The organism is Nocardioides pocheonensis, from assembly GCF_003725535.1.
Classification (GTDB): domain Bacteria; phylum Actinomycetota; class Actinomycetes; order Propionibacteriales; family Nocardioidaceae; genus Marmoricola; species Marmoricola pocheonensis.
In genome coordinates this window covers 427,407-540,639 of sequence record NZ_RJSF01000040.1, presented here as the reverse complement: position 1 = coordinate 540,639, position 113,233 = coordinate 427,407, and the positions used below count along the sequence as shown (strand labels likewise).

Sequence of the window (113,233 nt, the reverse complement as noted above, 5' to 3'; positions counted from 1 at the left end):
GGACCGTCGCCGTCAGCGTGACTCTGCGTTCCTCAGCACCGACTGGAACTGTCGCCCGAGGACGCGCGCTCCGACGATCGGGATCAACGCTCCGACGAGCTTGCCGCGCCACGACTTGGGTGTGCGGGTCAGCGTCACGTGCACGTCGGTCCCTCCGTCGGTCGGCGTGAGCTGATAACGCCAGCCGCTGCCCGGCCCCCACAGGTTCGAGTCGACGGTGTCGATCGAGACGGTGGCCGCGACGGAGTCCCAGGTGTATCGCTCTCGCTCCCAGCCCATCGCGGTGCCTTCGGTGACGTCGGCCCAGTCGGTGCCCAGCTCGTGCACCGTGAAGTGCGCCTCGTCGACGTTCGGCCAGTGCTTGGCTCGGTCGGGCCCGAAGTCGGTCAGCAGACCCAACACGTCGGCCTGGGACATGCTCGTGTGGACCGTGAACCTTGTTGTCGGCATCGTGCGTCCTTCGTGTCGGTGGGCTGAGTCTCCACCTTCTCGAGGTGATGATCCACCTGCGCTGGTAGGGCGGGTGGTGCTCGAGCCCCCGACCCAAGGATCATGAGGCCGATCCGAGCGGACGGAGACGACCCCCACCAGACGGAATCCGCCTAGAAACAAGGGCATTCCGTCTGGTGGGGGTCGTCGTTTTCGAGTGGTTCTCAGTCCGCGTGCGGACTGATTGCGGACTCCTCCCACCTCTCCCCCGTCCCCGACAGCCAGCTCGACCAGGGCGCCGGTCGACGGGTCAAGGCTCGAGCTTGCTCGATCGCGTAGCGACGCGAATGCGGCCTTGACGCGTCGGTCGGCGGCCGGACAATCGGGTCGTCGGGGACGGGCTCGCTCATGCCCACGTCTCCTTCCGATGCGGCGAGGACGGCGCGCCAGCGCCGCCCGCAGCCGCTCCGCCGGCGGAGCCGGCGGAGCTGGCGGAGCTGGCGGCTTGACGAAGTGGAGGAACTCGTCACGAGCCAGGATCCGGTCTGGGAAAGCGCGCCTCGGCGGCACGACGGCACACCATCGAGATGGCTTGGGAGATCGCGTCCTTCGGACGGCGAATACCTGTGTGTCCCGTGCTCGAGGCGAGTCGCCCACGGGCGGGAGTCGATCCGCGACCGGAGACCTTGTGGCGCGCGCCCGTAAATGGCTGAGGCGTCGCCCTCGCGACGACAGCTCGCTCCGACCTACGCGCCGGCTGCGTTCGCCTCAGAGCAGGAGGCCCACCTACCGTTTCGGCCTCCCGGTGCTGCGCCGAGGCCGGCCACCGTCGCGTCGACCGGCCTCGGCTGGAACCTGTGCTGTTGAAGCGCGTCAGGGAGTGGGGCCTTCGGCCCGCCCGCGCCGACCCATGCCACGAGCTCGGCGATCGTTTGGCGCGTCACGACTCGCCCGAACCAGTACGGCCCTGGTGAGACCACGACGACGTTGGAGCGGTCGCAGGCAAGCAGGCAGCTGGTCACGCTCACCTCGGCCAGACCGCGGGTTCCTTCGACGAGGTCGTTCAGCAGAGCATCGTGGTCGACATCGGGATGCTTCTCGGGTGTGCCACAACAGCAGTCGTGACACACCCGGATCCGCACCGTCACGCGGTCAGCTGCGGAACTCGCTGAGGCCGCAGGGTGCGGGCGTCCACGAGGAGTCCGAAGACCACGCCGACGACGAGCCACATCATCGAGAGCTGGGCGAGCGAGGCCAGCCGGAAGTCCCAGAGCAGCCCGGCCGGTACGTCGGCGGGCACAGCGTCGGGTGAGTCTGGGAGCAGCAACAGGGCGCCACCAGCCCAGATGACTCCGACGACGATGTCGAGCGCCTGGCGCACCGGGTCGGTGGCCCGTCGGCGCAGACGACGGTCGACCGCACTCACTGCCCCGACGCCGAGCAGGCCGACCAGCAGCGTCAGCACGTAGATCAGCGTGCGCTCGTTGACGGTCTCGTGGTCCCCTACGCCCGGCGGGTTGGCCGGGATGTGCAGGGCGGGCAGGAGCGTGAGCACGGCGAAGCCGGTGACCGCGAGGACCAGCGCACGGCCGAGGTCCGTCGTACCGGGGATGCGATCGCGCAACCGGACGAAGACCACGGTGAACACGACGCCGAAGATCACGCCGACGACGATCGCGGTGACGCCGCCGGCCCCGAACTGGGCAGTGCGCGTCACCAACGGCACCTCATGCTCGTGGTGGCGGGCGGCGCGGGCGTCCTCGACGAGCAGGGCGCGGCGGATGACAGGTTCGACGACGAGCCACTCCACCAGGGCAGCGGAGAATCCCCCGGCAGCCCCGGCAGCGGCCCCTCGCCTCAAGAAGGCGGGGAAGGTCATCGGCTCAGTGGCAGGGCACGCCGAGCGCGTGACGGGCGTCGTGGGTGAGCTCGTGCAGGTACATCGCCTTGTCGGCGCTGAGCAGTGCGCCGTTCTCCTGGGTGAGCAGGTACAGCACGAACACCGCGACGGCGGCGAGTGCCCAGGCCCAGGCGGGCACGTGCGTGACGGGGGTGGTGGCGGATGCCGGGGAGATGTCGGCCATGAGATGACCCTTCCTTCCATGCCTCGTGGACAGATCGCGTCATAGCCGGTCTCCTGGCTTCCGGATCGACACCCGTCTCCCGTCTTCCCGGCACCTTGCGGTGCCAGTGACATGGGTGGGAGGGGGCTCCCCGGTCACAGTGGCGAGGACCACGCCGGAATTTCACCGGCTTCCCGTGCACTACGACGTGGGCACACCCTTGCACATTCCGGCACCAGGGTGGCGGCAGGGGCCGGAGTGTCCCAGGGTGCGAGAGACAGGCGATGGACCGAGGCGTTCGACGGAACCTCGGTGCCGAGCAGGCTCGCGATCACGTCGCCGTGCGTGACGAGTACGACGACCCCGATCTGATCGCCGAGCTGCCGCGGCAGGCCTTCCACCCGCTCGCGCACGTCGCAGACCGACTCACCGCCGGCGAGGCGTTCGTGGGGCGCGAGGGTGTGCGCCTGTGCTTCGGCGGCACATCGGGAGCGGCCCTGCCACGCGTCCCAGTGGCGCTCGCGGAGCAGCGGCGTCGGCTCCGGGGTGATCCCCACGGTGATGCCGAGGACGGCCGCCGTCTGGGTCGCGCGCCGCAGTCCGAGGTCAGGATCCGGGTCACCTCGAGCGGCCCGAGGGTGGCGGCCAGCGCCCGGGCCTGGGCACGGCCGCGCCGGGTCAGGCGCGGGTGGGCGGTCTGGCCCTGGACCCGGCGGGAGCGGTTCCAGGTGGACTCGCCGTGCCGGACGAGCAGCAGCCCGCCCTCGGTACCGTCACGGAGACGTGCGACCGATGGTGCGGCGTACCTGCAGGGCGCTGAGCAACAAGCCCGAGGCCAAGGCTGCGCCGACGCCTTCCCCAGCGCGCAGTCGCACGTCGAGCAGCGGCTCGAGGCCGAGGTGCTCGAGCACGCGTTCGTGCGCGCGCTCCCGGCTGCGCTGGCCACCGACGAGGTAGGCCGCCGCACCTGGCTCCAGCCGGACCGCGACGAGGCCGGCGACGGAGGTGGCCAGGCCGTCGAGGACGGTGACCGCTCGCGCCTCCGCAGCGCCCAGCACGGCTCCCGCCAGCACGCAGAACTCCGGACCGCCCAGGGCCGCGAGCGCCTGCTCGGGGGTGAGTGGTCCCGAGCCGACACGGGCGAGCGCCTGCGCGACCACCGCGGTCTTGCGTTGCACCATGGCCGTGTCGGCGCCGGCGCCGAGGCCGACCGCTTCGTCGGGCGACAGCCCGAGAAGCCCCGCTGCAAGGGCCGCAGCGACCGTGGTGTTGCCGATGCCGACCTCGCCGAGTGCCAGCAGTACGTGCTCGGCCGCTGCCTCGGCACCGAGTGCGCGGCCCCACGCCAGCAGCCTGGCGACCTCCTCGGCAGGGAGGGGGTCGGTGTGCGCCAGGTCACCGGTGGCGGAGCCCGCGTCGACAGCCGCGAACGTCAGGCCGGCCGCACGCGCGGCAGCGGCGCCCGCGGACTGGCCGACGTCGGAGGCGGCGAGCACGTCGTCGGTGACGCTGGGTCCGTAGGCGGAGACGCCGTGAGCCACGACCGGATGCCGCCCGGCGACGAGCAGCAGTGTCCCGGCGAGAGCGCGGTCCGAACGAGCCGCCGCCGCGGCCTCGACCCGGTCGACGTACCGGTCGAGGATGCCGAGCGACCCCGGTGTGGTGAGCAGCGCATCGGCCCGGTCGCGGGCGCCGACGACCTCCCGGCTGTCGGGCGCGCGCAGGTGCGAGACCGGGGCCGCGGTGTCCTCGCTCCACCGCTCTCGGAGCACGACCTCGCCCACCGGCTGGCGACGGGACCAGCCGGCCCGTTCCAGGCCAGGCTCGGGCGGCCGCTCGTCGGGCCAGCCGAGGCAGAGCCAGCCGAGCGTGACCACGCCGTCGGGGACACCGACGAGCGCCTCGAGCTCGAGCGGGTCGAACAAGGTCACCCAGCCGACGCCGAGTCCCTCGGCGCGGGCGGCCAGCCAGAGGTTCTCGATCGCGCAGGCACACGACCACAGGTCCGCGTCGGGGAACGTCGCCCGCCCGAGCACTCCCTCCGCGGAGGTACGTCGGTCGCAGGTCACGACGATCCCCAGCGGTGCCTCCCGGATGCCCTCCAGCTGGAGGTCGAGCAGCCGCCGGGCCGCGTCCGGCTCGAGCTGGGCCGCCTGGCGGAGGCGCTGCTCGTCGGCCATCCGGGCGGCGCGCTCGCGGGTGCCGGGATCGGCGACGACGATGAATCGCCACGGCTGGCTGTGGCCCACCGACGGAGCGACGTGGGCCGCGGTGAGCACCCGGTCGAGGACGTCGTCCGGCACCGCGTCCGGCCGGTAGCGGCGGATGTCGCGCCGCTCCCGGAGCACGTCGTAGAACGCCTGCCGCTCGGCCTCGGGGAACGCCCACGCCCGGACCTCGGCAGCGCGCTCGGCCGCCGACGTCCGATCGCCGATCAGCGGGACAGGCCGGTTCCAGGTCATGAGCCCGGAGTGTAGGAGTCCTCGACGTTCGTCGTCCGCGCCGGCTTGGTAGCCTGCGCACGCCAGCAGTGGGAACCCGGTGAGAGTCCGGGACTGACGCGCAGCGGTATGGGACCTGTCCCGAGTCCGAAGACCTGCTGGCCCTTGCGGCAACCGCCGTCGGGTCACCCGCGGGCTTCGCGCACGAGCCCCAGACCTCGAAGGAACCTCGCGTGGCTCCTCTCCGCACCCGCCCGACGCGGACCCGACGCGACCGCTGCCCCGGCGTCCTCCGCCCGTGGCCGGCCGCGGACGGCGGCCTGGTCCGGGTGCGTCTCGTCGGTGGACGGATCTCGTCGACCTCGCTCGTCGCACTGAGCGGGGTGGCTGAGGAGTACGGCGACGGGGACCTGCACCTGACCGCGCGGGCCAACCTGCAGCTGCGCGCCCTTCCGCTCGACAGCGGCTCCCTGTCGACGACGGTCGTGGCTGCGATCGAGAACACCGGGCTGCTGCCCTCGCGTCCTCACGACCTCGCGCGCAACGTGCTGGTGTCGCCGCTGACCGGGATCGCGGGCGGGCGTGCCGACCTGCGGCTGGTGGCCGCGTCCCTGGACGCCGCACTCCTGGCCGACCCCGGTCTCGGGGACCTGCCCGGCCGGTTCCTGTTCGCTCTCGACGACGGCCGCGGCGACCTCCTGACCCGTGAGCAGGATCTCGGCCTGGTCGCGCTCGACGGACGGTCTGCGCAGCTCAGAATCGGTGCGGCCTTCGGACCGGTGGTCTCGCTGGACGATTCGTCCCAGGCGCTCGCGTCCCTCGCCCGTGAGTTCCTCGCCGCGCGGGGAACCGGCGCGGGAGCACCGTGGCACGTGGCCGAGCTGGCCACTCCCCTGGGTCGGCAGGTCGCACCCGACCCGCGCCTGCCTGAGCCGGGGCCGCCGCTGGGCTTCGGATCCCATCCTGGCGCCGAGCACGTCGCCGTACCCGAGGGAGTGCTCACACCAGCCCTCGTCACCGAGCTCGCCGGTAGCGAGACCGAGCTCGTGATCACGCCCTGGCGCGGAGTCGTGGTGCCGACATGAACGCGCCCCCGACCCGGCGCTATCCCTACGAGGCCGACGGTCCGGCGATCTACCGCGACTCGTTCGCGACCATCCGCCGCGAGACCGACCTCACCTCTTTGCCCGCCGACGCCGAACGGGTCGTGGTCCGCATGGTGCACGGCACCGGGCAGATCGACCTGGCCCGCGACCTCGTCGTTCATCCCGGGCTCGTCAAGGCTGCCCGCACCGCCCTCCAGAGCGGAGCCCCTGTCCTCGTCGACGCACACATGGTCGCCTCGGGCGTCACACGAGCCCGGCTGCCCCGGGACAACGACGTGGTCTGCACCCTCCGCGACCCGCGTGCCGTCGTGCTCGCCCGCGACTGGGCCACCACCCGCTCCGCGGCCGCGGTGTCCCTGTGGGAGCCGATGCTCGAAGGGGCCGTGGTCGCCATCGGCAACGCACCGACCGCGTTGTTCCACCTCCTCGAGATGCTCCTCGACGGTGCCCCGCGGCCGGCGGCGATCATCGGCTGTCCAGTCGGTTTCATCGGGGCCGCTGAGTCCAAGGAGGCACTCGCGGCGCTGGCCGACGACCACGGTCTGGACATCCCGTTCCTGACCGTCCGTGGACGGCGCGGCGGCTCAGCGATGACCGCCTCGGCCCTCAACGCCCTCGCCCAGGAGGAAGAGTGACCGGACACCTCTACGGGGTCGGACTCGGCCCCGGCGACCCGGAGCTGATCACGCGCAAGGCGGCCCGGCTGATCGAGTCGGCCGACGTGATCGCCTTCCACGCCGGCGTGGGCAAGGAGTCCAACGCCCGCCGGATCGCCGCCTCCCTGATCCCGGACAGCGCGGTCGAGGAGGAGTTGCGCTACCCGATCACCACGGGCAGCACCGACCACCCGGGCGGGTACGCCGGTCTGATCACCGAGTTCTACGAAGAGTGCGCGTCGCGTCTGGCAACGCACCTGGAGGCGGGCCGCGACGTCGTGGTTCTCGCCGAGGGCGACCCGCTGTTCTACGGATCGTTCATGTACCTGCACGACCGACTCTCCGACCGGTTCCCCACCGAGGTGGTGCCCGGCGTACCGGCGTTCGCTGCGGCGACGGCCGTCCTTGCCGCGCCCCTGGTGCGGCAGACCGACGTCCTCACCGTGCTTCCCGGCACCCTGACCGTGCCCGAACTGACCCGGCGCCTGGCCGACACCGACGGGGCGATCATCATGAAGCTCGGCCGCCGCTTCCCCGGGGTCGTCGAGGCGCTCCGCCAGGCGGGTCGGCTGGAGCACGCGATGTACGTCGAGCGCGCCTCGATGCCTGCCGAGCGGTGGCTGCCCGTGGCTGACGTGGACCCGACCTCGGTGCCCTACTTCTCGCTGGTCGTCGTGCCCGGGGACTCGGTCCAGGACGAGCCCACCGGCCGCCGGGCACCGGTGCCGACGCCGCGCCCGACCGGCCGGCCCGGCGAGCTGCTCGTCGTCGGGCTCGGGCCCGGCCCGGACCGTTGGCTCACCCCCGAGGTCGCGGCCGCACTGGCAGAGGTCGACCACGTCGTCGGATATGCGCCGTACGTCGACCGGGTGCCCCAGCGCGCCGGCCTCACCCGCCACGCCTCGGGCAACACCGTCGAGGTCGACCGAGCACGGCACGCCCTCGAGCTGGCCCGTGCCGGCGAGCGTGTCGCCGTCGTGTCGGGTGGTGACGCCGGGGTGTTCGGCATGGCGGCCGCCGTCTTCGAGGCAGCCGCCGAGTACGCCGATGTGCCGGTCCGGGTGCTGCCCGGGGTCAGTGCCGTCCAGGCCGTCGCTGCGCGGGCGGGAGCGCCGATCGGCGGTGACTTCGCGGTGGTCAGCCTGTCCGACCGGCTCAAGCCGTGGCCGGTGGTGGAGCAGCGCCTGCGCGCGATCGCCGAGGCCGACCTGGTGCTGGCGATCTACAACCCGGCGTCGCGCACCCGGACCGAACAGGTCGTGCGGGCGCAGAAGCTGCTCCTCGAGATCCTGCCGGCCGACCGCGTGGTGGTTGTCGGCAGGGACGTCGGCCGGGCCGAGGAGTCGCTGGTCGCGACCACGCTCGCCGATCTCGACGCGGGCTCGATCGACATGAAGTGCCTGCTGATCGTCGGCTCGTCCCACACCCGGGTGACCGAAGCGGGCCGGGTGTGGACCGCGCGATTCGTCAGCCCTTGAGGGTGCGGTTGCGGGTCGGGTCGTAGAGGTAGGACTCGCCTCCGGCGCCGGGGTCCAGTGCGCGCCCGACGAGGATGATCGCGGCCTGGCGCAGCTCGGCCGCCTCGACCTGGTCGGCGATCTCGGCAACAGTGCCCCGAAGCACGAGCTGCTCTGGCTGGGAGGCCCGGTGGACGACGACGACCGGGCAGTCCGCGCCGTACTCGGTTTCCAGCTCAGCCATCACCTCACGGGTGCGAGTGATGGCGAGATGCAGCGCCAGGGTGGCGTGGGTTGCCGCGAAGCCGGCCAGTGCCTCGGTCGCCGGCATCGCCGTGGAGCGGGCCCGGACGCGGGTCAGGACGACGGACTGGGACACCAGGGGGACGGTGAGCTCGCGCCCGACGATCGCCGCCGCAGCCGCGTACGCCGGCACGCCGGGCGTGACGTCCCAGTCGATCCCGAGCTCGTCGAGGCGCCGGGTCTGCTCGGCCACGGCGGAGTACAGCGAGGGGTCTCCCGAGGTCAGTCGCACCACGTCGTGCCCGGCGCCGTGCGCGGTCGCGAGCTCGTCGACGATCTGGTCGAGGTCGAGGTGCTGGGTGTCGACGATCCGGGCGCTCTGATGGCAGTGGCCGAGCACCTCGGTGTCGAGGTAGGTGCCCGGGTAGAGCACCACGTCCGCGGCGGAGAGCATCGCCGCGGCGCGCAGGGTGATCAGGTCGGCCGCGCCCGGTCCGGCGCCGACGAAGTGGACGGTCATGGCTGTTCCTTCGTCATGGCCCACTGGATCACGGCACGGGCCGGGGTCCAGCCGGTGAAGGAGCCGAGAGGGGCGGCTGACTCGACCGCGATCCTGGTCAGCTCGCCGCCGTGGTCGGCGTACGCCCTTGCCAGGAGCGACTCGGTCTCGAGCGTCACGCCGTGCACGACGAGCCGTCCGCCCGACCGCAGCGCGGCGAGGCAGAGCCCGAGAAGGCCCGGCGTCGTGGCCCCGCCGCCGACGAAGACCGCGTCCGGGGCGGGCAGGTCGGTGAGCGCCTCTGGGGCGCGTCCCTCGACCACGTCGAGCCCCGGCACACCGAGCGTCACCGCGTTGCGGGTGATCCGGGCTGCGCGGGTCGCGTCGGCTTCGATCGCCACGGCACGGCAGGTCGGGTGGGCACGCATCCACTCGATGCCGACCGAGCCGGCTCCGGCGCCGATGTCCCAGAGCAGCTGCCCCGGCTGCGGGGCGAGCCGGGCGAGGGCCGAGGCGCGCAGGTCGCGCCTGGTCAGCTGGCCGTCGTGCTCGTACGCCGAGTCCGGCAGCCCCGCGGTCCACGAGCCGACCACGGGACCCGACAGGTCGAGGGCGAGCACGTGCAGCCGCGACACGGTGGCGCTCCAGGTGCCGGCCGTCCCCTCGACCCGGGTCTCCTCGGGGGAGCCGAGGTCGCCCAGCACCGTCATCCGGCTCTCGGAGTATCCGCGAGCCGTCAGGAGCCGGGCGACCCGCGCCGGCGTCGACTCGTCCGAGGAGAGCACCAGCAGCCGTCGCTCGGGGGCGAGCTCGCGGACGAGCAGCTCCGCGTCGCGGCCGACCAGCGTGAGCACGTCACTGGACTCGGCCGCCCACCCCATCCGGGCACGCGCGAGAGCGACCGAGGAGATCGCCGGGACCACGTCGACCGCGTCGGCGCCGAGCAACTCGACGAGCGTCGTACCGACTCCCGAGAGCAGCGGGTCGCCGGAGGCCAGCGCCACCACCGGGACATCGCCATGCCGGTCGAGGAGGTCCGCCACGCCGGCGCGCAGCGGCGACGGCCAACGCTCACGACGCTGGCCCGCGACCGGCGGCACCATGCCGAGGTGCCGGCGGCCGCCGAGGAGCACGGGCGCACCCTCGACGATCGTGCGGACCGCCTCGGGCAGGCCGTTCCAGCCGTCGGCGCCGATGCCGACGACCGTGATCCTCGGACGGCCGCTGCTGGTCATGGGCGCAGACGCTATCGTGACCCGCGACAGGCACGAGGTGCCCCGAGGTCCGGCTCGCACAGCGGACCGACGGGAGAATCTGGGAAGCCGGTGAAAGTCCGGCACAGGCCCGCTGCGGTAACCAGGACGCATGATCCTGGAAGTCCGAAGACCGGCCTCGCGCCAACGTATTCGCTGGCTGACGAGCGGGAGCCTCACATGCCGAAGCACTTCCCCTTCAGTGCCGTCGTCGGGTCCGACGCGGGGTTGGACTCGAACCCCATGGCGCTGGCCCTGATCCTCACGACGATCTCCCCCGAGGTCGGCGGCGTGCTGGTGCGGGGCGAGAAGGGCACCGCGAAGTCCACCATCGTCCGCGCGCTGGCGGCCGTGCTGCCGCCGATCGAGGTGATCGCCGGCGACCGGTTCTCCAGCGATCCCCGCGACCCCGCCCCGCTGTCACCCGACGGTCCCTTCGCCGCCGACGCGGCGAGCGAGACACGACCTGTGCGGCTGGTCGAGCTGCCGGTCGGCGCCACCGAGGACCGGGTGCTGGGGTCGCTGCACCTGGAGCGCGCGCTGTCCGAAGGTCGCACCGAGTACGAGCCCGGCCTGCTGGCCCGCGCCCACCGCGGCATCCTGTACGTCGACGAGGTGAACCTGCTGCACGACCACCTGGTCGACGTACTCCTCGACGCGGCCGCGATGGGCCGATCGACCGTCGAGCGCGACGGCGTCTCCGTCGAGCACGCCGCCCGCTTCGTCATGGTCGGCACGATGAACCCCGAGGAGGGCGAGCTGCGCCCGCAGCTGCTCGACCGGTTCGGCCTGACCGTCGAGGTGGCCGCGCCGCGGGACCCGGCCCTGCGGGTCGAGGTGGTCCGGCGTCGGATGGCCTTCGACGCGGATCCGGACGCCTTCGTGGCGTCGTACGCCGAGGACGAGCGCGCACTGACCGACCGGATCCTGGCGGCACAGAAGCTCGTCGACCAGGTCGAGCTCTCCGACGTCGCGCTGCTCCGGATCGCCGAGATCTGTGCCGCGCTCGAGGTCGACGGGATGCGCGCCGACATCGTCATGGCCCGGACCGCCGTCGCCCATGCCGCCTGGCACGAGCGGTCCGAGGTGACCACCGACGACATCCGCGCAGCGGCCAGGCTGGCGCTGCCCCACCGGCGCCGCCGCAACCCGTTCGACGCGCCGGGCCTCGACGACGACCTGCTCGCCGAGATCCTCGGCGACGACGAGCCGGACCCCGATCCCGATCCGGGCCCGGGCGGGGGATCGGACAGCCCCGGCGAGTCCGCCCACGGCGATCGTTCCGAGGCCGACGCGACCGAGGTCGATCCGGCCGCGGGCCAGTCCGCGCAGTCTGCGGGGCGATCGGCCCCGGGCACTCCGGCGACCCCGGGAGCGACGTACCGGACCCGACTGCTCGCGGTGTCGGGCGTCGGTGCCGGAGAGGCCGGCCGGCGCAGCCGTGCGCTCACCGCGAGCGGTCGCCGCGTCGGCGCCGCGCGCCCGGTCGACCGGTTCGGCGCGCCGCACCTCACCGAGACGCTACGTGCCGCGGCGCCGCACCAGCGCGGTCGCGGTCGCGAATCCGGGCCGATCCGCTTCCGGGGTGAGGACCTCCGGGTCGCCGTCCGCGAGGGTCGGGAGTCCAACCTCGTCCTCTTCTGCGTCGACGCGTCCGGCTCGATGGCGGCGCGCACGCGGATGGAGCAGGTGAAGACCGCCGTGCTGTCGCTGCTGCTCGACGCCTACCAGCGCCGCGACAAGGTCGGCCTGGTGACGTTCCGCGGCACCGGTGCCGAGCTCGCGCTGCCTCCGACCGGCTCGGTCGACGTCGCCGCGAGACGCTTGCGAGACCTGCCTGCGGGCGGCCGCACGCCGCTCGCGGAAGGACTCCTCGAAGTCACCCGCGTGCTCGACCTCGAGCGCATCCGCGACCCGCGCCGACGCCCGCTGCTGGTGCTGGTCACCGACGGGCGCGCCACCGCGGGACCGGACGCCGTTGCGCGGTCGCGCCGGGCAGCGGCTCTGCTCGCCGCGCGCGGCGTCACCACGGTGCTCGTCGACTGCGAGACCGGTGCCCTGCGTCTCGGCTTGGCCCGCCACCTGGCCGACGACCTCGCCGCGGAGTACCTCCCGCTCGCCGAGGTCAGCGCCGACGCGCTGACCGGGACCGTCCAGCGATCGATCCGACAAGGAGCAGCCTGATGCCCCAGGGCCAGCCACTCACCGTTCCCGACGACGGCCTGACCACGCGGGAGCGTCGCAACCGGCCACTGCTGATGGTGCACACCGGCGACGGGAAGGGAAAGTCCACCGCCGCCTTCGGACTCGCGATCCGGGCGTGGAACCAGGGCTGGAACATCGGTGTCTTCCAGTTCGTGAAGTCCGCCAAGTGGCGGATCGGCGAGCAGACCGTGCTCGAGCGCCTCGGCCGCCTGCACGACGAGACCGGCGAGGGCGGTCCCGTCGAGTGGCACAAGATGGGCGCCGGCTGGTCGTGGTCGCGCAAGGCGGGCGGCGAGGAGGACCACGCCGCCGAGGCTGCGGAGGGCTGGGCCGAGGTGAAGCGCCGGCTGGCCGACGAGACCCATGACCTCCTGGTGCTCGACGAGTTCACCTACCCGATGCAGTGGGGCTGGGTCGACGTCGACGACGTCGTGGAGACCCTGGCGAACCGGCCCGGCCGTCAGTACGTCGTGGTCACCGGCCGCCGTGCCGACCCTCGCCTGGTCGAGGTGTCCGACCTGGTCACCGAGATGACCAAGCTCAAGCATCCGATGGACGCCGGGCAGAAGGGCCAGCGGGGCATTGAGTGGTGAGACCGGTCCGTCCGTGACCGCACTCCCCCGCCTCGTGATCGCCGCGCCCTCGTCGGGACAGGGCAAGACCACGATCGCGACCGGCCTGATGGCCGCGTTGCGCCGTACCGGCCTCGAGGTCAGCGGGCACAAGGTCGGCCCGGACTACATAGACCCGGGCTACCACGCGCTCGCCACCGGGCGACCGGGGCGCAACCTCGACCCGCACCTCGTCGGCGAGGAGCGCGTCGCTCCGCTGCTGCTGCACGGAGCCCGCGGCGCCGACGTTGCCGTCATCGAGGGCGTGATGGGCCTCTTCGACGGGCGCATCGGCGGCAACGGCTTTGCGTCCACCGCGCACGTGGCGACGCTCACGTCGAGTCCCGTGGTCCTCGTGGTCGACATCGCGATGGCCTCGCGGTCCGTCGGCGCCGTGGTCCACGGCATGACCACCTTCGACCCGTCGGTCGAGATCGCCGGCGTCATCCTGAACAAGGCCGGCTCCGCCCGTCACGCCGCCGAGGCGGCCGGCGCGATCGACCTGCCGGTGCTCGGCGTGATCGACCGGGACACCTCGTTCGCGACGCCGTCGCGGCACCTCGGGCTGGTCCCCGCGGCCGAGCGCGACCGCGCCGGTGCCGACCTGGACCGACTGGCCGACCGGATCGCCGAGCTGGTCGACCTCGAGCAGCTGCTCCGGATCGCGACGTCCGCGCCGGCGATCGACGTCGAGCCATGGGACCCGGCGCACCAGGTCAGCGCGCCCAGCGAACGGCGACCGGTCGTCGCCATGGCCGGCGGCCGCGCCTTCACCTTCCGGTACGCCGAGACCGAGGAGCTGCTCCGCGCCGCCGGGTGCGACGTGGTCACCTTCGACCCGCTGACCGACACGCGGCTGCCCGAGGACACCGCCGGGATCTACCTCGGGGGCGGCTTCCCGGAGGTGCACGCCCACGAGCTCACTGCCAACACGTCGCTTCGCGCGGACCTCGCCGCGGCGCTGTCCGCGGGCACACCGACGGTGGCCGAGTGCGCCGGACTGCTCTACCTCGCCGAGCAGGTCGACGGCCACCCAATGGTCGGCGCGCTGCCGGCCACCGCGGCCATGACCGAGCGGCTCACACTGCGCTACCCCGTCGCCATCGCCGCGTCCGACTCGCTGCTGACCCGGAAGGACGAAGAGGTCACCGGCCACGAGTTCCACCGGACCGCGACGGCGCCCGAGGCCGGACCCACACCGGCCTGGTTGATCGACGGCGTCCCCTCCGGGTTCGCCTCGGCGACGCTGCACGCGTCGTACCTGCACACGCACTGGGTCGGCCACCCCTGGCTGGCGCAGCGCTTCGCCGACGCCGTGCACGCCACCGCGTCCAGAGCCGAGACCCTGCGACACCACGGCGACACGGAGGCGACCGCGGGCCTGCTCGACTTCGCCGTGAACGTGTACGCCGGCCCGCCGCCGGCCTGGCTCGACGAGGCCCTCCGTGGAAGCCTCGAGGACGTCGGCCGCTACCCGGACGCACGACCCGCAGCCGAGGCGATCGGGCGCCGGCACGGGCGATCCGCCGCCGAGGTGCTCCCCACCGCCGGTGCGGCGGAAGCGTTCTCTCTGGTCGCCCGCCTGCGTGACTGGCAGTGCCCCGTCGTGGTGCACCCGCAGTTCACCGAGCCGCACACCGCGCTGCTCCAGGCCGGTCGTCGCGTGCTCGAGGTGCGCTGCCCTGCGGACACCGGCTTCGCGCTCGACCCCGATGCGGTCCCCGAGCAGGCCGACCTGGTCGTGGTCGGCAACCCCACGAACCCGACCGGCGTCCTGCACCCGGCCGCCGCCCTCAAGGAGCTGCTCCGCCCGGGCCGCCTGGTGGTCGTCGACGAGGCATTCATGGACGCCGTCGCCGGGGAGTCCGAGTCGCTGGTCGAGCACGCCGAGCCCGGGCTCGTCGTGGTGCGCAGCCTCACCAAGCACTGGGGGATCCCCGGCGTCCGCGCCGGCTACCTGCTGGCCGACGCCGACGTCGTCGCGGGCCTGCGCGCGCTGCAGCCTCCCTGGTCGGTGAGCACGGCGGCGGTCGCCGCGATGGTCGCCTGTGCGGATCCGTCGGCAGCGACCGAGGCCCAGCGCCGCACCAGCGAGATCGGCGACCGGCGCCGCATCCTCGAGGCCGGTTTGCGAAAGCTCGCCATCACGCACATTCCGTCCTCGACGGCGTTCGTGCTGGCCCGGGTGGGCGCGGGAGTGCACGCCCGGTTGCGCGACCACGGCATCGCCGTACGCCGTGCCGACACGTTCCCCGGTCTCGACGAATCCTGGGTGCGGATCGCCGTCCGCGACGAGACCACGACGACCCGGCTCCTCGAGGCCCTGACCGCCGATGCGTGACCTCCGGCGGCCGGCGTGCTGAGCCGCGCGCTGGGCCTGGGCCTCGGCTGCGCGGCCGACCGACTGCTCGCCGACCCCGCCCGCTTCCACCCGGTTGCGGGGTTCGGCCGGCTGGCCGGGACCCTCGAGCACCGAACGTACGCCGACGATCGCAGCGCCGGCGCCCTTCACGTCACTGTGCTCGTCGGTACAACCGCGTTGGCCGGAGCGGCGATCGAGCGCGCCACCCGCAAGCGGCCGGTGCCGCACGCCCTGGCGACGGCGATCGCGACCTGGGCCGTGCTCGGCGGCACCTCCCTGGACCGCGAAGCGGCCGCTGTCGACCGGCTGCTGGCCGACGACCGGCTTCCGGACGCACGGGTGCGGCTGACCCATCTCGTCGGTCGCGACACCCGCCGCCTCGACGAGGGCGAGGTCGCCCGCGCGGTGATCGAGTCGGTCGCCGAGAACACCTCGGACGCGGTGGTCGCGCCACTGGTACTCGGGGCGGTGGGCGGCATCCCGGCGCTGCTGGGGTACCGCGCGGTCAACACGCTCGACGCGATGGTCGGCCACCGCGACGAGCGCTACGAGCGGTTCGGCTGGGCGGCGGCTCGTCTCGACGACCTGGTCAACCTGCCGGGCTCGCGCGTCGCGGCGCTGCTGGCGGCCGCCCTTGCGCCCGTGGTCGGCGGAGATCCGCACGAGGCGTTGCTCGCGTGGCGTCGGGACGCCGCCGGGCATCCGAGCCCGAACGCCGGGCCCGTCGAGGCAGCGTTCGCCGGTGCCCTGGCGGTTCGGCTCGGCGGCGAGAACACCTACTCAGGCCGCGTCGAGGACCGGCACGTGCTCGGATGCGGGCGGCCTGCGGCGCGTCACGACATCTCGCGAGCTCGCACCCTGGCACGCGCCGTCGAGGCCGGAGCCACGGCGATCGCAGTCCTCATCGCTCTGCGCCCCCGGCGCCGAGGAGCGCCCGGACCCAGTCCAGGGCGGCCGTGACGTCGGGCACTGTCGGGATGCCGCCGTCGGGCTGGTCACGACGCACCACGACCACCGGAATGTCGAGAGCCGCGGCTGCCGCCATCTTGGGCCACGTGTAGTCACCGCCTGAGTCCTTCGTGACGAGCACGTCGACCTCGTGCGCGCGCAGCAGTGACAGCTCGTCCTCCAGCCGGTAGGGGCCTCTCGATCGCAGCACGGTCCACGTCGCCGGCAGCTCGACGCCCGGGGCGTCGACGACCCTGACGAGCGTGTGTCGGTGGGCCAGGGGACCCACGAAGGAGCTGAGCGCCTGCCGCCCGACGGTGAGGAATGGTCGCCTCCCGAGCACAGCCGACGCGGTGGCTGCCTCGTCGTGCCCGGGGACCCAGTGCCACAGCTCCGCACCCGGTGCCGCGGACCAGCCAGGCCGCTCCAGCCGCAGCAGCGGCACGCCGGCCGCCGCGCACGCTGCGACGGCGTTGGCACTCATGCCGGTCGCGAACGGATGGGTCGCGTCGACGACTGCGACATGCCCTTCGGTGGCCAGGTGTGCGACGAGACCGGCGACTCCGCCGAACCCACCGATGCGCACGTCCCCGACCGGCAACCGGGGGCCAGCCACCCGGCCGGCAAGCGAAGAGAGCACCGGGACCCCGGTCTCCACGAGTACGGCGGCCAGCGCCCGAGCCTCCGACGTGCCGCCGAGCAGCAGGACGCTCATCGCGGGGTCCGCCGCAGCAGGAAGAGGTCCATCATCCAGCCGTCGGCGGAGCGGGCCCGCTCCCGTGCGGTGCCGATCTCGTCGGCCACGTCGCCGACCCGACCGCTGACGAGCTGTTCGCCGGGGGCTCCCAGGTTCGCGCCCCACCAGATCTGCCACTCCTCGAGTCCGGTCAGATCGACGTCGCGGTTGAGCATCGCGAGCACATTGTCGTGTCCGGCGGCGATCGCCTCGCCGAGCCGTCTCCCGGTCGTCAGGTGCACGGGCTCGCCGATCCCGTGCAGCACGACCCGGTGGCGGGCGGCGAGCAGCTGGGGCGCGGAGATGCCCGGCACCACGTCGTAGGCGACGTCGTCGAGCGCGTCGAGCAGCCGCAGCGTCGAGTCGTAGAGCGACGGGTCGCCCCAGACCAGCATCCCGACCACTCCGGGTCGCTCGTCGATTGCCGACCGGAGAGCGGCGACCCGAGCCGCGTGCCAGGTGCGCACGGCGGCCGGGTAGTCCTCCGGATCGACCCGGTCGCGCGGCGGGTCGGGGACGTGGACGAGCGGCGGATCGCCGTACTGGCGGCACACCTCGGCCCGGATCGCCAGCAGCGGGTCGTCCTCGCCCTTCCCGAACGCCAGCACCCGGTCGAGCGAGCGCAGGGCCTCAGCTGCCTCGGCGGTGACGTGCTGCGGGCCCATCCCGATGCCGACGACGCGGACCCGCCTCACCGGTCCTCCAGGTCGCCCTCGAGCTCCAGGTAGACCTGCTGCATCGCCGCCACCACCTCGGGGTCGGGCTCGGCCCAGAGACCCCGGTCGGCCGCCTCGTGCAGCCGCTCGACGATGCCCCGCAGGGCCCACGGGTTCGACCGGCGCATGAAGGCCTGGTTGGTCTCGTCGAGGACGTACTCGCGAGCGAGGGTCTCGTACATCCAGTCGTGCACCACGCCGGTGGTGGCGTCGAAGCCGAAGAGGTAGTCGACGGTCGCCGCAAGCTCGAAGGCGCCCTTGTAGCCGTGCCGCTGCATCGCACCGATCCAGCGCGGATTGGCCACCCGGGCACGGAAGACGCGGTTGGTCTCCTCCTGCAGGGTCCGCGTGCGTACGGCGTCGGGCGACGTGGAGTCACCGACGTACGCGCGGGGGTCCGTCCCGGTCAGGGCACGCACGGTCGCGACCATGCCGCCGTGGTACTGGAAGTAGTCGTCGGAGTCCGCGATGTCGTGTTCGCGGGTGTCGACGTTCTTCGCGGCCACCTTGATGCGCCGGTAGCTGGCGCGCATGTCGTCAGCCGCCGGGGCGCCGTCGAGACCACGGCCGTAGGCGAAGCCACCCCATGCGGTGTAGACCTCGGCGAGGTCGTTGTCGTCACGCCAGCTGCCGGACTCGACCAGCTGGAGGATGCCCGCGCCGTACGACCCCGGCTTCGAGCCGAAGATCCGCGTGGTGGCCCGGCGCTCGTCGCCGTGCTCGGCCAGGTCGGCACGTGCGTGCGCGCGCACGAAGTTCTGGTCGTCCGGCTCATCGAGGCCGGCCACCAGCCGCACCGCGTCGTCGAGCATGGCGACCACGTGGGGGAAGGCGTCGCGGAAGAAGCCCGAGATCCGCACGGTGACGTCGATCCGTGGCCGGCCGAGCTCGTCGAGCGGGATCACGGTCAGCTCCCTGACCCGCCGGGAAGCCTCGTCCCACTCCGGGCGCACGCCGAGCAGCGCGAGCACCTCCGCCACGTCGTCGCCCGAGGTGCGCATCGCCGAGGTGCCCCACACCGACAGACCTACCGAGGACGGGTAGTCGCCGGTGTCGTCGAGGTAGCGCCGGATCAGCGACTCGGCCATCGCCTGGCCGGTCTGCCAGGCCAGTCGCGACGGCACCGCGCGCGGATCGACGGTGTAGAAGTTCCGGCCGGTCGGGAGCACGTTGACCAGGCCCCGCAGGGGCGAGCCCGAGGGTCCCGCGGGGACGAAGCCGCCGCCCAGGGCGTGCAGCAACGCGTCCAGCTCGTCGGTGGTTCGGCCAAGCCGCGGCACCACCTGGGTCGCCGCGAACGCCAGCACCCGGCATACCTCCGGGTCGTCGTGCAGGTCTCCGGCCGCGGCGGGGTCCCAGTCGAGCGCCTCCATCCGCTCGACGAGCTCGCGGGCCTGGCGCTCGATCTCGTCCACGGCGGTGGTCGGCTCAGCTCCTTCCTTGAGACCGAGGGCCGCGCGCAGACCGGGAACCGACGCGGACTCACCGCCCCACACCTGGGCCGCGCGGAGGATGGCGAGCACCAGGTTGACCCGGGCCTCGCCGGCCGGCGGCTGGCCCAGCACGTGCAGGCCGTCGCGGATCTGGGCGTCCTTGATCTCGCACAGCCAGCCGTCGACGTGCAGCAGGAAGTCGTCGAACTCCTCGTCGCCGGGACGCTCATCGAGCCCGAGGTCGCGATGCATCTCCGCGGCGTGCATGAGCGTCCAGATCTCGCCACGGACGGCCGGCAGCTTGGCAGGGTCCATCGAGGCGATCTGGGCGTGCTCGTCCAGGAGCTGCTCGAGCCGGGCGATGTCGCCGTACGTCTCGGCCCGGGCCATCGGCGGGACCAGGTGGTCGACGATGGTCGCGTGCGCGCGGCGCTTGGCCTGCGCGCCTTCCCCCGGATCGTTGACGAGGAAGGGGTAGATCAGCGGCAGGCTGCCGATCGCGGCGTCGGTGGCACAGCCTGCGGACAGCGCTGCGTTCTTGCCGGGCAGCCACTCCAGGGAGCCGTGCTTGCCGAGGTGGACGACCGCGTGCGCACCGAAGCCCCCACCCTCGACGGGGCTCTCCAGCCACCGGTACGCCGCCAGGTAGTGGTGCGACGGCGCGAGATCGGGGTCGTGGTAGATCGCGACCGGGTTCTCCCCGAAGCCGCGCGGCGGCTGGATGAGCAAGACGATGTTGCCGGCCCGAAGGGTGGCGAGCACGATCTCACGCCGGCCGTTGACGAAGAGGGACCCCGGCGCCGGACCCCACGCCGCGACGACCTGGTCCATCAGCCTGGCCGGCAGCTCAGCCGTCCAGCGCCGGTAGTCCTCGGCGGCGATCCGGACGTGGCTGCCGTCGAGCTGAGCCGAGGTGAGCCACTCCTCGTCCTGTCCGCCAGCAGCGATCAGTGCATGGATCAAGGTGTCGCCGGCGATCGTGTCATCGGGCTCGTCCAGACCCGGGATGTCCCCCGGGGCGCCGAGGTCGTAGCCCTCGGCGCGCATCCGCCGCAGCAGCCTGATCGCCGAGACCGGAGTGTCCAGCCCGACCGCGTTGCCGACCCGCGCGTGCTTGGTCGGGTAGGCGCTCAGCACCAGGGCGACCTTGCGCTGCGCAGGCGGCAGCGCCCTCAGCCGGGCGTGGTTGACGGCGATCGCGGCAACCCGGGCACAGCGCTCGGGGTCGGCGACGTAGCGCGGCAGCCCGTCTTCGTCGATCTCCTTGAAGGAGAACGGCACCGTGATGATGCGCCCGTCGAACTCGGGGATCGCGATCTGGCTGGCGGAGTCCAGCGGAGTCACACCGTCGTCCGACGCGGCCCACTCGTCGCGGCTGCTGGTCAGGCACAGCCCCTGGAGGATCGGGATGTCCAGGGCCGCCATCCGGGCGATGTCCCAGGACTCGTCGTCCCCGCCGGCCGAGGCAGAGGCGGGCACGCTCCCCCCGGCTGCGAGGACGGTCACGACCAGTGCGTCAAGGGTGCCGAGCTCGGCATACAGGTCGTCGGGCGCGGCTCGCAGTGACGAGCTGAAGATCGGTACGCCGACAGCCAGACCGGTGGCGTCGACGGCATCGGCGAGTGCGTGCGCGAACGCGTTGTTCCCGCTCGCCTGGTGGGCCCGGTAGAACAGCACCCCGACCCGAAGCTTGTCCGGGTCGGCGTCCGGCCGACCGAGGACACCCCAGGCCGGGATCTCGGCCGGCGGCTCAAATCCTTCGCCGGTGAGCAGCACGGTGTCGGACAGAAAAGCGTGCAGCTGAGCGAGGTTCGCAGGCCCGCCCTCGGCGAGGTAGCGATGGGCCTCGGCGGCCACGCCCATCGGCACGGTGGACAGCTCCATCAGCTCGGCGCTGGGCTGTTGTTCACCGCCGAGCATCACGACCGGCATCCGCGACCCGCGGATCCGCGCGAACCCCTCGCAGAGGTCGTAGGGCGACCCGAGGATGCGGCCGATCACGAGGTCTGCACCGTCGATGGTCTCGGCCATCGACTGGTGCCCTGGTCGCGACGGGTTCGCCCAGACGTAGTCGGCGCCGGAGGCCCGGGCGGAGAGCAGATCGGTATCGGATGTCGACAGGAGCGCGATGCGCACGGGTCCTCCTCGGGGTTCTCGCCCCTCGTGGTCGGGATTCCCGTGCCCAGTGTCTGGCTGCGCCGACTCTCGTGGACGTCGGCGTCACAGTGGCGGAACCGCCCCGGACTCGCACCGGGTTCCTGGTCACACGGGAACTGTGCGCCCAGCCTAGGCGACCCAGGCGCGCCGACCCGGACGACCCCCGCACCGCTGGCGGGTCATGCCGACCTGAAAGACGCGGGCGCTCGTCGGTGTCGTGTCCAGGCCTTGATGGTGTGTGAGAGTTGTGATTGACCCGATTCGGATGGGCCTTTGCCGAGCTGGGAGAGAAGGTTTGCGCATGTGTGAGGGAGCCAGCGGGACAGGGTTGGATGTGGCACTCGTTGCGCCTCGACCGGCTCTGGGTGATGCGATCGACCCGATCGGGTTGGAACCCGTCGACGAGGTGATCGTGACCACCCTGGTCGACAACGTGTACGACGCGCTGTTGCAGGGCGATGAGCGGACCACCCGCGTGTCCTTCGGCGCAGGTCACGCCGAGGCACCTCAGTTTGAGGGCGGTGAGACGGTGGTTGGTCTTCGGGCCGAGCACGGTTTCTCGGCGCTGGTGACCGTGCGACGTGACGCGTCCACGACGTCGCTGCTGTTCGACGCCGGCCTGTCGCCCGACGCGATGATGGTCAATGCCGACCGTCTGGGGATCGACCTGCGCGGGGTTCAAGGTGTGGTCCTCAGTCACGGTCACTTCGATCACGTCGGTGGGCTCGCGGGGCTGGCGACGAGGTGCGCTGGTCGGTCGATGCCCATGGTGGTGCACCCGATGGCGTGGACCCGTCGCCGATTGGCCGTTCCTGGTGCGGACCCCCTGGAGATGCCGACGCTCAGCCGGCGAGCGTTGGAGGCCGAAGGCTTTGCGCTCGTGGAGAGGCGCCAACCGTCGCTGTTGGTTGACGACTGTGTCTTGATCACTGGTGAGGTCGACCGGACCACGGAGTTCGAGCGAGGCATGCCGGCAGCGCACGAGGCATGGACCGGGACCGCGTGGCGCCATGATCCCGACGTGGTGGACGACCAGGCACTGGTGGTCCACGTGCGTGGTCGCGGGCTGGTGGTCCTTACCGGCTGCGGTCATGCCGGAGCCGTCAACATCGTGCGACATGCCCAGCGGCTTACCGGAGTCTCTGATGTGGCGGCGCTGGTCGGAGGCCTGCATCTGAGCGGCCTCGCCTTTGAGCCCGTGATCGCACCAACGATCGAAGCGCTGACCGCGATGGCACCCAGCCTGGTCGTACCCGGACACTGCACCGGCTGGCGCGCGCAGCACGCGCTCGCTGCCGCCCTCCCGAACGCCTGGACCGCCGGCAGTTCCGGATCGTCCCACCGGGTCGACGCGGCCTGACCGAAGCGTGCCCGGTCAGCACCGAAGTCGCCGTACCCTCGCGGACGTCCCTGTCAGTAGCCGCCCGTAGCCGTCCAACCGTTCTTACTGATGTACCAGCCTGCCGAGGTCAGCATGACGGCGATCAGCAATGCGAACAGCAGGTCACCGGCCACCGGCCGGAACCAGCCCGGGCCCGCGTCAGAACGTGACGCTGCCTGCGAATGCACACATTGCCTGAGTGTGTTGCCGGGCGCTCGTCGCGTTCGCGCTCGTGACCCAGACAGGCGCGTTCTAGCCCTCGAGCAGGCGCTTCGCCTCGTCGAGCGCTGCGGCTTCCTGGGCCATGTTCTTCTCAACCATTGTGCCCATGAACGCTTTCTTGATCCCGGTCAGGGGCGCAGTGATCGAGAAGTCGACCGTGGTGCCGGTGTCGGCCCGCGTGAAGGTGAAGTCAACGCGGGGACGCAAGGGGCCGGTGGTCACCTGGAACCCGAGGGCTCTGTCCAGCTGGTAGGCGACGACGTCCATGTCGGCCTTCACAGCAGCACCGAAAGGCCCGGCTGCGATCTTCTGGTGGACGTGCGCACCCTGGCGCATCTCGCCCTCGAGCGAGATCTCCTTCACGCCGTGACCGCGCCACTTCGGGTCGTTGCTCACGTCGGCGAAGAACGCAAAGACCTCTGCGATTGGCCGATCGATCGTGATGCTGCGCTGCACAGTGGGCATGGGTGCAACGTATCGCGTCGACCAGACACATCGTTCGACGCCAGCCTGGGAGACTGCGCGCTCACAACTCAGCTGTCGAAGTGGGTGACGCGAGACACCAGGCGGTCTTGGCGCACGTCCGCCATGGCCCGCGCGGACAAGCGGCCGTATGACGCTCATCGGAGCCGACGGGGTCGCGGCGGAGCCGGCCGCTTCGGTCGCACCCGCTGGTGGCACGCTGGCCGGTGCTGCCTTACCCGATTTGAAGCAGCCGTGTCAGCCATGAGGCCAAGACCTGGGCGGCACTGGACCTGAGGCCTTTGGACTCTGGCTGCCCGACCACGTCACGGCGAGATTAGGAATATGACGACGCCGTCAGGCACCCGTCTCGGAGTGTGGGGGTGGCCTGGCACTCGCCTCGGCCGACGGGCGGTCACGCTTGCAGGTCTGAGCCTCACGGGCATTGTTCTGCTCGTGCTCGGTTTTGCGCTCGACATCGTCGAGCCAGCGGACAGTTACTCCGACAGCTGGGCACAAACGGTGTGGGGCGTGGGCATCTGGGCGTGCGCGGTCGGGGCCTTCGTCACGGGACTCATTGCGATCGTTCGGCACCGGGAGCGTGCCCGTTTGGTGGCAGTGTCCACGGCTGTCGGCGTCCTTCCCCTGGTCCTCTTGCTCTCGGAGATCGCGCTGGGCAAGTTCTGACCCAACTTCACTCTGTCTTGAGAGGAGTCTGCAATGACCACGACGAACACGAGCGCCGGGACGGGCTCCGAGCGGTCTCCAGTCGGGCTTGCCGGCACGGCACGCACCACCGGACTTCTGTACCTGGGACTGGCGGTCACCGGAGCCCTCGGGTACCAGCTCGTTCGCGGTCAGCTCTACGTCGCCGACGACCCGGAGAGCACACTGTCGAACCGGGTCGACCACACGTCGATGACGCGTCTGGGCATCGTGCTCGAGCTGGGCATCGTGCTGACGCAGGCGCTGGCGGCCGTGTGGTTCTACCGCTTGTTCCGCGGCATCGACATGTTCGCCGCGGGTCTCATCGCCGTCTTCGGGATGGTCAACGCGGTGGCAATCCTGGGGAGCGCCGCGCTACTCGCCACAGCTCTCGACGTGTCGGGTGACAAGTCGTTGGCCGTCTCAGGCGGCACCGCAGCGACCGTGCAACTTCTGTACGTCATCAGCGGCCACCTCTGGGGAGTCGGGGGCCTGTTCTTCGGCCTCTGGCTGATCCCGATGGGCTGGCTCGCGCTCCAGTCACGATGGCTGCCGCGGACGCTGGGCCAGCTGCTCATGCTCGGCGGAGCCGGCTACGTCCTGAGCACGTTCGTCAGCTACATATTCGCGAACGCAGATCTCGTTGCCGGATTGCTGATCGTCCCCGCGACCGTCGGCGAGCTCTGGATCGTCGGATACCTGATCCTCTTCGGGCTCCGCGACGGCGCCCGTTCGGATGCGGGCAGCACGCGGATCGCCGCTGGCTAGTGACACCGACTGCCTGCTCCCGACGTCCCCTCGCCGGGCTTCTAGATGAACAACTCAGATTGAGAGGAGGCGTGTGGGCCATGTCGTCCACGACGTTGCATTCACCACACATCCAGATCGACTCTCGGACCGGCACGCGTTTGCGTGAGCACAGGGCAGTGGCCACGACAGCGGGGATCCTGTACATCATCGGGACGGCGTCCGGGGTCCTCAGCAAGGCCATCACCTACTTCCCGGTGCACAACGCGGACGACCCGCTCGCGTATGCCGCGAAGCACCCTGACGCCGTCGCGACAGGGGCGCTCCTGGTGCTTGTCATGGGCCTCTCGCTCGCATTGGTGCCCGCGGTGCTCTTCCCCATGTTGCGCCGCCTGGACGGAGTGCTGGCTACGGGCTACCTGATCATCCGGGGTGCGGTCGAGGCGACCACCTACGTCATCGTCGCCACCGCATGGCTGCTGCTCGTGCCCCTGGCCGAAACCATGTCGGCCGGACCGGGCACGGCCTCGCCAGCAGGAGTGCGCCTGGGCACCCTGGTGATCGATTCGGATGGCGCCAGCGCCATCATGTCGCTGGTGTTCTGCTTTGGCGGCGCCCTGTTCTACGTCCTGCTGTACCGGTCGCGGATCGTCCCTCGCTGGATCGCGTCATGGGGTCTCATCGGGGTCCCGCTCTACGCGGCCGCCTACCTGCTCGCGATGTACGGAGTGGTCGGGATCAACTCCGCCGAGGTGAACCTGCTCAGCCTGCCGCTGGCCGTTCAGGAGATGGTGCTGGCGGTCTGGATGATCGCGCGCGGCTTCCGTCCGGCGGCCGTCTCGAATCCCTCCGAGATCTAGATAGGCCGAGCAGTCAACGCATGGGGACCTGCGCCTCTACCGACCCACAGAACCACCGTGGAGGCTTGAGCTGGAGGCGGAATCCTCCGTGTCCCGGCGTCGGGTCCCGCAGAGCCGAACAGCCTTTGGGAGGCGCGAATGTCCGCGACTACCGACTATCAGGACTCCTGGGTCAGCCCGCGGATCAAGATCGCCGCACTGTGGGCATCCATGCTGTTCATCTTCGTGTACGTGGACTTGTTCAGCTTGTACCGATCCGACATTCGTGCCGACATCGAGGCCGGCAAGATGTTCGCTTTCACCATCGGACAAGGGTTCTTGCTGGGCGTGACCATCTACATCATGGTTCCCAGTCTGATGGTGTTCCTCAGCCTTGTCCTGCCAGCGAGGGTCGCCCGGATGGCGAACGTTGTCCTGGCCGCCCTCTACGCAGTCACGATCGCGGGGGGCGCCATCGGTGAGTCGAACTACTACTACATTCTCGGCAGCCTCGTTGAGGCCGCTCTGCTGGCAGGAGTCGTCTACTACGCGTGGACCTGGCCGAAGGCCACCGACACTGCTTCCGCCGCATCGGACCGCTACCGCCCCGGCACACCAGTGCACCCTGCTCCGGTTCTACGCCGGTAGCCGGACCACGTCGAACCTGGCGTGGCGGCCCACGACCGGTCGCCTACGTTGCGCGACTCGTGGAGTGGGTCGGGCCCAGGGTCTGCGCATCTAGGCGTGACCCGACCTGTCCACCTTCTCTGCGACCTTGGGCTGCGCCTGGGACTCGGCGGCCGCCAGCAGGCTGCGCAGGCGTCGCAGGCCGCGGTGGCGAGCGACGCGTACCGCAGGCGCACTGATGCCCAGCGCCCGCGCGGTGGTCGCGATGTCGAGCCCGACGACGTCCACGCACGCGATCGTCTCGGCCTCCCGCTGAGGCAGCGTCGCCAGCAGGCGCACGGCGAGGTCACGCCCATCGACTTCGCCGAAGCGGTCCTCGGCGACCCCCCACAACGCGATGGTGTCATCCTCCAACGGGTACGGCGAGGTTCCGCGGCGGCTCTCTCGGCGGCCGCTGTTGCGCGAGAGGTTGCGGGCGATCCCGAAGAGCCAGCCGGTGAACTCGTGACGCCCACCAGTGAACGAGGAAACCTTCCGGGCGGCGACCAGCCAGGCCTCGGCGGCGATGTCGTCGGCGTCCGCTGAGCCCGGGGTGGTTCTCAACCAGAGAAGCAGGCGACCGGCGTTCGCCTCGTACAGCTCTCGCCAGGCGGACGGGTCACCGGCGCCGGCTCGCGCGACGATGTCGTCCGCCTCCGAGCCGGTCATCTGAACCTCCTGCGGTTCTGCTGCTGCCCTCTCGACGGACTCCGCGCCACCGTCCTCCCGTTCTACGGATCCGACCACATGGTGGTTCAGACGACGACGGCGACCTGCGTGGATGCAGGTCGCCGTCGTCTTGGGCGTCTCAGCCGTCGCCACCGTCGGACCCGGAGGAACCGCCGTCGCCCGAGTCGCCGGAGTCGCCGGAGCTGTCGTGCGAGCTGTCGCCGGAGTGATCACTGGTGCCTGTGTCTCCGGAGCCAGTGCTCTGGTCCTCGGACTGGTCTCCGCTCTGGTCGCCGCTCTGGTCCTCACCCTGGTCGTCGGCGTTCTCGCCCTGGTCGTCGCCGCTCTGGTCGTCCGCCGACTCACTCACGTCGTCGCCGGGTTCCTGGGACTTGGTGTCCTCCGGAGTCGGCGCGATGGTCGGTGTCGGCTCGTCGGTCTCGGGTGTCTCCGAGGGTTCGTCCTGGGGAGTCACGACGTTTGCTGGGGTCGGCGGCTTCGGGTCCTCACTGGTGATCTTGCCGGCGGCGTACGCTCCGCCGACGCCGAGCAGGACCACCGCTGCGGCGCCTGCGGCTACTCGTACGCCAATCCTGGTCGTGCGCACTGCTGTACCTCCTCGCGTCGGGGGACCGGATGCGGCCGCCAGATCGGCGAGCACACCGAAGAATGCGTCCTCGACGGGTGCCGCCGGTGGTTCGCTGCGCAGCAGCGCCGCGAGCTCATGGCGTGATCGACGACGTCCCATACCCAGTACATGTCACGGAACCGCCGCCGCGTTACGCCGCCGACGCAGAATGTTCGGCCGCGCGCGTGACTGACTCCACGGCAACCGGTGACCAGCCGTCTGCGCATGCTTGGTCGCTGACCCGCAGATCCAACGTGCGTCCGAGTCGCGCCGGTCTGACGCGGGTCGCGCAGTCGACCCACGACCACGCCCGCGCCGTGCGGTATCGAGATCCCGCGCTTCGGCGCGGGTGAGTGTGGCCGGGTCGACGCGAGCGCGGACCCGGCTCAGTGACTCATCCGACCGGCGTACCGCGCCAGTAGGTGGTCGCAGGAACGACCGAGCAGTTGAATGCGAACCCGAGGTTGATCTTGATGGCATAACCGGCATCGACCGCGTCCTGGATCTGCTGGTCGGTGGTGAGGTGGGTGATCGCATCGGCTTCCACCGCTGCGGGTGTCCACAGCACCTCGACGACGTACCAGGCGATGTTGAAGTCCGGCGCTCCGGGCGGGTCGGCGATGTGGTCGTGGCCCGGCACGGCGCTCGGGTCAGTGCCGTAGACCGAAGGCATCGCGCCGGTGGCAACACCCGCGACAATTCCGTCGTGGTCCGGGCAGTTGCCGGGCACGCCCATGCAGTTCAGGGTCCCGGAGTATCCCGGCGGGTACTCCACCAGGTACAGCGGCGACTGTGCATGGCTGTTGGAAACCGACGGGAACGGCGCACCCGTCGGTGTGAGCAGATACATCAACCCGCCAGTGTCGGCGTTGTACGCCGGCTCGACCGCGGCGTGACCGTGACCCAGCATCCGCTCGCCGCTCGGCAGGCTTCCCGACGTCGCCGGGGCAGCGACACCCACCCCGACCACCAGAACGTACGCCGCGGTTGTGCCAAGCAGCTTCATGACTCGTCTCATGTGAGCCCCCTTCGTCAGGGCGGCCCCAGCTCTCGGGCCCGAGGCACCATGCGAGTGAGCAGGTGTGGTCGCCGATCAATGAGTGATACCAAGCAACGTATGGCCCTCGCGGCATGCCGCCTATCACCCGTAGGTGCTACCAGCGATGGGCAGCATGGGCCACCCGGACGAAACCTCGACGAAGAAGAGGGGCCGCTACCCCCGCGATGCCGGAACGCGCGCGGCAGCCTCTGGAGCCCCTTGATGCGCGCCTTCCCCACGGGTCACAAATGGAGCATGATGGTTGTTCCTCCCAATCCGCCTGCGTGAGCGAATCAAGCTCTGGCCGGCGGAACACAACTCGGGTCACGGGGGTGACGCGATGCATAGACAGACCGATGACGATCCGCAGTGGGACCTGGTCCTCGAGATCGCCTCGAAGCTCTGGTACTACGGCGAGCACCTGTTCGTCGTCAACCCGAGCCCGCACCAACAGCTCGTCGACGTCCACTGGGCCGCGCTCCAGGCCGGGCGGTTGCTGGGTGTGCGAGCCAAGGTCACGGTCAGCGAGCCGTTCAGCAAGACCGATCCCCGGGTCACGGTGACCATCACCTTTGAGGATCCGACCGGGCGCGTCAGGTCGCGAGCCAAGGAAGGGTTCGAACGACTGCTCCACGAGGTTCGCCAGCAGTCCAAGCCGTGACCAGCACAACCGATCACGCTGGGCTGGGTTAGTGCGCTGACCGCGCCGGCCGGTGACGTCGCGTGTCGCGGCGGTCGAGGGTTGCTTCGTTGCAGTGCGCGTCCGGGCCGACCGCACCGGATCAGGATCACGCTCGATTCCGAGGACCGGCGACACACCTGGGTCACGGTCCACCACGAGCTGTCGTACGCCGGCGACGCCGTCAGACTCGGCCCTGTCGCGCCGGTCTCGGGCGACGGGCGCGGCGTGCACCTGACGGTGACCGATTGAGGTGTCAGTTCGTGGCGGTGTCGGCGCTGGTGAGCAGTTGCCCGATCCATGCGTCGATGTCGTGGTGCTCGGTGCCTTCGGGCACGGTGGCCAGTGAGGCCGAGACGAAGTTGTGGACAGCGCGTGAGGGGAACTGGAGCATCGTGCAGCCGTCGGGTGAGTCGAGCTCGACGATGACCACCGCGGTACCGGCGGTGTCGAGGCAGGGCCAGACGTGGACGTCGCCGTCACCGGTCGGCTCGAACTGCCCGTGCAGGATCAGGTCGCGCGCGAAGGTCCACCGCACTGGACCGGAGATCGACTCGATCACCATGCTCACCGCCAACGGGTCGGCCGGGTCGTAGTGGAACTCGGCACTGAACGCGAGGTCGACTTCGGTCTCGGCCCCGGTGATCTGGACCGCGGTCATGGTGGTGGTGTGCTCGCCGTTCATGTGTTGCCCCCGGATGTCCGGGCCCGTGGTGGGCCGTTCGGGAAGGAAACGGCGGTCGGCAGCCGTCCTGACACGGAACGAGCAACTGGTCTAGTAACAATGCCAACTGGTCTAGTTCACCCCTCGCGGTTCGTCGCCGCACCAGGTGCAGGCGAAAGGTCGAGGTCCGGCAGGAAGGAGTCCTGCGCCTTGTCTCATCTGGTGCAGGCCCAGCCCCTCCATCTCCGCGAGGGACCGTCGGGGCGCAGGCGGGGTGCTTCGGCTGCATCGTCCCCCCGGAGCCATGAAGGCAGAACGGCCCCGCGTCGGCACATCCCCCATCTCCGCATGAGCGGACGTGCGCTTGGAAGGTGGCAAGGCGCATCCCTGTCGCGGCGCGGGTATCGGCATGAAGCACTCACGCGATGCTGCCCGACTTCAGATACGCGTTCGATACGACCCGAGACCGCCGCGGCAGCATTGTGCGACCAGCGGCGGCGGTGTAGACCGAGCAGCGGGGACCGACCTAGAGATTCGGCAGGACCGCCATGGACATCGAGTCAGTCATCGAGCAGTACCACTCGTCGATGGACGCTTTCGCCGGGGGCGATCCGGCGCCTGTCAAAGCACTGTACGCACGGAGCGACGACGTGCTGCTCGCGAATCCGTTTGGCGGCTCCTCGCGCGGCTGGGATGCAGTGTCGAAGGCGCTGGACTTCGCGTCATCGAACTTCCGCGATGGCACACCCGTCGAGACCGAGGAGGTCACGCGCTACACCGGTGCGGATCTCGTCACCCTTTTCGAACTCGAGCACTGGCAGGTCAAGGTGGCCGGCCGTACCGAGGTGTTGCCATTTCACCTGCGCGTGACGACCACGTTTCGTCGCGAGAGCGATGGGTGGAGAGTAGTCAGTCGGCATGCCGACCCCCTGACGACACCGCATCCCGACGGTCCTCTTCGTCCCACGAACTGAGCCACGGATCTTGGCCGCGTTCTCGACGCGCAGTTACGAATAGAACCGTCCGCTCACGGTCGAGACCATGCGCCGGCAAGCGAAGGAAAGACGCATCTCTGCGCCTGCGCCACATTCTGCGTCGAAGATCGACGCGGATGTGTGCGCGCCATGGCCACGAGCTGGGACACCTTCGACCCCGAGCGACGACACCGCGAGCCGTCGCGGGCCGGTACTGGACAGAAAGACTCCGGTCTTCTGCAGACCCTGGTCATGCGTAGCCAGAAGGATCCGACGGAGGTGTTCGTCGTTGTCGTGTTCGAGAGCGAGGAGAAGGCTCGCGCCCGCGAGCAGGATCCCAGGCGCCAGGAACCGCTTCAGCGCATCCGCGCAGCGATGGGGGATGTGTTGAGCGGGCCGCCTGAGTTCTTCGACTGCAACGTTCTCCTCGACGCGTAGCCGAACAGAGGCGCGAGCTGGTCCGGTCGCCTCGCCACGAGTGCGTCCGGCCCGCGGTGGAAGACGCACATCAACGGCGGCACGGAGGCAGACCATCCGCCAACGTCATGAACGCTCGCCGGGACGACGTGCTGACTGCTCACCGCTCGCCGCTCGCCGCTCGCCGGGCCAGGTGGACACCTGCGTGCCAGGTCCCACGGCCGACGCGAGACCCGTCAGCACCGTGTGCCTCAGGTGTGCCGCGGCGCAAACCCCGCTGACGGTCGCTCGGCCGGCGCGGTATCTGACGCACTCCCGCGCCCTCCTCGTAGAGATATCCACCCATCGCGCGCCACGTCACGCACTGCTCGGAGGAGGCTCGCATGAACGAGCTGTTTCGCTTCCTGATGCTTCGCCCGGCCGACCTGCCCTCTCCCGATGCGGTGCAGGTCCTGGCGCCGCGGAAGATCGACACCGGCTCCACCAAGGCCGTCGCCCGGCGTCAGGCGGTCGAGCTGCTCCGCGCCGGTCCCGACGTGGTCCGCGTCGAGGATCTCGCGCACGCCGAGGTAGCCCTCGCCGTACGCGCCGCCCTCACCGAGGCGCCGCAGCCGCTCGCTGATGTGCGCACGCTCGTCGGGACCTTCGAGAACGGCTCGCTCGACGACCTGGTCGGCAAGGCCGACTTCAAGGCCGACGAGCAGCACCTCGCCGACACTCTGGTCGCGACGAAGCTGGTTTCCGACTCCGCTGACACCGATGCCCGCGGCCTGGCTGCCGCCGCCCAGGGGTACGACGCGATCCGACGTGCCGCCGAAGGCGCCGACCCGGTGGCGCTGCGGCCCCTGCAGATGCCGGACTTCGGCACGGACGCCAGGGACCCTGACAAAGGCACCGACTTCCCCAGCCGCCGCCTCGTCGAGGGGGCCGACCAGCCGTCGGCTCCGGCACCGCAGCCGCCCGAGGACGACCCGCGCCGGCAGCTGGTCACCCGCATCGACGCGGCGATCGAGGCGCTCGGGGCCGTCCGTGCCGAGGACTTCCACACGGCGCCCACCGGTGACCGGACGGACAGCCAGTCCGTGGCCCGGCTGGCCGGACGGGTGGCCGACCTGGAGCACCAGCTCGGCGAGCAACCGAGGACGCAGACGCCCAGCGGTGCGAGCCAGGTCGGTACGCCGTGGCGGCTGGCCTCCGAGCGGGTCGGCCAGCTGCCCGGCGCCGTACGGCAGACCCTCGAACACCTGAACATCGACGTCGGCACCACGGCGCTGCCCGAGGTGATGCTGTCCCTGCACACCGCCCGCACCGAGGCGATGATGTCGGTCGACAAGGCCGCCGTCTTCAAGGACGACCTCGTCGTCAAGCTCGGCGGCGTGTTCGCCCCGAGCGGTCCGGCCGGCGACTATGTCGGCAGTCCCGCCAGCGGCATGCCCACCGGGCACGGCAGCATCCACCCCGTCGGCGTCGGCGACCTGCTGATGGTCAAGGAGCACGTGCTCCGCTACGAGGGTGGCGAGCTCGCGCACGTCGAGAACGTGCTCAAGTCCGAGCACCTGGAGCGTCGCACCCGTCACCTCGAGCGCACCGAGACCACCGTGCTCACCGAGTCCGAGACGACGAAGGAGGAGGAGCGAGACACCCAGTCGACCGACCGCTTCTCGCTGCGGCGCGAGACCAGCAACACCGTCAAGCAGGACACCCAGTTCAAGGCCGGCGTGTCCGTGGATGCGAAGTACGGCCCGTTCGTGGAGGTGAAGGCCAATGCCGACTTCGCCACCAACAGCTCGAGCGAGTCGTCCACCAAGCAGGCTGCCGAGTTCAGCAAGGATGTCGTCGCCCGCTCGGTGAGCAAGGTGGTCGAGCGCGTCCTCGAGCGGCGTACGACGACCACGCTGAGCGAGTTCGAGGAGAAGTACAGCCATGGCTTCGACAACACCAAGGGCGCGGTCAACATCAGCGGCGTCTACCAGTGGGTCGACAAGGTCGTGCAGGCGCAGGTGTACAACTACGGCAAGCGGATGCTCTTCGACGTCACCCTGCCCGAGCCGGCGACCGCGTTCATCGTCGCCCAGGGGACGAGCAAGCAGGAGGGCCAGCAACTGGTCAAGCCGGCGCCGTTCACCCTGACCGCCGACCAGATCACCGAGTCCAACTACACGTTCTGGGCCGCCAAGTACGACGTGACCGGCGTCGAGGCGCCGCCCCCTCCCTACAAGACGGTCACCAAGTCCTTCGACGGCGTACAGCCGGAGGACCCGCACGAGTCGTCGAAGTCGGAGGAGCTGGCGATCGACGAGGGGTTCCAGGCGAAGTACGCGTTGATCCAGTGCGGCTACTGGTACTACGACGGCGCCTACTGGCCGATGATGATCGGGTCGAACTTCGTGGACATGATGGGCCCGCAGGGCTACGCGGACATGAGCGGCGAGGTCGGGTCGGTGGCGTTCTCCTACATGACCCACGGAATCCGCGACTTCGCGGCGACGGTCGAGGTGTTCTGCGAGCGCACCGCGCGGGCGGTCAAGGCCTGGCAGCTCAAGGCGCACGACGCGATCACCCAGGGCTACCAGGCGAAGCTGCAGGACTACGAGAACAAGCTCGCCGAGGCGGCGGCCGCCACCGGGGTCACGATCAGCGGGCGCAACCCGATGTGGAACCAGCGGATCACCACCACCGAGCTGCGCAAGCAGTGCCTGACGATGCTCACCGCCCAGCAGTTCGAGGCGTTCGGTGCGCTCGAGGTCTCAGCGCAGGGCTACCCGCAACCGAACCTCGCCCGTGCCGACGCGCAGATGCCCTACGTCAGGTTCTTCGAGCAGGCCTTCGAGTGGGAGCACCTCGTCTACTTCTTCTACCCGTACTTCTGGGGCTGGAAGCCGGCGTGGCAGCACCGGATGCTGCTCGACGACGTCGACCCCGGCTTCGCGGACTTTCTGCGGGCGGGTGCCGGGCGGGTGGTCTTCCCCGTCCGACCGGGCTTCGAGGCGGCGGTGGTGCACTACCTCGAGACAGGGGAGATCTGGAACGGGGGACCGCCGCCGGACATCAGCCAGTCGACGTACGTGCCGATCGTCAAGGAGATCCAGGAGGCGCAGGGTGCACCCGGCGACGAGGTCGCCCAGGGCGAACCCTGGCTGGTCCGGCTGCCGACCACGCTGGTCAAGCTGCGTGCCGACGACGCCCTCCCCGAGTGGCACAAGGTCGGGGAGGACTGGCAGCCGGCGAACTGACGCCGGCTGCCGAGGGAAGGGGCATCCCATGAAGCAGATCCTGCTGGTGGCCGGCGTCGACTTCGAGTTCCACGGGGTCGACTTCCGGTCACTGGCCGACAATCGACGCGCGCTCCTGGAGCGGAAGAACACCAAGCACGACGACCTGCGGTTCATCACCATGGACGTGCGCTCGGGCCAGGTCGAGGTCCGCGACATCACCTTCCCCAGTGGCAAGCGCACCGAGACCGTCGCGTCCACGACACCGTTCACGCCGGTCACCCAGGCGAGCTACGGCACCAACGCGGCAGGACAGGTGCGCTTGAAGCCAGCGCTGTACACGGTCATGTCGATCACCGACGTCTACGCTCGCGTGCGCGACATCGGCAGCAAGGACCCGGGGACGCTGGTCGAGCTCAGCTTCTTCAGTCATGGCTGGATGGGCGGGCCGATCCTGGCGAACAGCAACGACGACCGGCTCATGACGCTCATGATCCCGAACCCATTCGGACCCGCGACGCCGATGACTGTGGCGGTGACCGGCAACGCACGCGACCCGGACGACAAGGACGCGCGTGGCCACCTCGACTTCGTCGCCCCCACCATGGACCCGCCGGCGCTCAAGCTGTTCAAGGACGCGTTCGCCTCTGACGGCTACGCCTGGCTCTGGGGATGCGCCTTCCCGAAGGTCATCCATCACGCCCTCTGGGCCATGGAGCAGTCGAAGGACTACAAGAGCTCCGGGCTCGGACAGGACGTCGTCGTGCACATGCCGGCCGTGACCGCCGACGACGTCGCGTACCTCGAGCAGATACTGGCGCCGAAGCTCGGCACCTTTCCGTCCCGCAGCTCGTTGGCGGTGCAGTTCAAGTACCTTCGTTGGGCCTTCTTCGTCGCGAACCAGATGTCCTACGCCTACGTGTTCACCGTGATGACCGGCATCGAGGTGCGCGCCGCCGCCCTCGGCACGTACGCCGAGTACGACACCGCCGGGGACAAGCTCATGAACGTGTACTCGGGCTTCACCGCCCACTTCAACTTCTACAAGAACTACCTCGGCATGAAGTTCGACCCCGAGGGCAGGCGGTACGCCGTCTACACTTCCGCCCTCACCTGCCCTGTCCCGTGAGGCTTCCGATGTCCGAGTGGACGCGCATCGCTGGGGCGTCGGTCATGTTCGCGGCGAAATGAAGCAGGTCGTTGACGCGCAACGCGTCAGCTCTGCACCTTGGCCCGATAACGGAGCGGCGCCGCCTCGAGCTGGACGGTTCCCTTGACATGGTTCTGACCGAGATCGAGCCAGCCGCTGTGGCGTTGGCGGCCGATACCGTGCGGTCATGGAGGACTTGGTGAAACCTGTTTGGGCGCTGACTGGTACCGCCCTCATGTTCGGTGCCATCGTCGTCATCGCCGCCAACCCGGATTGGGAGCGCATCAACTGGGGAGACGCGCCCACCTGGTTCGCTGGTGTAGTCGCGGTCGTGGCGCTCTACTACGCCAGCAAAGCCGCTAGCCACGCTATCGGCATCCTGAGGCTTGAGCAGGCCCGCGAGAACCGGGCGCTCCAGGCTCAGGATGAGCGGCAAGCCGCGGCGGAACGTGCTGAGCAGGCCGACAGAGTCGCGGCCTGGAACAATGGCGACTTCACGGTCATAAACGGCAGCAACCTCCCGATCTGGGACGTCGAACTGACTGCCCACGACCCAGAGGTCCCGAATGCAAACTGTGCGGGAGAACGTTCGGCTGATTCCTCCGGGGCATCACCAGTACGCATTCCCGAACTACGAGCCGGGTGTCGTTGGCATGGACGAACGTGGCCTGCCCGTCCACGACGATTCATGGACGCAATTGCAGGTCGACATCCGATTCCGAGACGCTGCCGGCAGGATTTGGATGCGCGACCGCTATGGGAGCTTGCATCTCGTAGGCCGAGCAGCGTTCGTCACGCCTGGCGGAATCACGGGGACGGCGTCCCTGAACCTGAACGCCAGAATGGCGGGTGCCGACGATCCTCCGCGCCTCTGACCTCGAGACTCAATGCCGGGTTACCTCTACCCCGGGCACGCCTCGTAGCCGGACGCAAGCCGGGCGAAGTGACGCTTCCTCGAACAGCTATCGCGAGAAGATTGGCCCTGTTGGCAGATCCGCAGCAGATCGCGCTTTCGCGGCAGCAGTCCACGCCGGGACACGTCGCAGACCTCGCCGTTCTTGGTAGGGCGGGTGGGGCTCGAACCCACGACCCAAGGATCATGAGGCCGATCCGAGCGGACGGAGACGAACGTCGACGGACGGAATCCGCCTAGAAACAAGGGCATTCCGTCTGGTGGGCGTCGTCGTTTTCGAGTGGTTCTCAGTCCGCGTGCGGACTGATTGCGGACTCCTCCCACCTCTCCCCCGTCCCCGACAGCCAGCCCGACCAGGGCGTCGGTCGGCGGCCGGACAATCGGGTCGTCGGGGACGGGCTCGCTCATGCCCACGTCTCCTTCCGATGCGGCGAGGACGGCGCGCCAGCGCCGCCCGCAGCCGCTCCGCCGGCGGAGCCGGAGGATTGACGCAGTACAGACATTCATCGCCGCACCGAGACCTGGGCGGGCGTCGGAAGGCTGCCGGGGCGTCGCCTGCCGCCTCGGACGGCCTACCTGAGGCAAGCGTCAGCACGTATCCTCGGTGCACGTCTCGGGCCGCTGACGGAGGGCTGATGGACATTCGCGCGCTGCGCTACGTGGTGACTCTCGCCGAGGAGCTGCACTTCGGCAGGGCGGCCGGCCGGCATTTCATCTCCGCCCAGCCTTTTGGTCAGCAGGTGCAGCGCCTCGAGCGCGAGCTGGGAGTGCGGCTGTTCGAGCGGACCAGCCGCCGGGTGAGCCTGACCCCGGCCGGTGCGCGTTTCGTCGACCGGGCGCGGATGATCCTGGCCGAGCTCGACCAGTTGCGCCAGATCGCCGTCGAGGAGGATCGACGAGCGGTCGGCTCCCTGCGCGTCGGCGTCCTGGGGTTCGGCATCGGCGACCGCTGGGAGGCACTGCGCTGTGCGGTGGACGTGCAGCAACAGGACCTCCCGCTGGAGTACCGCGACCTGGACCTGGTCGACCAGTACGACGCCTTGCGGCGAGGTGACGTCGACGTGGCCATCGTGCAGTTCGTCGGCGACCTCGACGGGCTCGACCTTCAACCTGTCCTGGCGTCGCCGCGGGTTGCGGTCCTGCCGGCGTCGAGCGCGCTCAGCGAGGCGTCGTACCTCACCGTGGGCGACCTGGACGGTGTGCCGTGGCTCGACGTCGCCACGCGCGAGCCGATGCTGCGCTCGTGGATGGGCCCCGCGGCGGATGCGGACGCGCTGAGCGTGCGCCACCCCGCCGGCATTCCGACCGCGGTGGCGACAACCGGTCGGGTGTCGTTGCACGCTGCGGCTGCCGCCCAGTACTACCCGCGTCCTGATGTGCGGTTCGTGCCGGTAGAAGGGCCTCCGGTCCGGGTGGCACTCGCGACGCGCACGGGGGACGATCGCCCGACCGTGGCCGCGTTCCGGCGTGCGGCGGCGGTCGTCCGGGCTGCCGACGCGGTCTGGCCGCTCGCGGACACAGCCTGACCGTCGCTGGTCATCATTCCCGGTGCGCAGACCCGGGATCGCAACATTCTTGGCTGATGATCTCTCCGCGTGACCCTGTTGGACTGCGGGTGACGGTCCTCACATGGGGGCCGTGCACAGGCATCGATTCGGAGCAGGTGGTCGGTCATGGCGACTCAGCGAACTCTCGTCCGCGGCGGACACGTTGTCTCGATGGACCCGGACATCGGAGAGCTGCCGCACGGCGACGTGCTCATCGAGGACGGCGTGATCGTGGCGGTGGCGCCGTCGCTCGGTGAGGTCGACGCGGAAGTGATCGACGCGAGCGGGCACATCGTGGCGCCCGGGTTGATCGACACCCACCGGCACACCTGGCAAACCCAGATGCGAGCGCTGTGCGCCGACTGGACGTTGACTGATTACCTGTTCGGCGTGCGGTTCTCGGTTTCGCCGGCGTACGCGCCGGAGGACGTGCACCTGGGCAACCTGCTGGGGGCAGTGGACGCGCTGGAGTCCGGGGTCACGACGATCCTGGACTTCTCTCACTGCAACAACACCCCGGAGCACGCCGACGCTGCCGTGACCGGACTCCTGGACGCCGGGATCCGGGCGGTGTTCGGCTACGGATTCTTCGAGTCCAGCCCGATGGCACCGCCGCACTTCGCCGAGCACAGCGCGCGTCTGAAGGACTTTGAGCGCGTCGCCGACGAGTACTTCTCCTCGCCATCCGGGCTCGTGACACTCGGCGTTGCCCTGACCGAAGTCGGCGTCATCCCCTTGTCGGCCACCGCCGCCGAGGTCGCGGTGGCGCGGGAGCGCTCGGCAATCCAGGTCACCCACACCGGCTGCGTGTGGGGACTCCCGAACGGCATCCACGAGCTGGACGCCGCAGGCTTGATCGGCCCGGACCAGGTGCACGTGCACTGCAACACCCTCACCGAGGACGAGTGGCAGATCCTGGCTCGTCGCGGCGCGAAGGTGTCGATCTCGGTGGAGACCGAGCTCAATATGGGCATGGGCCGGCCGGCGTTCGCCGCCTGCGAGCGGCACGGCATCGCCCCGACCCTGTCGTGCGACATCATCTCGCTCAACACAGGTGATCTCTTTGCCCAGCTGCGCCAGGGCCTCGGCTTCAAGCGCTGGGCCGACGCGGAGGCGATCAACCTCTCCGGTGGCGACCCCGAGCGGGTCTCCACCACTGCGCTCGAGGCACTGCGCTGGTCGACGGTCAACGCCGCCGACGCGATCGGTCTGGGTGACCGGATCGGAAGTCTCACCCCGGGCAAGCAGGCCGACCTGATCGTCGTGGGTGGACCGGGTACGTCGCAGCACCCGGTGGTCGACGCCGCCGGCACCTTGATCTTCCAGACCACGACCTCCGACGTGCGGACCGTGCTGGTGGCGGGGCGCATGGTCAAGCGCGACGGCGCGATGGCCGGCGTTGATCTGCCCGCCTTGCTCGGCAGGGCGGACGCCTCGGCAGCCGACGTCCTCGCCCGGGTTCGGGCAGCGGTGCCGGTGCTCCCGCCCGTGCCGCCCGGCGGGTTCCGGGTGATCCGTGACATGGCGTCGGCCAACCTGACCGCATGATCCTCGGTCCGCAGGCCACTCCCACTCCCCCCGGGCCCGGGTCCGGGACGCTGGACGAGGTGTGCCCGGGAGTGCACGCCTGGGTCCAGCCCGACGGCTCGTGGTGGGTGAACAACGCCGGTGCGGTCGCAGGCGGCGACAGCGTGCTCGTCGTGGACACCTGTGCCACCGAAGCGCGCACCCGCAGGTTCCTCGATGCCGTCCACACCTCCACGGGAGGGCTGCCCGTGCGGTTCGCGGTCAACACCCACCAGCACGGCGACCACGCGTACGGCAACAGTCTGCTGCCGGCCTCGACGGTGCTCTTCGGTCATCCGAACATGCGCGAGGGACTTCGGATGGACCCCGTGATCGAAGGGTGTCCGCCACTGTGGGATCCCGTTCCCGACTGGGGCGGGGTGACCAGGCGGTTGCCGCACGTCACCGTCGAGTCAGCCCTGACCCTCCACCTCGGTGACCGACGCATCGACCTGCTGCACCCGGGCACCCCCGCGCACACAACCGGCGACCTGGTCGCCTGGCTCCCTGAGGAACGGGTCCTGTTCTCCGGCGACCTCGTGTTCGCCGGGCTCACGCCCCTGGTGTTCATGGGGTCGGTGACCGGAGCGCTCTCTGCCTTCGACTGGTTGGCGTCGTTCGCGGCCGAAGCGCTCGTCCCCGGCCACGGACCGGTCCTCAGGGGGCCGGCGATCGACGAGGTTCTCGAGCAGCACCGGCGGTACTACCGGTTCCTGATCCACACCGCGGAGGACGGGCGGTCCCGCGGATGGTCGGCGTTGGAGGCGGCCCGCCAAGCGGACCTGGGCGAGTTCGCCGGCTGGGCGGACGCGGAGCGCATCGTGCTGAATCTGCACCGCCTGTACGCCGACCACGAGGGCCGCGAGCTGGACATCCCGGCCGCGTTCGGCGACGCCATCGCCTGGCTCGGCCGACCGATGCACACGTGGGTGTGAGGGAGAGCAGATGAGGTTCGTGACGTACGCCGACGTGGACGGGGACCGGGTCGGGGTCCTCGCTGACTCCCTGGTGCACGCGCTGCCAGTCGGCTGCACGCTGCGCGGCCTCCTCGAGACGGACTCACTCCGTGAAGCCGGGGAGCACGCGCTCGCACAGCCCGAGTCGGTGCAGCCGCTTGCCGACGTACGGTTGCGCGCGCCGATCCCCGACCCGCCCACGGTGCGGGACTTCATGACCTTCGAGCAGCACGTGCAGGGGGTCGCTCTCCTCGCCGGGGACGGCGCCACCGTGCCGTCCCGTTGGTACGAGGCGCCGGCGTTCTACTTCACCAACCCCTACGCGATCATCGGACCGCACGAAGACGTACCCGTCCCGCCGGGCAGTCGGCTGTTCGACCTCGAGCTCGAGGTGGCGGCGGTGATCGGTCGCGCCGGGCGCGACATCGACCCGGCCGACGCCGACAACCACATCGCGGGCTACACAATCCTCGTGGACTGGTCGGCCCGGGACCTCCAGTTCGCCGAGATGGAGGTCCGGCTCGGCCCCACGAAGGGTAAGGACTCGGCCACCACGCTGGGACCCGTGTTCGTCACGCCCGACGAGCTGGAACCGTGGCGCAGAGACGCGGCCTATGACCTCGCGATGACCGTCGACATCAACGGCCGCCGCCTCGGTGAGGACCGGTGGTCCTCGATGGCGTTCTCGTACGCCGACATGGTCGCGTACGCCTCCCGGGGGACCGAGGTCCGCCCCGGCGACATCCTCGGTTCCGGCACCTGTGGCGGCGGATGCCTTGCCGAGCTCTGGGGCCGCCACGGGTTCGAGGCCCACCCCCCGTTGGCGCCGGGCGACCTCGTCACCGTGACCGTCGAGCAACTCGGGACCTTGACGGCGCGCATCGTCGAGGGCGTCGAGGCGCGCCCCATCCCGCCGGCACGGCGCCGGCTGTGACCCGTGTGATCGTCGCTGGGGTCTGCGGCAGCGCGTGCGGACTGTGTGCGGACTCGGGCCGGAGAATCGGACATCCTTCCGATCGACTTCGGGGACGCACGTGGCCTCTGACCTGCGATATTGCCTTGGTAGGGCGGGTGGGGCTCGAACCCACGACCCAAGGATTATGAGTCCTCTGCTCTGACCGACTGAGCTACCGCCCTGCAACGGCGAGGGTAGCCGTTGCAGGGCGGTCGCGGGTCAGCGGTTGGCGTTGATGAAGGCGGCGGCCGCCCCGTAGATCTTGTAGAGCGCGAGGGTGCCGGCGTAGCTGGTGCTGCAGCGGTCGTCGAACAGCCGGGTGGCCTGGTCACGCGTCAGCACCGAGCCGTAGCCGACCCGGGTGTTGCCGTCGACCGACCCGCCGACCCAGTGCTGGATCCGGTCGGCGAGGCCGGCCCGGGCGGTGGCGTCGGCCTGCCGCCACCAGCTGCAGGTGTAGGTGCTCAGCGGCAGGTTGCCGGTGGGCGCGGCCACGGCCGGGTCGGGCATCAGCGTCTGGAGCGCCGAGGCCACCCAGCTGGTGATGCCGAGGTCGCCCAGGAACGGCGTGCACGTGCGCGAGCCGGTCGCCGTCGTGCAGAGGTCGGCGAAGGACTGCTCCTGGGCTGTCAGGCCGGTGAGGGTCGCGATCGTCCCGAGCAGTCCTCCCCCGGTGCCCGGCTGGGGCGGCGTGGTGGTCCAGCTGCAGAGCGTCGAGTTCCCGTTCGGGTAGCCGGAGATGTCGAAGCCGGCCAGGCACGCGGCCAGCTCCGCCTCGTTGGGCAGGTCACCCGTCCCGATGCTGGTCGACGGGTCGGCGCCGTTGTTGCACGAGGGCAGCAGGAGCGGCGAGGACGTGACCGTCTTCCCGGGCGCGGCGGTGTTGCGGTACCAGCAGTTGCCGGTGTTGCCGGGGAACGAGTCCCACCAGAAGTCCGTGCCGTTCGGCTTCACGGCACCGGTCGGCGAGACGCCCATGACGTTGTCGTGCATCTGGTTGCGGTACGACGTCGAGATCTTGGTCGGGTCGCAGCCGGTCATCGGGACCCCGATGAGGGGTCCGCACACGGTCGCGTCCGGTACGGCGAACAGCATCATGCCGCGACGCCAGTTGTCGTAGAAGTGGTTGCCCTGGACGACGTTGTCGTTGCCGCCCGCGAACCAGAGCCCGGTGCCGACCGGAGCGCCGATGAACGGCTCGACGTCGGATCCCGCCTGGAACGGGTTGAAGTTGTTCGAGTAGAAGTTGTTGTCCGCGATCACGTTGCCGCCCTGCGGGAAGCCAGGGTGTCCGGCCGCCGTGAACACGTCGGTCGTGAACCCGAGGGCGTTGCCGTAGAAGTTGTTGTGGTCGATCAGCGTGCCGTGGCTGTCCGTGCCGGAGAACCCACCGGTGTTGTGGTGGATGTCGCAGTTGCGGATCTCCTGGCTGTACCGCGGCGCGTCCGGGTAGTACGCCTTGTCCGCCGCGAGGCTGGTGGGCGCCCCGGAGCCGGGGTAGATGCCGGAGTCGCCGTTGCCCGCCGCCTCGCAGTTCTGCATGAGGCCGTGGTCCTCGACGAACGTGAGCACGCCGTACCCGCCGGCGTAGAACGTCTTGAAGCGGTCCAGGAGGTAGCCGTCGGTCTCGAGCATGTAGATGTCGTGCTCGCGGGCGTGCCGCACGGTGAGGTTGCGCAGCACGAACCCGTCCGCGCGGTCGACGAAGATGCCGACGTCCTTGGCGTTGCCGACCGCCGAGGGACCGCCGTTCCCGGCCGCCGCCGAGCCGGCCTCGACCACGACGTCGTCGGCGCTGACGCCGGAGCCCTCGAGCTGGAGGTTGCAGCGGATGCAGGCGCCGGCGTTCGGGATCCCGTGCCGGTCCGGGAGCGGCGGGACGGGGTCGGTGCCCGGACCGACGCCCCGGCCGATCACGGCGACGAGGTTGGCGTCGTTGGGGCAGTGCACCTGGTACGCGTGCGTCAGTGCGCCGGGGTCACCCGAGTCCGAGGTCGTCGTGTACTGCGCACAGGCCGGGTCGTGGGTCGGCTGCGACCGCGCGGTCGGCTCCGTGTAGACCCCCGGCATGACCACGACGCGGTCGTCGTTCCCCGACGCCGTCACCGCGGGCTGGATCTCGTGGTAGGCACACCGGCCGAAGAGCCGCTGGTTCAGCTTGAGCAGGGCGTCGCCGTCGGCGCTGGTGAACGTGCGGTGGTCGGTCGGCCGGACGTCGTACCCGTTGAGGACGGCCGCGCTGATCGCCTTCTTCACGCGGTCCAGCGAATCGGCCTGGCACACCACGCGCGTGGTGCCCGGCTGCGTCGGGTCGAGCGCCGAGGCGAGGGACCGTGCCGTGGGCAACGCTCCCCCGGCGCACGGCGAGACCGAGCAGTCCGCGCTCGGGTCGGGCCAGTACGACGGGCGCTCGACGTGCGCCTGGGCGACCTGCGGGGCCACCAGGACGCCCGCAACCGCAAGGAGAAGGACCAGGATGGCTCGCCGCATGTGGAGTCCTGTCGGGTCGGCGCCCCGCCGGCAGCGGAGCAGTCTCATCGTGAGGTCAACGACTCTTGGCGACGGGCGTTACGACGGCAGAGGGATCTTGCCAGCACGTGACACCGGGTCTAGAAAGAATGAGTGCCCGGACTCGGGCGCACGAGTGCGACGGCGCGCCACAAGTGCTCCGTCACGATCCAGCATGGAGACACCATGAAGCGTTCTCTGGCACTACTTGCTGCGGTCGCCCTCTCCGTCCCGGCCGCGATCGCGGCCGCTCCCAGCCAGGCGGCGAGTGCGAAGACCTACGACATCACGACGCTGGCCGGCAAGGTCGCGTCCCTGCGTGGCACCGCCGGGCTGCAGGTCCGGTTCTCCTCGTTCCTCGAGGAGGAGGCCCAGGACACCAGCGCCGCGCCCGCCGCTCCGATCACGCCGACGTTCGTGCCCGGCAGCCCGCTGGACGGCAACACCGTCCTCGCGCCCGACGTGACCGTCAACCAGGACACCGCGGCCGCCCCGCAGAACGAGACCGCGATCGCGGTCGATCCGGGCAACCCGCAGCGGATCGTGGCCGGCGCCAACGACTACGTGACCCGCACCTGGCCCTGCACCGTCTCCGGTACGCCGTGCAGCGCCCTGGGCGACGCCTACTCGGGGACCTACTTCTCCAACGACGGCGGTCAGACCTGGTGCTGCACGGCGACCGACCCGTCGCACCTCGGCACGCTGATCCCCGGCGTCGAGCACCTCACCGGCGGACCGTACGACGCGGGCGGCGACCCGGCCGTCGCCTGGGACACCCAGGGACACGTCTTCTACGCCGGCCTCGGGTTCAACCGGACCTCCGCGCCCAACGCCGTGACCGTCAGCCGCGGCACGTTCACCGGTGGCCAGCTGAGCTGGTCGGCGCCGACGTTCATCAACGCGACCAACTCGCCCTCGACGATCAACGACAAGGAGTGGATCGCGGTCGACCGGACCAGCGGTCCCTACCGTGACCGGATCTACGTGAGCTGGACGCGGTTCCTGTTCAATGCCCACAACGGCGCCTACACCCAGTCGCCGATCTTCTTCGCGTCCTCGAGCGACGGCGGCGCCACGTTCACCGCTCCGAAGGCGATCTCCGGCAACGTGCTCTACGGCCAGGGCTCTCGCCCCGTGGTGGGACCGGACGGCTCGCTCTACGTGTTCTGGGAGGGGTCGACCCGGCTGGCGTCGCTGAACTCGACCTACGTGGTGAAGTCCACCGACGGCGGTGCCACGTGGGGCAAGCCGGTCGCCATCGCCGCGGTGCACGACAGCGAGGAGCTGACCGACGCGGCCTTCCGCGACAACAGCTACCCGGCTGCCGCAGCCGCGCCCAACGGCGACCTCTACGCCACGTGGACCTCCGACATCGAGCCGAACGGCTCCACGGCGGTCTACAGCACGTCGACCGACGGTGGAACGCACTGGACCGACCCGGCCCCGGTGTTCGCCGCCGCCACCCGGACCCCGATCGGCTACCCGGTGGCCCAGCCCTCGGGCGGCACCCTGAACGCCCCCGACCCGGCAGGACCGGTCGAGGACATCTTCCCGGCGGTGGCCGTGGGCCCGACCGGGCACGTGTACCTCTCGGCGTACCGGGGCGACGTGGTGTCGCCGTGGCAGACGTGCGCGTCCGGGCCACCGCCGCCGGTCGGCCGGATCACGTGCGACACGCTCGGTGACTACATCCACAACACCCGGCTCGACTACGTGGTCACCGACCTGACCACGACCCAGACGGTGAGCACGCACCCGATCAACACCCGCAACGGGTTCGGCGGCGCGTTCTTCGGCGACTACACCGACCTCTCCGTCGGGACCGACGGCCGCTTCCACGCGTTCTGGACCGACAGCAACAACAAGCAGACCGTGGTGTGGTTCTACGGCGCGGAGTTCACCCCGACGCCGATCAACCAGGAGGACGTGGTCACCGTCGCCGGCGCCTTCTGAGCCTGCGTCGGACCCGTCCTGAGCCAGGGCCGGGCCCCGGTCAACCGACCGGGGCCCGGCTCGGGGTCGGAGCCCGTCGCGTCAGAGCCCGCCGACGAACGGCAGCACCGGCACGCACCGCAGCGCACGCGGGTGGGCCGGGTCGAGCGCGTTGAGCACCAGCACGCTGGCGTTCGGGTCGGCCGCGATCTCGAAGTGGTCGGTGAGGTCCAGCGGGCACCGGTCCTGCAGGACGATGTTGGTCATGCCGGGCTCGATGCCGCTGGTGTACGGGACCACGAGCTCGTCGTGGGTGGTCACGATGTTGACGTAGTGGATGCCCGGCACGGCCACTCCCCCGGCGCGCATCTTCGCGATGAACGGCGAGCTGGTCGACATCTCGCCGCACGCCTCGCACCCGGGCACCGGCGCGTCCATGACGGCGTCGCCGAAGGCCAGGGCCAGGAGCGGCTTGATGTCACCGAGACCGGTGCCGTGCCAGAGCGGGGCCAGGGAGATGTAGCTGCCGATCTTGTCGGCTCCGCCGAGGAACTTCGCGTAGTAGTCGGGCATCAGCGTGCCCTGGGAGTGGCCGACCAGGTCGACCTTGTCGGCACCGGTCGCGGCCAGCACCCGGTCGATGAACGAGCCCAGCTCGGCAGCACTGCCCGGGATGCTGGTGAGGCCCCCGAGGGCATTGAACGGGTACGCCGTACGGGGCAGGACTCCGTAGGTGAGCGCGAAGACGCAGTAGCCGTTGTTCTTCAGCAGCGGGCCGTAGGTCTGCCAGTTGGTGCTGCGGTTGCCGCCGGTGCCGTGCACGAGGACCACCGGACGGGGGTGCGCCGCGGTCGGCCGGCAGCTCCAGTCGTTGGTCCCCGGGGCGTCCGCGTCGGGCGCGCCGCCCAGCAGTGCCGACGGGATGAACTGGTACGGGACCGGCAGCGGGTCGGCCGCGCGGGCCGGTGACCCGGCGAGGACGGCGGCAAGGCAGGCGACGAGAACGGCGAAACGGCGCACGGGATCCTCCTGGGTGGGCGTCGCCTGCTCAACGAGCCCGCCGCGGAAAGATCACGCGGCTACGGGGCGCGGTGCTTGTGCCGCGGCTTCTTGCCGCCCGCGGCCGGGCCGGCACCGCGGTCGCCGCGCGAGTACGACGACGGCCGCTCCGCCCAGCGGCCACGCGAGAACCGGTCGGGCTTGAGGGCGATCAGCACCCCGGAGATCCGGGTGTCCTCGAGCTTGCGGAGCGTGTCGGCGGACAGGTCGGCCGGGAGCTCGACGATCGAGAACGCCGGCTTGATGTCGATCTTCCCGAAGTCCTCGCGCGACAGGCCGCCCTCGTTGGCGAGCGCACCGACGATCTGCCGCGGCTCGACGCGGTGGCGCTTGCCCACCTCGATCCGGTACGACGCCATCGGCTTGCCGCTGCCGCGACGCTCCTTCGTGCGCTCCTGGTGGGGCGAGCGGGCCGGCTCCGGCACGTCCTCGAGGAACAGCGGCTCGCCGTCCTGGGCGAGCACCGCGACCGCCGCGGCGATGTCGAGCGCCGGCACGTCGTGCTCGGCCTCGTAGGCGGCCACCAGGTCGCGGAACACGCTCAGCTGCGGGTCGCCGAGCGCCTGCCCGATCGCCTCGGTGAACTTCGAGACCCGGAAGGCGTTGACGTCCTCGACGGTCGGCAGCCGCATCTCCTGCAGCGTGGTCCGGTTGGTCTTCTCGATCGCCCGGAGCAGGTGGTTCTCGCGCGGGGTGACGAACGAGATCGCCACACCCGGTCGGCCGGCGCGCCCGGTGCGGCCGATCCGGTGCACGTAGGACTCGGTGTCGGTGGGGATGTCGTGGTTGACCACGTGGCTGATCCGCGGGACGTCGAGGCCGCGCGCAGCGACGTCGGTGGCGACGAGGATGTCGAGCTTGCCCTTGCGCAGCTGCTCGATCGTGCGCTCGCGCTGCACCTGGGCGACGTCTCCGTTGATCGCCGCGGCGGAGAAGCCGCGTGCGCGGAGCCGCTCGGCGAGCTCCTCCGTGGCGTTCTTCGTGCGGACGAACACGATCATCCCGTCGAAGTTCTCGACCTCCAGGATGCGGGTGAGGGCGTCGAGCTTCTGCGGGTGCGCGACCTTGAGGTAGCGCTGCTCGACGTTCGCGGCGGTCGTCGAGGTCGAGCGCACCTTGATCTCGGTCGCGTTCGGTGCGTGCTGCTTGACGATCCGGCGGATCTGCGGCGGCATCGTCGCCGAGAACAGCGCGACCTGCTTGGACTCCGGAGTGCCCGACAGGATCTGCTCGACATCCTCGGCGAAGCCCATGTTGAGCATCTCGTCGGCCTCGTCGAGCACGACGAAGCGCAGCTCGCTGAGGTCCAGGGTGCCCTTCTCGAGGTGGTCCATCACCCGCCCGGGCGTGCCGACGACGACGTGGACCCCGCGGCGGAGGGCGGAGAGCTGGACGCCGTACCCCTGACCGCCGTACACGGGCAGGACGTGCAGGCCCTTGACGTGCGCGGCGTACCGCTCGAAGGCCTCGGCGACCTGGAGCGCCAGCTCACGGGTCGGGGCGAGCACGAGCGCCTGCGGGGTCTTCTGGCTGAGGTCGATCCGCGAGAGGATCGGCGCCGCGAACGCCAGCGTCTTCCCGGTGCCGGTCTGGGCCAGTCCGACCACGTGCTGCCCGGTGAGGAGCGGCGGGATCGCCTCCGCCTGGATCGGCGAGGGGGTTTCGTAGCCCACGTCCTTGAGTGCCTTGAGCACCTTGGGATCCAGACCGAGGTCGTCGAAGGAGGCGGCGTCGGGTGTCTCGGTCACCGGCCAAGGGTAGTCGCGACCCTTGCTCGCGGCCTATTCGACGAGCGCGGATCAGAGTCGTGCGAGCACCTCCGGCGGCGGCTCCGCGACCCGCGCCAGCCAGTACGGCGCCGCCATCCCCCACTCGGCGAGCTCGTCGGACGTCATCGATGTCATCACCCGCCACCAGGCCTCGTGCCGCGCCAGGGCCGCGAGCCGGAGCGCGTGCGGGAGCGCCCGCCAGAGCCGGCTCTCGTCGGCGACCTCGCGCCACGCCTCCACCCAGGCGCGCACCACCGCGCCACGCGTCCTGGGCTGGTCGGCGAGCTGGCCGAGCGGCACGAGCAGCACACCCATCGGCTCTGCGAGCACGGCGTCGGCGAGGTCGAAGAACCGCAACGGCGCGCCCGCTGCGACGAACGAGTTGCCGTCGTGCAGGTCGTTGTGGTTCAGCGTCATTGGGAGGCCGAGGTCGACGACGGCGGCCGCGGCTTCCGCGAGCACGGGCTCCGCGCTCCGGAGCGAGGTCCACCGAGGAGTGTCGAGGTGGCGCGGGTCGGACGGGTGGAGCGCGTGCAGCTCGTCGGCGCGGGCGAGGGTGTCGGCCACGAACCGCTCCGGCGGCACCCTCGTCACGCCGACGGCGGCGAGCTCGTCGGCGCGCGGCGCCAGGTCCCGCTGCAGCCCGGCCCACTCCCCGACGACCTGTTGCCAGGCCTCGCGGTCGCCCGGCCCGCGGTCGAGGTCGCGGAGCACCGGTCCGCCGTCGGGGAGGAGGAACGTGCCGTCCTCCCGCACCGCGAGCGGCTCGAGCACGCGGTCCGGCACGAGCTCGTGGAGGAGGCGGGTCAGCGCACCTTCGAATGCCTGCGTCGGACAGTTCTGCTTGGCCCAGTAGACCCGGTCGCCCGCCTCGGCCCGCCACACCGTCGACCAGGGCCGCAGCTTCACCCGCGTCATCCGGGCCGGGCCGACCTGGTCCTCGACCCATGCGTGCAGCTCCGCGGCGTACTCGTCGGTGCCCCAGTACGGCGTGGTCGGCGCGACTTCCATGGAGCGCACTCTGCTGCGTCGGCAATGTCGTCGCCAGTGGATATCGCGCGCGCCTACGCTGTCGCCCATGGACGCACCTGAGCTTTTCGAGCCGCTCGACGAGACCTGGGAGCGGGCGCTCTGCATCGTCGCCCACCCCGACGACATGGAGTTCGGCGCCGCCGCGGCGGTGGCCCGCTGGACCGGTCAGGGCAAGTGGGTCGGCTACACGATGGTCACCAGCGGCGAGGCCGGCATCGACGGCATGGCACCCGACGAGTGCCGCGTCGTCCGCGAGAAGGAGCAGGTCGAGTCGGCCCGCATCGTCGGCGTCGACGCCGTCGACTTCCTCGGCCAGCCCGACGGGATCCTCGAGTACGGCGTCCCGATGCGCCGCCTGCTCGCCGCGGAGGTGCGCCGGCACCGCCCGGACGTGGTGATCACCGGCAACCACCGCGACACGTGGGGCGGGTCGAACCTCAACCAGGCCGACCACATCGCCGTCGGCAAGGCCGTGCTCGACGCGGTGCGCGACGCGGGCAACCGGTGGATCTTCCCCGAGCAGATCACCGACGACGGCCTCGAGCCGTGGGGCGGCGTCAAGCAGGTCTGGGTGTTCGGCTCGCCGATGGCCACGCACGCCGTGGACACCACCGACACGTTCGACCAGGGCGTGGAGTCACTGAAGGCGCACGCGGCGTACATCGACGGCCTGGGCTGGGAGAACTGGGACCCCCGGGAGTTCCTCGAGGGGATGGCGCGTGCCACGGGTCAGCGCCTCGGCGTCGCGTTCGCCGCGCCGTTCGAGGTGGTCCCGATGGGCTGGGGCGACTAGCGGCTCGTCAGTCCTCGGCCAGGAGGTCGGCGACGTCGGTGGCCATCGTCGGCGCCGGGTCCAGGAGGGCCCGCGACAGCGGCTTGACCTCCTCGTCCGGCTCGTCACCGTCGCCGTACACGGTCCGTGCGAGGCCCAGGGCGAGCCCGGCGATCTCGTGGTCGGCCAGCCCGAGGCGGACCGCGACTGCGCGCGCGTTGGGGGGCCGGTCCGCGGGGTTCTTGGCCAGCAGGTCGGTGACCACCATCGCCAGCGGCTCGGGGACGAAGTCGGGCAGCGGCGGCGGCGCCTCGTGCACGTGCATCAGGGCGGTCGCGATCGGCGTACCGCCGTCGAACGGACGCTTGCCGGTGATCAGCTCGTGCGCGACCACGCCGAGGGCGTAGAGGTCACTGGCGCCCGACGCGGACTCCCCCAGCGCCTGCTCGGGGCTCAGGTAGTGCGGCGTGCCGAGCAGCTCGCCGATCCGGGTGTGCCCCGCGGCGCCGATCGCGCGCGCGATCCCGAAGTCGGTCAGCTTCACCAGCCCGTCGCTGCGGAGCAGGATGTTGCCGGGCTTGACGTCGCGGTGCACGACCCGCTGGTCGTGGGCGACGCCGAGCGCGAGCGCCGCCTGCCCGATGATCGAGCCGACCCGGTCGGGTTCGACGGGTCCGTCCTCGCGGACGACCTCGCTCAGCGTCCGGCCCTCGACCCGCTCCATCACGAGGTAGGCCAGACCGTCGTGCTCGCCGTAGTCGAAGACCGTCGCGATGTTCGTGTGCAGCAAGGCCGCCGCGTGCAGCGCCTCGTCACGGAAGCGGAGCCGGAAGATCTCCTCGTGCTCGGTGTCGGGGCGCATCACCTTGACCGCCACCTGGCGCTGCAGGGTCTCGTCGAGCGCTTCCCAGACGTCGGCCATGCCCCCCGACGCGATCCGGCCCTCGAGGACGTACCGCTCGCCGAGGACGAAACCGGTCTTCAAGCGCCTCATCGATCCCTCACCGCACCACGACCTGTCCTCGACGGGCGCCGGACGACACCCGTGACCTGGAGTGTGTGGCTCGCCCCCAGCGCGAAACCTGACCCCGCCTGCGCTGGTACGCGTACCCGCAGTCCGACGAGCACATGCGCGAGGGCGCACGACCCTGGTGCGCGATATACCCCATGGGGGTACACTCGTGCGGGTGCTGACGTCCACGGTTCGGAGGGCATGGCGATGACGGACATTCTCGGGTCGGTCGGAGACGCGCTCCGGATGGCGGGCGCGATGGGGTGGGAGATCCTCTGGCCGCTGGTGCTCGGGTTCTTCCTGTCGGGCGTCGTGCAGGCCGTCGTACGTCGCGAGCAGGTGACCCGCTTCCTCGCAGGCGACTCGCCGCGGTCCCTCGCCTGGGCCACCGGCCTCGGCGCCGCCTCGTCGTCGTGCTCCTACGCGGCCGTCGCGCTCGCACGGTCGCTGTTCCGCAAGGGAGCGTCGTTCAGCGCGGCCATGGCCTTCGAGATCGCCTCCACGAACCTCGTGGTCGAGCTGGGCATCATCCTGGCCCTGCTGATGGGGTGGCAGTTCACGCTGGCCGAATTCCTCGGCGGCCCGATCATGATCGTGGTCGTCGCGCTGCTGTTCCGGCTGTGGATGCGCGGACGCATCCTCGAAGCGGCGCGAGAGCAGGCCGACCGTGGCCTGGCCGGCTCGATGGAGGGTCACGCCGCGATGGACATGTCGGTCAGCGGCGGCGGCACGCTGTGGCAGCGGCTGTGGTCGCGCGACGGGTTCACCTCGATCTCGCACTACTACGTGATGGACTGGGCATCGGTGCTGCGCGACATCGTGCTCGGCCTGCTCATCGCGGGCGCGTTCGCGGCGTGGGTCCCGACCAGCTGGCTGCAGACGTTCTTCCTGCAGAGCGACCCCACTGCCGCCAAGCTGTGGGGACCGCTGATCGGCCCGCTCGTGGCCGCCGTGAGCTTCGTGTGCTCGATCGGCAACGTGCCGCTGGCGGCGGTGCTGTGGAACGGCGGGATCAGCTTCGGCGGAGTGATCAGCTTCATCTTCGCGGACCTGATCATCGTGCCGATCATCCTGATCTACCGGAAGTACTACGGGACGAAGGCTGCGCTGCGGATCACCGGCATCTTCTACCTCGCCATGGTCGTCGCCGGCTACGTGATCGAGATCCTGTTCGGCGCGCTCGGCCTGATGCCCGACGAGCGCAGCGCGACCGTGGTCGAGGCGTCGTTCTCGTGGAACTACACCACCTGGCTGAACCTCGGCTTCCTCGTCCTCACCGCCGTGCTCGTGGTGCGGTTCGTGCGCACCGGTGGACTCCCGATGCTGCGCATGATGGGCGGCCCTGCCGAGTCCGCGGGCTCCTCCACCCACCACCACGAGGGTCACGATCACTGATCGGCGCGAGGCCGGTCGACCAACGAGAGGACAGATCCGTGCCGATCATGTCGACAGCCGAGCAGGTGTTCTGCCGCAGCGCACCGTGGCGAGCCTTCGCCTCTGGCGTGGTGCTGCCCTGGGCGCTGGACGGCACGCCGCTGAGGGGTGACGTACTGGAGCTGGGTTCCGGGAGCGGCGCCATGGCGGAGGGCATGATGCGCACGCATCCGGGGATCCGGCTGACGGCCACCGACCTCGACGCTGCCATGGTCCGCGCGGCCGGCGCCCGGCTGTCCGGACTGCCCGACGTCACAGTCGAGCAGGCCGACGTCACGGCTCTCCCCTTCGGCGACAGCGCCTTCGACGTCGTCACCAGCCATCTGATGCTCCACCACGTGATCGCGTGGCCCGCTGCGCTCGCCGAGGCCGCCCGGGTGCTGCGTCCGGGCGGTGTCCTCGTCGGGTACGACTTCACCGACACCCGGTTCGCGCGGCTGATCCACTGGGCGGACCGGTCGCCGCACCGGATCCTCGCCGTCGACGAGCTGTGGCACGGGCTCGAGGCGGTCGGTTTCGAGGACGTGTCCGTGCGCACGTCGTACCGGGACCACGTGATGCGCTTCCATGCCCGCCGGCCCTGACACGGCCGACGTGGTCGGCGCTGCAGGTTGTTGACAACCACATACCCTACCGGGGTACTGTTGGGATCCCCATTCATGCCAGACGAGGAGACCGATCCATGAGCAACACCGCCACCTACACCGTCGCCGGGATGACCTGCAACGGGTGCGTCAACAAGGTCACCAACGCCGTGACGGATGTCGCCGGCGTCGAGGACGTGGACGTCGACGTGTCCACGGGAACCCTCGAAGTCGTCGGGAGCGCCGACGACGCCGCGATCCGTGCCGCTGTCGCCCAGGTCGGCTACTCGATCGTCGACGAGGCATGAGCGACGCTCCACCACCGCCCCCGTCGCGCCCGGTCACCGTCAAGGCCGTCCGCAACGGACCTCTCCAGGTCAAGGGGACCTTCAGGCTGCTCGACCCCGACGGTCAGGAGTACGACCTGGAGGGACAGCGCATCCTGCTGCTGTGCCGGTGCGGACGGTCGGCGAACCAGCCCTTCTGCGACTCCAGCCACACGCGGAACGGATTCGCGACCGCCGACCAGCCTGCCTGCGCCGACGAGGAGCTCCTCGACGGCGATGCGGACGAGGGCGCTGCATGACTCTGCGAGCGCTGGCGAGGCAGGCGACCAGCCTCCTCGCCGGCGCTTGCGCCTGCGCCGGCAGGCGGTGGAGCGTGAGCGTCACCCGCGACCTCGGCACGGCATCCTTCCGCGCAGAGCTGAGGTCCTAGGAGGGTGCCGAAGGATCCGGCCGTCGCGAGCGCTGTCCCGTGCGTGCGATGGCAAGGCCGAGGCGGGAAGGCGCGGCAGCGCCGCGTTGACCGACGAGAACGCAGCCAGCGTGCGTGCGGGGCTGCGCGCAGCAGGCAGGATTCTTCAGCAGTCTCCTAGGACCGCACCAGCCGGGCGATGGCGTCCGAGGCCTCCTTGAGCTTGATCTCGGCCTCGCGCCCTCCGGTCGCGGCCGCGTCCACCACGCAGTGGCCCAGGTGCTCGTCGAGCAGGCCGAGGCCGACCGATTGCAGCGCCTTGGTGATCGCCGAGATCTGCGTGAGGATGTCGATGCAGTACTTCTCCTCCTCGACCATCCGCTGCAGCCCTCGCGCCTGCCCCTCGATGCGCTTGAGGCGCCGGAGGTAGTCGTCCTTGCGGTGGATGTAGCCGTGCTGGTGGTGAACGGTCTCGGACATGTCGTGTCTCCCGGGCGTCGAGCCTGCTGATCTGCGGTCAGTGTACCCCATACGGGTATTCATTGTTGTTCTTCGACAGGTTGATCAAAGTACCCTCCCGGGGTATATTCATGGAAAGCGATCCGTGAAAGGAAGGCCTACCGATGAGCGTTGAGCAGACCTACACCGTGACGGGGATGACGTGCGGCCACTGCGTCGCGTCGGTGACCGAGGAGGTCCAGGAGGTGCCGGGCGTTGAGGGCGTCGACGTCGTCCTCGAGACCGGACAGGTCACCGTCACCAGCACGGAGCCGCTCGACGAGGCTGCCGTCCGGGCCGCGGTCGAGGAAGCCGGGTACCAGCTCGCATGAACGTTGCCACCAAGCTGCTCGGGTTCGTGGGCCTCCTGGCGGTGGCGTTCGCCGGCGCACTCGGCGTCGGCCATGTCGTCGGTCCGCTGGAGACGACCACCGCGAGCCATGCGGACATGTCCGGCGGCGGCGAAGGCATGGCGATGGGCGCCGAGGCGTCGTTCCCGAAGGGCTTGCAGGTCTCCCAGGACGGCTACACCTTCCGGCTCGCGGCCACGTCCGCACCGGCCGGCTCCGGTGTACCACTCAGCTTCACGATCGAGGGTCCCGACGGCTCCCCCGTCAGCGCGTACGACCTCGAGCACGACAAGGAGCTCCACCTCATCGCCGTACGTCGCGACTTCAGCGGCTTCCAGCACGTCCACCCGGTCAGGGACGCGGACGGCACCTGGACCACCGACCTCGACCTGACGCCGGGCGCGTGGCGTCTGTTCGCCGACTTCAAGGCCACCGGGGCCGACGCACTCACGCTGGGCACCGATCTCTCGGTGGCCGGCAGCTACCAGCCCGCGCCGCCGGCGACGACCGACGTGAGGACCGCCACCGTCGACGGCTACACCGTGACGCTGTCCGGCGATCTCACCGCAGGCCGCGACGCGAAGCTCACCCTCCGGGTGTCCCGCGACGGCAAGCCGGTCACCGACCTCGAGCCCTACCTGGCGGCCTACGGTCACCTGGTCGCGCTCCGCGACGGCGACCTCGCCTACCTGCACGTCCACCCCGAGGGCACCCCGGGCGACGGGAAGACCGCCTCCGGGCCTGACGTGACGTTCTTCGCCGACGTGCCGAGCGGCGGGCGCTACCACCTCTACCTCGACTTCAAGCACCAGGGCGTCGTCCGGACCGCGGCCTTCACGGTCACCGCAGCAGGCACCGGCACCTCCGCGAAGACCCCGGCCGGCGACGGCCACGTCAACCACTGACCCACGCAGGACAGGAGAACACCATGGCTTCCGCGACCGGATCACCGGGCGTCACCACCCAGGAGGTGGAGCTGGAGATCAGCGGGATGACCTGTGCCTCCTGCGCGAACCGGATCGAGCGCAAGCTGAACAAGCTCGACGGGGTCACGGCGACGGTCAACTACGCCACCGAGAAGGCGAAGGTCACGTTCGCCGACGGCGTCGAGCCCGGCGACCTGATCCACACCGTCGAGCAGGCCGGGTACGGCGCCGCACTCCCCCGGCCGGCCCACGCAGAGGGCCACGACGAGGACGACACGGACGCGCATGATCCGGTGCGCCCGCTGCGGCAGCGCCTGCTCGGATCGGCGGCGCTGTCGGTCCCGGTCATCGCGTTCGCGATGGTGCCGGCCCTCCAGTTCACCTACTGGCAGTGGCTCTCGCTGACGCTGGCAGCACCGGTCGTGGTGTGGGGCGCCTGGCCGTTCCACCGGGCCGCGTGGACGAACCTGCGGCACGGCACCTCGACCATGGACACCCTGGTGTCGCTCGGCACGCTGGCAGCTCTGGGCTGGTCGGTGTACGCCCTGTTCTGGGGCACCGCCGGCACTCCGGGGATGAAGCACGCGTTCGAGCTCACCGTGGCCCGCACCGACGGCGCCGGGAACATCTACCTCGAGGCCGCCGCGGGCGTCACCACGTTCATCCTCGCCGGCCGCTACTTCGAGGCCCGCTCCAAGCGGCGGGCGGGCGCGGCCCTGCGAGCCTTGCTCGAGCTGGGCGCCAAGGACGTGGCTGTGCTGCGGAGCAGTCCCGACGGGCAGGTCGAGGTGCGGATCCCCACCGACCAGCTCGCGGTCGGCGACGCGTTCGTCGTACGCCCGGGCGAGAAGATCGCCACGGACGGTGTCGTCGAGGAGGGCAGCTCGGCCGTCGACGCCTCGATGCTCACCGGGGAGTCGGTGCCGGTCGAGGTGGGCGTCGGTGACGCGGTCGTCGGAGCCACCGTCAATGCCGGTGGTCGGCTCGTGGTGCGCGCCACCAGGGTGGGTTCGGACACCCAGCTGGCGCAGATGGCCCGGCTGGTCGAGGACGCGCAGAACGGGAAGGCGCAGGTCCAGCGGCTCGCCGACCGGATCTCGGGCGTGTTCGTCCCGATCGTGATCGGCCTCGCCGCAGCGACCCTGGGCTTCTGGGTCGGCGCCGGCCAGGACCTGTCCGCCGCCTTCACCGCGGCGGTCGCGGTCCTGATCATCGCGTGCCCCTGCGCGCTCGGCCTGGCGACGCCGACGGCGCTGATGGTGGGTACCGGCCGCGGCGCACAGCTCGGCATCCTCATCAAGGGACCTGAGGTGCTCGAGTCGACGCGACGGGTCGACACGATCGTGCTCGACAAGACCGGCACCGTCACCACCGGTCACATGACACTCCTGGACGTCGTGGCCGGCGAGGGTGAGGACGTGGACCAGGTCCTCCGGCTGGCCGGAGCGCTCGAGCACGCCTCGGAACACCCGATCGCCCGGGCCGTGGCGGACGCGGCCCGGAGCCGGGTCGGGGCCCTTCCGCCGGTCGAGGACTTCGTGAACGTCGAGGGACTCGGGGTGCAGGGGGTCGTCGTGGCGGCCGATCGCAGCCACGCGGTCCTCGTGGGCCGGCCGCGCCTCCTCGAGGAGTGGTCGCAGCCGTTGGGCCCGGATCTCGAGGCCGCCTTCGCAGCCGCCCAGTCCGACGGAGCCACCGCGATCGCGGTCGGCTGGGACGGACGGGCGCGTGCTGTCCTCGTCGTCGCCGACGCGGTCAAGCCGACGTCGGCCGAGGCGATCGCCCAGCTGCGCAGCCTCGGCCTGCTGCCGGTGCTGCTGACCGGGGACAACGAGCCCACGGCGCACGCCGTCGCGCGGCAGGTAGGCATCGAGGTCTCCCCCGAAACCGTCATCGCGAACGTGCTCCCGGCCGACAAGGTCGACGTGGTCAAGCGCCTGCAGGCTGCTGGTCGCGTCGTCGCGATGGTCGGCGACGGGGTCAACGACGCGGCCGCGTTGGCGCAGGCCGACCTCGGGCTCTCGATGGGCACCGGCACCGATGTCGCGATCGAGGCCAGCGACCTCACCCTCGTCCGCGGGGATCTCCGGGTGGCGGCGGACGCGATCCGGCTGTCCCGGCGTACGCTCCGGACGATCAAGGGCAACCTCTTCTGGGCGTTCGCCTACAACGTCGCCGCGCTGCCGCTGGCGGCTGCCGGACTGCTCAACCCGATGCTCGCCGGCGCCGCGATGGCCTTCTCGTCGGTCTTCGTGGTCACCAACAGCCTGCGGCTGCGGCGGTTCCAGCCGTTGACCGGCCCGGCCTCGGCGGAGCTGCCGGCGCCGTCGCACGACGCGCCCGCGCTGGCAGGGGTCTGATCGGCCTCAGGACGCGACCGGCGCGACGACGTCCGCCGCGTCGTGGCGGTCTCCGTCGTCGGGCCACAGGCGAGCTGCGAGCGCGCGCAGGACCCGGTCGGCGTTGACCGACACGAGGGCGACGGACGTGGTGTCGCGGACCAGCGCCACCACCGCCGAGCCGGACCTCAGGGAACCCCAGACGACGCTGCCCCGGTTCGCCAGCTGGGGGAAGCCGACGCCGCGGACGCGCGCACCGTGGATCCGGGTTCCGAACTCCGGCATCGCGGTCACCGGTCGCGCGCGGTCGGGACCGGCCAGGAGGTTCTCGACCGCCCGGGCGGCCTGATGGGCTTCCTCAAGTTCGTTCCCGCGAACCTGCGACAGGGAGAGACGGGCTCTCGCCAGGGACGCCGACGCTCCGGTGGTGCTGCACGCCGCCGCCACCACGCGCGACATCGCCGAAGCGGTCGTGCTCCTCCCACCAACCCCGACATCACCGGAACCGTCGTCGAAACAGACGGAGACGCACGACGGACCACCTGACATTCACCGGCCCGAACTCCGCGTTCAGGTGCGTTCGAGGTTGTCGTCGTGGGCGGCCGAGGCCCTGGGCCGACCGAGCATGGCGCGACCGGCTTCCAGCCGCGCGACAGGCACGCGGAACGGCGAGCAGGAGACGTAGTCGAGCCCCGTGCTGTGGAAGAAGTGGATCGACTCCGGGTCACCACCGTGCTCGCCGCAGACACCGACCTTCAGGTCGGGACGGGTGCTGCGCCCTTCTCTCGTCGCGATGTCGACCAGCCGGCCGACCCCGCTCGCATCGAGGGTCTCGAACGGGGAGACCGTGAAGACGCCCTTGTCGAGGTACGCCGCGAAGAACCCCGCCTCGACGTCGTCGCGCGAGAACCCCCACGTCGTCTGAGTGAGGTCGTTGGTGCCGAACGAGAAGAACTCGGCCGCCTCAGCGACCCGGAACGCGGTCAGCGCAGCTCGAGGCAGCTCGACCATCGTGCCGATCGGTATCGCCAGGTCCACGCATTCCGAAGCGGCAACCTCGGCCACGATCGAGTCGGCCTCGTCGCGGACCAGATGCAGCTCCATCACGGAGCCGACCAGCGGTACGAGGATCTCGGGCCGGGGGTTGCCGCCCGCCTTCCTCAGTTGCGCCGTGGCCTGGGCGATCGCACGCACCTGGAGGGCGAAGAGCCCCGGGACGGTCAGCCCCAGGCGAACACCGCGCAGCCCGAGCATCGGGTTGGACTCATGCAGGCGCTCCACCGCCGCGAGCAGGCGAACGTCATTCGGATCGACCTCGCCACGCTCCCTCGCCACCGCCGCCTTGACCATGAGCTCAGCACGATCGGGAAGGAACTCGTGGAGCGGCGGGTCGAGCAAGCGGATCGTCGTCGGCAGGCCGTCCATCGCGGTCAGCAGGTCCACGAAGTCCTGGATCTGTGGCGCCACCAGCTCGGCCAGGGCAGCCTCGCGCTCCTCGGCATCTGCAGCCAGGACCACCCGTTCGATGAGGGGGCGCCGCTCGCCGAGGAACATGTGTTCGGTGCGGCAGAGCCCGACCCCCTCTGCCCCCATGCGGCGTGCCCGGTCGGCGTCGGCACCCGTGTCGGCGTTGGCGCGCACCCGCATGCGCCTGACCCTGTCGGCGTGAGCGAGCAGACGGTCGACGGCCCTGATCACCTCGGCAGTGCTTTCGTCCACGCCGGCCAGGGCGACCTCGAGGCCGTGCTCGAGGTAGCACACCACCGGGGAGGGTACGACCGGCAGCTCACCCAGGAAGACCTCGCCGGTCGAGCCGTCGAGGGAGAGGGTGTCCCCCTCGTGGAGGGTCCTCCCCCCTGCGACGGCAACGCGGCGGGCCGCGTCGACCGTGACGGATTCGGCTCCGCAGACCGCGGTCTTGCCCATGCCGCGTGCGACGACGGCGGCGTGCGACGTCTTGCCGCCGCGGCTGGTGAGGATGCCGGTCGCGGCGATCATCCCTTCGAGATCCTCGGGGTTCGTCTCCTTGCGGACCAGGATCACTCGCTCTCCACGCGCGTGCCACGCGACGGCCGTCGCCGGGTCGAAGACGATCCTGCCGACGGCCGCGCCCGGTGAGGCGGCCATGCCCCTGGTCCACAGATTGCGTTCGGCCCCAGCATCGAACTGCGGGAACATCAGCTGCGCCAGCTGCGCGCCGGCGACCCGCTCGAGCGCCTCGTCCATGGTGATCAGGCCCTCGTCGACGAGCTGGACGGCGATCCGGAACGCCGCCGCGGCGGTGCGCTTGCCCACCCGCGTCTGGAGCACCCACAGCTTGCCGCGCTCGACCGTGAACTCGATGTCACACAGATCTCGGTAGTGCGTCTCCAGGCGACGCATGATCAGCGTCAACTCGGCGTACGAGTCGGGATCGAGCCTGGCGAGGTCATCCAGCGGGAGCGTGTTTCGAATCCCGGAGACGACGTCCTCGCCCTGGGCGTTCGCAAGGTAGTCGCCGTACACGCCCTTCTTCCCTGTCGCAGGGTCCCGGGTGAAGCAGACGCCCGTGCCCGAGGTCGGGCCGAGGTTGCCGAAGACCATCGCGCAGACGTTCACCGCCGTGCCCAGGTCGTGCGGGATGCGCTCACGTCGGCGGTAGAGCCTGGCTCGGTGGGTGTTCCACGAGTCGAAGACCGAACGCGTTGCCAGGTCGAGCTGGCGACGTGGCTCCTGGGGAAACTCCTCGCCCGTGTGAACCAGGACGATCTGCTTGAACTCGGCGACGAGCGCCTGCAGGTCCCTGGCCTCCAGCTCGATGTCGGAGTCGACCCCCTTCCGCAGCTTGGCCGCCTCCAGGGCTGACCCGAACGCCTCACCGTCGACGCCGAGAACGGTCTTGCCGAACATCTGGATCAGGCGTCGATAGGAGTCCCACGCGAACCGCTCGTCACCCGAAGCATCGGCCAGCCCCAGCACCGAACGGTCGTTGAGCCCGACGTTGAGGACCGTCTCCATCATTCCGGGCATGGAGTGCTTCGCTCCCGAGCGGACACTCACCAGGAGTGGGTCGGTCGCGTCACCCAACCGACGCCCGACCTCGTCCTCGAGACGGCGCAGCGCGGTGGTGACCTGCACGGTCAGCAGGTCCGGCTCGCGGCCCTGCTCGAGGTAGAACCGGCACGCCTCGGTCGTGATCGTGAACCCCGGCGGCACCGGCAGGCCCAGCCGGGTCATCTCGGCAAGGTTCGCACCCTTGCCACCGAGCAGGTCCTTCTGGTCCTTGTCACCCTCGCAGAAGGCGAAGACCAGCCTGGTCGTGGACGTCTTCATGCGGGATCCCTCTCCCAGATCAGGCGCCGGCTCCCGACAGCATCGCCAGCACGAGCTTGCGAACGTCGTCAGCTCCCGCCATGGTCAGTGCCTCGCGGGCCAGCGCGGCGCAGCGTGCGACGTCGAGCTCCCTGACTGCCGCCTTGACCCTGGGTACGGCGGACGGCGAGACGCTCAACTCCCGCACACCCAGCCCGACCAGCACCGGAATGGCCAGCTCGTCGGACGCGGCCTCGCCACAGACAGCAACGTCGATCCGACCGCGGGCCGCCCGGCACACGTGGTCGATCAGCTGGAGCACACCCGGGTCGAGGGCGTCGAAGAGGGCCGTCACGGCGCCGTTTCCCCGCTCGGCGGCGAGGGTGTACTGCGTCAGGTCGTTGGTGCCGATGCTGACGAAGTCGACGTACGGCAGGAACGCCTCGATCTTGAGCGCCGCAGACGGGACCTCGATCATCGTGCCGATGTGCAGCGCCTCCGGGAGGCCTGCAGGTCCGGCCGCTTCCAGGAGCACCTGCCGTGCCTCGACCATCTCGCCGGGTGTGGACACCATCGGGATCATCACGCTCGTCGGGAACTCTCGCGCGGTACGACAGATCGCCGCCATCTGGTCCCGGAGGAGGTCGCGGTGCTCGAGGCTGAGCCGGATCCCGCGCTGGCCGAGGAACGGGTTCGCCTCACGCGGCATCGGCAGGTACGACAGCGGCTTGTCACCCCCCACGTCGAGGGTCCGCAGGGTGATCCGCCGGCCGGCCATGGTCTCGGCGATCGCGACGTACTCGTCGTGCTGTTCCTCGACACCGGGCGCGGAGCTTCGATCGAGGAAGAGGAACTCGGTGCGAACCAGCCCGGCACCGTCCGCACCGGCCGCGACGGCGGCACGGGCGTCGGCGACGGACCCGAGGTTGGCGGCCACGACGACGGACGTGCCGTCGAGCGAGGTCGCAGGCTCGCCGGCAAGCGCGAGCTGTCGCGCTCGCTGCTCGCCGGCGTCGGCCGAGCGGCGTTCGTACTCCGCGAGCAGGTGGGAGTCCGGGTCGACGTGCAGCTCACCCGTGCTGCCATCGAGCAGCACTGTGCTTCCTTCGGCGATGCTCAGCACCTCTGGACCGGCCGCGACCACCACGGGGATGTCCCGGGCCCGGGCCAGGATCGCCGCGTGGGAGGTCGGACTGCCGAAGGCGAGGACGACACCGGTCACCAGCGAAAGGTCGAGCCCGGCGGTCTCCGCAGGAGTCAGGTCGCCGGCCACCAGGACTCCACTCGACGTCATCTGCCTGGCTGGCTCTCCGGTCAGCGCCCGGAGGACCTGGTCGCCGACCGCGTGGACATCGACGGCACGCTCCCTCAGGTAGGGGTCGGGCAGGCTCGCCCACTCGCGCTCGACGTCAGCCAGGCATCCGGCCCACGCGGAGACGGCGCTGATCCCGGAGCTGGTCCGGGCCTTGACGTCCGCAAGCATCTCGGCGTCGCTGAGCAGGGACAGGTGCGCATCGAAGATGCTGGCCTGCTCCGTGCCGACTTCGCGTGCCGTCACGACGCGGACGTGCTCGATGTCGCGGCGTACGGCGGCCACCGCCTCCACGATGCGCCGCCATTCCGCGGCCGGCTCGCCCCGTGGTCCCTGGTCGAGGTCGACGGGTACGGCGCTGAGCCGGCGGACCGGGCCGATCGCAATCCCGGGCGACGCAGGGAGCGGGCCGCCGACCGAACGGGCCGGCCCCGTCGCCACCGGTTCGGCGGCCTCCTCGGCGGTCTCGTCGAACCGACGCGCCGCGAGGGTGAGGAGGTGCTCGACCGCCTCCTGGGCCTGCGGCCCCGAGGCGCGGACCTCGACCTCGTGGCCACGCAGGGCCGCCAGCGTCGCGACCCGGCTCAGGCTGCCCGCCGAAACCGCCGGCCCGCCGGTGGTGAGGTTGCGCAGCTGGACCGACGCGTCGAGCCCGCGGACCTCGCTGACGAGCCGGGCAGCCGGACGCGCGTGCAGCCCGTGGGGGTTCTGCACGGAGAAGACTCCGACGATCTCCTCTGCGTCGACCGTGCCCGCCTCTGCCTGGCCGCCTTCCAGCGGCGGGGACAGGTGGCCCGACTTGCCCATGAGTGCGTCCCGGGCCTCGGCAGCGACCTCTGCTCGACTCGCACCACCCGCCGCCGCGACGGCCGCGACGATCAGCCCTTCGACGAGGGGTGCCGGCGAGAGGGTCACCCGATCGCGGATGGAGGGATCCTGCAGCAGATCGAGGGCCAGCTCGGTGCTGAGCACCGCACTGCCGAGATCCATGAGCACGACGACGCCCTCGGGGCCGTCCGCTCGCTCGATGGCTTCCATGATCGCGACCGCGTCGGTGCCGAACGTCGTGTCGTCGAGACCCGCGGCCACCTCGATCCTCAGCGCACGCCCGTGCAGCATCTCGGAGGCCAGGGCCACTGCGGAGCGGGCCAGCATCCTGCTGTGGGAGACGACCACCAGGCCGACGCCCCGTCCGTCACCGGGTCTCGGCGAGTCTCCCGAAAGGCTCTCTGTCATGGCCACTGCACTCCACTCGCTGGTCCGTTACGTCAGATGGAGGGTTCAGAAGGGCGCTTCGGTCGCTGCTTCGAGCAGGAGAGCGACGGTCGTCGCGCCGGGGTCCTGGTGGCCGACACTGCGCTCGCCGAGGTAGCTCGCCCGGCCCTTGCGCGCCAGCATCGGTGTCGTTGCGTCCCGTCCGGCCGCGGCCGCGTCCCGGGCCTGCTTGAGGCCGGCGGCCAGGTCCGTCCCTGCGGCGAGCGCCTCGTCGAGTGCCTCGACGGCCGGTGCGAGCGCGTCGTACATGGTCTTGTCCCCGGGTCCGGCCTTGCCGCGGTCCACCACTCCGCCGAGTCCGGCACGCAGGGCCGCAGCGACCTCGAGCGGCGCAGCGTTGGCGTCGTCGCCGAGCGTGCTGCCGATCCGCAGGAAGAGGGTCCCGAACAACGGTCCACTGGCACCCCCGACCGTCGAGACCAGCGTCATGCCCACCTTGGAGAAGAGTGCCCCGCACGTCTCCGGCGGACTTGCGTCGAGCGCGGCCACGGCGGCCCTCATGCCCCGGTCCATGTTCGACCCGTGGTCGGCATCGCCGATGGCAGCGTCGAGCTCGGTCAGGTAGTCACGGTTCTCAGCGACCAGGTGGGCAAACCTGCGCACCCACTGCTCGAGGACCGCCGTGGTCACGTTCTCGTCCATCTCTCAGATGCCCCATCTCAGTGCTGAAGTGTTGACGGGAGCGTCCCAGAGGGAGAGCAGCTCGTCATCGGACTTGAGCAGGGTGACCGACGCGCCGGCCATGTCGAGCGAGGTGATGTAGGAGCCGACGAGCGAACGCGCAACCGGCACACCGTGCCCGGCGAGGATCCGCGCGACCTCGTTGAACATCACGTAGAGCTCGATCAGCGGCGTACCGCCGAGCCCGTTGACGAAGGCAATCACCGGATCGCCAGGCTTGAACGTCAGGTCCGCGAGGATGGGCTCGACCAGCATGGCGGCGATCTCACTCGCAGGCGCGAGCGGCAGCCGCTCCCGGCCGGGCTCACCGTGAATACCGACGCCCAGCTCCATCTCGCCCTCACCGAGCTCGAAGGTGGGCTTTCCCGCGGCCGGCACGGTGCAGGACGTCAGCGCGACGCCCATGCTTCGACCGTTGGCGTTGACCTTGCGCGCGACCTCGGCAACCTGGTCGAGATCACGGCCCTGCTCGGCCGCCGCCCCGGCGATCTTCTCGAGCAGAACGGTCACGCCGACACCGCGGCGACCCGCGGTCCAGGTGCTGTCCTGGACGGCGACGTCGTCGTCGGTGACCACCGAGACGACCCTGGCACCGGTCTCTGCAGCCGCCAGCTCCGCCGCCATCTCGAAGTTCATGACGTCGCCGGTGTAGTTCTTCACCACGTGCAGGACGCCGGCGCCGCCGTCGACCAGCTTGGTGGCCGCCAGCATCTGCTCCGGCACCGGTGAGGTGAACACCTCGCCCGCACAGGCGGCGTCGAGCATGCCGAGGCCGACGAAGCCGCCGTGGAGCGGCTCGTGGCCAGATCCACCGCCCGAGATGAGCCCGACCTTGCCCTGCTTGGGGGCGTCTCCGCGGTAGATGACCTTGTGCTGGTGGTCGACCTGCAGCTCCGGATGGGCCGCTTCGATTCCCCGCAGCGCCTCGACCACGACATCATTGGGATCGTTGATCAGCTTCTTCATGACATTCCCTTTCGGATCCGAATCGTGCGGGTCGGGTCAGACCCGGCTGGCTTGGGGCTCGGCCACCTGCACGGGGTCGGGATCACCGAGGTCCACGGCGATACCTGCAGTGTGGCGATCTGCGGGCGTCCGCGTAAGCACGCCGTACAGCAAGGCTGCGACGACGCCGGCGAGAAGCTCGGCGGCCAGGTACACCGGCAGCTGGTTCCATTTCACGTCGCCGCCCGCGAACTGCTGGACGAGCATCGGGCCGAACGTGCGCGCCGGGTTGATCGAGGCACCGGTCGTGGGTGCGACCGGAATGATGGCGGCGAAGACGACCAGACCGATGGCGACACCGGCGAAGCCGGCAACAGCCTTGCGGTGGATGACCCCGAAGATCGTGAACACCAGGATGAACGTGCCGACGAACTCGGCGGTGAAGGCCTGCAGCACGCTGACGTGGTCCTCGTTGTAGGCGGCGACGCCGAGACCGACGTCGCTGGCCTTGTGTCCGAGGACCCCGATGATGGCGACCGCGCCGACGACGGCGCCGACGACCTGTGCGCCGATGTAGCTCGGCACCTGACGCCACGGGAACTTGCCGGACGCGGCAAGGCCCAGGGTGACGGCCGGGTTGATGTGGTTACCGCCGATGTGCCCGAGGGCGTAGACGGTGGCGATCACGACGGTGCCGAACGCGAACGAGATCATGCCGAGGTCAGCCATCGTGAACGGCGCGTCGCCGTTCACGATCAGTGTGGCGGGGACCGAGCCCACCCCGATGAACACCAAGAAGGCGGTTCCGATGGCTTCCGCACCCAGGCGCTGGAAGAGAGTGGTGTCGTCAAGCATGCCCGTGCCCCTCACTAGTTGTTTCGAATGTGGTTCGACAATGTCGAACGTTTGTGGGACCGTACACCTGTGATTCACTAGTGCGCAAGACTTTTCGTGAAATCAGTCACACCAGAGGGGAATCCAGTGATCCAATCGGTCGACCGAGCCATTCGCGTCCTGACCGCACTCCAGGGCACCCGTCGGATGAGCCTGTCCGAGCTGGCTGCGCGCCTCGAGCTCGCACCGTCGACGGCCCACGGCATCGTGCGCAGCCTCGTCGAGCACGGCATGGTCGTCCAGGAGCGCGGATCAAGCCGCTACCAGCTCGGTCCCGCCGTCCTGCGACTGGGCAACGTCTACCTGGACACGCTCGAGCTCAGGTCCAAGGCGATCCCCTGGGCCGAGGATCTCGCCCGGCGTACCGGGCTCGCCGTACGGACCGGAGTCCTCCTCATCGACGACGTCGTGATCATCCACCACGAGCCGCGCCCGGACGGTAGCCGGCAGATGCCGGAGGTCGGCATCGTCATCCCCGTCCACGCCAGTGCGCTCGGCAAGGCGATGCTCGCATTCATGCCGGAGGACGAGAAGCGCGTGCTCACCTCGGGAGAGCTGCGCAGCATGACGGGTGAGACCATCAGCTCGCCGGAGAACCTGCGCGATCAGCTGGACCAGGTCCGCGCGAGCGGCATCGCGGCGGAACGGGACGAGGCCGTGATCGGCGAGAGCTCACTGGCCAGCCCGGTGTTCGACTCCTACAGCGAAGCCGTGGGCGCGATCGGTGTCGTGCTCCCGTCCGGTGGCGAGCTCGACGGCCAGATCAGCGACCTGGTTCGCGAGACGGCACGGGCGGTCTCTCGCGAGCTCGGAGCGCCTTCGTGGCCGCCACGACGGCCCGGGCAATAGCTTCGAGCGTGCCCTCCGACGCGCATCGACGTTCGGCCAGGATCGCAGGACCGTGGGCCGTCACGTGGAACCTTCGCAGGCGGCCCGGACCGGAAACGAAGGAACCCCGTCTGACCTGTCTCGCAGGTCAGACGGGGCTCCGGTGGCTCCCCCGGTTGGACTCGAACCAACAACCCTCCGGTTAACAGCCGAATGCTCTGCCAGTTGAGCTACAGGGGATCGCGCCCGCAAAGGTTAGCAACTGTCCCGGGCTCTTGCTAAATCGGTACGGCGGTGTCGCGAGCGGCTGTTCGAGCGGCTCGCGGGCTACTCCCCCACGTCGGCCCGCGCCTGCTCCAGCAGGGCCGCCGCGACCGCCGCGACCTCGGGATCGTCGGGGTCGATGCCGTCGTCGTACTCGTGCATCCAGGCGATCGGACCACCCACCGGAGACCGCCGGCCGATCACCTTCAGCCCGCGCTTGCCGTTGACCAGGCGACCCCGCTGGAGCACGACGCTCGCGGTCACGCGCTCGCGGATCAGCTGGAGCAGCCCGCCGGGCTCCGAGTCCGGCATCGTGAAGGAGTACGCCGGCCGCGCCTGGCCGTAGTGGCCGACCTCGCTGACCCGCAGGCGCGACGTCTCGCGGTCCCAGTCGGCGCCCTCGACGCGCTCCCAGGGGACGTGCCGGGCCTGGTCGGCGCCGAGCACCACCAGGGCTGCACGGGTGCCGACGACCCACGTGCCGTCGACGGCCCGGGCGAACGCCAGCGGGCGGCCGTCGACCCGGGCCGCGACCTCGGCCGGCAGGGACGGACGACGGAGCCTCACCGCGGCGTCACTCGGCTCTCGCTCACTCGCTCGCGAGCGCGAGCTCGCGGAGGTTGCGGCGGTGCTGCTCGAGCGCGACCAGCTCGCCGAACATGCGGTTGTACTCCGCCGCCTCGTCGACCGGGTTGGTGCGCTGGAGCCGGGACTTGAGGTCGGCGATCCGGCGCAGCGCGGTCAGCTCGCGGAGCCGGTGCACGTGCTGGGCGGCGTACGCCGGCGTGGGCTCCTTGGAGGTGTGCACCGCCTCGACGGCGAGCGCGGTGAGCAGACCCTTGAGCCGCTCGTCGCCGGTCGCGGCCTGGAGCCGGGCGGCCCACTGGGAGTCGGCGCTGTCGACCCCGCCGGCGGCCGCCACGACCGACCACACCGCGCGGTACGCCGGGTGGGTGAAGTCGGCCTCGTCGACCTCGCCGAGCAGGGCGGCGATGACCGCCGGGTGCTGGATCACCAGCTTGAGGGTCTCGCGCTCGAGCACGAACCGGGGGTCGCGGGCGTCGGGCAGGTCGGGGCTCGGCCGCTGCTGCACCGGCGTCGCCGCCGCGGTCGACGCCGCCGTCGCCGCAGCCCGGCCGGCGGCGCGGCGGACCTCGCGCTGGACGTCGTTCGGGTCGATGCCGAGCATGCCGGCCAGCTCACGCGCGAACGCGTCGACCTTGGAGCGGTCGCGGATCGCGGTCACCAGCCGGGCGGCGTCGCGCATCGCGTCGATGCGGCCGTCGGCGCGGTCGAGGTCGTAGCGGGAGACGACGTTGCCGAGCACGAAGCGGTAGAGGGGCACGCGCCGGGCCACCAGCTCGCGCACCGCGGCGTCGCCCTGCTGGAGCCGCAGGTCGCACGGGTCGAGGCCGGACGGCTCGACCGCGACGTAGGTCTGGCCGGCGAAGGCCTGGTCGCCCTCGAAGGCCCGCAGGGCCGCCTTCTGGCCGGCCTCGTCGCCGTCGAAGGTGAAGATCACCTCGCCGCGGAACTCGTCGTGGTCCTGCAGCAGCCGCCGGATCACGCGGCTGTGGTCCTCGCCGAAGGCCGTGCCGCAGGTCGCGACCGCGGTCTTGACCCCGGAGAGGTGGCAGGCCATCACGTCTGTGTAGCCCTCGACGATCACGGCCTGGCTGGCCCGGGCGATCTCGCGGCGGGCGAGGTCGATGCCGTAGAGCACCTGGCTCTTCTTGTAGATCGGCGTCTCGGGCGTGTTGAGGTACTTCGCCTCGATCCGGTCGTCGTCGAAGATCCGGCGCGCGCCGAACCCGATCACGTCGCCGCTGCTGTCGCGGATCGGCCACATCAGCCGGCCGCGGAACCGGTCGTAGAGCCCGCGGTTGTTGTCGCCGGCGAGGCCGCTGGTGACGAGTTCGTCGTCGCGGAACCCGTGCTGGCGCAGGTGCTTGACCAGGTCGTCGCCGCCGCGCGGGGAGAACCCGACCCCGAACGTCGCCGCGGCGTCCTGGTCGAAGCCGCGCTGGTCGAGGAACTGGCGCGCCACCATGGCGTCGGGCGTCGCCAGCTGGTCGGCGTACCACTGCGCCGCGAGCTTGTGCGCCTCGACGAGCCGCGGCCGCTGGGGACCGCCGCTCGCCCGCTGCGGGCCGCCGTCGACGTACCGCAGCTGCACACCGGTCTTCTCCGCGAGCCGCTCGACAGTCTCGGTGAAGCCCAGACCGTCGATCTCCATCACGAACTTGATGACGTCACCGCCGGCCCCGCAGCCGAAGCAATGGTACATACCGCGCGAAGGGGTCACATTGAACGAAGGGGACCGCTCGTCATGGAACGGACACAGGCCCTTGAGGTTGCCGCCGCCCGCGCTCTTCAGCGTCACGTACGCCGAGATCACGTCGTCGATGCGCGCCTTCTCGCGAACCTCCGCGATGTCCTCTTCCCTGATCCGGCCCGCCACGACGGTGAGTCTACGGCCGCCCGCCGACGGCGAAGCACGAGTGCGCGCATCGGCCGACGCGGCTGCCGAACGTGTCGAACCGGTCGCTTCGGGTAGTGGAGTCCCATGGCACAACAAGCACACCAGGGAACGCGTCCGGTCGCCGCCGAGGAGCCGACCATCGGCGCGCTGGTGCACGACCTGGCCCAGGAGATCCCCCAGCTGGTCCGCTCGGAGATCAGGCTCGCCCAGGCCGAGGTGGCCGAGAAGGGGCGTGCCGTCGGCACCGGGCTGGGCATGTTCAGCGCCGCCGGGCTGCTGGCGTTCTTCGCGCTGGGCACCCTCGTGGCCGCGGCCGTCCTCGGGCTCGCGGAGGCGCTGCCCGGCTGGGCGTCCGCCCTGGTCGTGGCGGCGGTGCTCCTCGCCGGGGCCGGAGTCGCGGCGCTCACCGGGCGCAAGAAGGTGACCGAGGGCCAGCCGCTGAAGCCGGAGCGGGCCGTGGCCGGTGTCCAGAAGGACGTCGCAGCCGTGAAGGAGGCCGCCCGATGACCGACCTCAGCCAGCACAACGGGCACGCGACCCGCGACCCGGCGCAGATCGAGCGCGACATCGCCCGGCAGCGCGAGCAGCTGGCCGCGACCGTCGACGCGCTGAGCCACAAGCTCGACGTCAAGCACCGGGCGGAGGACGCCTTGCACCAGAAGGCCGCCCGACTGCGGGACACTGTGACCACTGACAGCGGGAAACCGCGTCCCGATCTGCTCGCCGTCGGCGCCGCCGTGGTGGCCGGGGTCGCGATCCTGGTCTGGTGGCGGGCCCGTTCCTGAGAACCACCCGGCGGCCGCCCCGGCCGGCCGGTCCGACGATCGGTCCCAGGACCGACCCAGGGAGGAACCATGAAGAAGCTGTTGGCACTGACCATCTTCGCAGCCGGCTACGTGCTCGGCGCCAAGGCCGGTCGTCAGCGCTACGAGCAGATCCGCCGGATCACGATGCGGGTCAAGAGCGACCCGCGCGTGCAGAGTGCGGCCCACCAGGCCGCCGAGATGGCACGGGAGCAGGCGCCGGTCGTGAAGGACAAGTTCGAGCAGGGCGCCCACAAGGTGAAGGACAAGCTGTCCCACGACGAGCCGGGCACCACGACCGACACGACCTACGGTTCGTCGTACCAGAGCACCGGGATCCGCTGACCCTCAGTACTCGCCCGTGACCTGGTTCGCCAGGGTCTCGCCGCGCGCGTAGCGCTCCAGCTGCTCGCGCACGACGCGGTACGCGCGGGGCCACATCGCGCTGCTGGCGCCGCCCACATGCGGCGTCAGCAGCAGGTTGGGCGCCGACCACAACGGATGGTCGGGCGGCAGCGGTTCCGGCTCGGTCACGTCGAGGGCCGCACTGATCCGGCCGTCGTGCAGCGCGGTCGCCAGGGCGTCGTGGTCGACGACGCTCCCCCGCGCCATGTTGACCAGCAGGGCACCAGACTTCATCCGGCCCAGGAAGTCCTCGTCGACGAGGTGCCGGGTCTCTGCGGTGCCCGGGACGATCAGCACGACGACGTCCGCGTCCGGGAGCAGCGACGGGAGCTCCGCGATCGCGTGCACTCCCGGGCGCGCCCGGCGCGCGACCCGCACCACCTCCGCCTCGAAGGGCAGGATGCGCGCCTCGATCGCGGCGCCGATCTGGCCGTGGCCGACGATCAGCACGCGTTTGTCGGCGAGCGACTCGCGGCGCTCCGGCTCCCAGCGCGAGCGGTCCTGCGCACGCACGAACGCCGGGATGCCCCGGAGACTGGCGAGCACGAGCGTGAGCGCGAGCTCGGCGGTCGAGGTGTCGTGGATCCCGCGGCCGTTGCAGAGCACCACGCCGTCCGGCACCGCGCCGCGGATGTGGTCGACCCCGGCCGTGAGGGTCTGCACCACCTTCAGACGCGGCAGGTGGGTGAACAGGTCGGGGTCGACCGGCCCCATCTGGTACGCCGGCACGTAGACCTCGACCTCCGCGGCGCTGGGCGGCAGCGGCTCCCCCGGCTCCGGACGGACCACCTCGTAGCGCAGGCCGGCAGGCGGCTCGACGAGGTGCTCGGGCGAGAACGGCAGCCACACCAGCGGCTCGGTCACGCCGGCACCCGCCCGGTCAGTCGAGCGTGCCACGCCACCGCGCTCGCGTCGGTCAGGGACGCCACCTGGTCGACCAGCACGCGGGTCCGGCCGGCGTCGTCGGACGCGGTCGCGAGGTCCGCCCGGAAGGTCGGGTCGAGGGCCACGCCGTCGGAGACCACCAGGGCTTCGAACAGCTCGGCGAGGAGGGTCCGCTGGCGCTCCATCGCCGCCGTGCGCTCCGGAGCGCGCATGACGTAGTGGGCCGCGATGCCCTTGAGCACCGCGATCTCGTGGACGGTCTCGTCGGGCACGACGAGGTCGGCGTCGTGCCGGACGAGGGGCGCCTCACCGAAGCGTTCCCGGGTAGCCGTGTGCACGTGACCGCAGAAGACCCCGATGAGGTCGCTGGTCAGGTTCTTCAGCGTGGCCAGCCCGGCACGGCTGCCGTCGTACGGGGTCGTCGGCCAGGTCCCGATCGCGCGCAGCCGCTCGAGCGCCTCGACCAGGGCGGACTCCTCGATCGACGGGAGGTACCAGTCGCGCACGGTCTCCCAGACCGCCGAGAGCTCGTCCGGGCTGTCCAGCACCACGAGGTCGATCCGGCCGCTGACGATGCCGTCCTCCAGGTCGTGCACCGAGTAGGCGACGTCGTCGGCGAAGTCCATCACCTGCGCCTCGAGGCAGCGGCGCTCACCCTCCACCCCCTCGCGCACCCAGCGGAAGGCCGCCAGGTCGTCGTCGTACACGCCGAACTTGCCGGAGCGCGCACCGTGGCCGACGAGCCGCGGCCACGGGTACTTCGTGCAGGCGTCGAGCGTCGCGCGGGTGAGGTTGAGGCCGATCGAGCGACCCGCCGCGTCGGCGGACTTCGCCTCCAGCCGCGTGAGGATGCGGAACGTCTGGGCGTTGCCCTCGAAGCCTCCGCAGTCTGCAGCGAGGCCGTCGAGCACGGACTCGCCGTTGTGCCCGAACGGCGGGTGGCCGAGGTCGTGGGCCAGCGCCGCCGTCTCCGCGAGATCGGGATGGCAGCCGAGCGGGTGGGCGATGTCCCGGGCGACCTGCGCGACCTCCAGGCTGTGGGTGAGCCGGTTGCGGACGAAGTCGTCGGCCTGCGGCCCGAGCACCTGGGTCTTGGCCGCCAACCGGCGCAGCGACGCGGAGTGCACCACCCGCGCCCGATCGCGCTCGAACGCCGTCCGCACCGGGGCCGGCACGCGCTTGGCGGGCTCCTCGACGAGCCGGGCCCGCGCCGCCTCGTCGTACAGCTGCTCCCAGTCGGCCACGGGGCGAGGCTACTGCGGAGCCGATCGGGCGGGTCTAGCATCCGGGGAACGAACCTCGGGGGTGGGACTTGCTCAAGGCGATCTGGTACCGGCCGGCCCAGGCCTGCGTGATCGCTCTGCTCTCCGGTCTCGTGACCGCGTGCGCCGTGATGACCCCGCTCTACCAGCGGGCCCTCGACCAGGCGTCGACCCGGGTCGAGCTCGACCACGCCTCGCAGGGCGCCACCCAGCTCCAGCTCACCTCGACCGGGATCCTCCCGAGCTACTACACCGGCCCGGGGAACGCCATCCCGGCGCTCACCGCCGGGCAGCTCGCGGCGCTGGTGCCACCCTCGGTGCGTCGGTCGTTCGAGGCACCGATCGACTCCCTGTCGGTCGACCTGACCATGCCCGCCGGTGCCTCCCAACCCTCCAACGGCCCGCTCGCCTGGCGGGAAGGGAGCTGCCCCCACCTCGACCTCGCCTCCGGCCGCTGCCCGGCCGCTGCCGACGAGATCACGGTGAGCACCGCGGACGCGCGCAACTTCGGCCTCTCCGTCGGCACGCGCGTCTCGGTCGTGGGGTCGCTGCCGCGCGACGTCCTCGACCGGCGCTCCCCGGTCGTGACACTGACGGTGGCCGGCGTCTACCGTGCTCCGTCGAGCGGAGGCGCGGCCGCTCGGTACTGGGCCGGCTGGAACCTCGCCGGCTACTCCGGCACCAACCCCGACCGGTCCGTCGTGCTCCACGACACCTGGCTCACCTCGCACGCGACGTTCGAACCGTCGACCCGCTGGCGCAACTCGACCACGCGGATCGACCTGCCGGTCGATCGCGCCCACACCCACGTCGACGACCTGCTGCGGCTGGGTCCTGCGCTGAGCGCCTTCCTGAAGGAGCAGCAGCGTCGTCCGGTGACCAGCGCGATCGTCCTGGGGCGCTCCGGCCTCCCGGACATCGCCGACACGGTGCGGGCCTCGCGGCACCAGTCCCGGGTGACCATCCCGGCCCTCATGGTTCCGCTCGGCCTGCTCGGTCTGGTGGTGCTCTGGATGGCCCTCGGCGCGGCTGTCGAGCAGCGCCGGCCCGAGGTGGCCCTCGCGCGGCTGCGTGGCCAAGGCGTGCGGGGCGCCCGGGCACACCTCCTGCGCGAGCTGGTCCCGATCGTCCTCGCCGGGGTGCCGGTCGGCGTCGCGGCGGCGTACGCGCTCGCCTGGTCGGCCCGTCGGGCGCTGCTGCCCGACGGCGTGCCGATCGAGCTGCGCCCTCCCGTGTGGATCGCCGTGGCCCTCGCGATCCTCGCGGTCGTGTCGGCCGCGGTCCTGGTCAGCGCGGGGATCAGTCGCGAGCCGATCGCCGCCCTGCTCCGCCGGGTGCCGGTACGCCGCACCGGCTGGGGCCTCGGCACGCTCGACGCCGTCGTCGTGACCGTGGCCGCCTCGATCCTCGGGGCCTTCGTGACGGGCCGGCTCACCGGCCCGGTGGCCCTGTCCGCGCCGGCGGTGCTGGCGCTGGCGGTCGGCCTCGTCCTGGCCCGCCTGCTCGTACCGGTCGCCACCCGGCTCGGTCGCCGACTGCTCGGCCGTGGCCGCGCGGTCCCCGGCGTGGCTCTCCTCCAGCTGGCCCGGCGCCCCGGGTCACGCGCCACCGTCGCCCTCCTCACGGTCTCGGCCGCGATCCTGGTGTTCACCGCCGACGTCGTCGCGGTGGGAGACCGCAACCGTGGGCTGGCGGCCGCCCAGGAGGTCGGTGCGCCGATGGTCGCCACGGTGGCGGGAGGCACCGTCCGGGCGGCGCGGGCTGCCGTCGCCTCGGCCCACCGACCCGGCACGGACGCGACGGTCGTGGTGCTCCAGCACCCGCTCAGCGACCAGGACCAGAGCAGCCTGTACGTCGATCGCAAGGCCTTCCTGCGGGTCGCGACGTTCCCCGATCGCGGCGCGGCGCGTCGTGCGCTCGGCCGGCTCGACGGCACCACGATCGCGCCGATCCGCGTGGTGGGCACCAGGCTCAGCGTCGACGTCGCGACCGACGGCTTCTACGAGGGCTCGCGGCGCGAGGTCCGGCTGGCAGCCCAGCTGCTCGGTCATGACGGGACACCGGTCTCCGTCCCGCTGGGAGCGCTCGCCTCCGGCACGTCGGCGGCGACCACGCGGGAGGCGTCCGTCGACTGTGCCGACGGCTGCGTGCTCACCGGGTGGCAGCTCCTCACCGACCCCGGCAACTCCGGAAGCGGGCGCGTCACGCTCGGATCGGCGCGCACCGACGCAGGGCCGATCGACCTCGGCGCCCGCGGCGACTGGACGCCGTCGCGGACCGAGGGCGCACGCATCGATGCGCTCGACGCAGGACCCGGCTCGCTCACCCTCTTCGTGACCAACGCAGGGTCGAGCACCCTGGTGCTCGCCCACCGCTGGCTGCCCGCACGGCTGCCGACCGTGGTCAGCGGCACGCTGCCCCCCGGCAGTGACGGCTCGCGCTTCGACGGCGTCGGCCTCGACGGAGTCGAGCGCCCGATGGCGGCCGTGACCCGGCTCCCCTGGCTGCCGGCCGCCACGGCCAACGCCACGCTGGCGGATCTCGACCTCACGTTGCGCTCCGGGATGGCGCTCGGTGACGAGGCCGAGCTGCAGGTCTGGTTCGACGACGAGGACAGCAAGGCGCTGAGTGCGGTGCGCACCGCCCTCGAGGGAGCCGGGATGCGCGTGACGAAGGTCAGCCGGCTCTCCGCCGCACGCGAGCGGCTCGACGACTCCGCCGCGACCTGGAGCATGCAGCTCGGGGTGCTGGTCGCGATCGCCTGCGTCCTCGTCGCGGCCCTGGGCCTCGCGATCGCGGGCGCCGCCTCGTGGCGCTCCCGGGCGCGCGACCTGGCGATCCTGAGGCTGAACGGCCTCACCGACCGCGCGCTGCGGGGCATCTCGCTCGGCGAGCAGATCCCCGTCGTCCTCGTGTCCGTCCTGACCGGCACCGCGGCCGGGCTCGTCGCGGCGCAGTACGCGCTCCCCACGCTCCCGATCCTGCCGACGAAGCCCGTGGTCGACCTCGTCGACCTCGCCCCGTCATGGGCTGCCCTGGTGCTCGTCGCGGTCGTCACCGCGCTCGCACTGGGGACGGTCGGCGTCGTCGTGGCGGGCCTGATCGCCCGGCGGGCCACGCTCGAGCACGTGGGCGGTGCCGCATGACCGGGACCGCCGTCAGCACCCGGCGCCTCGTGCACATCTACCGCACCGAGGGGCACGACGTCGCGGCGCTCGCCGGCGTGGACCTCAGCGTGGCCGCCGGCGAGTTCATCGGCCTCCTCGGGCCGTCGGGGTCGGGCAAGTCGACCCTGCTGAGCCTCATGGGCGGGCTGTTCCGACCGAGCGCCGGTCACATCCGGGTCGGCGAGCTCGAGCTCTCCGCCGCCACCGCCCGCGAGCTGGACCGGCTCCGCGCACGCACGGTGTCCCTGATGCTCCAGGGGTCCCAGCGCAACCTGCTCCCCTACTGCTCCCCCCGGGAGAACGTCGGCTTCGCGCAGGCGGCCGCCCGCCGCGTGGATCCTTCCGGCGTGCGCGACCCGGACGAGGTGCTGGCCTCCGTCGGGCTGGCGTCGCGAGCCGACACCGACCTGCGCTCGCTGAGCCCGGGAGAGCTGCAGCTGGCCGCCCTCGCGGTCGCCCTGGCACCGAGCCCCGGTGTGCTCCTCGCCGACGAGCCCACCGGCGAGCTCGACCACCGGGCGCGCGACCGCGTGCTCGAGACGCTCGGCGAGATCAACGCGCACTGGGGCACCACGATCGTCCTGGTCACCCACGACGCCGAGGTCGCGACGTCGCTGCCGCGCACGGTCACCATCCGCGACGGCCGGATCGGCGGCGAAGGCCGCAGTGGCGAGGAGTACTCCGTGGTCAGCGCCGACGGGTTCCTGCCGCTGCCGGCGCACGCCCTGGTCGACCTGCCGCCGGGCACCCTCGTGCGGTTCCATCCCGTCGACGGCACCTACCACCTGCTCGTCGAGGACGAGCCGGAGGCAGCGGCCGGGCCAGGAGGCACGCCATGAGCGGCGGACGTCCGACCGTCTGGCTCGAAGCGTCCGGCCTGGAGGTCCGGTACGGCGACCGCGTCGCTCTGCACCCTCTCGACCTGGTCGTGCCCGGCGGCACCTTGCTCGCGGTGACCGGCTCGTCGGGATCGGGGAAGTCCTCGCTGCTGTGGGCCCTGTCGGGCGGTCTCCGGCCGTCCGCGGGCACGGTCGGCGTCGACGGCTCCGTGATCGAGTCCCGCGAGCAGGCCCTGCGCGCAGGGGTCGTGCTCCTGCCCCAGGCCGGTGGCCTCGTGTCCACCCTCACGGCGGAGGAGAACGGACTGGTCGGCGTGCTGGCCACCGGGGTCGAACCGGCCGAGGCCGGGGCGCGGGTGGTCGATGCGCTGGCCGCGGTCGGCCTCGACGAGGAGCGTCGCCACCTCGCGGAGGAGCTCTCGGGCGGCCAGCAGCAGCGGGCGGCGATCGCCGTGCTGCTCGCGTCACGCGCGCGGGTGCTCCTGCTCGACGAGCCCACGAGCGAGCTCGACGCGGCCAACCGGCAGCGCGTGCTCGCCGCGCTCCGCGCGGAGGCGGACGCGGGCTGCGTCGTCGTGGTCGCGACCCATGACCCCGAGGCTGCCGAGCCGGCGGACGCGGAGCTGGTCCTGAACGAGGGCCGGGCGTCCTGGGCCCGGCCGCTGGCTGCCGGGCGACCGGCCTAGAGGCTCCGGCTCACGAAGGTCTCGGCCCGCGGCTCACAGAGGTTTCGGCCCGGCGTCGCGGTTTCCCTTCGAGGCTCGCTGCGCTCGCACCTCAGGACGAGCGCACACGCACCCGCGGCCTCGCTCAACCTGTTCGCGTCGGACCCCTGCTCCTTCACTTCGGCAAGCTCAGTACGACGCGTCGCAGGGCTCCGGCTCACAACCAGCCGTTGCCGTCCGCGATCCGCACCGCCTCGGCGCGGTTGCCGGCGCCGGTCTTCCCGATCGCGCTGGAGAGGTGGTTGCGGACGGTGCCCTCGGAGAGGAACAGCCTCCCGGCGATCGTCGCCACCGAGGAGCCGTCGCGCGCGGCCTGGAGCACCTCGGTCTCCCGGGCGGTCAGGGGCGACTCCCCGGCGACCAGGCTGTCGGTGGCGAGGGCCGGGTCCACGACCCGCAGGCCCGCGTGCACGCGGCGTACGGCGTCGGCCAGCTCGGCGGCCGGTGTGTCCTTGACGACGAAGCCGGATGCCCCGGCCTGCAGCGCCCGGCGCAGGAACCCCGGCCGGCCGAAGGTGGTCACGATGAGGACTCGCACGTCCGGGAACTCCTGGCGCACGGCGGCAGCCGCGCTGATCCCGTCCAGGCCCGGCATCTCGACGTCGAGCAGGGCCACGTCCGGGCGGTGCTCGCGCACCGCGTCGAGGACCTCGTCGCCGGAGCCGACCTCGGCGACCACCTCGAGGTCGGGCTCCAGGGCCAGCAGCGCGGCGAGGGCGCCGCGCACGAGGGCCTGGTCGTCGGCGAGCAGCAGCCGGATCACGGCACCACGACCTTCAGCGAGAACCCCGGCTCACGCGCGGTCGTGACCACGGTCGCGCCCACGGCGGCAGCGCGCTCGCGCAGGCCGCGCAGGCCGTTCCCGCCGACCGCTGCCGACTCGTCCGGCCCGTGGCCGTCGTCGGCGACCTCCGCGCTGGTCGGCGTCAGGGTGACCGTGCACGTCCGCGCCCGGCTGTGCCGAACCACGTTGGTGACCCCTTCCCGGATCGTCCAGGCGAACAGCTCGCGCACCGAGGACGGCACGTCGTCGGTCGAGTTGGGCAGGTGGGCCTCGATCTCGGCCGCCTCGAGCGCCACCCGGGCGCGGGCGAGCTCACCGGGCAGGGTGAGCTCGCGGTACCCCTCGACCGCGCGGCGGACGTCGGCGAGCGCGTCGCGCGAGAGCCGCTCGAGGTCGGTCACCTCGGCACGCGCGCGCTCCGGGTCGACGTCGAACAGCTTCTGCGCGAGCTCCGCCTTCACGGTGATCACCGTCAGCGAGTGACCGAGGATGTCGTGCAGGTCGCGGGCGAACCGGTTCCGCTCGTCCTCCAGGGCGAGCCGGGCGTTCTCCTCGCGCACGGCGAGCACCTCGATGTTGCGGTTGATCGCCTGGGAGATGCCCCAGATCGCGAGCGCGGCGACCAGGGTGCCGAAGAGGATGCCGGTGTCCTTGGTCCAGCCGTCGACCAGGATGGTCGCGCCGTACGTCGTCCCGGCGACGACCATGACCACCGGCCAGGCGAGCAGTGCCGGCAGGGAGATCATCGTGATCACCGCGACGTAGACCGCGGTCGCGGTCCCGGGCTGGCCGACGGCTGCGCACACGACCACCCCGAGCGCGATCTCGACCGCGACCACGCTCAGCCCGAGCGAGCGGTTCGGCGAGACCCGGAACGGCGTGCCCTCGGGCCGGTTCCAGCGCAGCATCATGAACGCGCCCGCGTAGACCAGCGCGAACAGCAACGTGCCGACCACGCCGACCCACCCTGCGAGGCTGTCGCGCTTCTCCCAGGCCGCCTCGAGCGGGTTGAGCAGGTAGAACAGCCAGACCAGGGCGAAGACCCACCCCCACCGACGCGGACCCGCGGGCTTCGCGTCGACGGGTGTGGCGCTCACGTTCCTCACCGTACTTTCCCGGTCAGACCCGGGCGGTGTCCTTGCTCATCCGCCACGCGGCGCCGGCCACGAACAGGGCGAACCAGCCGATCGCGTTGACCAGGGCGTACCACGGCAGCTCGTGGGTCAGCGGCGAGCGCGCGACCTCGGAGACGCCGTACATCGGGGTCCAGTACGCGATGTGGCGGACCGCGTCGGAGTACTGGTCCAGCGGGATGAAGACTCCGCCCAGGAAGGACAGCAGGGCCAGGCCGGGACCGAGGATCTGCATGGCGTTCTCACCGGGCACGACGTAGCCGACGAAGACCCCGAGGGCCGCGAACGTCAGGGTGCAGAACAGCGTGACGACGGCGCTCAGCACCCACACATGGGTCGGCATCTCGGCCTTGCCCTGGAGCTTGCCGGTCGCGTTGACCGCCAGGATGGCGAGGCCGCCCATGACCAGGGCGACCAGCGCCTTGATCAGGATGTAGACGACCGGGTTCAGCGGGGTCAGGCGCAGCTGGCGCGACCAGCCGAGCGAACGCTCGAGGGCGACCATGGAGCCGCAGGCCGCGGCGGTCAGAGCGGCGCCGTACAGGCCCATCGAGACCAGGATGTACGCCGCCACGTTGCCCGAGCCGGCCGGGTCCTGCCAGCCCTTCTGGCCGCCGAAGCTGAGCAGCAGCGCCGCCGGCAGGATCAGCGTGAAGATGATCGTGCGCCGGTTGCGCAGCATCCGCTTGAGCTCGATGCCGAGCACGGTGAGGTTGAAGCCACCCAGCGGCGGTACCCGACGGGCGTGCGGGTCGAAGGTGGTCTGCAGGGTGGTCATCGGATCTCGCTCTCGTCGTGTCCGGTCAGGCTCAGGAATGCCTCCTCGATCCCCTTCGCGGCGATCTCGACGTCGCGGGCCGGGGTCTGGGTCAGCAGGTAGCGCGCGACCGCGTCGCTGTCCTTGGCGTGCACGATCACGCTGTCGCCGCGGACCTCGACGTGGTCGACCCCGCCGAGCGCCGCGAGCGCGGCCGTGTCGGCGTCGGGCAGGGTGGCGCGCACGGTGCGGCCGCTGGCGAGGGCCTTGATCTCGGCGCCGGTGCCGTCGGCGACGATCCGGCCCTGGCTGATCAGCACGATCCGGTCGGCGTACTGGTCGGCCTCCTCGAGGTAGTGCGTGGCGAACAGCACGGTGCGGCCCTTGGCGGCGTCCTCGCGGATCGTCGACCAGAACGTACGCCGACCCTCGACGTCCATGCCGGTCGTCGGCTCGTCGAGGAGGAGGAGCGCGGGGTCGGAGAGCAGCGCCATCGCGAAGCGGAGCCGCTGCTGCTCACCCCCCGAGCACTTGGCGACCTTGCGGTCGGCGATGCCGGAGATGCCCGCGTCGGCGAGCACCTCGTCGATCGACCGGGTGTGCGCGAAGAGGCTCCCGGTGTAGGCCACGGTCTCGCGCACGGTGATGTCCTTCAGCAGGCCGCCGGTCTGCATCACCGCGGACACCAGGCCACGGGCGATCGCGTGCCGGGGAGCCAGGCCGAGGACCTCGACCTCACCAGCGGTGGGCTGCGTGAGGCCGAGGATCATGTCGATGGTCGTGGTCTTCCCGGCGCCGTTCGGGCCGAGGAAGGCGACGATCTCGCCGGGGGCGATGGTCAGGTCGACGCCACGCACCGCGTGCACGTGGCCGAAGTCCTTGCTGACCCCGGTCAGGCTCACCGCAGGTTCGCTGCCGGTGAAGCCCCGAGCCGAGGTCTCGGTCATGGAAGAGGTCATGGCCACAGCCTGCCGGTTCGGGGGCGCGGGCGCCTCGCCCGGTCGTCACGACCCGGGCATGACATTTGTCAGGGACCATCGGCCCGCTCATCGCGGCACTTGGTCCGTGGCCGCGCCCCCGCCCGGTCCCCGAGGATCGGGGTGCAACCTCATCACGGGGGTGACCGATGAGCAGGACGACCGCGGCAGCGGTGCATGCGGTCGCGGCCGTCCTCGTCGCGGCGGGCGTCCTCACGGCCGGGCCGGCGTACGCCGCGGGCCCGGGACCGGGCGACCACACGCACCCCTCGCCCTCACCCGCCGCTCCGGCGCCACCCGCGTTGGAGGGACACGACCACGGCGACCCGGGACACAGCGCCCACGGATCTGGCGGCGCCGGATCACTGTCGGTGCCCGCGACGAGCGTCGCCGAGGGCACCCGACTGGTCGTGCTCGGCAGCTTCGGGGCCGTCAACGCCGCCGCGGTCGGCACGGCGTGGGTGCTGCGCAGGCGAGGCGGCGGGCGCCGTCGTGCGAGGCCGGCCCGGTGACCGCGACCTCGGCGAGGCCCGCCCGCGACCTGCTGTCCCACCGGGGGATCGCGGCCTTCGTGCGCAGCCGCTGGTACCCCACCGTGTTCCAGGTGCCGGTCGCGGCGGTCTTCGGGCTCGTCGCCTACGAGCTGCTCCTCGGCCCGTCCGGCGCGCACGACAACGCGGGCACGGCCCTGATGTGGGTGCTGTGGTGGCCGCTGGTGCCCCTCACGTTCCTGCTGCTCGGGCGCTTCTGGTGCGCCGTGTGCCCGTTCGCGACCCTGAGCGACCTGGTCCAGAAGGCCGTAGGCCTGAACCGACCCGTGCCGCGGTTCCTCAAGGTCTACGGCATCTGGGTGATCGACGCGGCGTTCCTCGCGATCACCTGGGCCGACCACGTCTGGGGCGTCGTCGGTTCCCCTTGGGGCTCGGGGGTGCTGCTGCTCCTGCTCACCACGGCGGTGGTCGTCAGTGGGGCGTTCTTCCAGAGGCGCACGTTCTGCCGGTACCTGTGCTTCCTCGGGGGGCTCAGCGGCAACTACTCCCGCGCGGGGATGCTGCAGCTGCGCGCCGACCCGGACGTCTGCGCCACGTGCACCGCGCGGGCCGCCTGCTACAACGGCACCGCGACCACTCCGCCGTGCCCCCTGTTCAGCTTCCCCAGGCAGCTCGACAGCATGGCCAACTGCAACCTCTGCGCCAGCTGCGTGAAGTCGTGCCCGAACGACGCCATCACGATCACGGTGCGGCCTCCGGCCCGCGAGCTCTGGCTCGTCGGGCGCGCGCGGCTCGAGGAGTCGTTCCTGGCGATGGCGATCATGGGCATCGTGCTGATCCAGAACGTCACGATGCTGAGCGTCTGGCAGGACGCCCTGGACTGGATCGAGCGGACGACCGGGATCACGAGCTACCCGGTGATCTTCACCGCGGCGTTCCTGGTCGCGGTCTCGCTTCCGGTGCTGCTGCTGACCGTGGCCGCATGGGTCGCCGCGCCGGAGAGCCGCGAGTCGGTGCGGCAGAACTTCGCTCGCTTCGGCTACGCGCTCATCCCGCTCGACGTGGCGGCACACGTCGCCCACAACCTCTTCCACCTGCTCGCGGAAGGCAAGGCCGTCGTGTTCACCCTGGGCGGCCTGATCGGGTCGCCGGCCGGCGGGTCGACGGCTGTCGTCGGTCAGGCGACGATCAGCGTGCTGCAGTACGCACTGCTCGCGGCCGGACTCGGCTTGTCGGTGCTCACCGGGCACCGGATCTCGGTGAACCGGCACGGAGCAGGGAGCATCGCCCGCAGCGTCGCCGCGCCGACGCTCGTGCTCGTGCTCGCGTTCGGTGCGCTCAACGCCGTGCTGTTCGCGCTGCCGATGGCCCACCGGATGTGATCGCTCCCTGGGTGCGAGGATCGGCGCCATGACCTCGTCTGCGCCGGCCTCCCCCTTGGGCCTCTTCGACATCGACGACCTGATCGACCCCGAGGACCGCGCCATCCGCGACACCGTGCGCCGCTACGTCGACGACCGGCTGCGGCCCGAGATCGCGGGCTGGTACGAGGCCGGCACCGTGCCCGCGCGGGAGCTGTCCGCCGAGCTCGGCCGGCTCGGGGTGCTCGGCATGCACCTCGAGGGCTACGGCTGCGCGGGCACGTCCGCGACGGCGTACGGGCTGGCCTGCATGGAGCTGGAGGCAGGCGACTCCGGGCTGCGGTCGCTGGTCTCGGTGCAGGGATCGCTGGCGATGTTCGCGATCTGGCGGTACGGCAGCGAGGAGCAGAAGCAGGAATGGCTCCCGCGGATGGCCCGAGGGGAAGCTCTGGGGTGCTTCGGCCTCACCGAGCCCGACTTCGGCTCCGACCCGGGCGGGATGCGCACCCGGGCCCGTCAGGAGCCGTCCGGCGACTGGGTGCTCAACGGCACGAAGATGTGGATCACGAACGGCTCGGTCGCCGACGTCGCCGTGGTCTGGGCACGGGCCGACGACGACACGGACCGCGGGACCGTGCGCGGGTTCGTGGTGCCGACCGACACGCCGGGGTTCACGGCGCCGGAGATCAAGCGCAAGCTCTCGCTGCGCGCGTCGGTGACCAGCGAGCTCGTGCTGGAGGACGTGCGGCTGCCTGCCTCGGCGGTGCTGCCCGAGGCGCGCGGGCTGTCGGGCCCGCTGTCCTGCCTGACCGAGGCCCGGTTCGGGATCGTGTTCGGTTCGCTGGGCGCGGCGCGCGACTGCCTGGAGTCGACGCTCGCCTACGCCCGGGAGCGGCAGATCTTCGACAAGCCACTGGCCGCGTTCCAGCTGTCGCAGGCGAAGCTCGCCGACATGACGCTCGAGCTGGGCAAGGGCATGCTGCTCGCCCTGCACCTCGCCGGGCTCAAGGAGGCGGGCACGCTGCGCAACGAGCAGGTCAGCCTCGGCAAGCTCAACAACACCCGGGAGGCGATCGCGATCGCGCGACAGTGCCGCACCCTGCTCGGTGCCGCCGGCATCACGCTCGAGTACCCCGCACTCCGGCACGCGAACAACCTCGAGTCGGTGCTGACCTACGAGGGCACCTCCGAGGTGCACCAGCTCGTGATCGGCCAGGCGCTCACCGGGGAGTCGGCGTTCCGCTGACGGCGCTCGTCGGCGGCGACGCGAGGTCCTGCGCGAACCAGACGACGGCGCCGTCGCCGTCGATCTCGTAGGCCCAGCGGCTCGTCAGGGCCTCGACCAGCTGGAGCCCGCGGCCGTGCACCTGCAGCGGGTCGGCGATCGACGTCACGTGAGCCGCACCTGCCGAGCCGCTGTCGCGCACGGACACGGTGAGCACGTCGTCGTGCAGCTCCGCCCGCACGATGCACCCGCCCTGCGCATGGATCACCGCGTTGGTGACCAGCTCCGACAGGCACACCACCGACGCCTCGACCACGTCGTCGTCGACACCCCACCCCGAGAGAGTCTCCTCGAGGAACCTCCGCGCCGGGGCCACCGAGGAGCGGTCTCCGGCGACCTCGTGCACCGCGACGAGAGCGCCTTCCGGCGGCACCGGTCCCGCGAACGCCGGCGGACGCTCGTGCGGACGCCGGGCCTCGCGGAGACTGGCCGCGAGGTCGCGACCCTGCTGCACCAGACCGGCTGCGGGCTCGTCGTCGAGCACCTGCGTGCTGTCGAAGTAGAGGACGTAGCCGCCCACGACGTCGCGTCCGGTGGCGATCGGCACCGCGGCCACCGCCTGGTGCTCCTCGGACTGCCTCGCAGCGAACTCGGGGTAGCGCGCGGCGAGCTCGACGACCGAGCCGACCACGGGCAGCCCGGTGCGGACTGCCGTGTTCAGCGGTACGTCGTCGTACGCGTCCACGTGGCACCAGGCGACGTCGGCCGCCGGGTCGCGGTCACTGGCGGTGAACCGCAGCCGCCGACCACCGCCCTCGAGCAGGGCGAGTCCGACGCGGCGGACGTGAGGCAGGGCCGCCAGGCGCGCCATTGCGCTCTCGGCCCAGGCGACGACGCTTGCCGCGGGGCCCGCCGCCTCCCTCGCAGCCTGGTCCACGGGGCACAGCCTAGATTCCGCGGCGCCGCCGGGCGAGGCTCAGAAGCCGAGCTTCCGCAGCTGCCGCGGGTCGCGCTGCCAGTCCTTGGCGATCTTCACGTGCAGGTCGAGGTAGACCGGCGTGCCGAGGATGGCCTCGATCTGCTTCCTCGCCGCGGTGCCGACCTCCCGCAGCCGCGCTCCCCGGTGACCGATCACGATCCCCTTCTGGGAGTCGCGCTCGACGTACAGGCTGGCGTGGATCACCAGCAGCGGCTTGTCCGCCGGGCGGTCGGGCTTGAGCGCCATCTCCTCGACCACGACCGCGATCGAGTGCGGCAGCTCGTCGCGCACGCCCTCCAGCGCAGCCTCGCGGATCAGCTCCGCGGCGATGTTCTCCTCAGGCGCGTCACTGAGCTCGCCGTCGGGGTAGAGCTGCGGCCCCTCGGGGAGCCGGCCCACGAACAGGTCGGCGAGCAGGCCCACCTGGTCACCCGACTTCGCGGAGACGGGAACGATCTCCGCGAACTCCACGCCGAGGTCGTCGGCGAGGGCCTGGATCGCCAGCAGGTGCGCCGCGAGCTGCTCGGGCGTCACCAGGTCGGTCTTGGTCGCCACCGCGAACTTCACCGTGCGACGCACCTTCGCCAGCTCGGTGAGGATGAACCGGTCGCCGGGACCCGGTTTCTCGTCGGCCGGGAAGCACACCGCGACGATGTCGACCTCGGCCCACGTGGTGCGGACGAGGTCGTTGAGCCGTTCACCGAGCAGGGTGCGCGGACGGTGCAGCCCGGGCGTGTCGACCAGCACCAGCTGGGCGTCGTCGCGGTTGACGATGCCGCGCACGACGGTGCGCGTGGTCTGCGGCTTCGAGGAGGTGATCACGACCTTCGAGCCGACCATCGCGTTGGTCAGCGTTGACTTGCCTGCGTTGGGACGCCCCACGAAGCAGGCGAACCCGCTGCGGAACGTGTCGGGGTGCTCAGCCACGCGACCCACCCCCGCGAGCGGCGTCGTAGTCGTCCCAGATCTGCTCGTCGGTCTTGCCCGCCGCACGACCCGCCTCGTAGATCGGACGGGGGTCGACGGCCCGGGACTGGCGGCCCCGCGTGCCGCTCCAGTAGCCCATCACGTCGTACGCCGAGGACGGCATGCCGAGGTCGTGGCGCAGGTGACGCCGGATCGCCCGCATCTGCGCGGACTCCCCCGCCATCCAGAAGTACCCGGGGCCCTCGGGCCACTCCAGGCCCGCGACCAGCTCGGCCAGCGCGCTCTCCCCCGGTGCCGGCGGCGGCAGCCAGGTGACGGGCACGCCCACGTAGTCGTCCAGGGGCCCGTCGGGGGTCTCGACGTACGCGGTGACCGGCAGGTCGGTCGACTCGCTGATCCGCGCGACGGCCGGCAGCGCGGTCAGGTCGCCGACCAGCACGACCCAGGACGAGCCGTCCGGAAGCTCGAAGGAGCCCTTCGGGGCCGAGACGCCGACGACGTCACCGACGCACTCGCCCTGGGCCCACTCGGTCACCAAGCCGTGCTCGTGGACGACGACGTCGAGCACGAGCTCACCAGGTGACCACGACCGCACCGTGTAGTAGCGCGTCTGGAACTGGCCCGGCACGGTGAGCGCGACCCACTCGTCCGGGACGCCGGTGCTGGCGAAGCCGTCGAGGCCGGTGAGCACCAGCCGCACCAGGTGGGCGCTGAGCACCTCACGACGCGCGACCGTGGCCTCGAAGGCGCGGGCGTCGGGGCGGGCGTTCACCCGGCAAGGCTAACGGGACACCCTGCCGTCCCCCGCGCCGCGTCGGCTCAGGGGTAGTAGCTCTTCACCTTCAGCCGGCCGTCGGGCTTCACGCCCAGCCGCGCGACGTAGAGCCGCCGCTGGCCGCAGGTGCCCGGCGCGAACGAGCAGGGGTCCCCGGTCTGCGCGTAGCCCACGGCCCCGGCGCTCCAGGCGTGGTAGCCGAGCCTCAGCTTGCCCCGGGTGTCGACGAACGGAGAGGGGCCGCCCGGGCCGGCGATGCCGCCGGCGGTGTGCAGCAGCGGCTTCTTGCGCGGGCGGTGGCAGTCGCCCTTCCAGGTCTTGCAGATCAGGTAGCCGACGGCGTAGGCCGTGCTGGCGTAGGAGTTCGCCGAGTAGAAGAGGTAGTAGCGGTTCTGGTAGCGGATCATCGCGGGGTTCTCGATGATCGTGCCCTCCCAGTCCTGGGCCACCCTGGCCAGGAACGACGGCTTGCGGCCCGGGAGGACCCCGGTGGCCGCACGGTCCATCGGCTGGGTGAACAGCTTCGCCGGGAAGTAGTCCCGCTTCCAGACCAGCCACGGCCGGCCGTTCGGCGCGATGAAGATCTGGGGGTCGATCGCACCCTTGGTCGGGCAGACGGTCGGCGACGTGGTGCTGTCGACGAACGGTCCGGTCGGCGTGGTCGCGTGCGCGAGCGAGATGCACATGCGCTGACCCGGGACGCCTGCGGCCTGCACGGCGTACGCCAGGACGAAGTCGTGCTTGGCGATCCGGGCGACCGCCGGGGCCCAGGGTCCGTGCGCCGGGCGGAGCCGGCCGTCGTCGGGCTGGGTCGTGGAGTACGCCGCCCAGGCCGCCGGCTTCGGGAGCACGTCACCGAGCGGGGCGTCGGGCGTCTCCGGCCGCAGGACCCAGGTGCGCAGGTCGGTCGACGTGACCATCGGGACGTTCAGGCCGGTCTTGACGCTGTCGCCGCTGGTGGTCGAGTACGCGTAGTACCTGGCGCCCACGCGCAGGACCGACGGGTCCGGGAAGTCACCGCTGTAGGGCTGGCCGGCGACGAGCGGGTCCTGCCCGGTCGGGGAGGGTCGGAGCGGCCGGGCCTGGGCAGGCTGCAGCACCATCAGACCGGCGGCCAGCAGGCCGAGCAGGCAGAACAGGGAGAGGATGATCCGAGAGCGACGCACCTGGTCATCCTGCCTCGAATCACCGGGATTCGCAGAATCCTCCGCGATCCCGGCGGGTCGCCCGCCCCCCTCAGGAGAGCCAGGTCGGGCGCAGCGGCATCCCGCTGGAGCCGTCGGGCGTGGTCTTCGTCGCCAGCACCTGGTGGAGCTGGATCTCGTTGAGCGCGAAGCCCATCCGAGACCCGGCCATGTAGAGCCCCCACACCCGCGCCGTGCCCAGACCGACCTCCGCGACGCACTCGTCCCAGTGCTCGACGAGGTTGCGGTTCCAGCCGGCCAGGGTCTTGGCGTAGTGCATCCGGAGGTTCTCCTCGTGGTGCACCTCCATGCCGGCGTCCTGGATCTCGGTGATGATCCGGCCGGACCCGGTGAGCTCGCCGTCGGGGAAGACGTAGCGGTCGATGAACGCCCCCGTCTGGGCCTTCTTGTTGTGCGACCGGGTGATGCAGTGGTTGAGCAGCCGACCCTCCGGGCGCAGCTTCGACTTCAGGAAGCCGAAGTACGACGGGTAGTTGGCCACGCCGATGTGCTCGGTCAGGCCGATCGAGCTGACCGCGTCGAAGCCCGTCTCGGTCACGTCGCGGTAGTCGAGGTGGCGCACCTCGGCACGGTCGTCGAGGCCCTCCTCCTTGATCTTCTGCTGGGCCCAGGCGGCCTGCTCCGCCGACAGCGTGACGCCGAGCGCGGTGACGCCGTAGTGCTTGACGGCGTGCCGGACCATGCCGCCCCACCCGCAGCCCACGTCGAGCAACCGCTGGCCGGGCTGGAGGTCGAGCTTGCGGCAGACCAGGTCGTACTTGGCGTACTGCGCCTCCTCGAGGGTGGCCTCCTCGGTCGGGAAGACCGCGCAGGTGTAGGTCATCGAGGGACCGAGGACCATCTCGTAGAAGCGGTTGGACACGTCGTAGTGGTGGTGGATCACCTCGGCGTCGCGCTCCGGGGAGTGCAGGAAGCCCTCCATGATCCGGCGCCACCGAGGCAGGTGCTCCTCGGGCGGCACCGGCGGCGGCTTGAGGTTGGACACCCCGAGCGCGCGCACGAGACCGAGGGCCTCGCCGGGCTTCGGCATCCGGAACTTGAGGCCCTTCGCACCGCCCTTGATCGCCATCAGCGCGTCGTAGGGGTCACCCGGGTGCGAGCCGATCACCTCGAGGTCGCCGGACACGTAGGCGCGCGACAGGCCGAGGTCGCCGGGCGCGGAGAGGATGTAGTTCAGGCCCCGCTCGTTGAGCAGGTTGAGCCCGTACGGCGCGTCCTCGGGACCCGCGCTGCTGCCGTCGTACGCCGTGAACCGGAACGGGATGTCCCCGAGCAGCAGCTCGGTGAACGCATCGGCGATGGAGGTCGTGGAGGAGAGGAGCGTCATCGTCGGGTAACCGCCTTGTCGTAGAGGCTGATGAACCGGTCATCAGGGTCGTAGCGCTGCTTGACCGCAGCCAGGTTGGCGCCGTCGTAGAGCCGGTCGAACGTCTCCCGGTCGTAGAAGGAGTCGGAGTAGAGGGACTTGTGGCCGTCGAGCTCGTGCACCTTGGCCTCGATCGCCCGGTTGCGCGGCGCCTGCGGGGCGTCGGCGCCGACGTGCACCGTGCCCCAGAAGCCCACGTTGACGTAGGTCTGCCCGGGCTCCAACGGATAGGAAGTCCATGGGTGGGAACCACCTGCTACGTCCGTGGTTGCGTCACTGCCGCGCGCGAGAAGCCTGAGTGGGCACAGCCAGACCGGACGCATGCCGACCGCGGCGTCGAACCAGTCGAGGAACTCGCCGAGCCGCTCGACCGGCACCTCGACGTCCTGGATGACCCGCTCGCGCTGCGGGCGGCCGGCACGCCGGTCGAGCCGGTCGGCGATGCCGAACCGACGGTCCAGGCCGAGCAGCTTCATGTAGACGTCCGAGCGCCGCCAGCGCCGCGGCCACAGCCGGCGGACACGAGGGTCCTGGGCACCGAACGCGCCGGAGCACCAGAACCAGTCGGTGTCCCAGCGCCACAGGTAGTCGTGGACGGTCAGGAGGTCGGTGGAGCGCTGCTGGATCGAGCGGTAGAAGATCTGCTGGCCCGTGTAGTCCGACGTCTTCGGTGGTTGAGGTGCGAGCTCGCCCGCCCTTCGAGACGGTCGCTGCGCGACCTCCTCAGGAACCACCTCGAAACCTCCGTCGTCGGTCCAGGTCGCCAGCGTCAGGTAGTACTCCCCCGGCCCGAACGCGACGCCGTCCAGGCCGTCGACCCGGACGCCGTCCCACTCCCGACTCTCGGTGATCTCCGCGATCGCGGCGGACAGCTTGTCGGCCTCGTGGAAGCGCACGTGCCGCAGCGCGGCGTACGCCGGGACCGGCTCGAGCCGGATCCGCAACCGGGTGGCGTAGCCGAGCGAGCCGTAGGAGTTGGGGAAGGTGCGGAACAGGTCGGCGTGCTCGTTGTCCTCGGTCGCGGTGACGACCTCGCCGCTGCCGGTGAAGATGTCCATCTCCAGGACCGACTCGTGGGGCAGTCCGTTGCGGAACGACGTCGACTCGATGCCGAGCCCGGTGACGGCGCCACCCAGCGTGATCGTCTTCAGCTGCGGCACGACGTACGGGATCAGGCCGTGGCGCAGGGTCTCCTCGACCAGGTGCTCGTAGGTGCACATGCCCTGCACGTCGGCGGTGCGCCCGGCGGGGTCGATGCCGATCACTCCGTCGAGGCCGGAGACGTCGAGGCCCGGACCGCTCGTGGCAGCGCGCGCCCGGAAGAGGTTCGACGTCTTCTTGGCCAGCCGGACGGTGTCCGCCGGGGCGATCGCGGCGTAGGACCTGCGCAGCTGCTCCACTGCGGCTTCGTGCCGCGTCCTCCCGATCAAAGCCACCGGAGCAATTTAGCGCCGCGACCGGGGGTCACGTCGAGTGACTATCGCCGATCGTGCCGTTCGGACCCCCGTGGTGCACCGGTACGCCGGCTCCGGCGAACTCCCGCAACGGCACCAGCTCGCTCTCCAGGAAAGCTCCCTCGTTGAGCACGACGGCCGCCTCGGCGCCCCGGGCACCGCTGGCCACGGCCATCGCGATGCACACGCCGAGCGCGGAGACCTTCAGCGACGGCAGGTCGACCGTGGCGGCGGCGTAGGTGCGCCCGTCGAGGTCGCGCAGCGCGGCACCCTCGGCCGCGCCCGTGCGCACCCTCGTCGCGCGCGCCAGCACCACCAGCTTCTCGTCCTCGGCTTCCACGGCCGCGATCCTACTGACCGGCAGGCCGAACAAGGTCCGCGCCGTCAGGCCTTCGCGGGGGACGGGGTCTCGGTCGGCTCGGGCTCGGGCTTGCGCACCTCGACCGGGCTGATCAGCACCGTGCCGATCCGGTTGCGACGCCCCTTGGCCTCCTCGGCCCGGAACAGCAGGCCGCCGACCTCGACCGTCGACCCCGGGATCGGCACGCGGCCGAGGTGCTTGGCCATCAGGCCGCCGACGGAGTCGACCTCGTCGTCGTCGATCTCGACCCCGACGAGCTCCTCGAGGTCGTCGACCGGGTAGCGCGAGGAGACCCGGGTGGAGCCGTCGGGCAGCCGCTCGAGCGTGACCTCCTCGCGGTCGAACTCGTCGGTGATCTCGCCGACGATCTCCTCCAGGATGTCCTCGATGGTGACGAGGCCCGCGGTGCCGCCGTACTCGTCGACGACCACGGCCAGGTGCTTGCGTGACTGCTGCATCTCGCGGAGCAGGTCGTCGGCCGGCTTGGTGTCGGGCACGTGGAGCACGGGACGCATCACCGACTCGACGTGCTCGGTGGTCTCGGCGTCCTTGCGGTCGAAGACCCGGCGGGCGACGTCCTTGAGGTAGGCGAAGCCGATGATGTCGTCGAGGTCCTCCCCGATCACGGGCACGCGGGAGAAGCCGGACCGCAGGAACAGCGACATCGCCTGCCGCAGCGTCTTCTGCCGCTCGATGTAGACGACGTCGGTGCGCGGCACCATCACCTCGCGGACGATCGTGTCACCGAGCTCGAAGACCGAGTGGATCATCGCCCGCTCGTCGGACTCGATCAGCTGGCTCGCCTCGGCCAGGTCGACCATCTCGCGCAGCTCGGCCTCCGACGCGAACGGCCCCTCACTGAAGCCCTTGCCCGGGGTGAGGGCGTTGCCGACCAGGATCAGCAGCTGCGGGATCGGACCGAGCACGCGGGTGAGCGCGATCACCAGACCCGCGGACCCGAGGGCGATGCGTTCCGCGTGCTGGCGACCGAGCGTGCGCGGGCCCACGCCGATCACCACGAACGACACGACGAGCATGACCGCGACCGAGACCAGGACGACGACGAAGCGGCCGGCGCCCAGGACGTGCTGGATCATCAGGGTCGCCAACACCACCGCGCTGGTCTCGGAGAGCAGGCGCAGGAACAGCGCCGTGTTGAGGTAGCGCGGGGCGTCCTCGAGGATCCGGAGCACGCGACGTGCGCCGCTGCGGCCCTCGTCCTCGAGCTCCTCGGCGCGGGCGCGCGAGAAGCCTCCGAGCGCCGCCTCCGAGGCGCTGAGCAGCCCGGCGACCAGCACCAGACCGATCACGATCAGGAGCAGGCCCGGACTGTCCGCCCTCATCTCGGGGCCGCCCCCTCGGGAGCTGGGCCGCCGCTCAGCACGGCCTGCCACTCGGCCAGGAGGCGAGCCTGCAGGCCGAACATCTCCTGGTGCTCCTCGGGCTCGGCATGGTCGTAGCCGAGCAGGTGCAGGATCCCGTGGACGGTGAGCAGGTCGAGCTCGGCGACGGCCGTGTGACCGGCCTGGCCGTTGGCGACGGCCTCCTCGGCCTGACGCACGGCGACGGCCGGGCACAGCACGAGGTCACCGAGCACGCCCTCCTCGGGCTCCTCGTTCACCTGACCCGGGCGCAGCTCGTCCATCGGGAAGGCCAGCACGTCGGTCGGCCCCTCCTTGTCCATCCACTTCGCGTTCAGCTCGGCGATGGTGTCCTCGTCGACGGCCGTGATGCACAGCTCGGCCTGCGGGTGGACCCGCATCCGGTCCAGCACGAACGCCGCGAGCCGCTGGGTGCGGCTCACGTCGAGCAGGTCGAGCCCGGACTCGTTGAGCACCTCGATCGTCATGACGCCGGTCGATTCGCTCGCACGCTCGTGCTCATTCCGGACTGCCCGACCGCATCGTGCGGCGGTGCTCCGCGCGGGCGTCGAACTCGTCGTACGCCGCGACGATCTTGCCGACCAGCTTGTGGCGGACCACGTCGTGGGCGGTCAGCCGGTTGAAGGAGACGTCCTCGATTCCGTCGAGGATGCCCTCGACGATCCGCAGCCCGGACTTGATGCCCGACGGGAGGTCGACCTGGGTCACGTCACCGGTGACCACGATCTTCGACCCGAACCCGAGCCGGGTGAGGAACATCTTCATCTGCTCCGGAGAGGTGTTCTGCGCCTCGTCGAGGATGATGAACGCGTCGTTCAGGGTGCGTCCGCGCATGTACGCCAGCGGAGCGACCTCGATCGTGCCCGCGGTGAGCAGCTTGGGGATCGACTCGGGGTCGAGCATGTCGTGCAGGGCGTCGTAGAGCGGCCGCAGGTAGGGGTCGATCTTCTCGCTGAGCGTGCCGGGCAGGAAGCCGAGCCGCTCCCCTGCCTCGACGGCAGGACGCGTCAGGATGATCCGGTTGACCTTCTTGGCCTGCAGCGCCTGCACGGCCTTGGCCATCGCGAGGTAGGTCTTGCCGGTGCCGGCCGGGCCGATGCCGAACACGATCGTGTGGCGGTCGATCGCGTCGACGTAGCGCTTCTGGTTCAGCGTCTTGGGGCGGATCGTGCGGCCGCGGTTGGAGAGGATGTTCAGCGAGAGCACGTCGGCCGGGCGCTCGGTGGACTCGGCGCGCAGCATCGTGATCACCCGCTCGACCGTCTCGGGCGTGAGGCCCTGGCCGGTGCGCACGATCGCGACCAGCTCGTCGATCATCCGCTCGGCGAGCGCGACCTCGCCCGGATCGCCGGTCAGCGTGATCTCGTTGCCCCGCACGTGGATGTCGGAGACGAGGGCCTTCTCGATGAGGGCGAGGTGCTCGTCACCGGGGCCGAGCAGGGCCACCATGTTCACGCTCGTCGGGACCACGACGGTGTGGAGCGTGCCCGGTCCGCGGGACTCTGCTGAGCGTTCGGTGCTCGCCTTGCTGGTGTCAGTCATCCGTGCCCTTCGCGGGCGGCCTCTCGGTGGGGAGCAGTGCCTCTCCATGTTACGGGAGTGGCTCGCGCGGGGCACCCGAGTTGGTGGCCGCGCGGCGTACGGGCCGTGCGACGAGGTTCAGGGGCGCGTGACCAGGAGGATGCCGAGGCACATCTCGTCGGTGGTGCCCTCGCCCCACAGCACGTAGCGGTCGGGCTGGCCGTGGAACGCGGGGAGCCGGTCGCGCAGGTCCTGGCTGTGCGTGCAGGTCACCTTGACCGTGTCGCCCCGCTGCAGGTGGATCGGCGGCGTCGGGCGGCTGCCCTGGTTGTCGAAGTCCCACACCGGGATGTCCAGGATGGTCCGGGCCTTCGGGGTGCCCGGGTCGACCTCGATCCGGATCTGCCGGCCGAGCAGGTGCATGTGGCCCGCGACGCCGCGGATCGTCTCCGGAGCGGTGATCTCGCGCGTGCAGGACTGCACCGGCCCGGGCGGAGCGCCCCCGCACAGGAGGTGGAGCCCGTCGGCGATCGAGCCGGGCCCGTCGCCGAACCGCGCCTTGACGTCGGCGAGGGCGTTCGCGCGATCGCAGAGCGGCCCACTCTTCCCGGGGCGGCACGGCAGCTCGACGGGTGCCGGGAGCAGCTGGGTCTCGAGGGCCTGCGTGGCGGGGTCGGTGCTGAGCCGGAGCTCGGCGGCGCTGGTGTCCGGCGCCGCGCCCTCCAGCAGGTTGTAGTGCACCTGCATGATGATCCGCGAGCCCGCGGGCATCGTCTCACCGAGGCCCTTGCCGTAGATCCGCTCGGAGCCGCCCGGGGCCCAGGCCCCGAGCCAGGGCGCGTCGTCGAGGCTCCCCTGCGAGCTCAGACCGGAGGTGCCGAAGCAGGTCCAGCCCTCGCCCGGTGTCTCGGCGTCCTTGCTCTCCGCCTCCTTGACGAGATCGGGCGGCACCCGGAAGAGGATCACGTGGTGCACCACGGTGGGGTTGCCCGGACGCACGTTGAAGCCGGTGATGAAGGAGTCCTGCGTCATCTTCGGGTCGAGCAGGAAGCACCGGTAGTCGTCGGTGCCGACGCCGGTCGGCGCGGACGGCGTGTAGGGCTTGGGCATGGCGACGGTGACCCGGCGCTCCCCCGCACGCAGCGGCTTGTCCGCCACGGGTGCGGTCGTCGCCGTGCTGGAGGCCGGACTCGAGGTCGGGCTCGGACTCGCGGAGCGGGCCGCGCCACCTGACGGGCTGTCGGGGGTGCTGCCGCAGGCGGCGACCAGGGCGAGCGCACCCACCGCCAGGACCGCGGCCGCAGGACGCCTCATCCGGGAGGCCAGCCCATCTTCCGTCCGCCCAGCACGTGCATGTGCACGTGGAAGACGGTCTGGTGCGCATCGGCTCCCGTGTTGAAGACCAGCCGGTAGCCGCCGTCCAGGCCGTCCTGCTCGGCGATCTCGCGAGCGGTGGCGAAGAGATGGGCCGCGGTGTCCGGCTCGCCGTCCGCCAGGGCCGCGGCGTTCGGGTAATGACTGCGGGGCACGACGAGGACGTGGGTCGGCGCCTGCGGCTCGAGGTCGCGGAAGGCGACGGTCGTGTCGGTCTCGTGCACGACGGTCGCGGGGATCTCACCCGCGACGATCTTGCAGAACAGGCAGTCGGGGTCCGCGGTCATGGACCGAGGATAGGTCGCCCCCGGCGGATCGGTGTCCCCGGCGTGTAAACCGGCGGAGCGGGCTGCGCGTCCCAGTAGCGTGAACACGACCATGCTCACGACGGTGGAGGAGGCGGCCATCACAGGCCACGACGCCGACGCCGCCCTCGAGGAGCTGTACGCCGGGCACTACACCGCGCTGGTCAGGCTCGCCGTCCTGCTGCTGCGCGACCAGGGCCTGGCCGAGGACGTCGTGCAGGACTCGTTCGTCGCCGTGCACGCGCGCTGGGACCGGATCGACGGGGCCAAGGCGCCGGCGTACCTGCGCCAGACGGTCGTGAACCGGTCGCGCAGCGCGCTGCGCCGCCGGGCCGTGGCCACCCGGCACCAGCCGGAGCCCGTGCCCGCCGCCGCGGGCGCCGACGAGACGGTGCTGCGCACGGAGCGCCGCACGGCGGTGCTCGACGCGCTCGCGGCGCTGCCCGCGCGGCAGCGCGAGGTGCTGGCCCTGCGCTACTACCTCGACCTCTCGGAGGCCGAGATCGCCGGCACGCTCGGCATCAGCCGGGGCGCGGTGAAGAGTCACGCGTCCCGAGGCGCCGCCGCGCTGCGTGCGGCGCTGCCGCGCGAGGAGGAGGACTGATGAGCCAGCCCGACGACGAGCTCAGCCGCGTCCTGCACGACGCCGTGGCCGACGTGCGCCCGCGCGGAAGCTACGACGACATCCGCTCCCGAACCGACAAGGTGGTCCCCATGAAGAGCCGCTGGATCCTGCCCACGCTCGCCGTCGCCGCGGTGATGGCGGTGGTCGTCGCCGGGGCCTTCTGGCTGACCAGCGACGACACGACTCCGAGCCCCTCCGGTACGCCGACCCAGGGCACCTCGAGCCCACAGCCGACCGATGGGGCCACGGGTGGCGCCACGAGCCGACGCGCCGTGCCCGTGTACTTCGTGGGCGACTCATCCCACGGACCGAAGCTCTACCGGGAGTTCCAGGCCAAGGACACGTGCGACACCGACGCGTGCCTGCTCAAGGCGGCCACCGTCACCGCGCTCTCCGGGACTCCCCAGGACGCCGACTACACGGCGCCCTGGCCGGACGGAACCGGCCTGCGCAACGTCGCCTACGACGGTGATGCGCTGACCATCGACCTCGTCGGCGACCTCCACGACCGGCCCGCCGGCATGAGCCAGGCCGACGCGGAGCTGGCCGTGCAGCAGCTGATCTACTCCGCCCAGGCGGGTCTCGGGAAGGGACGGGTGCCGGTGCAGCTGCTGCTGGACGGCAAGCACAGCGACACCGTCCTCGGCGTACCGGCGTCCGAGCCGCTGGCGGCGGGCAACCCCGACGACGTCGAGGCGCTGGTGCAGGTCGATGCGCCCGCCGAGGGCTCGACCGTGTCCAGCCCGTTCACCGTGACCGGCCGCGCCGCGACGTTCGAGGCCAACGTCGTCTGGGAGCTCAAGCAGGGCGACACGGTCGCGAAGAAGGGATTCACCACAGCGCAGGAGTGCTGCACGCTCTCGCCGTACTCCTTCCAGGTGACGGCGCCTCCCGGCACCTACACGCTGGTCGTCCACGACACCGACGAGTCGGGCCAGAACCTCCCCGTCGACCAGGACACCAAGCAGATCACGGTGCAGTGAGGCGCTTCGTCAGCGGTCGCGCCGGGGCTCGACGACCTGGCCGGGGTCGAGCTCCCGCTCGACCAGCGAGCCGGCCACGGCGCTGAGCTTGAGGCGGTGCCTGCGGGCGAAGTCGCGGATCGCGTCGAAGGCGACACCCATGTCCACGCCGCCGTACTCGGCGATCACTCCCTTGGCCTGCTCCACCGAGATACGGGTGTTCAGGGCTGCCTGGAGCTGCTCGGCCAGCACCGAGGCCCGCGTGAACTTGCGTTGCTGGAGGATCGCGATCGTCGCGACGTCGGCCAGCGCCTGCGCCAGCCGCCGGTCGAACTCGGTGAGCGGGTCGCCGGAGGCGTAGAGGTTCAGCGCGCCGATCCGCTCGTCCCGGAGCCGCAGGGGCACGGCGTACACCGCGGTGAAGCCCGCGGCGAGCACGGCCCGGCCGAACGCCGGCCATCGGCGCACGATCTCCTCGGCGTCGGTGACGTGGACGGGCTCGCCGGTGCGCATCGCGTCGATGCACGGGCCGGCGTGGCTCTGGAGCTGGACCAGCTCGACGACGCGCGAGGCCTCGTCCGAGCTGGCCACGGCCTCGAGGGTCCGGTTGACGCTGGACAGGAGGATCGCAGCCGCATCCACGTCGAGCAGGTTGACCGAGTCCGAGACCAGCCGGTCGAACAGCTCGACGACGTCGAAGTCGTCCACCAGCGTGTCGGCGAGAGCCACGAAGCTCTCCGCGACCCGCACCGCCCGTCTGCTGGCGCCGCCGACCTGGCCGCCGTCCAGTCCCCCGTCAGGGTCAGCCATGGGCTTCCTCCGTCCTTGCGAACCGGCGGCGCCCGGCAATGACGTCCGCCGCCAGTTCTGTGACCCGAGTGTCTTCTGCGAAGGCGGTCGCCCGGAGCATGACGAGCGCGTCGTGGATCGACGTACCCGCTTGGACCATGACCATGCCCGCTGCCTGGTGAACCTTCATCCGGAAGGTGCCGCCGACCTTTCGGCCCGAGCGCGGGTCGACGAGGGCCAGGCCGATCAGCTCGGTGAGGTCCTCGGCGACCCGGTGCTGCTCGCTGCCCAGCCGGATCGGCTGTCGTGAGTACAGCCCTACCGCCCCGAACGTGACCCCGCCGAGCACGATCGGGTAGGCGAACATCGCGCGCACTCCCGCAACCACCGCCTCGGTGGCGAAGAGCGGCCACCGGTGCGTGGCGATCGGGCTGCGCAGGTCGTCGACGGCGGTCGACAGGCTCGAGGCGACCGCGTCGAACGTCGGCCCCTCCCCCAGGGTCAGCTCGAGCTGTGTGAGCCGGTCGGCGACGTCATCGGTGGCATGGAGGAGCTCGATCCCCGTGTCGGAGCTCCGGTAGCTCACGGCCGCCGCGTCCACGCCGATGCGGGCCAGCGCGACGCGGCAGAAGTCACGAACGGCATCCAGACCGTCGTGCTTCGCCACCTGCATCGTCCGGTCGTCCGACATCCGACGCGTTCCTCCGTCCCCCTGGACACCGCGGCGGCCGAGTACGCCGCGACTGGCCGCACTCTACTGGCTGAGCAGCAGGATCTGCCGGGCATTGGGACTCTGGACGGAGCGCCGCCGCGGGGTTATTTTGCGGACAGCGCCACGTCACGCGACGCGGCGACGGCCCGGACCCCGCCGATCACGAGATGCGCTCCGAAGGGGTCGGCATGGGAATGATTCCGGTCGGGTGGGCCTCCCACCCCACCGCCCTACCGTGGTCCACGCCGTGCCCGTACCCGTTCGGTTCCCGCTCAGCCATCACTCGGGCCCCGGCGACACCCGCCGTGGCCCGGCGACTCGCGACGCGGGACGTCGCAGCCGGTGCGCCGGGGACCTCGGCTGCCGCGACGGTGCGACGGGTCGGAGCCGGGGGACCGCCACGCCGGCGGCTGCTCCGATGCGCCACGGCCCGGCGGGAGGGCATGTGCCCTCCCGCCGGGCTCACCCTGGCGTGAGTACGCCGGCCACCGAGCGGTCAGCTCCAGCGGGGCGTGCGTGACAGCAGGGCGGCGACGGCGGCGACACCTGCCGTGGACGTGCGCAGCACCGACGAGCCGAGGCGCACCACCTCGGCGGAGGTGAATGCAGCCAGCTCCGCCTCGTCGAGCCCACCCTCGGGACCGACCACCACGACGACCGACTCGACTCCCTCCAGCGACAGTGCCGCGAGCGGCAGAGCGGCGTCCTCGTGCAGCACGACCGCGAGGTCGGCATCGGCGAGCAGCCCGGCGACCGCGTCCGTGTCGGCCATCTCGGTGACCTCCGGCAGCCAGCCGCGCCGAGCCTGCTTCGCCGCGGCGCGGGCGGCCGCGCGCCACTTGGCGAGTGACTTCGTCGCGCGCTCACCGCGCCACACGGCGACCGACCTGGCCGCGGCCCACGGCACGATCCGGTCGACGTCGATCTCGGTGAGCATCTCGACCGCCAGCTCGCCGCGGTCTCCCTTGGGGATCGCCTGCACGACCGTGACGTGCGGCAGGGCGCGGTCGGTGTGCTCGACGGAGTCGACCCGGAGGCTCAGGCTGGCCCTGGCCGCCTCGACGACCGTGCACGTGGCCGAGACGCCGGCACCGTCGGTCAGCACGACCTGCTCGCCCGCCCGGATCCGCATGACGGTGGCGGCATGCCGTCCCTCGTCGCCGTCGAGCACCACGGGGGCGCCGACGGACGCACCGGTCACGGCGTCGGAGAGGAAGACCGGTAGGCTCACCGTGGGTTGAACGCGTCGCGGATCCGGCCGAACATCCCCTTGTTCTGCGTCGGCTGGATGCGGCCGTCCGGAGACTCCTCGCGGCGGATCGCGGCCAGCTCGCGCAGCAGCTGCTCCTGCTGCTCGTCCAGCTTCGTCGGGGTCTCGACGTCGATCGTGGCCACGATGTCGCCCCGGGCGCCGCTGCGGAGCCCGGGCACGCCACGGCCACGAAGGACCTTCTCGGTGCCCGACTGCGTGCCCGGGCTGATCTCGAGGACCACCGAGCGCTCGAGCTCGATGTCCTCGGTGTCCAGGTCCGCCTCGAGCAGCGGCAGCTCGATCGTGGTGCCCAGCGCGGCGGCGGTCATCGGGACGGAGACGTGGCAGCGCAGGTCGACACCGTCGCGCTGGAAGATCCGGTGCGGAGCGACGTGCACCTCGACGTACAGGTCTCCCGGCTGGCCGCCGCCCGGCCCGACCTCACCCTCGCCGCTGAGCTGGACGCGGGTGCCGGTGTCGACGCCCGGCGGGATCTTCACGGTGATCGCACGACGCGACCGCACCCGCCCGTCGCCGGCGCACTCCCGGCACGGGTCGGGGATGATCTCGCCGTACCCGCGGCAGGCAGCGCACGGCCGCAACGTGCGGATCTCGCCGAGGAACGAGCGCTGCACGTGCTGGACCTCGCCGCGACCGTGGCAGGTCTCGCAGACCACCGGGCGCGAGCCCTCGGCGGCCCCGGAGCCCCGGCAGGTCGAGCAGAGGACGGCGGTGTCGACCTTGAGCTCGCGGGTCGCCCCGAACGCCGCCTCGGCCAGCTCCAGGTCGATCCGCACCAGGGCGTCCTGGCCCCGACGCTGCCGGGGACGCGGACCGCGTCCGCCCGCCTGTTGCCCACCGAAGAAGGCGTCCATGATGTCGGTGAACGAGAAGCCGGCGCCCTGGCCGAAGCCGCCCCCGCCGAACGGGTCTCCGCCGAGGTCGTAGACGCGGCGCTTCTCCGGGTCGGACAGGACCTCGTAGGCGTGCGAGACCTCCTTGAACCGCTCGGCCGCGCCGGGGTCGGAGTTCACGTCGGGGTGGTACTGCCGCGCCAGCCGGCGGTACGCCTTCTTGATCGTCTCGGCGTCCGCATCGCGTTCGACGCCGAGCGCGGCATAGGGGTCCTGGCTCACAGGTCAGATCATCCTTCGTCGAGGATCGTCGAGACATAGCGCGCGACGGCGCGGACGGCCGCCATCGAGCCGGGGTAGTCCATGCGGGTCGGGCCGACGATACCCAGCGAGGCGAGTGCCTCGTCCGAGGAGCCGTAGCCGGTCACGACCACGGAGGTCGACGCGAGCTCGTCGATCGGCCCCTCGTGACCGATCCGCACGGTCACCTCGCTCGGCGAGGTGGCCTCGCCCAGCAGCTTGAGCAGCACGACGTGCTCCTCGAGCGCCTCGAGCATCGGCTTGATCGACTGGTCGAAGCTCTCGCCGAAGCGCGCGAGGTTGGCCGTGCCGCCGACCACGACACGCTCGTCGGAGCGGTGGTCGGAGATGGCCTCGACCAGCGCGGCGACCACGATGGAGTACGTCGACCGGTTGTCGGGAGCGACGTCGTCGGGGAGGTCACCGAGAGCCGCCGCCGCGTCGGAGATGCGGGCGCCCGCGGCAGTCTTGTTCACCCGGGAGCGCAGGTCACCGATCAGGTCGTCGGTCAGCTCGACGGGCACCTCGATCACCCGCTGCTCGACACGGCCGGTCGAGAGGATCAGCACCGCGAGGAGCCGCGACGTGCTCAGCGCCACCAGCTCGACGTGGCGCACCGTGGAGCGCGCCAGGGTCGGGTACTGCACGATCGCCACCTGCTGGGTCAGCTGCGCAAGCAGCCGGACGCTGCGCTGGACCACGTCGTCGAGGTCGTGCGCGCCCTCGAGGAAGGTCGCGATCGCACGCTTCTCGGCGGCCGACATCGGCTTGAGGCTGGTCAGCCGGTCGACGAAGAACCGGTAGCCCTTGTCGGTGGGGATGCGGCCCGCGCTCGTGTGCGGCTGGGCGATCAGGCCCTCGTCCTCGAGCCAGGCCATGTCGTTGCGCACCGTCGCCGGGGAGACTCCCAGCCGGTGCCGCTCCACGAGGGTCTTGCTGCCCACCGGCTCCTGGGTGGCGACATAGTCCTCGACGATCGCCCGCAGCACGGCGAGCTTCCGATCCTCGATCACGTCGTCTCCTCTCCGGTCGGCTCGCGCATGGATTGGCACTCCCGCGCGTCGAGTGCCAAGTCTACAAGGCAGCGCCCGTGCCCGCCCGCCGCCGCGGCGGGCTCTCTAGGGTGGATCCCATGACGGGGTTTCTCGAGGTCGCCGACCGGGTGTGGGTCGCTCGCTACGCGTGGTTCGACGTGAACGTGAGCGTGGTCGAGGGACCGGCGGGGCTCGTCGTGGTCGACACCAACGCGTCGGAAAGGGCGGCGCACGAGGTGCTCGCCGACCTCCGCAGGCTCTCCGGCGCTCCCCTGGTGGCCGCGGTGAACACCCACGTGCACTTCGACCACACCTTCGGCAACGGCGTGTTCGCGGCCGAGGGCGCCGAGATCGTCGCCCACGAAGCGGCGGCCGAGGCGCTGCCCGAGCACGCCGCCGAGATCCGGGGCCAGGCCGCCGCCGAGCTCGACGACGACCCGCGGTACGCCGAGCTGGTCGACACCCACCCCCTGGTGCCGAGCCGGACGTTCTCCTCCGCCCTCACGCTCGACCTGGGCGACCGGCTCGTCGAGCTGATCCACCCCGGCAAGGGCCACACCGGTGGCGACCTGGTCGTCCGCGTGCCGGACGCCGACGTCGTCCTCGCCGGCGACCTGGTCGAGGAGTCCGCGCTGCGCGGCGGCGCGCCGGGCTACGGCGACGACTCGTGGCCGATGGAGTGGCCGACGACCCTCGACCTGGCCCTCAACCTGGTCGGGCCGGACACCGTGGTCGTGCCCGGCCACGGCGCGCCCGTGGGGCGCGATTTCGTCCAGGAGCAGCGCGCCGCTCTCGGCGTGGTCGCCGAGACGATCCGCGACCTGGCCGGGCGGGGCGTCCCGCTCGACCAGGCGCTCGAGGCGGCGGAGTGGCCCTACCCGCGCGAGCAGCTCCGGCACGCCGTACGCCGCGGCTACGAGCACCTTCCCAGGGCGCAGAAGCGACTGCCGCTGATCTGAGTCAGGTGCGGTGCCACGACCGGCGGCGCCGGCGACCGAGCACGAACATGCACCCGACGAACGCCAGCAGCACGAACGGCACGTGGGTGAGCACCGTGAGCACGATGAGCACGAAGAGCACGGGCAGGAACGGCACGCCGAACCAGCGGCGTCGTCCCCACGGGCCGAACGGGCCGACGAAGGGGCCGGCGTACGGACCGGCGTACGGGCGCCGGCTGCGGTGCAGCGGCTCGAGGTCGGCGAAGACCGGAGCCAGGTCGGCCCCGGTCTTCGCCGACCACACCGCGTCGCTGCGCTCGTCGAACTCGTCCTTGTCGAGGCGGCCGGCTGCGTAGTGCTCGCTCAGCCGGTCGATCGCCGCGTCGCGGTCGGCGTCGCTGAGCCGCAGGTCATGTGCGGGCACGAGGTCACTCCTCGCCCGTGTCGCCGTCGTCGGCGTCGGCATCCGGGCCCTCGGCGAGCAGCCCGTAGAGCCGGCGCCGGGTCTCGGCGAGGATCTGCACGGCCTTCTGGCGCTGGTCGGGGCTGCCCGTCGAGGCGACCTGGATGATCGCGCCGACGGTCTGGCCGATCACCTGGCGCAGGTCGGATGCCTCTTCCGGCCCCTCGTCGTCGAAGGGCTGCCAGACGGCGGCGAGCTCCTCGGCGTGGTCGCGCACGTGGGCCTGGCCGGCCTCGGTGAGCTGGAGGGTCTTGCGCCCGGTGGGAGCGTCCTCGACGAGGCCCTCGTCCTGCAGCTGCGCGACGGTCGGGTAGACCGAGCCGGGGCTCGGCTTCCACGCGCCGTTGCTGCGCTCGGCGATCAGCTGGATCACCTGGTAGCCGTTGATCGGCTCCGCGGCGCTGCCGAGCACGTCGAGGATCGCCGACCGGACGTCGCCACGGCGGACGCGAGCACGGCCACGACCGCCCCGGCCACCGCCGGGTCCGGCCCACTGCGGGCCGAACATCTGCGCGACCCACGGCGGCGGGCCCATCGGGCCGCCCCAGCCGGGGCCGCCCCACCCTCCGCCGGGGTGCCGGCCGTGGCCACGGCCACGACCGTGCTGCCTGCGGACCGCCTCGAACTCGGCGGTCCAGGGATTGTCGGTTCGGTTGTACATGTCGATCTCCTTCTGGTCGATGATCGAGGCGGCGGCTCCGATAGTGCGCCGAACTTCTCGATACGTTGACGATATATCGCGAACGTCCGGGAGTCAAGAGATGTTCCGGGTGCCTCCGGGGCCGCGCCGGCAGGCTCGGCCGCCCCACGGCGGGCCTCCCCCGCCACCGCCGATCCCGCTCGTACGGTGACCCGGTGACCACCGACCGCTACGGCTCCGACGTCCTCTCCTCCGACTGGCGCGCGCCTCGCAACGGTCGCGCCGCCGAGGCGGCGGCCGAGCCCGGGCTGGTCGTCGAAGAGGTTCAGACCGACTTCTGCGGCGAGATCGTGAAGGTCGAGCGCGACCTGGGCGTCGTCACGCTCGAGGACCGCCACCACCAGCGCCGGACGTTCCCGCTCGGCCCCGGCTTCCTGCTGGAGGGACGCCCGGTGATCCTGGTCGCGCCGAGCCGCACGGGGCCGGCCGCGCCCACACGCACGGCGTCAGGATCGGTCGCGGTCCCGGGCGCGAAGGCGCGGGTCGCGCGGGCCAGCCGGATCTTCGTCGAGGGCCGGCACGACGCCGAGCTGGTCGAGAAGGTCTGGGGCGCCGACCTCCGTCTCGAGGGCGTGGTGGTGGAGTACCTCGAGGGTGTCGACGACCTGGCCGAGCACCTGCGCGACTTCGGTCCGGGGCCCGAGCGGCGGGTCGGTGTGCTCGTCGACCACCTGGTGCCCGGCTCCAAGGAGAGCCGGATCGCCCAGTCCGTGGCGAAGTCACCGGTCGGGAGGCACGTGCTGATCGTCGGCCACCCGTTCGTCGACATCTGGGCCGCGGTCAAGCCGCAGCGCATCGGCAAGGACGCCTGGCCCACGATCCCGCGCCACCTCGAGTGGAAGAAGGGCGTCTGCCAGAGCTTCGGCTGGCCGCACCGCGACCAGGCCGACATCGCCCGCGCCTGGCAGCACATCCTCTCCAGGGTCGGCTCGTACGCCGACCTCGAGCCGGCCCTCCTCGGCCGGGTCGAGGAGCTGATCGACTTCGTGACGGCCGGCCAGGACGGTTAGTCCCACAGGAAAGGCACCGGTTCTCGCCTCCGAGTGGTGCTTTCCGGGTGGGACCATCCGCTCAGTCGAGCAGTCGGCGGACCACGGCGTCGGCGAGCAGCCGGCCGCGGAGGGTGAGGACCAGGCGGTCGTCGTCGACCACGGCCAGGTCGTCGGCGACCACGTCGTCGACCCGGTCGCGGGTGCCGATCGCGTCCAGGACCTCCAGCGGCAGGCCGTCGCGGAGCCGCACCTCCAGGAGCACCCGCTCGACGAGGCCGGTCTCGGGATCGAGCTCCTCGCGAGCAAGGGCCGGCGAGACCCCGGCGGCCAGCCGCTCGGCGTACGCGGTGGGGTGCTTGACGTTCCACCACCGGACTCCCCCGACGTGCGCGTGGGCGCCGGGCCCGACCCCGAGCCAGTTCTGCGAGGTCCAGTAGAGCTCGTTGTGCCGGCACCGCGACTCCGGGGCACGGGACCAGTTCGACACCTCGTACCAGCCCAGGCCGTGCGCCTCGAGCACCTCGTCGGCGAGCAGGTACTTGTCGGCGAGGTCGTCCTCGTCCGGCATCGGCAGCACGCCGGACCGCACCTGCCGGGCCAGCGCGGTGCCGTCCTCGACGATCAGCGAGTACGCCGAGACGTGGTCCGGCTCGCAGGTCAGCGCTGCGTCGAGCGAGCGACGCCAGTCGTCCAGCGTCTCCCCCGGCGTGCCGTAGATCAGGTCGAGGCTGACCTGCTCGAAACCCGCGTCGCGCGCCCACTGCACGGCCTGCGGGACGCGTTCGGGATCGTGCGTGCGGTCGAGCACGGCGAGCACCGAGGGCACCGCCGACTGCATGCCGAACGAGATCCGCGTGAACCCGCCCTCGCGCAGCTCGGCGAGCCCGTCGGGCGTCACACTGTCCGGGTTCGCCTCCGTGGTGACCTCGGCACCAGGCGCGAGCCCGAACCGGTCGGCGATCCCGGCGAGCAGGCCGACCAGGTCACGCGCCGGGAGCACCGTCGGCGTGCCGCCACCGACGAACACCGTCGCCACCGGGGGCGCCCCGACCAGCACCTTGTGGAGCAGGTCGAGCTCGCGGGTCGCCGTGTCGGCGTACGAGGCCTGCGAGGCACCTCCGCCGAGCTCGGTCGCGGTGTAGGTGTTGAAGTCGCAGTAGCCGCAGCGCACGCGGCAGAACGGCACGTGCACGTAGACGCCCAGCGCACGCTCGCGCAGCGACGCGAGCGCACCGGCCGGCAGCGACCCGTCCGCGGGCGCCGGCTCACCGTCGGGCAGGGTCGAGGGCACCACCAGAACCTACGACCCCGGCGAAGCAGCCTCAGGCATACATGGCGTCGATCGTGTGCTTGTGATTGTCCTCGACGACGTTGCGCTTGACCTTCATCGACGGGGTCAGCTCGCCGGACTCGACGGTGAGGTCGTGGTCGAGGAGGCGGAACTTCTTGATCGTCTCCCAGCGGTTCAGCTCGAGGTTCAGCTGGTCGACGTACTCCTGCACCATCGCCACGACCTCGTCGGTGGCGACGAGGTCGGCGTACGACTTTCCGCTCAGGCCGTGCTCGTTCGCCCACTCCATCAGCGCGTCGGGGTCGAGGGTCACCAGCGCGACGCAGTAGTTCCGCTCGTCGCCGAAGACCATGAACTGGCTGGCGTAGGGGCACAGCGCCTTGAACTTCGCCTCGATCGCGGGCGGCGCGATGTACTTGCCACCCGAGGTCTTGAAGAGCTCCTTGATCCGGCCGGTGATGGTGAGGAAGCCCTCGGCGTCGAGGGCGCCCTTGTCACCCGTGCGCAGCCAGCCGTCCTCGGTCAGCGCGCCGGCGGTCTCCTCGGGCAGGTTGTGGTAGCCGTCCATCACGCCGGGGCCCTTGATCTGGATCTCGTCGCCCTCGCCCAGCCGGACCTGGCTGCCCGGGAAGACCTCGCCGACCGTGCCCAGCCGGTAGTGCTCGGGGTGGTTCACGAACGAGCCGGCCGAGGTCTCCGTCAGCCCGTAGCCCTCGAGGATCAGGATGCCGGCGGCGTGGAACCACTCCGCGATGTCCTGGTTGAGGGCTGCGGCGCCGGAGATGAAGAAGCGCACCCGGCCGCCGAAGCGGTCGCGGATCTTCGCGAACACCAGCCGGTCGAAGAGCGCGTGCTGCAGCGACAGCGGGAGCGGGACGGACTTGCCCTCACGCTTGAGCCGGTCGACCTCGAGACCCACCTTGAACGCCTGGTTGAAGATCTTCTCCTTGAGCCCGCCCTCGGCCGCCTGCATCGTGACGATGCGCGCGTGCGCCTTCTCGAAGATGCGGGGCGCGGCACCCATGAACGTCGGCTTCACGACGGCGAGGTTGTCGATGATCTTCTCGACCCGCCCGTCCACGGCGGTGGCGAAGCCACAGGCGAGCTGGGTGGAGAGCAGCACCTTGCCGAAGGAGTGTGCCATCGGGAGCCAGAGGAACTGGAGGTCGTCCTCGCTCAGGATGTTCTGGGCCTGGATCGCGGCGCCCTCGTAGGTCCACGACGAGTGGCGGAGCCGGACCCCCTTCGGGCGACCGGTGGTGCCCGAGGTGTAGATCAGCGTGGCCAGCTGGTCGGGCTCGATCGCCTCGACGGCCTTGCGCACGGCCTTCGGGTCCTGCGCGAGCAGCTCCTCGCCCAGCTTGGCGAGCTCCTCGAGGTCGATGATCCAGTCCTCGTTCGACGAGCCGTCGAAGACGACCACCTTGGTGAGGTGGGGCAGCTCGGTGCGGTGCTCGCGCAGCTTCTGGACCTGGACGTCGTCCTCGGCGAAGACGATCCGGCACTCCGAGTCGGCCAGGATGTAGGCGACGTCGGAGCTCATCGTCGAGGGGTAGACGGTCGTGGTCGCGCCGCCGGCGCACATCACGGCCAGGTCGGCCAGGATCCACTCGACGCGTGTGCCGGACGCGATGCCGACGCGCTGCTCGGACTCGAGCCCGAGCGCCAGCAGGCCGGCAGCGAGCTTCTCCACCCGGTCGCCGGTCTGCTTCCAGGTCAGCGACGCCCACGGCCGGCCGTCGGCGACCGGGTAGCGGAAGGCCTCGTGCGACGAGGACTTCGCGACCCTCTCCAGGAACATGGCCGCCATGTTGGGCGATCGCTGGTCGATGAAGGTGGTGTCTCGGACGACGGGGGACATGGCGCGCTCGCTTCTCGTCGATTACTCAGGGGTAAGTCGAACGTAACCTAGATCACCACGCGGCAGATGGGCCACAAGACCCAGATCTCAGGACGGATCGGATCTCGCCACGGCGGCCTCGGCCCGCTCCCGCACCCAGCCCTTGAGGCCGTCGACCGCGAGCAGCCGCGGGAGGAGACGCGGCTCGACCAGCAGCGCGCGGAACATGGTCGCCACCGTCACGTCGTGGTCGGGCCGCTCGAGCACGACGATCGGGTCACCGGCGGCCACGCTGCCCTCCTCGAGCACCCGGAAGTAGGGCCCGGGGCGGCCGGCGAGTGCGAACCGGCGTACCCAGGCGGTGTTGTCGTGCCCGGTGTGGCCCATCCAGCCCTTGAACGTCAGGCACGGGGTGCGCACGTGGGCGATCTGCAGCACCGCGGTGCCCACCCGCCAGGTCTCCCCCACCAGCGCGGCGTTCAGGTCGATCCCCTCGGTGGTGAGCTGCTCGGCGAAGTGACCCGGCGGCAGGGTGGCGCCGAGCTCGGTCTCCCACCAGCGGTAGTCCTCGACGGAGTAGGCGTAGACGCGCATGAACGCGTCACCGTGATTCACGGTGTCGCCGCAGCCGTTGCCCTCGACGCCGTACGTCGTGATCCGGACCCGGCCGTCGACGGGGCGCTTCTCGATCCCGGTCATCGGCAGCGAGGTGGTCTCGAAGCCGACCAGCCTGGGGAGACCGACGTTCACGGAGACCACGGTGGGCACGGCTCCGATCCTCACACCGATCACGCGTCCGGGGAAATCACCGACACGTGTCGTATTGGGCTTCGGTCCTTCGTGGTGATCACGACAAGATGGGCGCGAGCCCCCGAGCGGAGGAGCAACCGATGACGCACTACCTGATGGCCGTGATCCACGACTGGGACCACCCGGACCTGTCCGAGGAGGAGCAGCAGGAGTCCTTCCGGCTCACCGACGCGTTCAACACCGAGCTGCAGGGCAGCGGCCACTGGGTCTTCGCCGGCGGCCTCACGCACCCCTCCGACGCGACGGTCGTCGACGGCCGCAAGGGTGCCTCGATCGTCACCGACGGCCCGTACGTCGAGGTCAAGGAGCAGCTCGGCGGGTTCTGGGTGATCGAGGCCGCCGACCTCGACGAGGCCCTCGACATCGCGCGTCGGGCGTCGGCCGCGTGCATGCACCCGGTCGAGATCCGGCCGTTCCAGGGCGTCGTGGGCTGAGTGCCGAGCTCGCCCGAGGATCCCGTCGAGCGAGGCGCCACGGTCACGGAGAGCATCTCCGAGGAGATCACCGCGATCGTGCGTGCCGAGCACGGCCGTGTCGTCGCCAGCCTGATTCGCCGTCTGGGCGACATCGACCTGGCGGAGGACGCCGTCGCCGACGCCCTGGTCACCGCGCTCGAGCGCTGGCCGGCCGACGGCATCCCGCCGAACCCCGGCGCGTGGCTCACCACGACCGCGGGGAACAAGGCGATCGACCGGATCCGACGCGAGAAGAAGCGCGACGCCAAGTACGCCGAGGCCGCCATGCTCGAGGACCACACCCCTCATGAACCGACCGGACCGGTCGAGGACGACCGGCTGCGCCTGATCTTCACCTGCTGCCACCCTGCGCTGGCGCTCGAGAACCGCGTGGCCCTCACCCTGCGCCTGCTCGGCGGCCTCACGGTCCCCGAGATCGCGCGGGCCTTCCTCGTGCCGGAGACCACGATGGCCCAGCGGATCACCCGGTCGAAGCAGAAGATCCGCGACGCGAACATCCCCTACCGGGTGCCGAGCGCGGAGGACCTCCCCACTCGCCTGAGCGCCGTGCTGGCCGTGCTGTACCTGGTCTTCAACGAGGGCTACCTGGCCAGCGAGGGCGAGGGCCTGCGCGTCGACCTGTCGTCGGAGGCGATCCGCCTCACCCGGCAGCTCGCGACCCTGGTCGACGAGCCCGAGGTCGACGGCCTGCTCGGGCTGATGCTGCTCACCGAGGCACGCCGGCCGGCGCGGATCGCCGACGGCAGGCTGGTCACGCTCGACGAGCAGGACCGCACGCTGTGGGACTCCGCCCTGGTCGACGAGGGGCACCGGCTGGTGCGCCAGTGCCTCGCGACCAACCGGCCCGGCCCCTACCAGCTGCAGGCGGCGATCAACGCGGTCCACACCGATGCCCTCGACGCCTCGATGATCGACTGGTCCCAGATCGTGCAGCTCTACGACCAGCTGCTCGCCGTGCAACCCAACCCGATCGTCGAGCTCAACCGGGCCGTCGCGGTCGCCGAGCTCGACGGCCCCGAGGTGGGGCTGAGCATCGTCGACCGGCTCGACCTGGCGTCGTACCACCCGTGGCACGTCGCCCGCGCCGAGCTGCTCCGACGGCTCGGCCGGTACGACGAGTCCCGGGCCGCCTACGACCGCGCGCTCGAGCTCACCGCGAACGAGGCCGAGCGTGCCCACCTGGTCGGTCGGCGGGACAGCCTCTGATCGCTACGCTGGCGAACGTGCTGACCAACCGCTCCGCACCACCCGTGACGGTGACGCCCGTGCTGCCGTATCCCGACGTCCGGGCCGCGGTCGCGTGGCTAGGCGACGCGTTCGGCTTCGAGGAGCGGGTCCGCGTCGGCGAGGCCCATCGCGCCCAGCTGCGCGTGGGGGACGACGCCGCCGTCATCGTCGCGGAGGCCGGCGGCGAGAAGCAGCCGCCGACGGCGGGCAGCGTGCCCCACATCCTCAAGGTGCGCGTGCCGGACGTCGACGCCGCCTTCGCGAAGGCGTGCGCCGGCGGAGCGACCGTGGTCGAGGAGCTCACCACGTGGGAGTACGGCGAGCGCTCCGGTGTCGTGCGCGATCCCGCCGGCCACCACTGGGAGCTCACGCAGACGATCCGCGACGTGGAGCCCGAGGAGTGGGGCGGTGTCACCGTTGCCCCCTGGTGACGCCGAGCCACCCGGCTCGGACAACTCCGGGGGGGCGATCGCGGCGGCGGACGAGCTCGGACTCCGGTACGACGTCACCCGGCACGGCCCGGTCCGCTCGCTGGAGGAGGCCGCCGCCGCGCGCGGGATCGAGCCGCGCCAGGTCGTCAAGACGATGGTGGTGCGGGTCTCGGAGGGCGACCACCGCTTCGTGCTCGTTCCCGGCGACCGCGAGATCGCCTGGCCCAAGCTGCGCGCCCTGCTCGGCGTCAACCGACTCTCGATGCCCTCGGCCGACGCGGCGTACGACGTCACCGGCTTCGTGCGCGGCACGATCACCCCGCTCGGCAGCCGCACTCCCCTGCCGGTGATCGCCGACGCGTCACTGGAGGGCACGATCTCGATCGGCGGCGGCGCGCACGGCGTGGCGCTCACGGTCGACGCAGCCGAGCTCGTCGCCGCCCTCGACGCGACGGTCGCGGACGTGACGGAGATCGGCTGAGGGT

The 113,233-nt window shown here is 71.2% G+C and carries 106 protein-coding genes, 2 tRNA genes, 2 pseudogenes and 4 riboswitches (1 of these 114 running past the window's edge); of the genes and pseudogenes, 49 read left to right on the top strand and 61 right to left on the bottom strand.

The window, feature by feature from the left end:
- Positions 1-21, top strand: the final stretch of a protein-coding gene (locus EFL26_RS13440; RefSeq protein ID WP_123223358.1) for a hypothetical protein. Its footprint begins 258 nt before the window's first position; the window shows 21 of its 279 coding nt (coding positions 259-279); the start codon falls outside the window, past its left edge; its stop codon occupies positions 19-21.
- On the opposite strand, the gene EFL26_RS13435 is transcribed toward EFL26_RS13440, so the two are convergent.
- The 5 genes and pseudogenes from EFL26_RS13435 to bluB form a co-directional block, all read right to left on the bottom strand.
- Positions 13-450: an SRPBCC family protein gene (locus EFL26_RS13435; RefSeq protein WP_123223357.1), complete on the bottom strand. Its 438-nt coding sequence runs from the start codon at positions 448-450 to the stop codon at positions 13-15. The genes EFL26_RS13440 and EFL26_RS13435 overlap by 9 nt on opposite strands.
- Positions 451-1,573: 1,123 nt before the next feature.
- Entirely contained in the window at positions 1,574-2,308 is a 735-nt protein-coding gene (locus EFL26_RS13425) for a CbtA family protein (protein WP_123223356.1), read from the bottom strand.
- A 4-nt stretch (positions 2,309-2,312) separates the two neighbouring features.
- Positions 2,313-2,513 (bottom strand): CbtB domain-containing protein, encoded by a 201-nt coding sequence (locus EFL26_RS13420; RefSeq protein WP_123223355.1) that lies wholly within the window; start codon positions 2,511-2,513, stop codon positions 2,313-2,315.
- A gap of 26 nt (positions 2,514-2,539) precedes the next feature.
- Positions 2,540-2,713: riboswitch (cobalamin riboswitch) on the bottom strand.
- A 105-nt stretch (positions 2,714-2,818) separates the two neighbouring features.
- Positions 2,819-3,246, bottom strand: a pseudogene (locus EFL26_RS25000) (histidine phosphatase family protein); the annotation flags it as partial.
- 19 nt (positions 3,247-3,265) lie between these two features.
- Positions 3,266-4,954 carry a 5,6-dimethylbenzimidazole synthase gene (gene bluB, locus EFL26_RS13410; protein WP_123223353.1) on the bottom strand — a complete coding sequence of 563 codons (1,689 nt, stop codon included), beginning with the start codon at positions 4,952-4,954 and terminating at the stop codon, positions 3,266-3,268.
- Positions 4,955-4,978: 24 nt separating this feature from the next.
- A riboswitch (cobalamin riboswitch) is annotated at positions 4,979-5,110 on the top strand.
- A gap of 56 nt (positions 5,111-5,166) precedes the next feature.
- On the opposite strand from bluB, the gene EFL26_RS13405 reads away from it, so the two are divergent.
- The 3 genes from EFL26_RS13405 to EFL26_RS13395 are packed head-to-tail and all read left to right on the top strand — an operon-like array spanning position 5,167 to position 8,173.
- Positions 5,167-6,018 carry a nitrite reductase gene (locus EFL26_RS13405; protein ID WP_123223352.1) on the top strand — a complete coding sequence of 284 codons (852 nt, stop codon included), beginning with the start codon at positions 5,167-5,169 and terminating at the stop codon, positions 6,016-6,018.
- Positions 6,015-6,674: a precorrin-8X methylmutase gene (locus tag EFL26_RS13400; protein ID WP_123223351.1), complete on the top strand. Its 660-nt coding sequence runs from the start codon at positions 6,015-6,017 to the stop codon at positions 6,672-6,674. Before EFL26_RS13405 ends, EFL26_RS13400 begins: the two co-directional genes overlap by 4 nt.
- Complete coding sequence (locus EFL26_RS13395; protein ID WP_123223350.1) at positions 6,671-8,173, top strand: precorrin-2 C(20)-methyltransferase; 1,503 nt, start codon at positions 6,671-6,673, stop codon at positions 8,171-8,173. Before EFL26_RS13400 ends, EFL26_RS13395 begins: the two co-directional genes overlap by 4 nt.
- Here the strand turns inward: EFL26_RS13395 and cobM are convergent.
- Together cobM and cbiE are read right to left on the bottom strand one after the other, a co-directional pair.
- Entirely contained in the window at positions 8,163-8,915 is a 753-nt protein-coding gene (cobM, locus tag EFL26_RS13390; RefSeq protein ID WP_123223349.1) for a precorrin-4 C(11)-methyltransferase, read from the bottom strand. The genes EFL26_RS13395 and cobM overlap by 11 nt on opposite strands.
- Positions 8,912-10,129, bottom strand: a complete 1,218-nt coding sequence (cbiE, locus tag EFL26_RS13385) for a precorrin-6y C5,15-methyltransferase (decarboxylating) subunit CbiE (RefSeq protein WP_123223348.1) — start codon at positions 10,127-10,129, stop codon at positions 8,912-8,914. Before cbiE ends, cobM begins: the two co-directional genes overlap by 4 nt.
- A gap of 28 nt (positions 10,130-10,157) precedes the next feature.
- Positions 10,158-10,303: riboswitch (cobalamin riboswitch) on the top strand.
- Between the two features lie 24 nt (positions 10,304-10,327).
- Between cbiE and EFL26_RS13380 the strand changes: the two genes are divergently transcribed.
- The 4 genes from EFL26_RS13380 to EFL26_RS13365 are packed head-to-tail and all read left to right on the top strand — an operon-like array spanning position 10,328 to position 16,285.
- Complete coding sequence (locus tag EFL26_RS13380) at positions 10,328-12,331, top strand: magnesium chelatase subunit D family protein (protein WP_123223347.1); 2,004 nt, start codon at positions 10,328-10,330, stop codon at positions 12,329-12,331.
- Positions 12,331-12,945: a cob(I)yrinic acid a,c-diamide adenosyltransferase gene (gene cobO, locus EFL26_RS13375; RefSeq protein ID WP_123223346.1), complete on the top strand. Its 615-nt coding sequence runs from the start codon at positions 12,331-12,333 to the stop codon at positions 12,943-12,945. Before EFL26_RS13380 ends, cobO begins: the two co-directional genes overlap by 1 nt.
- Positions 12,946-12,958: 13 nt before the next feature.
- Positions 12,959-15,304 carry a bifunctional hydrogenobyrinic acid a,c-diamide synthase/histidinol phosphate aminotransferase CobBC gene (gene cobBC / locus EFL26_RS13370; protein ID WP_123223345.1) on the top strand — a complete coding sequence of 782 codons (2,346 nt, stop codon included), beginning with the start codon at positions 12,959-12,961 and terminating at the stop codon, positions 15,302-15,304.
- A 15-nt stretch (positions 15,305-15,319) separates the two neighbouring features.
- A complete protein-coding gene (locus tag EFL26_RS13365; RefSeq protein WP_123223344.1) occupies positions 15,320-16,285 on the top strand; it encodes a cobalamin biosynthesis protein in 966 nt (321 codons plus the stop codon).
- Here the strand turns inward: EFL26_RS13365 and EFL26_RS13360 are convergent.
- The 3 genes from EFL26_RS13360 to cobN are packed head-to-tail and all read right to left on the bottom strand — an operon-like array spanning position 16,227 to position 21,294.
- Positions 16,227-16,988: a cobalt-precorrin-6A reductase gene (locus tag EFL26_RS13360; protein ID WP_123223343.1), complete on the bottom strand. Its 762-nt coding sequence runs from the start codon at positions 16,986-16,988 to the stop codon at positions 16,227-16,229. The two genes, EFL26_RS13365 and EFL26_RS13360, sit on opposite strands and share 59 nt — an antisense overlap.
- Positions 16,985-17,704, bottom strand: coding sequence for a precorrin-6A synthase (deacetylating) (cobF, locus tag EFL26_RS13355; protein WP_246000176.1), 720 nt, complete (start codon positions 17,702-17,704; stop codon positions 16,985-16,987). Before cobF ends, EFL26_RS13360 begins: the two co-directional genes overlap by 4 nt.
- Positions 17,701-21,294 carry a cobaltochelatase subunit CobN gene (gene cobN, locus EFL26_RS13350; RefSeq protein ID WP_123223342.1) on the bottom strand — a complete coding sequence of 1,198 codons (3,594 nt, stop codon included), beginning with the start codon at positions 21,292-21,294 and terminating at the stop codon, positions 17,701-17,703. The genes cobF and cobN overlap by 4 nt, the downstream gene beginning before the upstream one ends.
- Before the next feature lie 27 nt (positions 21,295-21,321).
- A riboswitch (cobalamin riboswitch) is annotated at positions 21,322-21,462 on the bottom strand.
- Positions 21,463-21,727: 265 nt separating this feature from the next.
- Here cobN and EFL26_RS13345 point away from each other — a divergent pair.
- A complete protein-coding gene (locus tag EFL26_RS13345; protein ID WP_221176948.1) occupies positions 21,728-22,675 on the top strand; it encodes an MBL fold metallo-hydrolase in 948 nt (315 codons plus the stop codon).
- Between the two features lie 53 nt (positions 22,676-22,728).
- Here the strand turns inward: EFL26_RS13345 and EFL26_RS24535 are convergent, their stop codons facing one another.
- Positions 22,729-22,884, bottom strand: a complete 156-nt coding sequence (locus tag EFL26_RS24535; protein WP_281273740.1) for a DUF6529 family protein — start codon at positions 22,882-22,884, stop codon at positions 22,729-22,731.
- A gap of 64 nt (positions 22,885-22,948) precedes the next feature.
- Positions 22,949-23,383, bottom strand: coding sequence for an SRPBCC family protein (locus EFL26_RS13340; protein WP_183408176.1), 435 nt, complete (start codon positions 23,381-23,383; stop codon positions 22,949-22,951).
- Between the two features lie 342 nt (positions 23,384-23,725).
- On the opposite strand from EFL26_RS13340, the gene EFL26_RS13335 reads away from it, so the two are divergent.
- The 4 genes from EFL26_RS13335 (at position 23,726) to EFL26_RS13320 (ending at position 26,319) form a co-directional block, all read left to right on the top strand.
- The gene (locus tag EFL26_RS13335) at positions 23,726-24,067 is read left to right on the top strand and encodes a hypothetical protein (protein ID WP_148046707.1); all 342 of its coding nucleotides are present in this window, start codon (positions 23,726-23,728) and stop codon (positions 24,065-24,067) included.
- A gap of 33 nt (positions 24,068-24,100) precedes the next feature.
- Positions 24,101-24,853, top strand: a complete 753-nt coding sequence (locus EFL26_RS13330) for a DUF4386 domain-containing protein (RefSeq protein ID WP_123223338.1) — start codon at positions 24,101-24,103, stop codon at positions 24,851-24,853.
- 80 nt (positions 24,854-24,933) lie between these two features.
- Complete coding sequence (locus EFL26_RS13325) at positions 24,934-25,692, top strand: DUF4386 domain-containing protein (protein WP_148046706.1); 759 nt, start codon at positions 24,934-24,936, stop codon at positions 25,690-25,692.
- 138 nt (positions 25,693-25,830) lie between these two features.
- Entirely contained in the window at positions 25,831-26,319 is a 489-nt protein-coding gene (locus EFL26_RS13320; RefSeq protein WP_123223336.1) for a DUF6326 family protein, read from the top strand.
- A gap of 90 nt (positions 26,320-26,409) precedes the next feature.
- On the opposite strand, the gene EFL26_RS13315 is transcribed toward EFL26_RS13320, so the two are convergent.
- From EFL26_RS13315 to EFL26_RS13305, 3 genes are all read right to left on the bottom strand, one after another.
- Positions 26,410-27,006: an RNA polymerase sigma factor gene (locus tag EFL26_RS13315; RefSeq protein WP_123223335.1), complete on the bottom strand. Its 597-nt coding sequence runs from the start codon at positions 27,004-27,006 to the stop codon at positions 26,410-26,412.
- 139 nt (positions 27,007-27,145) lie between these two features.
- Entirely contained in the window at positions 27,146-27,613 is a 468-nt protein-coding gene (locus tag EFL26_RS13310) for a hypothetical protein (protein ID WP_148046705.1), read from the bottom strand.
- A gap of 415 nt (positions 27,614-28,028) precedes the next feature.
- The gene (locus EFL26_RS13305) at positions 28,029-28,640 is read right to left on the bottom strand and encodes a hypothetical protein (protein WP_123223333.1); all 612 of its coding nucleotides are present in this window, start codon (positions 28,638-28,640) and stop codon (positions 28,029-28,031) included.
- Between the two features lie 373 nt (positions 28,641-29,013).
- Between EFL26_RS13305 and EFL26_RS13300 the strand changes: the two genes are divergently transcribed.
- Positions 29,014-29,334, top strand: coding sequence for a hypothetical protein (locus EFL26_RS13300; RefSeq protein WP_123223332.1), 321 nt, complete (start codon positions 29,014-29,016; stop codon positions 29,332-29,334).
- Between the two features lie 274 nt (positions 29,335-29,608).
- Here EFL26_RS13300 and EFL26_RS13290 read toward each other — a convergent pair whose 3' ends face one another.
- Complete coding sequence (locus EFL26_RS13290; RefSeq protein ID WP_123223330.1) at positions 29,609-30,037, bottom strand: SsgA family sporulation/cell division regulator; 429 nt, start codon at positions 30,035-30,037, stop codon at positions 29,609-29,611.
- Between the two features lie 527 nt (positions 30,038-30,564).
- On the opposite strand from EFL26_RS13290, the gene EFL26_RS13285 reads away from it, so the two are divergent.
- The 8 genes from EFL26_RS13285 to EFL26_RS13250 all read left to right on the top strand — a co-directional run bounded on the left by EFL26_RS13285 (position 30,565) and on the right by EFL26_RS13250 (position 41,685).
- Positions 30,565-30,990 (top strand): YybH family protein, encoded by a 426-nt coding sequence (locus EFL26_RS13285; RefSeq protein ID WP_123223329.1) that lies wholly within the window; start codon positions 30,565-30,567, stop codon positions 30,988-30,990.
- Between the two features lie 150 nt (positions 30,991-31,140).
- Positions 31,141-31,428: a hypothetical protein gene (locus EFL26_RS13280; RefSeq protein WP_148046704.1), complete on the top strand. Its 288-nt coding sequence runs from the start codon at positions 31,141-31,143 to the stop codon at positions 31,426-31,428.
- Positions 31,429-31,790: 362 nt separating this feature from the next.
- Positions 31,791-34,640, top strand: coding sequence for a hypothetical protein (locus EFL26_RS13275; RefSeq protein WP_123223327.1), 2,850 nt, complete (start codon positions 31,791-31,793; stop codon positions 34,638-34,640).
- A 28-nt stretch (positions 34,641-34,668) separates the two neighbouring features.
- Entirely contained in the window at positions 34,669-35,748 is a 1,080-nt protein-coding gene (locus EFL26_RS13270) for a hypothetical protein (RefSeq protein ID WP_123223326.1), read from the top strand.
- Between the two features lie 1,569 nt (positions 35,749-37,317).
- Positions 37,318-38,208, top strand: coding sequence for a LysR family transcriptional regulator (locus EFL26_RS13265; RefSeq protein WP_123223325.1), 891 nt, complete (start codon positions 37,318-37,320; stop codon positions 38,206-38,208).
- Positions 38,209-38,355: 147 nt separating this feature from the next.
- On the top strand, positions 38,356-39,777 hold the full coding sequence (locus tag EFL26_RS13260; RefSeq protein WP_123223324.1) for an amidohydrolase family protein: 1,422 nt from the start codon (positions 38,356-38,358) through the stop codon (positions 39,775-39,777).
- Positions 39,774-40,730, top strand: coding sequence for an MBL fold metallo-hydrolase (locus EFL26_RS13255; RefSeq protein WP_123223323.1), 957 nt, complete (start codon positions 39,774-39,776; stop codon positions 40,728-40,730). The genes EFL26_RS13260 and EFL26_RS13255 overlap by 4 nt, the downstream gene beginning before the upstream one ends.
- A gap of 10 nt (positions 40,731-40,740) precedes the next feature.
- Positions 40,741-41,685 carry a fumarylacetoacetate hydrolase family protein gene (locus tag EFL26_RS13250; RefSeq protein ID WP_123223322.1) on the top strand — a complete coding sequence of 315 codons (945 nt, stop codon included), beginning with the start codon at positions 40,741-40,743 and terminating at the stop codon, positions 41,683-41,685.
- Between the two features lie 126 nt (positions 41,686-41,811).
- Here the strand turns inward: EFL26_RS13250 and EFL26_RS13245 are convergent.
- Positions 41,812-41,888 (bottom strand) — tRNA-Ile (locus tag EFL26_RS13245).
- 37 nt (positions 41,889-41,925) lie between these two features.
- Positions 41,926-44,196: a right-handed parallel beta-helix repeat-containing protein gene (locus EFL26_RS13240; RefSeq protein WP_123223321.1), complete on the bottom strand. Its 2,271-nt coding sequence runs from the start codon at positions 44,194-44,196 to the stop codon at positions 41,926-41,928.
- Positions 44,197-44,400: 204 nt separating this feature from the next.
- On the opposite strand from EFL26_RS13240, the gene EFL26_RS13235 reads away from it, so the two are divergent.
- Positions 44,401-46,167 (top strand): sialidase family protein, encoded by a 1,767-nt coding sequence (locus tag EFL26_RS13235; protein ID WP_123223320.1) that lies wholly within the window; start codon positions 44,401-44,403, stop codon positions 46,165-46,167.
- An 81-nt stretch (positions 46,168-46,248) separates the two neighbouring features.
- On the opposite strand, the gene EFL26_RS13230 is transcribed toward EFL26_RS13235, so the two are convergent.
- Genes EFL26_RS13230 through EFL26_RS13220 form a run of 3 tightly spaced genes read right to left on the bottom strand, consistent with a single transcriptional unit; the run spans position 46,249 to position 49,985 of the window.
- Positions 46,249-47,166 carry an esterase/lipase family protein gene (locus tag EFL26_RS13230; RefSeq protein ID WP_123223319.1) on the bottom strand — a complete coding sequence of 306 codons (918 nt, stop codon included), beginning with the start codon at positions 47,164-47,166 and terminating at the stop codon, positions 46,249-46,251.
- 59 nt (positions 47,167-47,225) lie between these two features.
- A complete protein-coding gene (locus tag EFL26_RS13225) occupies positions 47,226-48,953 on the bottom strand; it encodes a DEAD/DEAH box helicase (RefSeq protein WP_123223318.1) in 1,728 nt (575 codons plus the stop codon).
- Between the two features lie 51 nt (positions 48,954-49,004).
- Complete coding sequence (locus EFL26_RS13220) at positions 49,005-49,985, bottom strand: hypothetical protein (protein ID WP_123223317.1); 981 nt, start codon at positions 49,983-49,985, stop codon at positions 49,005-49,007.
- 67 nt (positions 49,986-50,052) lie between these two features.
- Here EFL26_RS13220 and EFL26_RS13215 point away from each other — a divergent pair, with 67 nt between their 5' ends.
- On the top strand, positions 50,053-50,799 hold the full coding sequence (locus EFL26_RS13215; RefSeq protein WP_123223316.1) for a PIG-L deacetylase family protein: 747 nt from the start codon (positions 50,053-50,055) through the stop codon (positions 50,797-50,799).
- Positions 50,800-50,806: 7 nt separating this feature from the next.
- Here the strand turns inward: EFL26_RS13215 and EFL26_RS13210 are convergent, their stop codons facing one another.
- On the bottom strand, positions 50,807-51,772 hold the full coding sequence (locus EFL26_RS13210) for a serine/threonine-protein kinase (protein WP_123223315.1): 966 nt from the start codon (positions 51,770-51,772) through the stop codon (positions 50,807-50,809).
- Between the two features lie 225 nt (positions 51,773-51,997).
- Between EFL26_RS13210 and EFL26_RS13205 the strand changes: the two genes are divergently transcribed.
- From EFL26_RS13205 to EFL26_RS13190, 4 genes are all read left to right on the top strand, one after another.
- On the top strand, positions 51,998-53,185 hold the full coding sequence (locus tag EFL26_RS13205) for a permease (RefSeq protein ID WP_123223809.1): 1,188 nt from the start codon (positions 51,998-52,000) through the stop codon (positions 53,183-53,185).
- A gap of 47 nt (positions 53,186-53,232) precedes the next feature.
- A complete protein-coding gene (locus tag EFL26_RS13200; RefSeq protein ID WP_246000222.1) occupies positions 53,233-53,808 on the top strand; it encodes a class I SAM-dependent methyltransferase in 576 nt (191 codons plus the stop codon).
- A 98-nt stretch (positions 53,809-53,906) separates the two neighbouring features.
- Positions 53,907-54,116, top strand: a complete 210-nt coding sequence (locus tag EFL26_RS13195) for a heavy-metal-associated domain-containing protein (RefSeq protein WP_123223313.1) — start codon at positions 53,907-53,909, stop codon at positions 54,114-54,116.
- Positions 54,113-54,394, top strand: a complete 282-nt coding sequence (locus tag EFL26_RS13190) for a CDGSH iron-sulfur domain-containing protein (RefSeq protein WP_123223312.1) — start codon at positions 54,113-54,115, stop codon at positions 54,392-54,394. Before EFL26_RS13195 ends, EFL26_RS13190 begins: the two co-directional genes overlap by 4 nt.
- A 287-nt stretch (positions 54,395-54,681) precedes the next feature.
- On the opposite strand, the gene EFL26_RS13185 is transcribed toward EFL26_RS13190, so the two are convergent.
- Positions 54,682-54,984 carry a metal-sensitive transcriptional regulator gene (locus EFL26_RS13185; protein ID WP_123223311.1) on the bottom strand — a complete coding sequence of 101 codons (303 nt, stop codon included), beginning with the start codon at positions 54,982-54,984 and terminating at the stop codon, positions 54,682-54,684.
- Between the two features lie 143 nt (positions 54,985-55,127).
- Between EFL26_RS13185 and EFL26_RS13180 the strand changes: the two genes are divergently transcribed.
- From EFL26_RS13180 to EFL26_RS13170, 3 genes are read left to right on the top strand one after another with little or no spacing between them, the layout of a single operon-like run.
- The gene (locus tag EFL26_RS13180) at positions 55,128-55,334 is read left to right on the top strand and encodes a heavy-metal-associated domain-containing protein (RefSeq protein WP_123223310.1); all 207 of its coding nucleotides are present in this window, start codon (positions 55,128-55,130) and stop codon (positions 55,332-55,334) included.
- Positions 55,331-56,257 (top strand): hypothetical protein, encoded by a 927-nt coding sequence (locus EFL26_RS13175; protein ID WP_123223309.1) that lies wholly within the window; start codon positions 55,331-55,333, stop codon positions 56,255-56,257. The genes EFL26_RS13180 and EFL26_RS13175 overlap by 4 nt, the downstream gene beginning before the upstream one ends.
- 23 nt (positions 56,258-56,280) lie before the next feature.
- A complete protein-coding gene (locus tag EFL26_RS13170; protein WP_123223308.1) occupies positions 56,281-58,638 on the top strand; it encodes a heavy metal translocating P-type ATPase in 2,358 nt (785 codons plus the stop codon).
- Positions 58,639-58,644: 6 nt separating this feature from the next.
- Here EFL26_RS13170 and EFL26_RS13165 read toward each other — a convergent pair whose 3' ends face one another.
- The 7 genes and pseudogenes from EFL26_RS13165 to EFL26_RS13140 all read right to left on the bottom strand — a co-directional run bounded on the left by EFL26_RS13165 (position 58,645) and on the right by EFL26_RS13140 (position 67,054).
- The gene (locus tag EFL26_RS13165; protein ID WP_123223307.1) at positions 58,645-59,076 is read right to left on the bottom strand and encodes a hypothetical protein; all 432 of its coding nucleotides are present in this window, start codon (positions 59,074-59,076) and stop codon (positions 58,645-58,647) included.
- Between the two features lie 111 nt (positions 59,077-59,187).
- Entirely contained in the window at positions 59,188-61,929 is a 2,742-nt protein-coding gene (gene ppdK, locus EFL26_RS13160) for a pyruvate, phosphate dikinase (RefSeq protein WP_123223306.1), read from the bottom strand.
- Positions 61,930-61,948: 19 nt separating this feature from the next.
- Entirely contained in the window at positions 61,949-64,027 is a 2,079-nt protein-coding gene (gene ptsP, locus EFL26_RS13155; protein ID WP_246000221.1) for a phosphoenolpyruvate--protein phosphotransferase, read from the bottom strand.
- Positions 64,004-64,456 (bottom strand): annotated as a pseudogene (dhaM, locus tag EFL26_RS24735) (dihydroxyacetone kinase phosphoryl donor subunit DhaM); the annotation flags it as partial. The pseudogene dhaM and the gene ptsP, both read right to left, overlap by 24 nt.
- Positions 64,457-64,501: 45 nt before the next feature.
- On the bottom strand, positions 64,502-65,137 hold the full coding sequence (gene dhaL / locus EFL26_RS13150; RefSeq protein ID WP_123223304.1) for a dihydroxyacetone kinase subunit DhaL: 636 nt from the start codon (positions 65,135-65,137) through the stop codon (positions 64,502-64,504).
- A 3-nt stretch (positions 65,138-65,140) separates the two neighbouring features.
- Complete coding sequence (gene dhaK / locus EFL26_RS13145) at positions 65,141-66,142, bottom strand: dihydroxyacetone kinase subunit DhaK (protein WP_123223303.1); 1,002 nt, start codon at positions 66,140-66,142, stop codon at positions 65,141-65,143.
- 36 nt (positions 66,143-66,178) lie between these two features.
- Positions 66,179-67,054 (bottom strand): MIP/aquaporin family protein, encoded by an 876-nt coding sequence (locus tag EFL26_RS13140; RefSeq protein WP_246000175.1) that lies wholly within the window; start codon positions 67,052-67,054, stop codon positions 66,179-66,181.
- Positions 67,055-67,102: 48 nt separating this feature from the next.
- On the opposite strand from EFL26_RS13140, the gene EFL26_RS13135 reads away from it, so the two are divergent.
- A complete protein-coding gene (locus EFL26_RS13135) occupies positions 67,103-67,864 on the top strand; it encodes an IclR family transcriptional regulator (RefSeq protein WP_123223301.1) in 762 nt (253 codons plus the stop codon).
- Between the two features lie 143 nt (positions 67,865-68,007).
- On the opposite strand, the gene EFL26_RS13130 is transcribed toward EFL26_RS13135, so the two are convergent.
- The 3 genes from EFL26_RS13130 to dnaG form a co-directional block, all read right to left on the bottom strand.
- A tRNA-Asn gene (locus EFL26_RS13130) sits at positions 68,008-68,083 on the bottom strand.
- Positions 68,084-68,170: 87 nt separating this feature from the next.
- Complete coding sequence (locus EFL26_RS13125) at positions 68,171-68,674, bottom strand: hypothetical protein (RefSeq protein WP_123223300.1); 504 nt, start codon at positions 68,672-68,674, stop codon at positions 68,171-68,173.
- A gap of 22 nt (positions 68,675-68,696) precedes the next feature.
- Positions 68,697-70,568 (bottom strand): DNA primase, encoded by a 1,872-nt coding sequence (dnaG, locus tag EFL26_RS13120; RefSeq protein ID WP_123223299.1) that lies wholly within the window; start codon positions 70,566-70,568, stop codon positions 68,697-68,699.
- A gap of 105 nt (positions 70,569-70,673) precedes the next feature.
- On the opposite strand from dnaG, the gene EFL26_RS13115 reads away from it, so the two are divergent.
- From EFL26_RS13115 to EFL26_RS13105, 3 genes are all read left to right on the top strand, one after another.
- A complete protein-coding gene (locus EFL26_RS13115) occupies positions 70,674-71,096 on the top strand; it encodes a phage holin family protein (RefSeq protein ID WP_123223298.1) in 423 nt (140 codons plus the stop codon).
- Positions 71,093-71,374, top strand: a complete 282-nt coding sequence (locus tag EFL26_RS13110) for a DUF3618 domain-containing protein (protein ID WP_123223297.1) — start codon at positions 71,093-71,095, stop codon at positions 71,372-71,374. Before EFL26_RS13115 ends, EFL26_RS13110 begins: the two co-directional genes overlap by 4 nt.
- 69 nt (positions 71,375-71,443) lie before the next feature.
- Positions 71,444-71,737 carry a YtxH domain-containing protein gene (locus EFL26_RS13105; RefSeq protein WP_123223296.1) on the top strand — a complete coding sequence of 98 codons (294 nt, stop codon included), beginning with the start codon at positions 71,444-71,446 and terminating at the stop codon, positions 71,735-71,737.
- Positions 71,738-71,740: 3 nt separating this feature from the next.
- Here the strand turns inward: EFL26_RS13105 and EFL26_RS13100 are convergent, their stop codons facing one another.
- Both EFL26_RS13100 and EFL26_RS13095 read right to left on the bottom strand, forming a co-directional pair.
- Positions 71,741-72,661, bottom strand: a complete 921-nt coding sequence (locus EFL26_RS13100) for a 2-hydroxyacid dehydrogenase (protein WP_123223808.1) — start codon at positions 72,659-72,661, stop codon at positions 71,741-71,743.
- Positions 72,658-73,926 (bottom strand): deoxyguanosinetriphosphate triphosphohydrolase, encoded by a 1,269-nt coding sequence (locus tag EFL26_RS13095; protein WP_123223295.1) that lies wholly within the window; start codon positions 73,924-73,926, stop codon positions 72,658-72,660. Before EFL26_RS13095 ends, EFL26_RS13100 begins: the two co-directional genes overlap by 4 nt.
- Positions 73,927-73,994: 68 nt before the next feature.
- Here EFL26_RS13095 and EFL26_RS13090 point away from each other — a divergent pair, with 68 nt between their 5' ends.
- The 3 genes from EFL26_RS13090 to EFL26_RS13080 are packed head-to-tail and all read left to right on the top strand — an operon-like array spanning position 73,995 to position 78,636.
- A complete protein-coding gene (locus EFL26_RS13090; protein WP_123223294.1) occupies positions 73,995-77,090 on the top strand; it encodes an ABC transporter permease in 3,096 nt (1,031 codons plus the stop codon).
- A complete protein-coding gene (locus tag EFL26_RS13085; protein WP_123223293.1) occupies positions 77,087-77,950 on the top strand; it encodes an ABC transporter ATP-binding protein in 864 nt (287 codons plus the stop codon). The genes EFL26_RS13090 and EFL26_RS13085 overlap by 4 nt, the downstream gene beginning before the upstream one ends.
- Positions 77,947-78,636 (top strand): ATP-binding cassette domain-containing protein, encoded by a 690-nt coding sequence (locus EFL26_RS13080; protein WP_123223292.1) that lies wholly within the window; start codon positions 77,947-77,949, stop codon positions 78,634-78,636. Before EFL26_RS13085 ends, EFL26_RS13080 begins: the two co-directional genes overlap by 4 nt.
- 196 nt (positions 78,637-78,832) lie before the next feature.
- Here EFL26_RS13080 and EFL26_RS13075 read toward each other — a convergent pair whose 3' ends face one another.
- The 4 genes from EFL26_RS13075 to EFL26_RS13060 are packed head-to-tail and all read right to left on the bottom strand — an operon-like array spanning position 78,833 to position 82,308.
- Positions 78,833-79,438 carry a response regulator transcription factor gene (locus tag EFL26_RS13075; protein ID WP_123223291.1) on the bottom strand — a complete coding sequence of 202 codons (606 nt, stop codon included), beginning with the start codon at positions 79,436-79,438 and terminating at the stop codon, positions 78,833-78,835.
- On the bottom strand, positions 79,435-80,556 hold the full coding sequence (locus EFL26_RS13070) for a sensor histidine kinase (protein WP_123223290.1): 1,122 nt from the start codon (positions 80,554-80,556) through the stop codon (positions 79,435-79,437). The genes EFL26_RS13075 and EFL26_RS13070 overlap by 4 nt, the downstream gene beginning before the upstream one ends.
- Before the next feature lie 22 nt (positions 80,557-80,578).
- Positions 80,579-81,370 carry an ABC transporter permease gene (locus EFL26_RS13065; protein ID WP_123223289.1) on the bottom strand — a complete coding sequence of 264 codons (792 nt, stop codon included), beginning with the start codon at positions 81,368-81,370 and terminating at the stop codon, positions 80,579-80,581.
- The gene (locus EFL26_RS13060) at positions 81,367-82,308 is read right to left on the bottom strand and encodes an ABC transporter ATP-binding protein (protein WP_123223288.1); all 942 of its coding nucleotides are present in this window, start codon (positions 82,306-82,308) and stop codon (positions 81,367-81,369) included. Before EFL26_RS13060 ends, EFL26_RS13065 begins: the two co-directional genes overlap by 4 nt.
- Positions 82,309-82,475: 167 nt before the next feature.
- Between EFL26_RS13060 and EFL26_RS13055 the strand changes: the two genes are divergently transcribed.
- Genes EFL26_RS13055 through EFL26_RS13045 form a run of 3 tightly spaced genes read left to right on the top strand, consistent with a single transcriptional unit; the run spans position 82,476 to position 85,424 of the window.
- Positions 82,476-82,838: a hypothetical protein gene (locus tag EFL26_RS13055; RefSeq protein WP_123223287.1), complete on the top strand. Its 363-nt coding sequence runs from the start codon at positions 82,476-82,478 to the stop codon at positions 82,836-82,838.
- Complete coding sequence (locus EFL26_RS13050; RefSeq protein ID WP_183408175.1) at positions 82,835-84,199, top strand: 4Fe-4S binding protein; 1,365 nt, start codon at positions 82,835-82,837, stop codon at positions 84,197-84,199. The genes EFL26_RS13055 and EFL26_RS13050 overlap by 4 nt, the downstream gene beginning before the upstream one ends.
- Positions 84,200-84,227: 28 nt before the next feature.
- Positions 84,228-85,424, top strand: coding sequence for an acyl-CoA dehydrogenase family protein (locus EFL26_RS13045; RefSeq protein ID WP_123223285.1), 1,197 nt, complete (start codon positions 84,228-84,230; stop codon positions 85,422-85,424).
- Here EFL26_RS13045 and EFL26_RS13040 read toward each other — a convergent pair.
- From EFL26_RS13040 to EFL26_RS12985, 12 genes are all read right to left on the bottom strand, one after another.
- Positions 85,399-86,340, bottom strand: coding sequence for an ATP-binding protein (locus tag EFL26_RS13040; RefSeq protein ID WP_148046703.1), 942 nt, complete (start codon positions 86,338-86,340; stop codon positions 85,399-85,401). The genes EFL26_RS13045 and EFL26_RS13040 overlap by 26 nt on opposite strands.
- A 39-nt stretch (positions 86,341-86,379) precedes the next feature.
- Complete coding sequence (gene era / locus EFL26_RS13035; RefSeq protein ID WP_246000174.1) at positions 86,380-87,309, bottom strand: GTPase Era; 930 nt, start codon at positions 87,307-87,309, stop codon at positions 86,380-86,382.
- Positions 87,302-88,081 carry a siderophore-interacting protein gene (locus EFL26_RS13030; RefSeq protein WP_123223282.1) on the bottom strand — a complete coding sequence of 260 codons (780 nt, stop codon included), beginning with the start codon at positions 88,079-88,081 and terminating at the stop codon, positions 87,302-87,304. Before EFL26_RS13030 ends, era begins: the two co-directional genes overlap by 8 nt.
- Positions 88,082-88,128: 47 nt before the next feature.
- Entirely contained in the window at positions 88,129-89,250 is a 1,122-nt protein-coding gene (locus EFL26_RS13025; protein WP_123223281.1) for a family 43 glycosylhydrolase, read from the bottom strand.
- Between the two features lie 70 nt (positions 89,251-89,320).
- A complete protein-coding gene (locus EFL26_RS13020) occupies positions 89,321-90,616 on the bottom strand; it encodes a class I SAM-dependent methyltransferase (protein WP_123223280.1) in 1,296 nt (431 codons plus the stop codon).
- Positions 90,613-92,091 carry an FAD-binding oxidoreductase gene (locus EFL26_RS13015; protein WP_342773533.1) on the bottom strand — a complete coding sequence of 493 codons (1,479 nt, stop codon included), beginning with the start codon at positions 92,089-92,091 and terminating at the stop codon, positions 90,613-90,615. Before EFL26_RS13015 ends, EFL26_RS13020 begins: the two co-directional genes overlap by 4 nt.
- 28 nt (positions 92,092-92,119) lie before the next feature.
- Positions 92,120-92,449: a cytidine/deoxycytidylate deaminase family protein gene (locus EFL26_RS13010; protein ID WP_246000173.1), complete on the bottom strand. Its 330-nt coding sequence runs from the start codon at positions 92,447-92,449 to the stop codon at positions 92,120-92,122.
- A gap of 44 nt (positions 92,450-92,493) precedes the next feature.
- Entirely contained in the window at positions 92,494-93,813 is a 1,320-nt protein-coding gene (locus EFL26_RS13005; protein WP_123223279.1) for a hemolysin family protein, read from the bottom strand.
- On the bottom strand, positions 93,810-94,319 hold the full coding sequence (ybeY, locus tag EFL26_RS13000; RefSeq protein WP_123223278.1) for an rRNA maturation RNase YbeY: 510 nt from the start codon (positions 94,317-94,319) through the stop codon (positions 93,810-93,812). Before ybeY ends, EFL26_RS13005 begins: the two co-directional genes overlap by 4 nt.
- A 31-nt stretch (positions 94,320-94,350) precedes the next feature.
- On the bottom strand, positions 94,351-95,394 hold the full coding sequence (locus EFL26_RS12995; RefSeq protein ID WP_183408174.1) for a PhoH family protein: 1,044 nt from the start codon (positions 95,392-95,394) through the stop codon (positions 94,351-94,353).
- Positions 95,395-95,511: 117 nt separating this feature from the next.
- Positions 95,512-96,687: a hypothetical protein gene (locus EFL26_RS12990; protein ID WP_123223276.1), complete on the bottom strand. Its 1,176-nt coding sequence runs from the start codon at positions 96,685-96,687 to the stop codon at positions 95,512-95,514.
- Positions 96,684-97,034: a histidine triad nucleotide-binding protein gene (locus tag EFL26_RS12985; protein ID WP_123223275.1), complete on the bottom strand. Its 351-nt coding sequence runs from the start codon at positions 97,032-97,034 to the stop codon at positions 96,684-96,686. The genes EFL26_RS12990 and EFL26_RS12985 overlap by 4 nt, the downstream gene beginning before the upstream one ends.
- A gap of 91 nt (positions 97,035-97,125) precedes the next feature.
- On the opposite strand from EFL26_RS12985, the gene EFL26_RS12980 reads away from it, so the two are divergent.
- A complete protein-coding gene (locus EFL26_RS12980) occupies positions 97,126-97,656 on the top strand; it encodes a SigE family RNA polymerase sigma factor (protein ID WP_123223805.1) in 531 nt (176 codons plus the stop codon).
- Positions 97,656-98,660, top strand: a complete 1,005-nt coding sequence (locus EFL26_RS12975) for a Gmad2 immunoglobulin-like domain-containing protein (RefSeq protein WP_123223274.1) — start codon at positions 97,656-97,658, stop codon at positions 98,658-98,660. The genes EFL26_RS12980 and EFL26_RS12975 overlap by 1 nt, the downstream gene beginning before the upstream one ends.
- A gap of 9 nt (positions 98,661-98,669) precedes the next feature.
- On the opposite strand, the gene EFL26_RS12970 is transcribed toward EFL26_RS12975, so the two are convergent.
- The 5 genes from EFL26_RS12970 to hrcA all read right to left on the bottom strand — a co-directional run bounded on the left by EFL26_RS12970 (position 98,670) and on the right by hrcA (position 103,559).
- Positions 98,670-99,449, bottom strand: coding sequence for a GAF and ANTAR domain-containing protein (locus EFL26_RS12970; RefSeq protein WP_123223273.1), 780 nt, complete (start codon positions 99,447-99,449; stop codon positions 98,670-98,672).
- A complete protein-coding gene (locus EFL26_RS12965; RefSeq protein WP_123223272.1) occupies positions 99,442-100,119 on the bottom strand; it encodes a GAF and ANTAR domain-containing protein in 678 nt (225 codons plus the stop codon). Before EFL26_RS12965 ends, EFL26_RS12970 begins: the two co-directional genes overlap by 8 nt.
- Before the next feature lie 517 nt (positions 100,120-100,636).
- Positions 100,637-101,371 (bottom strand): 16S rRNA (uracil(1498)-N(3))-methyltransferase, encoded by a 735-nt coding sequence (locus tag EFL26_RS12960; protein ID WP_123223271.1) that lies wholly within the window; start codon positions 101,369-101,371, stop codon positions 100,637-100,639.
- A complete protein-coding gene (gene dnaJ, locus EFL26_RS12955) occupies positions 101,368-102,528 on the bottom strand; it encodes a molecular chaperone DnaJ (RefSeq protein ID WP_123223270.1) in 1,161 nt (386 codons plus the stop codon). Before dnaJ ends, EFL26_RS12960 begins: the two co-directional genes overlap by 4 nt.
- A gap of 8 nt (positions 102,529-102,536) precedes the next feature.
- Positions 102,537-103,559, bottom strand: a complete 1,023-nt coding sequence (hrcA, locus tag EFL26_RS12950; RefSeq protein ID WP_123223269.1) for a heat-inducible transcriptional repressor HrcA — start codon at positions 103,557-103,559, stop codon at positions 102,537-102,539.
- 119 nt (positions 103,560-103,678) lie between these two features.
- Here hrcA and EFL26_RS12945 point away from each other — a divergent pair, with 119 nt between their 5' ends.
- Positions 103,679-104,539 carry an MBL fold metallo-hydrolase gene (locus EFL26_RS12945; RefSeq protein ID WP_123223268.1) on the top strand — a complete coding sequence of 287 codons (861 nt, stop codon included), beginning with the start codon at positions 103,679-103,681 and terminating at the stop codon, positions 104,537-104,539.
- Between the two features lies 1 nt (position 104,540).
- On the opposite strand, the gene EFL26_RS12940 is transcribed toward EFL26_RS12945, so the two are convergent.
- Both EFL26_RS12940 and EFL26_RS12935 read right to left on the bottom strand, forming a co-directional pair.
- Positions 104,541-104,942 carry a DUF1707 SHOCT-like domain-containing protein gene (locus EFL26_RS12940; RefSeq protein WP_221176945.1) on the bottom strand — a complete coding sequence of 134 codons (402 nt, stop codon included), beginning with the start codon at positions 104,940-104,942 and terminating at the stop codon, positions 104,541-104,543.
- A gap of 4 nt (positions 104,943-104,946) precedes the next feature.
- Positions 104,947-105,642, bottom strand: a complete 696-nt coding sequence (locus tag EFL26_RS12935) for a PadR family transcriptional regulator (protein WP_123223266.1) — start codon at positions 105,640-105,642, stop codon at positions 104,947-104,949.
- A gap of 194 nt (positions 105,643-105,836) precedes the next feature.
- Between EFL26_RS12935 and EFL26_RS12930 the strand changes: the two genes are divergently transcribed.
- Positions 105,837-106,691 (top strand): DUF3097 domain-containing protein, encoded by an 855-nt coding sequence (locus tag EFL26_RS12930; protein ID WP_123223265.1) that lies wholly within the window; start codon positions 105,837-105,839, stop codon positions 106,689-106,691.
- Positions 106,692-106,752: 61 nt separating this feature from the next.
- On the opposite strand, the gene hemW is transcribed toward EFL26_RS12930, so the two are convergent.
- The 3 genes from hemW to EFL26_RS12915 all read right to left on the bottom strand — a co-directional run bounded on the left by hemW (position 106,753) and on the right by EFL26_RS12915 (position 110,572).
- Positions 106,753-107,964 (bottom strand): radical SAM family heme chaperone HemW, encoded by a 1,212-nt coding sequence (gene hemW, locus EFL26_RS12925; RefSeq protein WP_123223804.1) that lies wholly within the window; start codon positions 107,962-107,964, stop codon positions 106,753-106,755.
- A 31-nt stretch (positions 107,965-107,995) separates the two neighbouring features.
- Entirely contained in the window at positions 107,996-109,825 is a 1,830-nt protein-coding gene (locus tag EFL26_RS12920) for an AMP-dependent synthetase/ligase (RefSeq protein ID WP_123223264.1), read from the bottom strand.
- An 87-nt stretch (positions 109,826-109,912) separates the two neighbouring features.
- Positions 109,913-110,572 carry an MOSC domain-containing protein gene (locus EFL26_RS12915; RefSeq protein WP_221176944.1) on the bottom strand — a complete coding sequence of 220 codons (660 nt, stop codon included), beginning with the start codon at positions 110,570-110,572 and terminating at the stop codon, positions 109,913-109,915.
- Positions 110,573-110,694: 122 nt separating this feature from the next.
- Between EFL26_RS12915 and EFL26_RS12910 the strand changes: the two genes are divergently transcribed.
- Genes EFL26_RS12910 through EFL26_RS12895 form a run of 4 tightly spaced genes read left to right on the top strand, consistent with a single transcriptional unit; the run spans position 110,695 to position 113,229 of the window.
- Complete coding sequence (locus tag EFL26_RS12910; protein ID WP_123223263.1) at positions 110,695-111,048, top strand: YciI family protein; 354 nt, start codon at positions 110,695-110,697, stop codon at positions 111,046-111,048.
- A complete protein-coding gene (locus tag EFL26_RS12905; RefSeq protein ID WP_425464110.1) occupies positions 111,049-112,296 on the top strand; it encodes an RNA polymerase sigma factor in 1,248 nt (415 codons plus the stop codon).
- Between the two features lie 17 nt (positions 112,297-112,313).
- Positions 112,314-112,748 carry a VOC family protein gene (locus EFL26_RS12900; protein ID WP_123223262.1) on the top strand — a complete coding sequence of 145 codons (435 nt, stop codon included), beginning with the start codon at positions 112,314-112,316 and terminating at the stop codon, positions 112,746-112,748.
- Positions 112,726-113,229: an aminoacyl-tRNA deacylase gene (locus tag EFL26_RS12895; protein ID WP_246000172.1), complete on the top strand. Its 504-nt coding sequence runs from the start codon at positions 112,726-112,728 to the stop codon at positions 113,227-113,229. Before EFL26_RS12900 ends, EFL26_RS12895 begins: the two co-directional genes overlap by 23 nt.
- The last annotated feature ends 4 nt before the right edge of the window (positions 113,230-113,233 follow it).

Coding starts and splice junctions, on each gene's coding strand:
- ptsP (WP_246000221.1), bottom strand. CDS start 64,027: ATGGGCAAGTCGGGCCACCTGTCCCCGCCGCTGGAAGGCGGCCAGGCA.
- dhaL (WP_123223304.1), bottom strand. CDS start 65,137: ATGGACGAGAACGTGACCACGGCGGTCCTCGAGCAGTGGGTGCGCAGG.
- EFL26_RS13085 (WP_123223293.1), top strand. CDS start 77,087: ATGACCGGGACCGCCGTCAGCACCCGGCGCCTCGTGCACATCTACCGC.
- EFL26_RS12965 (WP_123223272.1), bottom strand. CDS start 100,119: ATGTCGGACGACCGGACGATGCAGGTGGCGAAGCACGACGGTCTGGAT.
- EFL26_RS12995 (WP_183408174.1), bottom strand. CDS start 95,394: ATGACTGACACCAGCAAGGCGAGCACCGAACGCTCAGCAGAGTCCCGC.
- EFL26_RS13165 (WP_123223307.1), bottom strand. CDS start 59,076: ATGTCGCGCGTGGTGGCGGCGGCGTGCAGCACCACCGGAGCGTCGGCG.
- EFL26_RS13235 (WP_123223320.1), top strand. CDS start 44,401: ATGAAGCGTTCTCTGGCACTACTTGCTGCGGTCGCCCTCTCCGTCCCG.
- EFL26_RS13210 (WP_123223315.1), bottom strand. CDS start 51,772: ATGAGGCGCTTGAAGACCGGTTTCGTCCTCGGCGAGCGGTACGTCCTC.
- EFL26_RS12975 (WP_123223274.1), top strand. CDS start 97,656: ATGAGCCAGCCCGACGACGAGCTCAGCCGCGTCCTGCACGACGCCGTG.
- EFL26_RS13180 (WP_123223310.1), top strand. CDS start 55,128: ATGAGCGTTGAGCAGACCTACACCGTGACGGGGATGACGTGCGGCCAC.
- EFL26_RS13265 (WP_123223325.1), top strand. CDS start 37,318: ATGGACATTCGCGCGCTGCGCTACGTGGTGACTCTCGCCGAGGAGCTG.
- EFL26_RS13110 (WP_123223297.1), top strand. CDS start 71,093: ATGACCGACCTCAGCCAGCACAACGGGCACGCGACCCGCGACCCGGCG.
- cbiE (WP_123223348.1), bottom strand. CDS start 10,129: ATGACCAGCAGCGGCCGTCCGAGGATCACGGTCGTCGGCATCGGCGCC.
- EFL26_RS13305 (WP_123223333.1), bottom strand. CDS start 28,640: ATGAAGCTGCTTGGCACAACCGCGGCGTACGTTCTGGTGGTCGGGGTG.
- EFL26_RS13280 (WP_148046704.1), top strand. CDS start 31,141: ATGGCCACGAGCTGGGACACCTTCGACCCCGAGCGACGACACCGCGAG.
- cobM (WP_123223349.1), bottom strand. CDS start 8,915: ATGACCGTCCACTTCGTCGGCGCCGGACCGGGCGCGGCCGACCTGATC.
- EFL26_RS13205 (WP_123223809.1), top strand. CDS start 51,998: ATGACGGACATTCTCGGGTCGGTCGGAGACGCGCTCCGGATGGCGGGC.
- EFL26_RS13215 (WP_123223316.1), top strand. CDS start 50,053: ATGGACGCACCTGAGCTTTTCGAGCCGCTCGACGAGACCTGGGAGCGG.
- EFL26_RS13060 (WP_123223288.1), bottom strand. CDS start 82,308: ATGACCTCTTCCATGACCGAGACCTCGGCTCGGGGCTTCACCGGCAGC.
- ybeY (WP_123223278.1), bottom strand. CDS start 94,319: ATGACGATCGAGGTGCTCAACGAGTCCGGGCTCGACCTGCTCGACGTG.
- EFL26_RS13055 (WP_123223287.1), top strand. CDS start 82,476: ATGAGCAGGACGACCGCGGCAGCGGTGCATGCGGTCGCGGCCGTCCTC.
- bluB (WP_123223353.1), bottom strand. CDS start 4,954: ATGACCTGGAACCGGCCTGTCCCGCTGATCGGCGATCGGACGTCGGCG.
- EFL26_RS13400 (WP_123223351.1), top strand. CDS start 6,015: ATGAACGCGCCCCCGACCCGGCGCTATCCCTACGAGGCCGACGGTCCG.
- EFL26_RS12945 (WP_123223268.1), top strand. CDS start 103,679: ATGACGGGGTTTCTCGAGGTCGCCGACCGGGTGTGGGTCGCTCGCTAC.
- EFL26_RS13250 (WP_123223322.1), top strand. CDS start 40,741: ATGAGGTTCGTGACGTACGCCGACGTGGACGGGGACCGGGTCGGGGTC.
- EFL26_RS13380 (WP_123223347.1), top strand. CDS start 10,328: ATGCCGAAGCACTTCCCCTTCAGTGCCGTCGTCGGGTCCGACGCGGGG.
- EFL26_RS13115 (WP_123223298.1), top strand. CDS start 70,674: ATGGCACAACAAGCACACCAGGGAACGCGTCCGGTCGCCGCCGAGGAG.
- EFL26_RS13185 (WP_123223311.1), bottom strand. CDS start 54,984: ATGTCCGAGACCGTTCACCACCAGCACGGCTACATCCACCGCAAGGAC.
- EFL26_RS13315 (WP_123223335.1), bottom strand. CDS start 27,006: ATGACCGGCTCGGAGGCGGACGACATCGTCGCGCGAGCCGGCGCCGGT.
- EFL26_RS13005 (WP_123223279.1), bottom strand. CDS start 93,813: ATGAGGGCGGACAGTCCGGGCCTGCTCCTGATCGTGATCGGTCTGGTG.
- EFL26_RS13175 (WP_123223309.1), top strand. CDS start 55,331: ATGAACGTTGCCACCAAGCTGCTCGGGTTCGTGGGCCTCCTGGCGGTG.
- EFL26_RS13105 (WP_123223296.1), top strand. CDS start 71,444: ATGAAGAAGCTGTTGGCACTGACCATCTTCGCAGCCGGCTACGTGCTC.
- EFL26_RS13220 (WP_123223317.1), bottom strand. CDS start 49,985: ATGGAAGTCGCGCCGACCACGCCGTACTGGGGCACCGACGAGTACGCC.
- EFL26_RS12920 (WP_123223264.1), bottom strand. CDS start 109,825: ATGTCCCCCGTCGTCCGAGACACCACCTTCATCGACCAGCGATCGCCC.
- EFL26_RS13330 (WP_123223338.1), top strand. CDS start 24,101: ATGACCACGACGAACACGAGCGCCGGGACGGGCTCCGAGCGGTCTCCA.
- EFL26_RS13240 (WP_123223321.1), bottom strand. CDS start 44,196: ATGCGGCGAGCCATCCTGGTCCTTCTCCTTGCGGTTGCGGGCGTCCTG.
- EFL26_RS13195 (WP_123223313.1), top strand. CDS start 53,907: ATGAGCAACACCGCCACCTACACCGTCGCCGGGATGACCTGCAACGGG.
- EFL26_RS13290 (WP_123223330.1), bottom strand. CDS start 30,037: ATGAACGGCGAGCACACCACCACCATGACCGCGGTCCAGATCACCGGG.
- EFL26_RS13335 (WP_148046707.1), top strand. CDS start 23,726: ATGACGACGCCGTCAGGCACCCGTCTCGGAGTGTGGGGGTGGCCTGGC.
- EFL26_RS13190 (WP_123223312.1), top strand. CDS start 54,113: ATGAGCGACGCTCCACCACCGCCCCCGTCGCGCCCGGTCACCGTCAAG.
- EFL26_RS13270 (WP_123223326.1), top strand. CDS start 34,669: ATGAAGCAGATCCTGCTGGTGGCCGGCGTCGACTTCGAGTTCCACGGG.
- EFL26_RS12985 (WP_123223275.1), bottom strand. CDS start 97,034: ATGACCGCGGACCCCGACTGCCTGTTCTGCAAGATCGTCGCGGGTGAG.
- EFL26_RS13080 (WP_123223292.1), top strand. CDS start 77,947: ATGAGCGGCGGACGTCCGACCGTCTGGCTCGAAGCGTCCGGCCTGGAG.
- EFL26_RS13320 (WP_123223336.1), top strand. CDS start 25,831: ATGTCCGCGACTACCGACTATCAGGACTCCTGGGTCAGCCCGCGGATC.
- EFL26_RS12990 (WP_123223276.1), bottom strand. CDS start 96,687: ATGAGGCGTCCTGCGGCCGCGGTCCTGGCGGTGGGTGCGCTCGCCCTG.
- EFL26_RS12980 (WP_123223805.1), top strand. CDS start 97,126: ATGCTCACGACGGTGGAGGAGGCGGCCATCACAGGCCACGACGCCGAC.
- EFL26_RS13285 (WP_123223329.1), top strand. CDS start 30,565: ATGGACATCGAGTCAGTCATCGAGCAGTACCACTCGTCGATGGACGCT.
- EFL26_RS13260 (WP_123223324.1), top strand. CDS start 38,356: ATGGCGACTCAGCGAACTCTCGTCCGCGGCGGACACGTTGTCTCGATG.
- EFL26_RS13325 (WP_148046706.1), top strand. CDS start 24,934: ATGTCGTCCACGACGTTGCATTCACCACACATCCAGATCGACTCTCGG.
- EFL26_RS12935 (WP_123223266.1), bottom strand. CDS start 105,642: ATGTACAACCGAACCGACAATCCCTGGACCGCCGAGTTCGAGGCGGTC.
- EFL26_RS12910 (WP_123223263.1), top strand. CDS start 110,695: ATGACGCACTACCTGATGGCCGTGATCCACGACTGGGACCACCCGGAC.
- EFL26_RS13045 (WP_123223285.1), top strand. CDS start 84,228: ATGACCTCGTCTGCGCCGGCCTCCCCCTTGGGCCTCTTCGACATCGAC.
- cobO (WP_123223346.1), top strand. CDS start 12,331: ATGCCCCAGGGCCAGCCACTCACCGTTCCCGACGACGGCCTGACCACG.
- EFL26_RS13020 (WP_123223280.1), bottom strand. CDS start 90,616: ATGACGCTCCTCTCCTCCACGACCTCCATCGCCGATGCGTTCACCGAG.
- EFL26_RS13360 (WP_123223343.1), bottom strand. CDS start 16,988: ATGAGCGTCCTGCTGCTCGGCGGCACGTCGGAGGCTCGGGCGCTGGCC.
- EFL26_RS12970 (WP_123223273.1), bottom strand. CDS start 99,449: ATGGCTGACCCTGACGGGGGACTGGACGGCGGCCAGGTCGGCGGCGCC.
- EFL26_RS13275 (WP_123223327.1), top strand. CDS start 31,791: ATGAACGAGCTGTTTCGCTTCCTGATGCTTCGCCCGGCCGACCTGCCC.
- dhaK (WP_123223303.1), bottom strand. CDS start 66,142: ATGAAGAAGCTGATCAACGATCCCAATGATGTCGTGGTCGAGGCGCTG.
- ppdK (WP_123223306.1), bottom strand. CDS start 61,929: ATGAAGACGTCCACGACCAGGCTGGTCTTCGCCTTCTGCGAGGGTGAC.
- EFL26_RS13065 (WP_123223289.1), bottom strand. CDS start 81,370: ATGACCACCCTGCAGACCACCTTCGACCCGCACGCCCGTCGGGTACCG.
- EFL26_RS13340 (WP_183408176.1), bottom strand. CDS start 23,383: ATGCCCACTGTGCAGCGCAGCATCACGATCGATCGGCCAATCGCAGAG.
- EFL26_RS13255 (WP_123223323.1), top strand. CDS start 39,774: ATGATCCTCGGTCCGCAGGCCACTCCCACTCCCCCCGGGCCCGGGTCC.
- EFL26_RS13200 (WP_246000222.1), top strand. CDS start 53,233: ATGTCGACAGCCGAGCAGGTGTTCTGCCGCAGCGCACCGTGGCGAGCC.
- EFL26_RS13425 (WP_123223356.1), bottom strand. CDS start 2,308: ATGACCTTCCCCGCCTTCTTGAGGCGAGGGGCCGCTGCCGGGGCTGCC.
- EFL26_RS13420 (WP_123223355.1), bottom strand. CDS start 2,513: ATGGCCGACATCTCCCCGGCATCCGCCACCACCCCCGTCACGCACGTG.
- EFL26_RS13435 (WP_123223357.1), bottom strand. CDS start 450: ATGCCGACAACAAGGTTCACGGTCCACACGAGCATGTCCCAGGCCGAC.
- EFL26_RS13300 (WP_123223332.1), top strand. CDS start 29,014: ATGCATAGACAGACCGATGACGATCCGCAGTGGGACCTGGTCCTCGAG.
- EFL26_RS13170 (WP_123223308.1), top strand. CDS start 56,281: ATGGCTTCCGCGACCGGATCACCGGGCGTCACCACCCAGGAGGTGGAG.